The sequence below is a fragment of the Achromobacter sp. FW305-C-30-7 genome, assembly GCF_058783105.1.
The window spans coordinates 414,274-526,923 of the sequence record NZ_JBYSYI010000004.1 but is presented as its reverse complement, the minus strand read 5'-3'; the positions used below and the strand labels follow the sequence as shown (position 1 = coordinate 526,923).

The following is a 112,650-nucleotide window of genomic DNA, read 5'->3' as shown; positions in this document are numbered from 1 at the left end:
CGTTCGGGGGATATGGTGTCGTTCGGCACCTAAACGCAGCGACGCGTCGCTAACGCTCCCGCCCTCAGCAGGGGCCTGTCCACGCCTAAAAGGCGCGTGGAACAGGTCCTAGGCGTCCCGCGTGACCCGCAGGATCTCCTCCGGCGAGGTCTGCCCGCTGTCGACCCAACGCTGCCCGTCCTCGCGCATGGTCCGCATGCCGGACGCGGCGGCCGCGCGCCGCAGTTCGCGTTCGTCGCGCCCTTCGTGGATCAGCCGGCGCGCCTCGTCGTCGACCGTGAAGAGTTCGTGGATGCCGGAGCGCCCGCTGTAGCCCGTATGGTTGCAGGCATCGCAGCCCACGGGATGGAACACGCGCGCACCGTCCTGCATGGCGGGCTTCTTGCAGGCCGGGCAGAGCTTGCGCACCAGGCGCTGCGCCAGCACGCCCAAGAGCGACGACGCCAGCAGGAAGGGTTCCACGCCCATGTCGGTAAGCCGGGTCACGGCGGACACCGAGTCGTTGGTATGCAGCGTGGCCAGCACCAGGTGGCCCGTCAGCGAGGCTTGCACCGCGATCTGCGCGGTCTCCAGGTCGCGGATTTCGCCGATCATGATGACGTCGGGGTCCTGCCGCAGGATGGCGCGCAGGGCCAGCGCGAAGCTCATATCGATCTTGGCGTTGACCTGTGTCTGGCTGATGCCGGACAGGTCGTATTCGATCGGATCCTCGACCGTGAGGATGTTGCTGGTGGACGCGTCCAGGCGGCTCAGCGCCGCGTACAGCGTAGTGGTCTTGCCGCTGCCGGTCGGCCCCGTTACCAGCACGATGCCGTGCGGCTGGCGGATCAGGCGGTCCAGCTGGGCCAGCACGCCCGCGTCCATGCCCAGCTTCTCCAGCTGCAGGCGCCCGGCCTCCTTGTCCAGCAGGCGCAGCACGGCGCGTTCGCCATGCCCGGTGGGCAAGGTGGAGACGCGCACGTCTATCGGCCGCCCGCCCACGCGCAGCGCGATGCGGCCGTCCTGCGGCAGGCGTTTTTCGGCAATATCCAGGTGCGCCATGATCTTGATGCGCGAGATCAGCGCGGCATGCAGCGCCTTGCGCGGCGACACCACGTCGCGCAGGGTGCCATCGACCCGGTAGCGCACCACCGAGTGGGTCTCGAAGGGTTCGATGTGGATGTCGCTGGCGCCGTCGCGCGCGGCCTGCGCAAACAGCGCGTTGATCATGCGGATCACGGGCGCGTCGTCCTGGGCCTCCAGCAGGTCCGCCACTTCCGGCATGTCCTGCATCAGGCGGTCCAGGTCGATCTCGTTCTCGGCCACGCCCATGACCGAGGCCGCGTCTTCCGAATGGCTGTAGGCCGCGGTCAGCAGGGTTTCCAGCGCCTCGTCCTCGATCTGCGCCAGCTCGATGTCGCCGTGGCAGCGCCGAATCTCGCGCACCGCCCATTCCGGCGTGCGCGGACTGACGGTCAGCCGGGCCTGGCCGCCGCGCAGCGACAGCACCGCGCGCTGCGCCCGGGCCCAGGCATAAGGCAAGGGGTGCGCGCTCATAGCAGCGTATCGGGATCCACGGCCACGCTATGCATCAGCGTGCGTGACACGCGGATGGCCTCCGAAGCGTCGCGCGCAGACTCCGTGCCGGGATACTGGCGTACCGCGAAGGACTGCGCCGTGACCGGCGCCGGCCGGCGCAGCGTTTCGGCCTGCTGTTCCGGGCGGAGGTCGTAGGCGTTGTTGGACACCGAAGGCGCGGAGCCCGGCGGCGGCAGCATCGGCGCCTGCATGTCTGGCAGCGCCCAGTGCTGGCCTGGCTGCACGGCCGCCTGCGCGCGGCGCATATAGTCGTAGCGGTCCATGGTGACACCAGCTGTGCGGTTGGCGTCGCGCACCACGTAGGGGCGCAGGAACACCATCAGATTGGTCTTGGTGCGCTTGCGCGAATCGTAGCGGAACAGCGAGCCGATCACGGGCAAGGATCCCAGGAGCGGCACGCTGTTGGTGGAAAGCGTCACGTTGTCTTCCAGCAGGCCGCCCAGCACGATGATCTGGCCGTCGTCGATCAGCACGCTGGTATCGATGGCGCGCTTGTTGGTCACGATGCCGGTGGTGGCGTTGGAGCGGCTTTCGTCGATGCTGCTGACTTCCTGGTAGATGTCCAGTTTGACCGCGCCGCCTTCGGAAATCTGCGGGCGGATGTTCAGCTTCAGGCCCACGTCCTCGCGTTCGATGGTCTGGAACGGATTGGTGCTGCCGTTGCTGCCCGAGGTCACGTACTGCCCGGTCACGAAAGGCACGGTCTTGCCCACCAGGATGCTGGCCGACTGGTTGTCCAGCGTCAGCAGGTTGGGCGTGGACAGGATGTTGGCTTCGCCGGTGTTCTCCATCGCGCGCGCCAGCACGCCCAGGTTGATCACCTTGTTGCCCAGCACGTCGACGGTGCCCTTGACCACCCCCAGGGTCAGGCCGCTGCCGATGCCGTCGATGGTGGTCGGGCCCTTGCCGGTGATGCCGCTGCCGCCCAGGTTGGTGCCGCCGATGAAGCTGGTGCCGTCGCTGTTGATGTTGCCAGCGCCCGTCATCCACTGGATGCCGAACTCCGCCGCCTTGGCCTCGCTGACTTCGACGATCAGGCTTTCCACCAGCACCTGGGCGCGGCGCTGGTCGAGCTGGTCGATGACCTCGCGCAGGCTGCGGTACAGCGGTTCGGGGGCCGAGATGATGAGCGAGTTGGTGGCCGGATCGGCCTGGATGGTGGCGCCGCCCGCCGAATACGAGACGGCCTGCGTGCTGTTGTCTTCCCGCGAGATGCGTTCCTGCTCGCCCGACAGTCCGCCCTTGTTCGAACCGGACATGCCGGCCATGCCCTGCCCCGCCTGGGCAGCCATGCCAGCCGCCGCGTTCTGCGTGCGCGCGCCGCCCTGGGCGCCCGCGCCGCCGCTGGCGCCACCGCTAGCGCCAGGCGCGGAATTCGCCTGCCCGGTCAGCAGCCCGCCCAGCACTTCGGCGATGCGCGTGGCCTGCGCGTTGCGCATGTAGACCACGTGCAGGTTGCCCGCGCGGTTCTGTTGCGCGTCCAGCTTCATGATCAGGTCACGCGCCAGCCGCGTGCGCGCCGGGCTGCCGGAGCGCACCAGCACGCTGTTGCTGCGCGGATCGGCCACCACGGCGATGCGCTGCGTGGGGTCGCTGCTTTGCGTGTCCAGCAGCTGCGAAGCAAGGATGGCGATGTCGGTGGCGATGGCCGAACGCACCGGCACCACGTCCGTGTCGATCGAACTGGGCACGTCGATGCGCGCGATGACCTGGGCGATCCGCTCCAGGTTGTCGGCGTAGTCCGTGACCACCAGCGTGTTGTTGCCGGGATAGGCGTTGATAGGGTTATTGGGCGGCACCATGGGCCGTAGCACCGGCACCAGATTGGCCGCGTTCTCGTACTTCAGCGGGAACACCCGGGTCAGCATTTCGCCGCTGCTGCCCTTGGCGAACGCGGACACAGGCACCGGCCCGCGGCCCGCGCCGCCGGCCTGCGCGCCGCCCACCGCTTGCGCGGGGCGGCCATTGCCTACCACCGCGCTGCCCTGCAGCTTGGCGTCGGCCTCGGGTACCACGCGCGTCACGCCATCCACATCGACGATGGCGAAGCCCTGCAGGCGCAACGCACCCGTCAGCATGGACAGCGCCTGCGCGCTGTCCACCGGCCGGTCCGACACCAGCGTGAGCTTGCCCTTGACGCGCGGATCCACCAGGAAGTTGCGCTGCGTGAACAAGGACAGCGCGCGCAGCACGGCGGGGATATCGGTGTCGACGAAATTCAGACTGACGCGATTGTCGGTCTGTTGAGCGTGAACCGTGCTGGCCGCGGGTCCGAGCTGGCTTGCGGCGAGCAGTACCGCAAGGCTGAATTGCGCAATGTGACGCATGACGGGATAGGTGCCTGAAACGTGAAATCGTGTGAAAAAACGTGAAAGCGCGTCGGAGTATACGTGGTGACAGTGCAACACTACGGTCATAATCCGCAGGCATCGTAGCGGCCTTGAAACCCTTTAAATTCGGGGCTTTGCGCGTTTTTCAAACGTGCGCGGCCGATGCTTTCCAGATGCCTTCCTTTCGCTACGAAGCCACCGACGCCTTGGGCAAGATCGTGCGCGGCACGATCGACGCCGACAGCGAGCGCGGCGCCCGCAATCAGCTGCGCGGGCGCGGGCTGCTGCCGCTGTCTACCTCCCTCGCGGCGCGCGCCGAAGGGTTCGGCGCCGCGCTGCGCACGCGCCTGTCGGACGCCGACCTGGCCTGGCTCACGCGCCAGCTCGCCAGCCTGCTGGCCGCGAGCCTGCCGCTGGACGCGGCCCTGAGCGCCACGCTGGAACAGGCCGAGAAAAAACACATCGCCGCCGTCCTGGGCGGCGTGCGCGACGACGTGCGCGCGGGCCATAAGCTGTCGACCGCGCTGGCGGCGCGGCCGCGCGATTTCCCCGAGATCTACCGCGCGCTGATCGGCGCCGGCGAGGAATCGGGCGATCTCGCGCAGGTGATGGAGAAGCTGGCGGACTACATCGAGGAACGCAACGCCTTGCGCAGCAAGGTGCTGACCGCGTTCATCTATCCGGCGGTGGTGGCCTGCGTGTCGGTGATCATCGTGATCTTCCTGCTGGGCTATGTGGTGCCGCAGGTGGTGTCGGCGTTCAGCCAGGCCAAGCAGGAGCTGCCGCTCTTGACGCGCATCATGCTGGCGCTGTCGGACTATGTGCGCGAATGGGGCGTGGCTACTGGCGCCGCGCTGGCGGCCGCGGTCGCGTTGTGGCGTTACGCGTTGCGCGCGCCCGCGGCGCGGCGCGCCTGGCATGCGCGCGTGCTGCGGCTGCCCCTGGCCGGGCGCTTCGTGCTGGGCGTGAACGCCGCGCGCTTCGCGTCCACGCTGGCGATACTTTCAGGCAGCGGCGTGGCGCTGCTGACGGCGCTGGAGGCCGCGCGCCGCACCCTGGGCAACGACGTGCTGCGCCAGGCCGTGGATGAAGCCTCGGCGCGCGTGCGCGAAGGCGCGCCGCTATCGGCGTCGCTGGGCGCTCAAAAAGTATTTCCGTCGCTGCTGGTGCATCTGATCGCCAGCGGCGAGAAGACCGGCCGCCTGCCCGAGCTGCTGGACCGCGGCGCGCAGAACCTGTCGCGCGACCTGGAGCGGCGCGCCATGGCCATGACGGCCCTGCTGGAACCGGCGCTGATACTGCTGATGGGGGGCTTCGTGCTGCTGATCGTGCTGGCGGTGATGAGCCCGATCCTGGAAATGAATCAGCTGATTCGTTAGGCGCGGAAATGATTTGCGGGTGTTGGGGCAGCATGAACCTTGCTGCCCCAACACCCGCAAAATCAAGCCCGGGCCTCGCGGCTGCCGGCAGGCCCAGCCTGTCCGCTCAGCCGCAATTCCCGTGGAATTTACAGCGCCTCTTCGTCGCTCTCGCCCGTGCGGATGCGGATGGCTTGTTCAACCGGCGTGACGAAGATCTTGCCGTCGCCGATCTTGCCAGTGCGGGCGGCCTTGACCACGGCTTCGATGGCGGCTTCGACCTGGCTGTCGGGCAGCACCACTTCGACGCGGATCTTGGGCAGGAAGTCCACCACGTATTCGGCGCCACGGTAAAGCTCGGTATGGCCTTTCTGGCGGCCGAAACCCTTGACTTCGGTAACGGTCAGGCCGCTGACGCCGACTTCGGCCAGCGCTTCGCGGACTTCGTCGAGCTTGAAGGGTTTGATGATGGCGGTGACTTGTTTCACGTTGGTCGTCCTGGGTGTTTGATCTGTTGCGGCACCCTGGCTAGGCATGGCCGCAGGGCGCGTTGGATAAGAGAATACCACCCGCCAGGGAGCCCAAATACCGGGTTCCCCCTTGGCGGGAAATCCCGGTCAGGCTTCGTCGGGTATGCGCTCGGCGTCGCGCATCCACACCACCGACTCGGAATCGCTGGGCGCGCGCCAGTCGCCGCGCGGCGACAGCGAACCGCCGGAGCCGACCTTGGGCGCATTGGGCACGCAGCTGCGCTTGAACTGGCTGAGACGGAAGAAGCGGTCCAGGAATATCTTCAGGTTGCGCTTGATGGCCGCCAGATCGTACTGGTTGCGGGCCACGTGGCCGCCCTCGGGCCAGGCGCCGGCCTCGCGGTCGCGCCAGGCCGCCAGCGCCAGGAAAGCCACCTTGGTCGGCGCGAAGCCGTAGCGCAGCGTGTAGTACAGGTTGAAGTCCTGCAGCTCGTAGGGACCGATGCTGTCTTCGCTTTTCTGCACCGGCTTGTCGTCCGCGCCGCCAGGCACCAATTCGGGGCTGACGTCGGTGCCCAGCACGTCCAGCAGCACCTGCGCCCCCTCCTCGCCAAGGCGGCCGGATTCGGCCACCCAGCGCACCAGGTGGGTAATGAGCGTCTTGGGCACGCTGGCGTTGACGCTGTAGTGCGACATGTGGTCGCCCACGCCGTAGGTGCACCAGCCCAGCGCCAATTCGCTCAGGTCGCCGGTGCCGATGACGATGGCGTGGTTGAAGTTCGCGATGCGAAACAGGTGGTTGGTGCGCTCGCCGGCCTGCACGTTCTCGAAGGTGATGTCGTAGACCGGCTTGCCGTCCGCATAGGGATGGCCCAGGTCCTTGAGCATCTGCAGGCAGCTGGGCCGGATGTCGATCTCGGAGGCCGTGCATCCCACCACCTCCATCAGCTTGCGCGCCTGCTGCAGCGTGCGCGAGCTGGTGGCGAAGCCCGGCATGGTGACGGCCAGGATATTGGAGCGCGGCAGTTCCAGCGCATCCATGGCTTTGGCGCAGACCAGCAGCGCATGGGTTGAATCCAGTCCGCCGGAAATACCGATGACGACCTTGGACATGCCGCTGGCCGACAGGCGCTGGACCAGGGCCTGCACCTGAATGCTGTAGACCTCCTTGCAGCGGGCGTCGCGGCGCTGCGGGTCGGCCGGCACATAGGGGAAGCGCGCCACGCGCCGCTCCAGCGGCAGTTCGGCGTCTTCCAGCGGCGGATTCACGGGCACCGCCACGCTGCGGAACTTGCGGACTTCGTCCTGGTGGCGGCGCACCGACTGGCCGAAGGTGGTCTGGCGCATGCGTTCGCGCGACAGGCGTTCCAGGTCCACGTCCGAGAACAACAGGTGGGAGTGGCCGAGGAAGCGTTCCGATTCGCCCAGCAGTTCGCCGTTTTCGTAAATGAGCGCCTGGCCGTCCCAGGCCATGTCGGTAGAGGACTCGCCCCGCCCGGCGGAGGTGTACATATAGGCCGACAGGCAGCGCGCCGACTGCTGCGCGACCAGCTGGTGGCGGTAGTCGGACTTGCCGACCACGATGTTGGAGGCCGACAGGTTGACCAGCACCGTGGCGCCCGCCAGCGCGGCGAAGGAGGACGGCGGGATCGGCACCCAGACGTCCTCGCAGATTTCGACGTGGAACTGGAACAGCGGCAGCTTTTCCATCTGGAAGATCAGCTCGGACCCGAAAGGCACGGTCTGGCCCAGCAGGCTGATCTCGGAAACGATGGCGCAATCCCCGGCGCTGAACTGGCGCGCTTCGTAGAATTCGCCGTAGTTGGGCAGATAGCTCTTGGGCACCACGCCCAGCACGCGGCCGCCGGCGGCGACCACGGCGCAGTTGAATAGCTGGTGGGCCACGCGCAGCGGCGCGCCGACGACGACGGCGATGTCCATCTCGGCCGTGGCCGCGACCACCCGCGCCAGCGCTTCCTCGCATTCGTCCAGCAAGGCCTTCTGGTGGAACAGGTCGTCGCAGGTGTAGGCGGACAGGCCCAGCTCGGGAAACGCAGCCAGCACCGCCCCGCCCTGGGCGGCCTGCTGCGCCAGCGCAATGGTCTGGGCGGCATTGAACGCGGGGTCCGCGACCTTGCATTCGGGCACGCCGACGGCGACCCGGGCAAAGCCGTGGGAATACAGGTTGAAGAACGGGTTCGACATCGGGTCTATCGCCTGGGATTTCAACGCCTGGATTATCTCACGGGGCCACCCGCCGGCCCCGCCCGGACGCCCCGCCGCGCCCGCTGTCCGCTAGCGCGGCATCTTGGCGTCGGTCAGGCCGTGCTCCAACGGCGCGGCCAAGCCGGGGCGAGCGCCGTCGGCGGCCAGCGCGGCCTGCAAGGCGCCCTCGCGCAGATGAGCGCCCATCGCGCCGATATCGGCGCCGGACGGCTGCTGGTACAGGCGCAGGCCCAGTTCAGGCAGGATGGCCAGCAGATGGTCGAAGATGTCGCCCTGGATGCGTTCGTACTCGACCCAGGCGGTAACCGCCGTAAAGCAATAGACCTCGACCGGAATGCCCTCGGAGGTGGGCTCCATCATGCGCACCATCATGGCCATGTCCTGACGGACCTCGGGATTCTGCTTCAGGTAGGCCAGCGCATAGGCCCGCAAGGTGCCGATATTGGTCAGGCGGCGGCGGTTGGCCGGCACGCTGGCCAGCTCGCCCATGGTCTGGTTGGCCTGGGCGATGTCGTGGGTCTTGGCCTGCAGGTAGTCGTGCAGCAGGCGGAAACGCATCAGCCGCTGCGCTTCGTCGTCGCTCAGGAAGCGCACGCTGGCCGAATCGATGCGGAGGGTGCGCTTGATGCGGCGCCCGCCCGATTCGAACATGTGGCGGTAGTTGCGGTAGCTTTCCGAGAACAGCTTGTAGGTGGGCACCGTGGTGACGGTGTTGTCCCAGTTCTGCACCTTGACCGTGTGCAGGGCGATGTCCTTGACGAAGCCGTCGGCGTTGGACTGCGGCATCTCGATCCAGTCGCCGATGCGCAGCATGTCGTTGCTGGTCAGCTGGGTGCTGGCCACCAGCGACAGCAGCGTGTCCTTGAACACCAGCAGCAGCACCGCGGACAGCGCGCCCAGGCCGGAGATCATCCAGAGCGGCGAACGGTCAATCAGGATGGAAAGCACCAAAACGGTGCATACCGCCATCAGGATCAGCTTGCCGATCTGGATATAGCCCTTGATGGAGCGGGTCTGCGCGCGCGTGGTGGCGGAATAGGTGTCCTGCCAGGCGCTCAGCACCCCGGAAAACGCCACGAACACGCAGATCCAGGCGCCGGCGTGCGCCAGCCGCCCGACAATGGTCACCGCCCGCTCGACGTGCGGCACCAGGTCTATGCCCAGCGACACCACCGCGAATGGCACGGCGTACCAGAGGTTCTGATAGGCGCGGCGGCGTTGCAGGGCCTTATCCCAGTCGCCGCGGCCGCTCAGCACCAGCACGCGGTGCGCCAGCAGCAGCACGACCCGGGCCACGACCCACTGGACGAATAGCGCGGCCAGGATCAGCGCGCCGATCCCGATCAAAGTCTGCGCCCAGGCTTCGCGCGGCAGATGGGTATCCAATTGGGTGACCAGCTCTTCCCATTCCAGGGGCATAGGCTCTCTTCCTGCTCTAAGGTCTTGAAACTAATCCAGGATTATCCGACAAAGGCCCGCTCAGAGGGTTCGCCGCCAGCAGGCGCGCCACCCGGCGCCACGCCAGGGCCTATAATTCCGCCCATCATGGCAAACACTCCCTCCCCCGATCAAAACCAGTTCGCCAACAAGGCGCAGGCCTGGTCCGCCCGGTTCTCGGAACCGGTTTCCGAACTCGTCAAGCGCTATACGGCGTCCGTGGATTTCGACAAGCGCCTGGCGCGCTACGACATCCAGGGCTCGCTCGCGCATGCGGACATGCTGGCCGCCCAGGGCATCATCGGCGCCCAGGACCTGGCCGACATCCAGCGCGGCATGACCCAGATCCTGTCCGAAATCGACGCCGGCAGCTTCCAATGGCTGCTCGACCTCGAAGACGTGCACCTGAACATCGAAAAGCGCCTGGTGGAGCTGGTGGGCGACGCGGGCAAGCGCCTGCACACCGGCCGTTCGCGCAACGACCAGGTCGCCACCGACATCCGCCTGTGGCTGCGCGCTGAAATCGACAACCTGCTGGACCTGCTGCGCCAGCTGCGCCGCGCCCTGGCCACGGTGGCGCTGGAACACGCCGGCACCATCATGCCCGGCTTCACGCACCTGCAAGTGGCCCAGCCGGTCACCTTCGGCCACCACCTGCTGGCCTATGCGGAAATGTTCGGCCGCGACGCCGAGCGCCTGGCGGACTGCCGCCGCCGCGTGAACCGCCTGCCGCTGGGCGCCGCCGCCCTGGCCGGCACGTCCTACCCGATCGACCGCGAGCGCGTCGCCAAGACCCTGGGCTTTGACGGCGTCTGCCGCAATTCGCTGGACGCCGTGTCCGACCGCGACTTCGCCATCGAATTCTGCGCCGCCGGCGCGCTGATCATGACGCACGTCTCGCGCCTGTCCGAAGAGCTGGTGCTCTGGATGAGCCCGCGCGTGGGCTTCATCGACCTGGCCGACCGCTTCTGCACCGGCAGCTCGATCATGCCGCAGAAAAAGAACCCCGACGTGCCCGAGCTGGCCCGCGGCAAGACCGGCCGCGTCAACGGCCACCTGGTCGCCCTGCTGACCCTGATGAAGGGCCAGCCCCTGGCCTACAACAAGGACAACCAGGAAGACAAGGAAGGCCTGTTCGACACCGTCGACACCGTGCGCGACACGCTGACGATCTTTGCGGACATGGCCGGCGGCATCAAGGTCAAGGCCGACAACATGCGCGCCGCCGCCTTGCAAGGCTTCGCCACCGCCACCGACCTGGCCGACTACCTGGTCAAGCGCGGCATACCTTTCCGCGACGCCCACGAAGTGGTGGCCCACGCGGTCCGCGACTGCGAACAGCGCGGCTGCGACCTGGCCGACCTGTCGCTGGACGAGCTCAAGGCCTACCACGCCAGCATCGGCGACGACGTGCACCAGGTGCTGACCCTGGAAGGCTCCGTCGCGGCCCGCAAGCACGTGGGTGGCACCGCCCCCGAGCGCGTGGCCGAGGAAGCGAAGCGCGTGCTGCAGGAAACGGCGGAGTAAGGCTGGTTTTCTCCGACGCAAGATGATCGGCCCCGATTTATCGGGGCCGATTTTCATTGGAGCGCGGGACTTGCCCAGATACCAGCCTCAGGCGATCGACACGTCCAGGCGGCGCCCAAGCTGTCCGAGGGCGGATTCGACTTGCTCGATCCGGGAAGCATGCCGCACGTTCAGCAAGCGGTCCACTTGCGGCATATGAACCCCCATGCGCCTTGCCAACTCGGCCTTGCGCACTCCCTGCAAAATCATCTCGTTCGACAGAAAGACCTTGCTGGTGATCAAGGCAGGCAAGATTACCGACGCCTGGCCCTTGGCCGGCTTGGAGGGCATGGGAATGGGGCGGCGCGCCTCGAAATAGATCTCCAGCGCCGCCTCGAGCGCCTCTTCGGCATTGATCGCCGCCTCGTCGACGTCCTGCCCCACGGACAGCGCTTCTGGAATATCAGGAAACCGGACTAACCACGTATCGTTGGTGTCGCGAGTCAGGGTGTAGGGATAGGTCAGCATTCAGGTTTCCCGTTTGATGAATGTGCCAGGCAGGACTGTCCGCGTGACGCGCATCCGGTGTGCAGAATGCGCAACGTCATTTCAAACCGAGCTGCTTCTTGATTTCGCTTTCCAGATGCTTGCCCATTTCCTTGGACCCGTGATGTGGAAAGATCGTTGTCACGCCGTTCAAGGTAACCCGATAGTGGCTGCTGCCTGATTTGTGCGGCACGAACACCGCCCCTTGCCGTTCCAGCCATCTCTTGAATTCGCTGTATTTCATGACCGATGGTCGCGGCCTGATCGAGCATAAACAAAAATGTTGAATAAATAAACAGAAGTGTTTACCCCAGCCACTATCCTCCCGCCCATGAGCGTAGAAGGCCGCGGCGCAAGGCGGGGCTCGACTGGCTCTTTTTCAGACCGAGCGATGTTGCGGCTGCCCGCTAGGCGATACTCAGCGCTTCCCCCAGCATCTCCACCACCGCATCCACCTTGGGCAGCAGCTTCTTGCTCAGCGGCCACACCAAATACAAGGGCAAGCCCTCGGCAGCCAGTTGCGGCAGCACTTCGACCACCCGGCCGTCGCGCAAGGCGTCGGCCCCGAGCCAGGTCGCCAACTGCGCGATGCCGAAGCCGGCGGCGACGGCGTCGACCTGGGCTTCGGCGCTGTCCAGCGTCATGACGCCATCCACCGGCCGCAGGCTGGCGGGTCCCGCGCCCTGCACGATCCGCCAGACCGGGGGTTCTCCGTCCGCGCGCCCGTAGGCCACGGCGTCATGCTGGGCCAGATCGTCGGCCGTGAGCGGCGTGCCGCGGCGCGCCAGATATTGCGGCGAGGCGCAGAAAATCACGCGCTCCGAGCCCAGATAGCGGTGGCCCAGGCCGGGCGCCCACTGCGGCGGCCCGCCGATGCGCACGGCCACGTCTATGCCCTCGTCGGCCAGATCGACGAAACGGTCCGTGAACGACACGCATGGCCGCAACTGCGGATGCCGCTGGGCGAATTGCAACAGCAGCGGCAGCGCCACCCGGCGGCCGAAGGTCGCGGGCAGGTCCACGCGCAGCCGGCCGACGGGTTCCTGGCGCTGCGCCGCCAGCACTGCCTCGGCGTCCTGCAATTCGGCCAGCACGCGCACGCAGGTGCGGTAGTAGGCGCTGCCCGCGTCCGTCAGGGCCAGGCGACGGGTGCTGCGCTCGAACAGGCGGGTACGCAGGCGGGCCTCCAGCCGGGCGACGCTTTTTCCCACGGCCGAGGCAGTAAGGTGGAGCCGGTCGGCGGCGGCGGTGAAGCTGCCGGCGTCCGCGGTGGTGACGAAGGCTTCGATGCCTTTGAGGCGTTCGGATGGGATCATGGCGGCGATGATTAAGGAATCAGATTCCTTAATTTATGGAAAACATACCTGAGATAAGAAATTCTATCTCCAATATCGTTCAAGACCGTATTCCTCTTGAACCCATCCATGCTCGAATCCTCCCTCGCCTCCCCATCCGTCCCGGCCCGCTCCAGCGCGCTTTCCATCGGCATCCTCGCTGTCGCGGCTTTCGTCATCGTTTCCACGGAATTTTTAATCGTGGGGCTGCTGCCCGAGCTGGCCCGCGACCTGTCCATCTCCGTTTCCGCCGCGGGCCAGCTCGTGACCCTGTTCGCGTTCACGGTGATGCTGTCGGGGCCCTTGCTGACGGCGGCGGTATCGCACCTGGAGCGCAAGCGCCTGTTCGTGGCGATCCTGCTGGTCTTCGCCGCCTCCAACGCGCTGGCCGCGGCCGCGCCCAACATCTGGGTGCTGGCGTTGGCGCGCTTCATTCCGGCGCTGGCGCTGCCGGTGTTCTGGGGCACGGCCAGCGAAGCCGCCGCACAGCTGGCGGGCCCGCGCCACGCCGGGCAGGCGGTGGCGCGCGTGTACCTGGGGATTTCCGCCGCCTTGCTGTTCGGCATTCCGCTGGGCACGCTGGCCGCCACGTCGATAGGCTGGCGCGGCAGCTTCTGGGGGCTGGCCGCGCTGTCGCTGGCGCTGGCCGCGCTGATGCTGGCCTGCATGCCGGCCTTGCCGTGCCCGCCGCGCGTCGGCTTGCGCGAGCAGGCGCGCATTCTGCGGAATCCGCGCATGCTGGCCCATATCGGGCTGTCCGTGGCGGTGTTCACCGCGATGTTCGCTGCCTATACCTATCTGGCCGACGTGCTGGAACGCATCGCGGGCGTGCCGCCGGCGCAAGTGGGATGGTGGCTGATGGGCTTTGGCGCGGCGGGGCTGGCGGGCAATTGGCTGGGCGGACTGGCGGCGGACCGCAATCCCTTGGCCGCGACTTTGGCGTTCACCCTGCTGCTGGGCCTGGGCATGATGGCCGCCATACCCCTGGCTTCCTCGCTTGCCGGATTACTGCCGGCGCTGGCCGCGTGGAGCATCGCCAATACGGCCCTGTATCCGGTGTGCCAGGTGCGTGTGATGAAAGTGGCGCCGCAAGCCCAGGCCATGGCGGGCACGCTCAACGTGTCGGCGGCCAATGCCGGCATTGGCGCCGGCGCCATGCTGGGCGGCTTCGCCATCGCGCAGTGGGGCCTGGGCAGCGTGGGCTATGTGGCTGGCGCCGTGGCGCTGCTGGCGGCGCTGGCGGTTCCCGCCATCGCCCGGTTACGGCCATCCGCAGCAGCCTGATCCCGGCCAATGCGGACGATGCCTGGCGCCCGCGAGCCGCCGGCATGCAGGCGACGGCCAGCGGCCGCTGGCCCCAGGCATATCGGCCGTGCTCAGCGGCCACCAGCCTCAGGCTTGCAGCCGAACCTCAACGGCCGCCGGCCTCGGCCGTACAGGCCGGCGCGGCGCATGCCGCGGGCGCCTTGATCAGGAACTCCTTCAGGCTGGCCACGTTGTTCTTCTTGAAGATGCGGTTCTTGTAGGTCACCACGGTGGTGGGCGACAGGCCCAGCTCGCGCCCCACCTCTTTGGCGGTATGGCCCTGGCGCAGCAGGTCCGCCACCTGGACTTCGCGCAGCGACAGGCCGCTGCACCAGGAGGCCGCGCGTGTCGGTTCCGGTTCCGCTTCCGCGCGGCACAGTTGATGATGCCGCCGCGCCAGCGCGATCAGCAAGGGCGCGCGCCCGCGCATCAGTTCGGCCGCGTCCGCTGAATGGGTGCGCGAAAAGTACAGGTTCAGGTAGCTGATGCCCTCGTCGCGGCAGCCGATGAGCGAAATCTTGCTGGCGAAGCCGGGGCGCTCGAACAGCAGGCGGCGGTACTCGTCGTCCGCGATGCGTTCCGGGGAGGCCGTCTGCACGACCAGGTCGGGATGATGGCCGGGGCGGCAGGCCATGTCGCGCAGCAGGCCGTAGTTGGGATCGCGCCGGTAGAACTCGTTGTCCACGAACACATTGGTGGTCCATTCGATCAGGGACTGGTTCAGCAGGCTGGCCGCCGACGAATACTGCACCAGGCCTTCGTGGCCGTAGAACACGTGCGACACGTGGTCGGCGGCCACGGTTTCGCGCAGCGCCAGCAGCAGCGCGGCGTGGAACATCGGGCCGCCCAGGTCCATGACGGCGGACTCGGCCCAGCGGTCCGGCCCCCCGCCCGCGGGCATCGGGTTGTGTGTCTCTTCCATGGTGTCGTTTTCCCCGCTTGCGCGTGTTTTCCCGATTCTAAGGTCATCCTCCGCCGCCGCGGTGTCCTCTCCCGTGAGGACATGACGGGCGCGCGCGGCGCTCCTAGAGTGAGGCCTGCAACAAACCACATCGAACTAGGGAAAACGATGAAAGAGCTTCCCATCTACCCATACGTCAGGCCCGATGAAATGGACCGCCCGCGCCGCGAGCCGCATCCGGTGGCCGTCGTGGGGGCCGGGCTGACCGGCCTGACGCTGGCCCTGGATCTGGTGCGGCGCGGCATCCCCGTGGTCGTGCTGGACGACGACAACACTGTGGGCGTGCGCGGCCTGGCTTCGCGCGGCATGGTCTGGGCGCAGCGCACGCTGGACATCTTCGACCGCCTCGGCATGGCTGGCGACGTGGTCGGCAAGGGCGTGCGCTGGAACGTGGGCCGGGTGCTGTGCCGCGACCTGGCGGTCGCGTCCTTCACGCTGCAGGACCAGCCCGACATGCGCCACAACGGCTTCGTCAACCTGCAGCAGTACTACCTGGAAGCCTTCCTGGTGGATGCGCTGATGCGCGAGCCGCTGGCCGAGCTGCGCTGGCTGAACCGCGTTGCTGGCATCGAACCGCAAGCCGCAGGCCCGGCGACCTTGCAAGTGGAGACGCCCGACGGCGCCTACGCCTGCCGCGCGCAATGGGTGGTCGCCTGCGACGGCGCCAAGAGCGCGGTGCGCGGCATGCTGGGCCTGAGCCCGCGCGTCTACGACCAGACCGAGGACCGCTGGATCATCATCGACATCGTGTTGCGCGACACCACCTGGCCGGAGGAACGCTGGACCTGGCTGGACGCGCGCAGCAACCATGGCCGCGCGGTCTGGCGCCACAAGATGGCCGACGACACCTGGCGGCTGGACTTCCAGCTGCGCCCGGACGAAGACCCGGCCGAGGCGGCCACGGACGCGGCCATGCGCCAGCGCGTCTGGGACCTGCTGGGCGAGCGCGTGGAATTCGACATTGCCTGGCATGGCGTCTGGGCCTACCGCCATGAATGCCTGGACAGCCTGCGCCATGGCCGGGTGCTGTTCGCGGGCGATTCGGCCCATCTGGTGGCGCCCTTCGGCGCGCGCGGCGGCAACGGCGGCATCCAGGACGCAGACAACCTGGGCTGGAAGCTGGCCCTGTTGCTGCAAGGCCGCGCCGGCGACTCGCTGCTGGATACCTATAGCGCCGAGCGCAAGCACGCGGCAATGGAGAACATCCGCCAGGCGCGCCGCTCCTCGCGCTTCGTTTACCCGGGCGCTGCCCGCTCCGCCGCGCTGTGGCGCGACGCCATCATCGACCTGGCGCCGCGCCACGCCGTCGCCGCCCGCATGATCAACACCGGCCGCCTGTGCATGCCGGCCGTCTATCCCGCTTCAGCGCTGGCTTGCGGCTCCCATGCGCTGGCCGGGCGCGCGCTGCCCAACGTGGTGTTGCGGCAGGCGGATGGCCTGACCTTGCACAGCCTGCTCGGTCCCTGGTTCACCGTCCTGGTGTTCGGCGATGCCTTGCCGCCCGGCGCGCAGGACGGCGACGGCCTGGTGCGCTGGGTCGCGGTCGGGCCGCTGTGCGACGAGCGCGGACGCGCCGCCCTGGCGCACCAGCTCGGGCAGGCGCTGGACGGCGAGGCCTGGCTGCTGCGGCCCGACCAGCATGTCATGGCGGCCGCCACGCCCGAGACCGGCGATCCCGAGGCCATGCTGGCCTGGGTCGCCGCCGCGCTGGATGCTCCCGGCGCCTGTCCCGAAACCCTGCCCGAGGCCCGCGGCCTCTACCGCTCAACCGGAGGCGCCAGCCATGCCGCTATCCCAGCAACAGCTTGACGACCTGCTAGAGCGCCTGATCGCGCTGACCAACGTGCCCGACCCGGCGGCCCAGCGCGACAGCCTGGCCCGGCTGTCGCTGCTGCTCATCGAAGCCGTGGACGACGCGGCCCGCGTGCAGGCGGCGGTCGACGAAATGCTGGCGGCCCAGCCCGGCTCGCCCGCCTTGAACATTCCATGAACCACGGAGACGGCGCCATGACGCTGCAACACCCCCCCGCCTGCCCCGCCATCCAGGGCCTGCACCACTTCGCCTGGCGCTGCCGCGATGCCGAGGAAACCCGCCATTTCTATGAAGACATCCTCGGCCTGCCGCTGGTGCACGTGGTCAAGGAGGAACGCGTGCCTTCCACCGGCGAGCATTGCCCCTTCGTGCACCTGTTCTTCGAGTTCGCCGACGGATCGCACATTGCCTTCTTCGACCTGGGCGACAACGGCCAGAGCCAGCCCGACCCCGCCACGCCGCGCTGGGTCAACCACTTCGCCATGGAAATCCGCGGCGAAGCCGAACTGGAGCGCATGCGCCAGCGGCTGCAGTCCCACGGCGTCGAGGTAGTGGGGCCGACCGACCACCACTTCATCCGCTCGATCTATTTCTTCGATCCCAACGGCATCCGCCTCGAACTGACCCTGCGCCTGCCCGTGGCCGACTACGTCGCCCGCAAGCGCCGCAGCGCCCATGACGACCTGGCCGCCTGGACCCGCGACAAGGCCGCCGGGCTGATGCCCGGCGCCACCGGCACCAGCAGCCAGCAGCGCAGCCAGGCCCACGCCGGCTGAGCCGCCCCACTTTCCATCCATTAAAGGAACACCATGAGCAAACCCTTCGCCTCCCAGGCCGACCTGGCGGAAAAGAAGATCTCCTTCGAACGCCTGTCCGAAAACGCCTACGCCTACGTCGCCGACGGCGACCCCAACTCGGGCGTGATCATCGGCGACGACAGCGTGATGGTGGTCGACGCGACCGCCACCCCGGCCATGGCCCAGGGACTGATACGCGCCATCCGCGGCGTCACCGACAAGCCCATCCGCCACGTCGCGCTGACCCACTACCACGCGGTGCGCGTACTGGGCGCGTCCGCCTTCGCCGCCGAAGGCGCGGCCCACGTGTATGCCAGCCGCGGCACCCATGAACTCATCGTCGAGCGCGGCCAGGCCGACATGGATTCCGAGATCGGCCGCTTCCCGCGGCTGTTCCAATCCGCCGAAGGCATTCCGGGGCTGACCTGGCCCACCGTGGTGTTCGAGCGCGAACTGACCGTGTTCCTGGGCAGCCTCGAAGTGCGCATGCTTCACCTGGGCGCCGGCCACACCCGGGGCGACTCCATCGTCTGGATTCCGTCGCAGGGCATCTGTTTCTCCGGCGACCTGGTGGAGTTCAACGCGGGCGTGTACACGGGCGATGCCTACCTGTCCGACTGGCCCGCCACGCTGGACGCGCTGCAAGCGCTGGAACCGCGCCAGATGGTGCCGGGCCGCGGCCCCGCGCTGACCACGCCCGCCGCCTGCCGCGAGGCCATCGGCTACACGCGCAGCTGGGTCGAGACGCTGTACGGCTGCGCCCGCCAGGGCGTGGAGCAAGGCAAGAGCCTGAAGCAGGTCTATGAAGACACGCGCCGCGTGATGGACCCGGAATTCGGCCACGTCGTCATCTACGAACACGCCATTCCCTTCGACGTCTCGCGCGCCTACGACGAGGCCAGCGGCATCACCGAGCCGCGCGTCTGGACCGCCGAGCGCGACCGCGACATGTGGGCCGAACTCACCGCCTGACCCCGGCACGCCACCACGCCACGAGGCCCCGCCGCGGGCCTCCCCATCCGATACGGAGCACCTGAACATGAAACTCGCCACCCTGAGCAATGGCGCCCGCGACGGCGCCCTGGCCGTCGTCAGCCGCGACCTGACCCGCACGCGCGCCGTGCCGCACATTGCAGCCAGCCTGCAGCAGGCGCTGGATGACTGGGCCCGCGCCGCGCCGCTGCTGCAGGCCGAATACGAAGCGCTGAACGCGGGCGACGGCGCCAGCCAGCCCTTCGATCCGGCGCGCTGCGCCGCGCCCCTGCCGCGCGCCTACCAATGGCTGGACGCGTCCGCCTACCTGAACCACGTGGACCTGACGCGCCGCGCCCGCGGCGGCGAGATGCCGCCCTCGTTCCTGACCGATCCGCTGATGTACCAGGGCGCCTCGGACGACTTCATGGGACCCTGCGAGGACATCACCGCCGCCAGCGAGGACCTGGGCGTGGACCTGGAAGCGGAGATCGTGGTGGTGACCGACGACGTGCCGCTGGGCGTGAACGCGGACACGGCGCTGGAACACGTCGTGCTGCTGGGCCTGGTCAACGACGTGACCCTGCGCAACGTGGTGCTGCCCGAACTGTCCAAGGGCTTCGGCTTCCTGCAAGGCAAGCCGGCCTCGGCGCTGTCGCCCGTGCTGGTCACACCCGACGAACTGGCGCCCTACTGGCGCGGCGGCAAGCTGCACCGCGCCATGCAGGTGTGGCTCAACGGCCGGCAGATCGGCCAGCCCCAGGCGGGCGAGGAAATGCAATTCCATTTCGGCGAACTGATCGCGCACGCGGCCCGCACCCGCCGCCTGGGCGCCGGCACCCTGGTGGGCAGCGGCACCATTTCGAATGCCAGCGACGCCGCCGGCGTGTGCTGCCTGGTCGAGGCGCGGGTGCGGGAAAAATTGCGCGACGGCGACATGCGCACCCCCTTCCTCAAGCACGGCGACCGCGTGCGCATCGGCATGCGCGACGACGCGGGCCTGAGCCTGTTCGGCGACATCGACCAGCAGGTGCGGATCCCCGGCACGCGTCCCATGCCTGCCGCCGCATCTGCCAGCGTGCCCGCAACCGCCGCCGCCTGAACGGAGACCGCAATGGCCGACTCCCCTGCCCTCACCCTGCACAGCTACTGGCGCAGTTCCGCGGCCTACCGGGTCCGTATCGCCCTGGCCTTGAAGGGCCTGCCGTACCGGCAGGTCACCTGGCACATGGTCAAGGGTGAGCACCAGCAACCCGCCTACCGCTCGCTGGCGCCCTTCGGCCTGGTACCCATGCTGGAGATCGACGGCCTGCGCCTGCAACAGTCGCTGGCCATCATCGAGTACCTGGACGAGCGCCATCCTGATGCACCGCTGCTGCCGGCCGATCCGGCGCAGCGCGCTCAGGCCCGCGCGTTGGCCCAACTGATCGCCTGCGAAATGCATCCGCTCAACAACCTGCGCGCGCTCAAGCGCCTGCGCGCCCAGTTCGGCGCGGACGACGAACAGATCCAGGACTGGTATCGCCATTGGTGCGCCGAAGGCTTCCAGGCCTTCGAAGCGGCGCTGCCCCCGGCGCAGGACGGCAGCTACGCGCTGGGCGCCGCGCCCACGCTGGTCGAGTGCTACCTGATCCCGCAGGTCTACAACGCCTTGCGCTACGGCGCGGACCTGGCGCCTTTCGAACGGGTCCGCGCCATTGTCCAGGCCTGCGCCGGCCTGCCTGCGTTTGAAGCCGCCCGCCCGGAAAACCAGCCCGACGCGCCGCAGAGCGCCGCGGCCTAGGCGACACCCCCCGATAAGAAGCTGAACCGCCGCATTCCCCCAAGGAGACAACCATGCAAACAGAAATCCCCGCCGGCGGCGCCGCCGTCGCATCCGCCCCCCGGTCTGCGTCCGGCCCGCTGGTCAGCGCCGACGACCGCAAGGTGCTGGCCGCCACGCTGGTCGGCTCGGCCATCGAGTGGTACGACTACTTCATCTACGTCCAGGCCGCGGGCCTGGTGCTGGGCTCGCTGTTCTTCGCGCCCTTCGCCAAGGAGAACCCGGAGCTGTCGCTGATCCTGTCGTTCGCGACCGTGGGCGTGGCCTTCCTGTTCCGGCCGCTGGGCGCCATCGTCTGCGGCCACCTGGGCGACCGCTACGGCCGCAAGCGAGTGCTGGCGGCCACGCTGATCCTGATGGGCGTGTCCACGGCGCTGATCGGCGTGCTGCCGACGTATGCGCAGATCGGCATCTGGGCGCCGGTGATGCTGGTGGCCTTGCGCGTGCTGCAAGGCTTCTCGGCCGGCGGCGAATGGGGCGGCGCGGCGCTCATGGCGGTCGAACACGCGCCCCGGGAGCGGCGTTCGCTGTTCGGCGCCTTCCCGCAAATTGGCGTGCCGCTAGGCATGATCGTCGCCACCGGCGTGCTGTGGTGCATCACCGCCCTGGTCGGCGCCGACAACTTCATGGCCTGGGGCTGGCGCGTGTCCTTCCTGCTGTCCATCGCGCTCATCGTGGTCGGCGTCTTCATCCGCCGCGCCGTCGAGGAATCGCCCGTGTTCCTGGAAATGCAGTCGCGCCGCAGCCATTCCTCGGCGCCGCTGGGCACCTTGCTGCGCAAGCATCCGCGCCAGATCCTACTGACCACGCTGATCTTCGTGGGCAACAGCACGGCGGGCTACCTGCTGGTCGGCTTCTTCATCAGCTACGGCAGCCGGACGCTGCACATGCCGGCGCAGCAGGTGCTGATGATCTGCACGCTGGCCGCGGCCTGCTGGCTGGGCACCACGCTGCTGGGCGGCTGGCTGGGCGACCGCATCGGCCGCGTGCGCACCTTCCAGCTCGGCTACGTGCTGCTGGCGCTTTGGGCCATACCGATGTGGTCCTTCATCGAATCCGGCGACGTGATGCAGTTCGCCTTCGCCCTGGCCGTGCTGTCGGTGCCGCTGGGCCTGACCTATGGACCGCAGGCCGCGCTGTATGCCGAGATGTTCCCGGCCGACGTGCGCTATTCCGGCGTGTCGGCGGGCTATGCGCTGGGCTCCATCCTGGGCGGCGCCTTCGCCGCGATGATCGCGCAGTCCATCATCACCGCCACCGGCCAGTCCTGGCATGTGGGCGTCTACGTCATCGTCATGGCCGTGGTGTCCTTCGTGGCCGTGAGCCTGGTCAAGGATCGCCCGGGCGTCACGCTGCACGCCGAATGAACCTTCAAGCCACCCACCCATGCACGCCATGAGCACAAGCATCCGCCAGGACGACCTGATCGAATCCATCGCCAGCGCGCTCCAGTACATCAGCCATTACCACCCGGCCGACTACATCGCGCATCTGGCCCGCGCCTACCAACGCGAGGCCAGCGCGCCGGCGCGCGACGCCATGGCGCAGATCCTGGCCAGTTCGCGCATGGCCGCCATCGGCCGGCGGCCGATCTGCCAGGACACCGGCATCGTCAACGTCTTCCTGGAAGTCGGCATGGACGTGCGCTGGGCAGGCTTCACCGGCAGCCTGGAGGACGCCGTCAACGCCGGCGTGCGGCGCGCCTACCTGGACCCGGACAATCCGCTACGGGCCTCGGTGGTGGCGGACCCGCTGTTCGGCCGCGGCAACACCCGCGACAACACGCCCGCCGTCATCAGCATGCGGATCGTGCCGGGCGCAAGCCTGGCGGTCACGGTGGCGGCCAAGGGCGGCGGCTCGGAAAACAAGGCGCGTCTCGCCATGCTGAACCCGGCCGACAGCATCGTCGACTGGGTGCTGGCGCAGATTCCGGCCATGGGCGCCGGCTGGTGCCCGCCCGGCATGTTGGGCATAGGCGTGGGCGGCACCGCCGAGAAAGCAATGCTGCTGGCCAAGGAAAGCCTGATGCAACCGCTGGACATGCACGAACTGCAGGCCCGGGCGCAGCGCGGCGAAACCCTGGCGCCCGAGGACGCGCTGCGGCTCGAACTGTACGACCGCGTCAACGCGCTGGGCGTGGGCGCGCAGGGTCTGGGCGGCCTTACCACCGTGCTGGACGTCAAGATCAAGACCTACCCCACGCACGCGGCCGCCAAGCCCATCGCGCTGATCCCCAATTGCGCCGCCACGCGCCATGCAAGCTTCGTGCTGGACGGCTCCGGCCCCGCGCACCTGGCCCCGCCGTCGCTGGATCTCTGGCCCGACCTGGGCGCCGAACGCGGCCCCGGCGCCGGCCGGCGCGTGAACCTGGACACGCTCACTCGCGAGGAGGTCGCCTCCTGGCGCGCCGGTGAAACCCTGCTGCTCAACGGCCGCATGCTGACCGGACGCGACGCCGCACACCAGCGCATCCAGGAAATGCTGGCCCGCGGCGAGCCCCTGCCCGCCGACTTCCGCGGCCGCGCCATCTATTACGTGGGCCCGGTGGACGCCGTGCGGGACGAGGCCGTCGGCCCCGCCGGCCCCACCACCTCGACCCGCATGGACGGCTACACCGACATGATGCTGGCGCGCACCGGCCTGCTGGCGATGGTGGGCAAGGCCGAACGCGGCCCGCAGGCGGTCGAGGCGATCCGGCGCCACCGAGCGGCTTACCTGATCGCCGTGGGCGGCGCGGCCTATCTGGTGTCCCGCGCCATCCGCAGCGCTCGCGTCATCGCCTTCGAGGACCTGGGCATGGAGGCGATCCACGAGTTCGAAGTCACGGACATGCCAGTAACCGTGGCGGTGGATGCGGTGGGCGGGAACCTGCATGTGTCGGGGCCGGCGCAGTGGCGCCGGGCAACGGGGACCAAGGAAATACCGGTGGCGCTTGCCGGGCAGACCTGACTAGCGTCATGGATGCGAGCCTTCGCCGGCGCGGTCCCGCAAGCGCCGCCTCCAAGGCCCGGCACGCCGTCAACCCACCTTGAATTCCACCACCGCCCCGCCGCTGCCGTACAGCGGCGCATACTCCAGCACCTTGCCGCCGCGGAACTGGTCACCCAGCGCGCCCAGCAGCCAGGACATGGGCTTGAAGCCCATCTCGGCCTTGGCCTGCCCCGCATACTCGGGCATCGCCTCGCGCAGTTGCGGGGCATCGCCGCTTTCCAGCAACGCCAACATGCGGCGGTTCCAGTCATCGTCGGCCTGGGAGATCAGGCGGTCGGATTCCGGCGCCACCGGCTCGCGGAACATGGTGTTGGACAGCCCGCCTATGCCGATGACTGCCGCCCGCTTGCCTTGCGCCGCGGCCGCCTGCACGGCGATGCGGCTGAGCTGCTCGGTCTGCGCGTTGTCGTGGTACAGGTTGTTGGCCGCCAGCGTCACGGGCAGCTGGTCGGAGCCAAAGCCCATCAGCGTGCTGACCGTGATGGTGCCCGTGTCGATGGGAAATTGGTCGTAGTCCACGCCGCGCGCATGGATGCCGGCGTCGCGGCAGCCTTGTACGCAGGCGTCGGCCAGGCCCGCGTCGCTGGCGATGTCGAAGGGCAGCTCGCCGTACTCGTGCCAGTTCTCGTCCACATGCACGCCGGTGCTGCGCGCGCGCGTGATCCACAGCTGGTCCAGCACCGCCATCCACTGCGTCGAATACACCAGCACCACATCGGGCCGGGAAGCCGCCAGCGACTTGCCGGCCGCGCGCAGCGCCTGGTTCAGGCGCCCCCAGGGCGCCACGTCGCTGCGCAACTGCGGCAACGGGCTGCCGGGAACGAGAAATGCGGAAACAATGGTCATGGCCTGTCTCCCTGGATGGCTAGTCCGCCGCGCCGGCGGGTTGTTCGAGGCGGGAAAGCCCGGCCTCCTGCAGATTCCATTCCATCACCGCGTTGCCGGTGCCGATCACGGTGCCGTAGCCGTGAAACTTGCCCGCCAATTGCGGATAGCCCATGGCGGCGTGCATCCAGGTGAAGGCGCCGGATTTCACTTCGGCGAAGGCTTCGTCGATGAACTGGGGCAACAGCTCGAATACCTCGTCCATCCTGCCCTTGCGCATCAGGTCGATCATGCGGATGTCCCACAGATAGCCGTCGTAGCGCGCCGGATGTTCCTTGGACATGTCCTCGGGCACCTCGGGCTGTTCGTGGAAATGCCAGTGCGACAGCGTGTTGCTGGCCAGCAGCACCGCGCGCCGCCCGCTCTTGCGTATCGCTTCGCGCGTGGCCCGGCCCAGCAGGTCCATTTCCTTCTGCCCTTCCTGGGTGTTGAGGTAGTACGGCGTGTTGTTCGCCGACAGCCCCACCACCGGAATGTCCCATTGCGGCCGCACCATGTGCAGCGTCGTGATGGTGCCGTAGTCCACGCGGAACTTGGGGTTGCGCATCATCTTGGTGACCAGGCCCAGCTTGCGGCCTTCCTCGCAACAGGCCTCGGCCAGTTCCACATCCACGTCCATGCCGAAGTCGTAGCGGAACAGGTCGGGAAAGATCGGGTCCACCGAGCGGCCCTCCAGGCGCGGCACGCCCAGGAAATGGTGGCCTACCTGGGTGATCCAGTGCGGCGAATGCACCAGCAGCACGTCGGGCTGCAGGCGTTCGATGCTTTCGCGCACGTGGTCGTAGGCCCAGCGCAGACTTTCCCAGCCGCCGCGCGAGCGCGGCTCGTTCTGCGGCGGGTTCTCGCCGTACACCAGGTGCGGCGGATGGGGAGCCAGGAATCCGGAAAGAATTTCGCCGTCCTTCATTGCTTACTCCTTTGCGAGAGCAGTGGGAACCGGGTTCGACCGATGCTGCTTGGGCGCGCCATTTTGTACGTATACGTACTGGATTCAAGTATCGATTCGCCGCAGTCCGCTGTCAACGGGCGGCACGCCTTTGGAAGATAGGGAGTTTCCCGAGCAGGCGTTCCGATCCGCCCTCCCGGGAGTTGCCGGCTATTGCGCCTGGCCCTTGCGCAACAAGTACTTCTGCACGCCGTCCATCACCACCTCGTCGCGCTGGTTGCGCACCAGGCTGTGCATGACCAGCACCCCGGTCGTGCGTCCGGGCAGCAGTTCCGCCACCGTCAGCGACGAATAAAGCGTGTCACCCACGAACACGGGGTTCAGGAATCGGCTGCTCTGTTCCAGAAAGCCCTTGAGGGAATCCTCCACCATGTGGGGAAACAGTCCCGCGCCCGCTGCGGTCTGGATGGCGACCTGGAAGCCGTGCGCCAGCATGTGGGGCATGCCGTGGGCGCGGCAGTATTCGACGTCGTAATGCACGGGATGATTGTCGCCGCTGGCGAGCTGGAACGCGGCGAACAGGGCATCGGTCATGGTGCGCGACGGCAGCAGGAAGACCTCGCCGACTTCGAAGTCCTCGAAGTAGCGCTGAACGCAGAGTTGGTGCTTGATCATGCAGGGTTCCTTTTGTCTTGACGGGATTCAGTTCGCGGTCATGTGCGCGGCGCGGGCGACCTCGCCCCACTTCTTCAGTTCGCCCTGCAGGAAAGCGCTCAGCGCGGCGGGCGTCGTGTCCGGTTGCAGCACCAGCCCCATGTCGTAGGCGCGGCGCCGCAGCTCCGGATCGGCAAGCGCGGCGCGCAACGTAGCGTTGAGCTTGTCAACGACCGGCGCCGGGGTGCCCGCCGGGGCCAAGACGGCGTTCCAGGTATAGGCCTCGTAGCCCGGCACCGCTTGCGCGATGGGCGGAGTGCCGGGCGTCTGCGGCAGGGGCTGCGCCATCGACGTCGCCAGCAGCCTGACCGTGCCGGCCTGGACCTGCGCCAAGCCCGTGGGCGCGCTATCGATCATGAAGTCCAGGTGTCCGCCGATGACGTCTGCCATCGCCGGCGCGCTGCCGCGGTACGGCACGTGCATGGCGCGCACCCCGGCCAGATGGTTCAGCAATTCGCCGGCCAGGTGCGGCGCGCTGCCGATGCCGGCCGAGCCGTAGTTGACCTTGCCTGGCCTGGCCTTCAGATAGGCCATGAACTCCGGCAAGGTGGTGGCCGGCACGTTCTTGTTGACGACCAGCACCAGCGGCGCCTTGGCCGCCAGGCCGACCGGCGCAAAGTCCTCCACCGTGCGGTACGGCAGGTTGGAATGGATGCTGGGATTGACCGCGTGCGCCACCGTGGTCAGCAGCAAGGTATAGCCGTCGGCCGTGGCTCGAGCCACGGTTTCCGTGCCGACCAGGGTGCCGGCGCCGGTCCGGTTCTCGACCACCAGCGCCGCGCCCAGCTTGCGGCTCCAGGTCTCCGCCAAGGCCCGCGCGAAGGTGTCGGTGGGTCCGCCCGCCGCATACGGCACCACCAGGCGTACCGGCTTGGCCGGATAGTCCTGCGCCGCTACTGCGCCCCCCGCCAGCGCGCCCGCTGCGATCACGGCGGCGCCCGCCAAGGCGCGCCAGGGAAATCCATGTCTCATGCTTGTTTCCGTTGGTCTTTTGTGTGCGGCACAATATAGAGACGAGGCCGGAACCACGAATAGTCGAAAGTTTCTTATCCGGCTTAGAGCCCTTCTAACAGCGGCCCGCCACGGCGCTGCGCCGCCCGAATCCAGGTGCCCTCCTTGCGCTACGAACTGACCGACCTGCGCGTCTTTGTCGCCATTGCCGAAGCCAAGAGCCTCACCGGCGGAGCCTCCGACCTGCACCTGACCGCGCCATCGGCCAGCTACCGCCTGAAGAACCTGGAACAGGCCATGGGCGTGCCGCTGTTCGTGCGCACCCAGAAAGGCATGTCGCTCACCGCCGCCGGCATGACCGTGCTGCGCTATGCGCAGACCATACTGGGCAACGTCGAGCGCCTGCGGGCGGAAATGCGCCGCCACACCGACGGCGTCGAAGGCCATATCCGCGTCTACGCCAACAGCAGCACGCTGAGCAGCCTGCCCAGCGCGCTGAGCCGGTTCCTGGCCGCCTATCCAAACGTCAACGTGGATCTTGAGGAGCATCTCAGCGAAGAAACCGTCAAGGCGGTGCTGGACGGCCGCGCCGACATCGGGCTGGTCGCCGGCGCCATCGAAATGCGTGGGCTGGAATTCATCAGCTACGGCCAGGACGAACTGATCTTCATCATTCCCCCGCGCCACCCGCTCAGCCTGCACCCGCGCGTTTCACTCGAAACCGCGCTGTCGCACGATCTGGTCGCCATCGGCCGCAAGAGCAGCAACTTCCTGTACCTGCAGCAAATGGCCGAACAGATGGGGCTCAAGCCCCGGGTACGCGTCCACGCGCCCAACTTCGACGCCGTGCTGCGCTGCGTCCAGGAAGGCGCAGGCATCTCACTGGTGCCGCGCTCGGTTGCGGCGCCGGCGCTGGCCCAAGGCAGGGTCGAATGCGTGCAGATCGAAGAATCCTGGGCCGTGCGTGAACAGCGCGCGGTGATGCGCAAGCAGGACGCCCTGCCCGGCTATGCGCGCGCCTTCATCAGCTTTGTCACCGAGCCGCGGCCAGCGCTGGACGCCGATTAGAGAATCTCGAATCCCGCTTAAAAAATATCGACTGGCCGCGCGCGCGCCCCGCATTCCATAATGCTCCGCCGCCGCCGGGCCCGGCATGCGCCCCGGCCCACACTCCCCATCCAGGACGATATGACCGCAGCTACCCGCCCCCTAGACGGCATCACCGTCATCGCGCTCGAACACGCCGTCGCCGCCCCTTTCGCCAGCCGCCAGTTGGCGGACCTGGGCGCGCGCGTCATCAAGATCGAACGGCCGGACGCCGGGGACTTTGCGCGGGGCTACGACGACACCGTGCGCGGCCAGTCGTCGTTCTTCGTGTGGGCCAACCGCGGCAAGGAGAGCCTGGCCCTGGACACCAAGGCGCCGGGGGCCGCGCAAGTGCTGCGCCGCCTGCTGGGCCAGGCTGATGTCTTCATCCAAAATCTCGCCCCCGGTGCCGCGCGCCGCATGGGCCTGGACTACGAAACGCTGCGCGTGGACTTCCCCAGGCTGATCGTGTGCGACATTTCCGGCTACGGAGATGACGGCCCCTACCGCGACAAAAAGGCCTATGACCTGCTGATACAAGCGGCTTCGGGACTGATCTCCCTTACCGGCACGCCCGACTCCCCAGCCCGCACGGGCATCTCCATCGCCGACATCGCCGCCGGCATGTATGCCTATTCCGGCATCCTGTCGGCGCTCATACAGCGCGGACGCACCGGCGCGGGCTTACGCGTTGAGGTGACCATGCTGGAGGCGCTGACGGAATGGACTTCCTATGCCTTGAATTTCGCGCACTATGGCGGCTCCCCGCCCGCGCGCAACGGCGTGGCGCATCCCGCGATCGCGCCCTACGGGCAATACCTCGCGGGCGACGGCAAGCCCGTGATATTCGGCCTGCAGAACGACCGCGAATGGCTCAGCTTCTGCACCCATGTGCTGGAGGACCCGGCGCTGGCCGACGACGAGCGCTATGCCACCAACGTCCAGCGCGTGCGGCACCGCGAGGCGCTGGATGCGCGCATTGCGCAGTGCTTTGCCTTGCTGTCGCGCGAACAGGTGCTGGCCAGGCTGGATCGGGGCGGCATCGCCAACTCCGCCTTGAACAACATGCACGAGGTCTGGGAGCACCCGCAGTTTGCCGCGCGCGGCCGCTGGCGCGACGTGGCCACGCCAGGCGGCCCCATCCAGGCATTGCTGCCGCCGGCGACCTTGTCGGGCGCCAGCGCGGCCATGGGCGCCGTGCCCGCCCTGGGGCAGCACACCGCCGCCATCCTGGCGGAATTGGGGCTGGGCGCCGACACGGCCTGATGGCGCGCGGCGCATGGGCATGCCGAAAAAAAGGAGCAGCGATAGCTGCTCCTTCAAAAGACCCTACGAAGAAACCGCCTCCATCACCGCTGTGCAGAGATGGCCGGTTTCCCGCGGCGCCGGCGGGCGCGATTAAGCCTGGGTGGTATTAAACGACATCCGTAGCCTGAAGCACATCACTGAAATTGGGTATTTTGCGCCCCCGCAGCAACTTCAACGCATGGTTTATCACATCCGGAAACAAACGCCGGCACGGCTCCGATATCATCGCCACTCCCTGCGCCCTGCCCGCCCGTTCATGCGTCCATTGCCCATCCCCCACCGCCTTGCCTGCCGCCGCCCGACCCGCCTGATCGCCCTGGCTGCGCTGACCGCGCTGGCCGCCAGCTTCGGCCCGTCCGTCCAGGCGCAGACCGCCCGCAAGCCCTCGCCCTATGAGAACGTCCGCCCGTTGAACCCCGACGAGCGCGCGGCGCAGCAGACGGAGGACGCCAACAAAGGCGGCCCGGCCTTCCTGAGCCAGATCCGCACGCAGGCCGAGTTCCAGCAACTGGCCCGGGTCTACAACCCCGGCGCGCCGCTGGAGATCCCGCACGTGCTGTTCGTGATCGACCGGAAACAGGGCGGCAAGATCTACTACGTCAACACGCCGCGCTACACCCTGCACGAGAACTTCGCGCGCGAGCGGCGCCTGCTGCCCGCCGACGACAAGGCCACGCTGATCGCGCAGTACAAGGATCCGCAGCGGCGCCTGCTATTCGGCACCCTGAGTTGGCAACACGGCCTGCCCGGCTACACCTATGAATTCTGGGAAGGCGACCGGATCAACCCGGAATTGTTGAAGCTGGCCGATGAAAAACTGCAGGCCAGCTTCTACGAACCGGTGCGCTTCAAGGCCAATTCCACGCTGCACGAACAGGTCGCGCAGACCGCCGGTCTGAACGCCGTGACGCAGGAATCCTTGCTGCGCGAACAGACCTTCCTGCCGCTGAACACCGGCGTCGGCCAGGGCCGGCTGCGCATCGTCACCTCGGTGGACGACACGCCGGACCTGTCGCCGACCGATATCCTGGTGCTGGACGAAGTGCCGGTTGCGCTGCCGCCGGTGGCCGGCCTGGTCACGCAACGGCCCTCCACACTGCTATCCCACGTCAACCTGCTGGCCAAGGGCTGGCGTATTCCCAACGCCTATGTGCGCGACGCCGTGGCGGCGCTGCGCGAGCATGACGGCCAGTGGGTCGAGCTGACCGTCTCCAGCAATGGCTATCAGGTGCAGCGCATCGCCAAGCCCGACGTCGCGCCGCCGCCCAAGGCCGCCCTGCCGCTGCCCAAGCCCGACCTGACGGTCAAGGCGATCAAGCCGCTCGCCGGCATGACCACGCGCGACAGCCGCCATTGCGGCGTCAAGGCGGCCAACCTGGGCGCGCTGAAGTCCGCGCTGCCGCCCGCGGCCACCGTGCCAGACGGCTTTTGCATCCCCTTCGCGCAGTACGCGGCCTTCATGGCGCAACTGGGCGTGCCGCAACGCATTGCCGCGTTGGAGCAGCGGCCGGACTTCGCCAGCGACGCCAACGTGCGCCGCGCCGAACTGGCTGCGCTGCGCCGGGACATCATCCAGGCCCAGCCCGATCCCATGCTGGCCGCCGCCTGGCTTGATCGCTGGCAGAAGCAGTTGCAAGGGCGCGGCGTGTTCGTGCGCAGCTCGTCCAATTCCGAAGACCTGCCGGGATTCAGCGGCGCGGGGCTCTACACCACCGTGCCCAACGTCACGCAGGCCGACGCGCTGGCGCAGGCAGTGCAAACCGTGTGGGCCTCGGTCTACAACTATGAAGCGTACGAAGCCCGGCGCGCGGCCGGCATCGGCCAGGACGGCGTGGTGATGGCGGTGCTGGTGCAACAGGCCGCGGCGTCGGAAAGTTCAGGCGTCATGATCACGCGCGATCCCTTCGACGCCTCGCGCCGCTACGTCACCTACATCTCGGCCAAGCGCGGCCTGGGCATCAAGGTGGTGGAAGGCAAGCGCCAGGCCGAACAGCTGATGTACTCCAGCTGGTCCAAGGCGGTGCAGGTGCTGAGCCGTTCCGCCGAGGACACCCAGTTGGTGGCGGACGCGGCGGGCGGCGTCCGCGAAGTGCCGATCGAAGGCACGCGCCAGGTACTGAACGATGCCCTGGTGGCGCGCCTGGCTTCTGTAGCCAGCCAGGTCAAGCAGCGCCTGGGCGGCGTGGACCAGGATATCGAATGGGCCGTACAGGGTGAGAACATCCTGATCGTGCAGGCCCGGCCGTATATCGACGGCAGCCGGTAAAGACCTTAGTCCGGGCTCGCACCCGAGGCCTGCACCACCTGCTTCCACTGCATGAACTCGGCCTGCTGCCGCGCCGCCAGCTCGGCCGGGCCGTCATGCATCATCGTCACCCCCAGCTGGTCGAACTTCTGTTGCAGCGCTTGGTCCGCCAGGACTTTCCGGATGGCCTGGTGCAAGGTGTCGATAGACGCGCTGGGCGCTTCCTTGGCGCCATAGAACGCGACCCACAGGTCGCCGCGGAAACCCGGTATGGCTTCGTTGATGGCCGGCACGTCAGGCAGCAGGGCGTTGCGCTTTTCGCTACTGACGCCCAGCGCGCGCAGTTTGCCGGCCTTGATGCCTTCGACCGCCGAAGGCAGGCTGGCGAACAGCATGGGCACTTGATTGCCCATCACGTCCGCCATGGCCGGCGATACGCCGCGATAGGGAATGTGCTGCATGCGCAGGCCGCCCATCTGGTCCAGCATCACGCCCAGCAGATGGTTCAAGGTCCCCGCGCCGGCCGAGGCGTACTGGTACTTTTCCGGATTGGCCTTGATCAGGGCCATGAATTCCTTCATGTCCTTGGCGGGAAAGGCGGGATTCACGCACAACACGTTGGGCACTTCACCCACTGCGGCGATCGGCGTGAAGTCCTTGATCGGATCGAATTTCGCGTCCTTGTAGACCCAGGGCACGATCAACTGGTTGCTGTTGGCCGTGAACAGCACGGTGTAGCCGTCCTGCGGCTCGCGCAGGAAGGCTTGCGTGCCCACCACGCCGCCGGCGCCAGGCTTGTTGATGACGACCACGGGCTGGCCGAGTTCGGCGCCGAGCTTTTCCGCCATGATGCGCGCAACGATGTCCACCGTGCCGCCGGCCGCCGTGGGCACGACCACGTTGATGGGACGGTCAGGAAAGGCCGCGTGGGCCTGCCCCATTCCCGTCACGGCCGCGGCGGCGCACAGGGCCAACATGCCCTGCCTCAGTGTCTTGAATCCCATTTCATTCCCCTTGCTGTTTCAGCAGATGATGTAACTTCCGGCCGACGGCGAGCAAGGCTTGGTCCTCGCCCAGATCGCCGACCAATTGCATGCCCAAAGGCAGCCCCGCGCGGCTGAACCCGGTCGGCAGGTGCAGGCATGGCCATCCCAGCACCGACCAGATCTTGTTGTATGAGGCGTCGCCGGTGTGTTCGAGCCCATGCGGCGCGGGCCCCGGCGTGCTGGGCGTAAGCACCAGGTCGGCGCCGCCGTAGAGCGCGCTCCAGCCGTGGCGCAGCGCGGCCTGGATCTCGCGCATTTCCTGATACTGCCCGGCCCCGATGGCCAGGCCATGCGCCACCGCCTGGCGTAAGGCGCCGCTCAGGGCGTGCCCCTGGCGCTCCAATACCGGCGCCAGGCTGCGCGCGAACTCGTAGTGCATGATCACGTCGTGCGCCTGCAGCAAGAGCGCCGTCTCGTGCTCGGGTTCCACCGTCACGCACCGCAGCCCATGCGCGGCCAGGACTGCGCGGGCGCGCTCTAACTCGGCCTGGCTTTCGGCGCACAGTCCGGCCTTCGGATTGTTCAGCTGCACCGCAATGGTCAGTTGCCGCTGCTCCGCGGCGTCCGCGTCCGCGCCGCCGATGAGCACATCCGCAATGGCCTGGACATCCGCCACGCTGTTCGCGTACCAGCCTATGGTGTCCAGCGATTCGCAGGTGAGCTTCATGCCGTCCCGGAACACGCGGCCTACGCTAGGCTTGAATCCCACCACTCCGCAATACGCGGCCGGGCGGATCATCGAGCCTCCGGTCTGCGTGCCCAGGGCGGCAGGCACCATGCCGGCCGCCACGGCGGCTGCGGAGCCGCTTGAAGAGCCGCCAGGCGTATGCGCCGGCGCATGGGGATTGCGGGTGGGACCTGGCGTCCTGAAGGCGAATTCGGCGGTCACCGTCTTGCCCACGGGGATCGCGCCGGCCGCGCGCAACATGCCCACGCAGCAGGCGTCGAACGCGGCCTCGCCGGCCATCAAGGCAGGCGCCCCGAAACTGGTGGGCATATCGGCCACGTCGATCACGTCCTTGATGCCGATGGGCACGCCGGCCAGCGCGCCAGCGGCATGGCGCGCCGGTTCCATCTGTTCCAGCGCCGCGACGGGCAGCACATGGCTCCAGGCGCGGATCGCCGGCTCTTGCCGGGCGATGGCCGCCAGGCTCTGGCGCGCCGCCGCGAACACTGCCGCCTCGCCGTCCCTCACGCCTTGAGCGATGGCAGTGACCGAAACGGGAAATGGAGCTAGGGACATGGGCGAATCCGGCATGCCGGTTGAATGAAGCGATGCGGCATCTTAGGAACTGGACTAATCTATGTCCAATATGTAATTTCGCCTTAATTATGTCGAAATCTGAATTAATCTTCCTGGACGGCCGGCTGCTGGTCCTGTTCTGCACGCTGGCGGAAGAACTGCATTTCGCCCGCGCTGCGGCGCGCCTGTTCATGACGCAGCCGCCCCTGACGCAGCAGATCAAGCGGCTGGAAGCGATCGTCGGCGTACCCCTGTTCGTGCGCACCACGCGCTCGGTGAAACTGACGCCCGCTGGCGAAATCATGTACGAGCGGGCGCGCAAGATCGCCGCGGATACCCAGCTCATGCTGCGCCAGGCGCGGCGGACGGCGCGCGGCGAGACCGGCTCGCTGGTGATAGGCATCACGCCCAGCGCCGCGAGTTCGCCGCTGGTGTCGGCGCTCAGCCACTATCGCGATGCGCACCCGGAAGTCCGCATCGACCTGCGCGAGATGAATTCCGTGGACATGGAGCCCGCGCTGCGGTCGCGCGCCGTCGACGTGGCGCTGATGCGTCCGCATCCGCTGGACGCGGATATCGCGACCCGCGTCATCTACGAAGAGCCCCTGCGCGTGGCGCTGCGCCACGACCATGCGCTGGCGCATCAGCGCGATGTTGCGCTGGAAGAACTGCTGGAATTTCCCCTGGTGGGCTACCGCCAGGACATCTCACCGTACTTCCGCAGCATGATCCAGGCGCTGTTCGCGCGCGCCCAACTGAAGCCGGAAATCGCGCAGGAAAGCGTCATTCCCACGCTGCTGACGCTGGTGGAAGCCGGCATCGGGCCGGCGCTGGTACCCCAATCATTGTCCCGGATGCGCACGGATTCATTGCGTTTCCTGCCTTTGCGCGATGTGGCGGGAGCCACGGCTCAGGTGGTGTTGGCGGCGTTGCGCGACCAGGGCAATCCTGCGGTGGAGGGATTCAGCGCCGCCTTGGCGCAAGCCGTAGCCCCTCGCTAGGCAAACGCCCAGGCCTTCGACGGAACGCCGCGCGAGCGCGGCGTTCCGCGGCTCCTAGATGTGCAGCGCGTGGCCCAGCGCCTTGAGCGCCGCTTCCTGCACCGCTTCACCCAGGGTCGGGTGCGCGTGGATGGTGCCCGCCACGTCTTCCAGCGTGGCGCCCATTTCCAGCGACTGGCCGAAGGCCGTCGACAGTTCCGACACGCCACGCCCCACCGCTTGCCAGCCCAGGATCAGGTGGTTGTCGCGGCGCGCGACCACGCGCACGAAGCCGTCGGTGGATTCCAGCGTCATCGAACGCCCATTGGCGGCAAACGGGAAGGACGCCGTCAGGCAATCCAGGCCAGCGCTTTCCGCCTCATTGGGCGACAGGCCCGCCACCACGACCTCGGGATCGGTGAAGCAGACCGCCGGAATCGACGCCGGCTGGAAATGCCGGCGCTTGCCCGCCACCAACTCGGCCACCATCTCGCCCTGCGCCATGGCGCGGTGCGCCAGCATGGGCTCGCCAGCGATATCGCCGATGGCCCAGACGTCGCGCATGGAGGTACGGCACTGGTCGTCGATGCGCAGCGCGTTGCCCTTGCGGTCCAGCTGCAGGCTTTCCAGTCCCCAGTCCTGCGTGCGCGGACGCCGTCCCACCGCAATCAGCACGCGGTCGGCCGGCAACAGGGTTTCGACGCCGGCCGCATCCTGCACCCGCACCGCATTGCCGGCGCCGTTCAGGCCCAGCACCTTGCGCCCCAGATGCAGATCCACGCCCATCTTCGTCAGCGCGGCGGCCACCGGCTTGGTGAGTTCGGCGTCGTAGGTCGGCAGGATGCGGTCCTGCGCTTCCACCACCGCCACTTCGGCGCCGAGCTTGCGGTACACGGTGCCGAGTTCCAGGCCGATGTAGCCGCCGCCCACCACCACCAATTGCTTGGGGATGCTGGTCGGCGACAGCGCCTCGGTGGACGACACCACCATGCCGCCGAAAGGCATGGACGGCAGCGGCGTAGGCTCGGAGCCCGCCGCCAGCAGCAGGTGTTCGCACTGGATGCGGATGACGCCGGATTCGCCGCTGTCCACTTCCACCGTCTTGCCGTCCAGCAGCCGGGCCCAGCCGCGCACTACTTCCACGCCGTTCTTCTTCAGCAGCGCGGCCACGCCGCCGGTCAGCTTGCCGACGATGCCGTCCTTCCAGGCCACGGTCTGGGCCAGGTCGATGGCGGGCGCCGACACCGAAATACCCAGTGCCGACTTGCCGGCGTAATGGCGCGCCTTGTCGAATTCCTCGGCCGCGTGGATCAGCGCCTTGGAGGGGATGCAGCCGATGTTCAGGCAGGTGCCACCCAACTGTGCGCCTTCGACCAGGATGGTCGGCACGCCCAGTTGGCCAGCGCGGATGGCGGCGACGTAGCCGCCGGGGCCGCCGCCGATCACCAGCAAAGTCGTAGTCTTAGTGATCTGGCTCATGCTTACTCCACGAAAAGCAGCGCGGGTTGTTCCAGCAGCGCGCGCACCGCCTGGATGAAGCGCGCCGCGTCCATGCCGTCCACCACGCGGTGGTCGAAGGACGACGACAGGTTCATCAACTTGCGCGCCACCACGGCGCCATTGCGGATGGCGGGCCGCTCGACGATGCGGTTCACGCCCACGATGCCGACCTCCGGATGGTTGATCACCGGCGTGGTGACGATGCCGCCCAGCGGGCCCAGGCTGGTGATGGTGATGGTGGACCCCGACAGTTCGTCGCGGCTGGCGCTACCCGTGCGCACCGCCTCGGCCAGGCGGACGATCTCGGCCGCCATGGACCAAAGATCGCGCGCCTCGGCGTGGCGCATGACCGGCACCATCAGCCCGCCGTCGCTTTGCGTGGCGATGCCGATGTGGACCGCGCCGTAGCGCGTGACCACGCCGCCTTCGTCGTCGTAGCGCGCGTTGATCTGCGGGAAATCGCGCAACGCCACCACCATGGCGCGCGCCAGCAGCGGCAACAGCGTGAGCTTGCCGCGCGAGGCGCCCCATTTCTGGTTGAGGCTGGCGCGCAGCTCTTCCAGTTCGGTCACGTCGATTTCCTCGACGTAGCTGAAGTGCGGGATGCGGCGCTTGGACTCGGCCATCTTCTGCGCGATCTTGCGGCGCAGGCCGATGACCGGCACGTTTTCCTCGTCGTTGCGCTCGGCGTAGGCCACGCCGCCACGGGCTTGAGCCCCCGCCCCCTGCCCTTGCAGGTAGGCGTCCAGGTCTTCGTGCAGGATGCGGCCGGCCGGGCCGCTGCCCTGCACGTAGCGCAATTCGATGCCCAGGTCCCAGGCGCGCTTGCGCACGGCCGGCGAGGCCAGCGGCTTGTCGCCGGGCTGGCGCGCGACGGCGGCGGGCGCCTGGCGCGCGGGCTGGGCCGGCGACTGCGCGGACGGCTTGACGGGCGCGGCGGCCTCGGCGGCAGCCTTCGGCGCCGGCGCGGGCTGCGGTGCGGGCGCGGCGGCAACAGGCTGCGTCGCAGCGGGAGCCGCGACAGCCTTGGCCGGTGCTGCATCCGCGCCCGGTTTCAGGTTGCCTTCGCCTTCCACTTCCAGGCGGATCAGCTCGCCGCCCACCGCCATGACCTGGCCCACGTCCCCGCCCAGCGCGACCACGCGACCGACCACCGGCGCGGGAATCTCGACCGTGGCCTTGTCCGTCATGACGTCGGCCAGCGGCTGGTCCTCGGCCACTATGTCGCCGATCTTCACGTGCCAGGCGACCAGTTCCACTTCCGCGATGCCTTCGCCGATGTCGGGCATCTTGATGACATGAATACCCATCTCTCAACCCTCCATCGCGCGCTTGAACGCTTCGCCAACCCGGCGCGGGCCGGGGAAGTACGCCCATTCCTGCGCGTGGGGATACGGCGTATCCCAGCCGGTCACGCGCTCCACGGGCGCCTCCAGATGATGGAAGCAGTGTTCCTGCACCAGCGAAATCAGCTCGGCGCCAAAGCCGCAGGTGCGCGTGGCTTCGTGCACCACCACGCAGCGGCCGGTCTTCTTGACCGAGTTGACGATGGCGTCCAGGTCCAGCGGCCACAGGCTGCGCAGGTCGATGACCTCGGCGTCGATGCCGGTTTCCTCGGCGGCCGTCAGCGACACGTGCACGGTGGTGCCGTAGGTCAGCACGGTCAGCGCGTTGCCGGGCCGCACGATGGCGGCCGTGTCCAGCGGCACGGTGTAGTAGCCGGTGGGCACCACACTGCCCGGACGTCCGGTCCAGGGCGTGACGGGCCGGTCGTGGTGGCCGTCGAACGGACCGTTGTAGAGCCGCTTGGGCTCCAGGAAGATGACCGGATCGTCGTTCTCGATGGCCGCTATCAGCAGGCCCTTGGCGTCATAGGGATTGGACGGCATCACGGTGCGCAGCCCGCAGACCTGCGTGAACATGGCTTCGGGGCTCTGGCTGTGCGTCTGTCCGCCGTAAATGCCACCGCCGCAAGGCATGCGGATGGTCATGGGCGCGACGAACTCGTTGACCGAGCGGTAGCGCAGGCGCGCGGCCTCGGACACGATCTGGTCCGAAGCCGGATAGAAATAGTCGGCGAACTGGATCTCGCAGACCGGACGCAGGCCGTAGGCGCCCATGCCCACCGCCACGCCGACGATGCCGCCTTCGGAGATGGGCGTGTCGAACACGCGCGAGCTGCCGTACTTGGTCTGCAGGCCTTCGGTGCAGCGGAACACGCCGCCGAAATAGCCCACGTCCTGGCCGAACACCACGACATTGTTGTCGCGCTCCAGCATCACATCCATGGCCGAGCGCAAAGCCTGGATCATGGTCATCGGCGCAGAGGCCGGACCAGCGTTGTTATCGATAGCCATGATCAGACTCCGAGCTGCTGACGCTGCCGGCGCAGATGCTCCGGCATGTCCTTGTAGACGTCTTCAAAGATGCTGGCGGCGCTGGGGACGTGACCGTCCACCAGGGTGCCGTAGCTTTCCGCTTCCTTCTGCGCCGCCAGGATCTCGGCGTCGAGCTCGGCCTTGACGGCTTCGTGCTCTTCGTCGGACCAGATGCCCAGCAGGATCAGGTGCTTTTTGAAGCGCGCGATCGGATCGCCCAGCGGGAAGTGGCTCCAGTCGTCGCCGGGACGGTACTTGGAGGGATCGTCGGAGGTCGAGTGCGGGCCGGCGCGGTAGGTGACCCATTCGATCAGGGTCGGCCCCAGGTTGCGGCGGGCGCGTTCGGCGGCCCAGCTCGAGGCGGAATAGACCGCCAGGAAATCATTGCCGTCCACCCGCAGCGATGCGATGCCGCAGCCCACGCCGCGGCCCGCGAAGGTCGCGCCTTCGCCGCCGGCAATCGCCTGGAAGGTGGAGATGGCCCACTGGTTGTTGACCACGTTGAGGATGACCGGGGCGCGGTAGACGTGCGCGAAGGTCAGCGCGGTATGGAAGTCGGCCTCGGCGGTGGCGCCGTCGCCGATCCAGCCGGAGGCGATGCGGGTGTCGCCCTTGATGGCCGAGGCCATGCCCCAGCCCACCGCCTGGATGAACTGCGTGGCCAGGTTGCCCGAGATGCTGAAGAAGCCGCGTTCACGATCGGAGTACATGACCGGCAGCTGGCGGCCCTTGAGCGGATCGCGTTCGTTGGACATCAGCTGGCACATCATGGTGACCAGCGAGACGTCGCGCGCCAGCAGGATGCTTTGCTGGCGGTAGGTCGGAAAGCACATGTCGCCCTGTTCCAGCGCCATGGCGTGGGCCGTGCCGATGGCTTCTTCGCCCAGGCTCTGCATGTAGAAGGAGATCTTCTTCTTGCGCTGGGCGGTCAGCATGCGTGCATCGAAGAGGCGCGTCTTCAGCATGTTGCGCATGCCGGCGCGCAGCTGCTCGTGGCTCAGTTCCGGCGCCCAGGGCCCGACCGCGCTGCCGTCGTCGGCGATCACCCGGACCAGGCTGTAGGCCAGTCCGCCGGTATCGACCGCGGCAACATCAATGGGGGGTTTGGGCACATCGCCGGGCGGCGACAGGTGCAGATAGGAAAAGTCGGTCTTGCAACCCGGGCGGCCGGTAGGCTCCGGGACGTGCAACTTCAACGGCCCATATTGGCTCATGTATTGTCTCCACGCTTGATCGTGTCATGCGCATTCTTCTTACCAAGACACTGCCCAAGGGGGTGACCTCGGACATTGCCATCGTCGGCCCGTGCAAAGGGATGAACATGCAAGGCCGGGAGCCAGAGTAGCACAGGGCGCGGCCCCGAGACAGGGGCCGCGCCGGGCCGCGTTACCAGCGGTAGCTGAGGGCCGCGTAGAGCGTGCGCGGCTCGCCATAGCGGCAGCCCGTGGCGCCAGCGCACGACAGGTAGCCGCGGTTGAACAGGTTGCGCGCGTTCACGGTCAGCGACAGGCCGGCGAACTCGGGCGAGAGCGCGCCGAAGTCGTACGCCGCCATCGCGTCCACAAGAAACTGGCCAGGCACCTCGGCGGGATAGCCTGGCAAGTTGGTCGAACTGGCATAGCGCACGCCTGCGCCCAGCGTCAGCCCGGGCACGCCGGCCGCGGTCAGGTTGTAGTCGGCCCAGACCGCGGCGCTATGCAGCGGCACCAGCGTGGTGCGCTGGTCGACCAGTTCCGGCAAGGTGCTGCGGATGGTGCGCGCATCGGTGTAGGCATAGCTGGCGGTCAGATTCAGCGCCCCCAGCCGCGCCTTGGCCTCCAATTCCAGGCCGCGCGAGCGGGCCTTGCCGGTCTGCACCGAATAGGTCGGATCCACCGGGTCGGCGGTCAGGGCGTTGGTTTGCGTCAGGTCATAGATGGCGGCGCTATACAGCATGTCGCTGCCCGGCGGCTCGTAGCGCAGGCCCAGTTCGTACTGCTGCCCCTTGGTCGGCTTGAAGGCATTGCCCGTGCGGTCCATGCCCACCGTGGGCGCGAAAGACTGGCTCACGCTCACATAGGGTGCCAGGCCCGCCGGCGCCAGGTACACCAGGCCTACGCGCCCTGTGGTGGCGGTATCGCGCTGCCGCGTGGCGGCGCCGGTGGCATGGCTGCGCTGATCGGTATCGGTCCAGTCCTGGCGTCCGCCCAGCACCACCACCCACTGATCGCGGATCTTGATCTGATCCTGCAGATACAGCCCAATGCCGTCCGAACGCGTCACGAAGCCATTGTCGCGCGCGGTGTTCACCACCGGTACCGCGCCGTAGACGGGATGGTAGATGTCGCCCAACGGCGCCACCGTGCCGGAATGCCGGCTGGTGTCATAGTTGCTGCGGTAGTAGTCCAGGCCCGCCAGCATGGTGTGCTGCAGCCCGCCGCCCTCGAACTTGAACTCCAGTGAGGTATCGGCAGCGATGCCGTACGAACGCTCGGTCCGGCTGACGACGCCGCGTCGCAGCGTCACGCCGTTGGCCTGCAGGCCGCCGAACGACAGATAGTCCCACTTGCCGTCCGCGGTGAAATAGCGTGCGCTCTGGCGCAGCTTGACGCGCTCATTGAAGGCGTGCTCGAAGACGTAGCCCGCAGTGTATGTATCGGTGTCGTAGCGGTCGAAATCCGGCTCGCCGATGAACAGGTCGCGTGGGATCTGGCCGTTCAGCGTGTTGGCCGCCGGCATCGGCGGCGCGAAACGGGTGCGGATGCGCTGATAGCTGGCCAGCAAGGTCAACGAGGTCGCCGCGCTGGGCCGCCAGGTCAGGGCCGGCGCCAGGTAGGTACGATCGTCGGGCACGTGATCGACCCAATTATCGGCGTTGCGCGCCAGGCCGGTCAGGCGGTAGGACCAGGCGCCGTCTTCGGTCAGCGCGCCGGCGAAATCGCCGGACACCTGCCGGCGGCCATAGCTGCCGGTCTCCAGGTTCAGCTCCCGCAGGGCCTCGGTGGTCGGGCGCTTGCTGACGGCGTTGACCACCCCGCCCGGCGTGAGCTGGCCGTACAGCACCGAGGAGGCGCCGCGCAGCACCTCGACGCGTTCCAGCCCGTAGGGCTCCTGGCCGCCGTCGTAGACGTTGGATTGCAGCTTGAGCCCGTCGCGCAGCAGGCCGGAATTACCGGTGGCCACGTTGAAGCCGCGCAGCATCAGGTCGTCCACCATGCGGCTGAACGCCGGCGACTGGGTCGCCACGCCCGGCGTGTAGCCCAGCGCGTCGGCCAGGCTGCCGGCCTTGACGACGCGGATCTGGTCGCTGGTGACCACCGATACGGACTGCGGCGTCTCGATCAGCGGCGTGTCGGTCTTGGTGCCGGCCATATTGCGCAAGGCCACATAGCCGTCGACGTGGCCGGTGGGCGATTCGGCCGTACCGGTCACGCGCACCGGCTCCAGCATGGCCGCCGCTCCCGCCTGCGGCAGAGGCCGCGCACTGAAGGTGCCGTTGGCCGTGATCCGCAGTTCCAGCCCGCTGCCCGCCAGCGCCTGCCGCAGGGCCTGCTCGGCGGTATAGGTGCCGGCCACGGCCGGGGCCTGGCGGCCCGCCACCAGTGCGGGATCGACGGACACCGCACGGCCGCTCTGGCGCGCGATGCGGGTCAGGGTATCGCCCAGCGGCGCGGCCGGCAGGTCGTAGCGCAGCGCCGCCGGCGCGCCCGTCTGGGCGCGGGATTGAGCATGGAGGGAACCGGCCGGCACGGCCAGGGCGATGAGGAACGCGGCCGCCAGGCGCGGCGCGGTACGAACGGGGAACATGGAATCTCCTGCGGCAAGTGTGTGCTTCAGGAGGTATGTCCAGCGGGTCCGGCGCAAGCGATCATTTTTTTCCGAGTGCATCCGCGCGCAGATCGATGCTGACCAGCCAGCCCCCCAGCGCACGCACCGAGATCGGCAGCGTCTGCCGCAGCGACTCCAGCACCTGATCGGTGTCGTCCAGCGGAAAGGCGCCCAGCACCCGCAGCCGCGCGGCCTCGGGCGAGATGCGCAGAAAGCCGCGCCGGTAGGGGCGCAGCGCCGCCACCACCGCGCCCAGCGGCTGGTCACGCGCCACCAGCATGCCGTCCCGCCAGGCGGCGGCCTCGGCCAACGCGGCGTCCGGCGCGCCGATGCCGTGCGCGCCGAAATGGGCGCCCTCGCCCGCCGCCAGGACGCGCCGCTGGCCCGCAGCGCGCACCTCGACACTGTGTTCGATCACGCAGGCGATGCTGCCGCGCTCGTCGCGCGCCACGCTGAACACCGTGCCCAGGGCCTGCACCTCGCCATCGGGACTGGCGACGATGAACGGCCGCGCGGCATCGGCCGCCACCCGCACGTACACCGCGCCGGCGCGCAACCGCAACATGCGGGTGCGGCCGTCGAACTCCAGGTCCACCGCGGAACGTGCGTTCAGGGTCAACAGGCTGCCGTCCGGTAAGGCGTGTGTGCTGCGCTCTCCCGTGCCGGTATGCAGGTCGGCGGTCAACGTGCCCAATGGCGTCTGCCGGTCAACCAGAACCGCCAGGCCTCCCGCCGCCAGTGCCAGGCCCAAGGCGTTGCGCAAGGCCCGGCGCCGCGCGGGCGCGGTGGCCAGGGCCGCCCCGGCGGCCCGTGCCGGGATGCCGTCGGGCAAGGGCGCGAACGTGCTTTTCAAGGCCCCCGCGACCGTCTCCCAGGCGGCGGCATGGCGTGGATCGGCGCGCCGCCAGGCGTCGAAGCGGACCCGCTCGGCGTCACCGGCCACGCCCGATGACAGCACGACCATCCAATCGACCGCGGCCTCGAGATCCGCCGGCAGCGTCGGTCCGCTCATGCCGCCAGGCGCGCCGCCACGCACAGCGTGATGGCCTGTTTCATGCAGCGCCGGACGGTGATGGCCGACACGCCAAGGCGCTCGGCAATTTGCGGATACGTCAGTTCGTCCAACTGGCTCAGCAGGAACACCTGGCGTGCGCGCGCCGGGAGGCGCTGCAAAACGCGGTCGATCTGCACCAGAGCCTCGATCACCAGCGCGCGTTGCTCTTCACTGGGCGTGTGCGCCTGCGGCAGCAATTCAAGCGTGTCGAGATAGGCCCGCTCGAGTTCACGGCGGCGCCAAAAGGTGTACAGCGTGCGCTGGGCCAGCGTGGTCAGGAAGGCGCGCGGTTCCCGGATCGCTTCGGACTGGCGACCCGCCAGCACCCGTACGAAGGTGTCGTGCGCCAGGTCGGCCGCATCATGGCGGCAACCGAGCCGGCGGCGCAGCCATTCCAGCAACCATGGATGATGGGCCTCGTACAACTGGGCGGCGAAGGGCTGCATCGGCTGCGCGGGATGGGACATGGAAGAGAACGCGAAAGCGGGCCAATCAAAAATAAGAATTATTGTCATTTATTTCCGAAGGCGCAAGCGCGGCTTGCGATGGCGGGCCGGCGGCACCTGCCCGGGCGGGATACAGCGCACTCTATACTTGCTGCCTCGATTCCTTGGAAACCGACGTGCCTGGATTGACCGCCTCGAAATGGTTCAGCTGGACCGGCATGGTGTTCGCCGCGCTTTACCTCGCCATCGTCATCCTCTGCATCGCCGCCGCGCTCTCGGCCGACGGTGACGACAAAGGACGATTCGTATTGCTGCAATTGCCGCTGGCGCTGCAACTGGCGCTGCTGCATGAATTGAACCTGGACCGCCTGCTGGGCGACCTGTCCTGGGTCGGCGGCTACCTGCTGATCGGGCTGCCGACGCTGGCCCTCTTCTACTTCGCAGGCTGGGGCCTGGAGCAGCTCGTGCGCGCGGCGTTCCGGCCGATCGCGGGCCGGCGCTAGACAAGCGCCTCATGAAAAAAACCGGCCTATGGCCGGTTTTTCGTATGGAGCAGCGAGGCCCGCGGCCTCAAACGGGACCGGTCCACTCCGTGACGAACTCGCGGTAGTCCGGGCGGTTGGCGGGCGGCACGGCGCAAGCCGGCGTGCCTATCGCCAAAAAGCCCAGGAAACGGTAGTCCAGCGCGTCCAGGCCCAGCGCGTTCTGCACGTCTTCCACGTAGGTGCCGATGCCGGTGCTCCAGAACGCGCCGTAGCCCAGCATGTGCACGGCGTTCAGCAGGTTCATGGTGGCGGCGCCGGTGGCCAGCAGCTGTTCCTGTTCCGGGATCTTGGTGTTGTCGTGCGCGATCTTCTGCGCCACCGCCACGAACAGGGGCACGCCGGCCATCCACTCGCGCACGGACTTTTCCTTTTCCGGCGTCATGCGCGGATCGCCGCTGCGCTTGACGGCGTCCAGTGCCAGATCGGCCAGCTTGCCGATGGCCTCGCCCTGGATCACCACGAAGCGCCAGGGACGCAGGGCGCCATGGTCGGGCGCCGACATGGCCGCCTGCAGGATCTGTTCGAGTTCCTCGGGCTTGGGGGCCGGGGCGCGGAGGAACTTGAAGGAACGGCGCGTATTCAGGGCGTGCAGCGGGGTGGCGGTCTGGGTTGTGGTCATCGGATCTGGCGTCAATGAGAAAGAAACACAATTCATATTACGCCACTCCTCCGCGGCAGGCCGTCATCCCCCCGGACCGCCAGAGGTCATTCGATCTGGATGCCGACCTCTTTGATGACGCCCGCCCAGCGCGCCAACTCTCCATTGACGAACTGGCCCAGCTCGGCCGGGCTGCTGGCGCCGGGCGTCGCGCCCTCGCCCTTGAAGCGGGTCTGCAAGGCCGGCACGGCCAGCGAACGCGCCACCGCCTGGTTCAGCACTGCCACCACGGCGTCCGGCGTGCCCTTGGGCGCCATCAGCGCATTCCAGGTGTTGATCTCGTAGCCCTTGAACATGGGGTCCTCGGCCACCGTGGGCACGTCGGGCAGTTCCGCCGAACGGTCGCGCGTGGTGACGGCCAGGGCGCGCAGCGCGCCGGCGCGGACCTGCGGCAAGGCCGCGGGCAAGGTGGCGAAGCTGAACTGGGTTTCGCCGCTCATGACCGAGGAATTGGCCAACGATCCGCCGCGGTACGGCACGTGCTGGATCTGCACCTTGGCCTCCGAGGCGAACATGGCCCCGGCCACGTGCACCGGCGAGCCGTTGCCGCTGGAAGAATAGTTCAGGTCGCCCGGCTTCTCGCGCGCCAGCTTGACCAGGTCCGCCACCGACGCGACCTGGAGCTTGGGATTGGTGACCAACACCAACGGGATGGACGCGATCATGCTGACCGGCGTGAAGCCGCCCACCGGGTCATAGCCCAGCGACTTCTTGTACACGACGGGGTTGATGCCGTGGCTGGACACGGTGGCCATGAACAGGGTGTAGCCATCGGGCGCGGCCTGCTGCACGGAGGCCGCCGCGATGTTGCCGGCGGCGCCGGCCTTGTTCTCGATGATGACCGGCTGCTTGAGCTCCTTGCTCAACTGCTCGCCCAGCGCCCGCGCCAGGATGTCCGTGGTGCCGCCGGCGGCGTAACCCACCACGATGCGCACCGGCTGACTGGGATAGGCCCCCTGCGCATGCAGCGGCGCCGCGCACAGCCACACTGCCAGGCCCGCCAGGCCTGCCCTCAGATGAACCGCTTTCATGTCTGTCTCCTCGTCGCCGCGCTTGTTGCGCGGTCTATGGCCTGGCCGTCCCCGATGGGATCGGTGGCCGGGTTGATCCGGTCTGCGCGCGGATTCCGGACGCAAGCCTCCCCCGGCCGCGCCAGCGACGGCGCGGACCCGCAAGCCGCGTAGGGAATCCGGCCCGCGGCCGGAGATCAGGTGCCGGTGAACACCGGCGCTCTCTTTTCCGCGAACGCCTTGCGGCCTTCGCGGTAGTCATTGCTTTCGAAACACGCCAGCACCAGCCGGCGCATGCCTTCCACATCGACCTCCGGCCCCAGTTGCTGGAGCTGGCGGATCATCTTCTTGCCGGCGCGCAGCGTCAGCGGCGCGTTGGCCTGGATCTGGACCAGCATGGTCTCCAGCACCTGCGGCAATTCTTCCACCGGCGCCACCTTGCGGATCAGGCCCAGTTCCTTGGCCTGATGGGCGTCATAGCGCGCGGCGGTCAGGAATATCTCCAGCGCATTGGCCGGGCCGACCGCGGTCACCAAGTTGCGGATCGCGGTCAGGCGGTAGCCCAGGCCCAGCTTGCCGGCGGGGATCGCGAAACTGCTGTTGTCGGAAGCGATGCGGATGTCGCAGCACAGGGCGATGTTCAGGCCGCCGCCGATGCAATAGCCCTGGATGTAGGCGATCGTGGGTTTGTCATAGTCATACAGCGCCAGTTGCGCGGTTTCGGCGACGCGCTCGTATTCGACCACCGCGTCTTCGCCGCTGCGCAACGTATCGAACTGTGAAATGTTCGCGCCGCTGACAAAGGCCTTGCCGCCCGCGCCCTGCAGCACCACCGCCCGGATCTCCGGATCCTGGCGGAAGGCTTCCAGCACCACCGGCACCGCCTCCCACATGGCGAACGACACGGCGTTGTGCCGCTGCGGATCGTTGAAGGTCAGCCAGCCTATCGCGCCGCGCTTCTCGGCCACGATGTTGTCGGTAATGTCGCCCTGCAGGATGCGTTGGATGTTCACGGTTGCTTTCCTTGTATGACGGTCTGGTGCCGTTGGATGCCATTGGTCAGGTGGGCGCGCATGGCAAGGCGTGCGGCCTCGCTGTCGCCGGCCACGATGGCGTCGAAGATGCGGTGGTGTTCACGCTCGATTTCCGGCACGCGCTCGGTGCCGGCGCTGGTGTAGCGCAACGTGCGCACGGCGCCGCGGAACACGTGGCGCAGGTGCGCCAGCAGGCGCACGAAATAAGGGTTGTTGGTGGCCTCGCCCACGGCCATGTGGAAGTCCAGCGCATGGTCGGCGCCGGCCTGCCAATCGTTGCCTGCCGCGTCGACCCGTTGCAGGGCCTGGCGCAGGGTTTCGATCTGTTCGGAGGTGCGATGCAAGGCCGCCTGCGCCGCCGCTCCAGACTCCAGTTCCACGCGCAGCTGGAAGATGTGCGCCAGCGGCTCGGGCTGGAGCAGATCTTCGGGCGCGATCTCGAAGTTGCGCGTGCCCACGTCCTGCGCCACGAAGGAACCCACGCCGCGCCGCGTGTCGACATAGCCCGACAGCTTCAGCCGCGCGATCGCCTCGCGCACCACGTTGCGGCTGACGGCGAACATCTGCGCCAGCTCGAATTCCGTGGGTAGGCGCTGGCCTGGCTCGAATTCGCGCGCCACGATCTTCTGGCGGATCTGCGAGGCGATCTCGTCCGGCAGATTATCGGGACGTCCCAGGCTGGAAAAAACCTGGTCGGCGGCGGCGGTGGATGGTGCGTTCATGGGGGCTGTCTCCGTCTGGACCGCCGGATACGCTGGCGGCCTTGGCGGCGATTTTATGCTCGGTACCTGGACGGATCCCTTAAATGACGCCTTCGCGGGCCAGTTGCTGCAAATCGGCAGGCGCCAAACCCAGCATGCCGCCATAGACGTCGCCGTTGTGCTGGCCGCGTTCCGGCGCGGGCGCCATTTCTCCGGGCGCCGAACGGCTCAGGATCATGGGCTGCCCCACCACCGAAATCGGTCCCAACGACGGATGCCGGATCTCGCGGCTCAGCCCCAGATGCTGCACCTGCGGATCCTGGAAGGTCTGGTCCATGCCCAGGATCGGGCCGCAAGGCACGCCCTCCTTGTTCATCAGCGCTATCCATTCGGCGGTGCGCCGGGTGGCAGTGCGCGCGCCGATGGCCGCGTTCAGCGCCGGGCGGTTGCGCGCCCGCAGCGGCACGGTCAGGAAACGCTCGTCCTCGATCAGTTCCGGTAGTTCCAGCACGCGGCACAGTCGCGCGTAGATGTCGTTGCCCATGGCCGCGATATTCATATAGCCGTCGCTGGTGGGGAACACGCCGGTCGGGCTGCTGGTGGGATGGTCGTTGCCGCTCTGACCCGGCACCTCGCCGTTCATCAGCCAGCGCATCGCCTGGAAATCCATCATCCAGACCTGAGATTGCAGCAGCGAGGTCTGCACCCACTGCCCCTGCCCCGAGACCTCGCGCTCCAGCAGTGCGATGAAGATGCCGATGGCGCAGAACAGGCCGGAGGTCAGGTCCGCCACCGGAATGCCGGCCCGCATCGGGCCGCGGCCAGGCTCCCCGGTCACCGACATCAGCCCGCCTATGCCCTGCGCGATCTGGTCCAGTCCCGGCCGCCCCGCGTAGGGACCATCCTGGCCGAAGCCGGAGACGCTGGCGTAGACGATGCGCGGATTCACCTGGCGCAGCGTCTCGTAGTCGATGCCCAGCTTGAACTTGACGTTGGGCCGGTAGTTTTCCACCACCACGTCGGCCTGGCGCACCAGGTCCAGGAACAGCGCCCGGCCCTGCGGATGCTTCAGGTTCAGCGTGACGCTGCGCTTGTTGCGGTGGGTGTTCTGGTAGTCGGCGAACTGGGCCGAGCCGCCCGGTTTGTCGTCCTGCTCGTCGCTCGGCTCCTCGATCTTGATGACGGTGGCGCCCCAGTCCGCGAACTGGCGCACGGCGGCGGGACCCGAGCGCACTCGCGTCAGGTCCAGGACGGTGAATCGGCCCAAGGGCTTGGAGTCCATGCTTGTCTGCCTCTCTGTTCGGCGCTGCTGGTCGAGGACCGCGGCTGCCTTGTCTTTATTTGTTGGATGTTGGACATCTTACATGCTGATGTGGGACGCAACAAGACACCGCCGCACATTTTTCGCGGCGGGTTTTCCCTGGAGTTGTTTACGCGGGCCTCTATCGCCCGCGGTCGTAACCGCCCCGACCGGTGGCGGTCAGCCTAGGTGCGTATGGCGTTCCTGGCGCTCTTCGACCTGCATTTCGCTCAGGCCATGCAGGATGCCGCAGTCTTCCGCATCGGGCCGGGCCGACAGGCAGCGCTGGCGCAGTTCGGTGAGCTGGGTCTTGAGCTGACTCAGTTCGGCGATGCGCTCGTCCACGTGGGAGATGTGCTCGTCGAACAACTCATTGATAGGGCCGCAACCGCTCTGATGGTTGTCCGCCAGCGACAGGATGGCGCGGATCTCGTCCTGCGTCATGTCCAGCGCACGGCAGTTGCGGATCAGGCGCAACCGTTCCAGGTGCGGCTGGCCATAGCTGCGGTAGTTGTTCAGTCCCCTTTCCGGGGCCGGCAACAGCCCTTCTTTCTCGTAATACCTGACGGTCTCGACCGTGGTTCCGGCCGCCGTGGCCAATTCGCCGATACGCATCGCTGCCTCCCGGATCGCATCCGATTGATATAGGGGGTTGACCCTATAGTAACTCCAAGGTGTGGAATAGCGTCACCAGCTTATTTCAAGGCAGAGGACGATGTCTTTACCTCCGGTCAAAAAACACGAACATAGGCCCACCGGCCAAGGCGACGGCTGCTGCGCGCACGATGAACACGATGCTCCCGCCCGGAACGCCCGGGCTGCTGCCGGACATGAACATGCCGGACACGACCACACGGGCCACGGTCACGCGGATCACAGCCACGCGGGCCATGATCACAGCCACGACCGCGCCGGCCATGATCACGCGCACGATCACAAACATGACCACAGCCACAAGCACGATCACGGTGGCGACGCCTGCTGCGGCCATGGCGACGGCCAGCCCTTCAGCGTCTCGGGCGCCGGCGCAGCCGCGCTCAGCGCCGGCCCGGGCCAGTCGCTGGCGCGCCTGCGCATCGGCCAGATGGACTGCCCCACCGAGGAAACGCTGATCCGCAAGAAGCTGGACAACATGGCCGACGTGCATGCGCTGGACTTCAACCTGATGCAGCGCGTGCTGACGGTGGTGCACGCCGAAGGCGCGCTGGACCGCGTCATGGCCGCCATCAAGTCGCTGGACATGACGCCGGAACCCCTGGCCGACAACGCGCCCGGCACGCCCGCCCCCGCCGCCAAGCCCGTGAACTGGTGGATGATCGGCGGCGCGGGTGTCCTGGCCGCGCTGTCCGAACTGTCGCATTTCGCCGGCTGGCCGCTGGGCGTCACCGCGGCCCTGGCCGTGGCCGCCATCCTGGCCTGCGGCATCACCACCTACCGCAAGGGCTGGATCGCCGTGCGCAACGGCAACCTCAACATCAATGCCCTGATGAGCATCGCCGTCACCGGCGCCGTGCTGATCGGCCAATGGCCCGAAGCAGCCATGGTGATGTTCCTGTTCAATGTGGCTGAACTGATCGAAGCCCGCTCCCTGGACCGGGCGCGCAACGCGATCCGCGGCCTGCTGGATCTGGCGCCGGAAACCGCCACCGTGCGCCAGGCCAATGGCGAATGGCTGGAAGTGCCTGCCGCCAGGCTGCAGGTAGGCGACATCGTGCGGGTACGCCCGGGCGAACGCATTGCGGCCGACGGCATCATCGTCAGCGGCAGCTCGGCCGTGGACCAGTCGCCCATCACCGGCGAAAGCCTGCCCGTCGAAAAAGCGCAGGATGATCCGGTCTACGCCGCCACCGTCAACGCAGCCGGCTCCTTCGAATACCGCGTCACCGCGGCGGCCGGCAACACCACGCTGGCGCGCATCATCCACGCCGTCGAACAGGCGCAAGGCGCGCGCGCGCCGACTCAGCGCTTCATCGACCGCTTCTCGCGCATCTATACGCCGGCCGTGGTGGGCATCGCGGTGCTGGTGGCGGTGCTGCCGCCGCTGCTGTGGGACCAGCCCTGGTTCGACGCGATCTACCGCGCCCTGGCGCTGCTGATCATCGCCTGCCCTTGCGCGCTAGTCATCTCCACGCCAGTCAGCATCGTCAGCGGCCTGACCGCAGCCTCGCGCCGCGGCATCCTGGTCAAGGGCGGCGTGTACCTCGAAGAAGGCCGCAACCTGAAATGGCTGGCGCTGGACAAGACCGGCACGCTGACCCACGGCAAGCCGGTGCAGACTGACATCCAGGATTGGGACCTGTCCGACCAGAGCCGCCAGCCTGCAACGCTGGTCGCGGCCAGCCTGGCGGCACGCTCCGACCACCCGGTGTCCTTGGCCGTAGCCAACGCCGCGCGCGAAGCCGGCACGGTCCTGCTGGACGTCCAGGACTTCACCGCCCTGCCGGGCCGCGGCGTCAGCGCGACCTTGGAGGGCGTCACCTTCCAGCTGGGCAACCGCCGCCTGATGCGCGAACTGGGCGTCTCCAGCCCCAAGCTGGAAGCCCGTCTGGATGAACTGGAACGCCAAGGCAAGAGCGCCATCGCGTTGACCGACGGCAACCGCGTGCTGGCCGTGGCCGCCGTGGCCGACACGGTCAAGCCGACCAGCGCCGCCGCCATCGCCGACCTGCACGCCCTGGGCGTGCGCACGCTGATGCTGACCGGCGACAACACGCCCACGGCGCAGGCCATCGCGCAGCAGGTCGGCATCGACGAAGCCCGCGGCGACCAATTGCCCGAAGACAAGCTGGCCGCCATCGAAAGCAAGCTGGCGTCGGGCGGCCGCGTCGGCATGGTGGGCGACGGCATCAACGACGCCCCCGCCCTGGCCCGCGCCGACATCGGCTTCGCCATGGGCGCGGCCGGCACTGGCACCGCCATCGAAACGGCCGACGTGGCCCTGATGGACGACGACCTGCGCAAGATCGGCACTTTCCTGCGCCTGTCCCACGCCACGCATCGCGTGCTGGTGCAGAACATCGTGCTGGCGCTGGGCATCAAGGCCGTGTTCCTGGCCCTGGCCATGACCGGCAACGCCACGCTGTGGATGGCGGTGTTCGCCGACGTGGGCGCCAGCCTGCTGGTGGTGGCGAACGGCCTGCGGCTGTTGCGGGCGGCGCCAGCCGCCCATTGACCCTGGGGACAGTCTGGCTCCCCGGCGGCACATGCTGAGCATGGCCGCCGGCGCAGGCGGGTTCTAGCCCGCCTGCTCTTCCTGCGGCCAGTCGCGCAACACCGGCGCATCCGGCGCGCCGGGACCGACATCGCGCAGATGGTCGTGCTGCAGCAGCGCCATGCGGTAGGCATCGCGGTAGCCGCCGTTGGAGAAGAACTCTTCCTTCAGCAGCCCTTCGATCTGGAAGCCGCAGCGCTCGTAGATGTGCACGGCGGCGGTATTGTCCTTGTCCACCACCAGATAGACCTTGTGCAGGTTCAGCACGCGGAAGGCGTAGCCCACCGCGATACGCGTCGCCGCCTTGGCGTAGCCCCGGCCCTGATAGCTGGGCGCGATGATGATCTGGAATTCGGCGCGGCGGTGGATGTAATCGATTTCCACCAGCTCGACCAGGCCGGCGGGTTGCCCGGTGTCGTGCTCGATGATGAAGCGCCGCTCGTTCTGGTCGTGCAAGTGGCGGTCATACAGGGCAACCAGTTCGTCGTAGGCCTCGTAGGGCTCTTCGAACCAATAACGCATGATGACGTCGTTATTGTTGATCTTGTGCACGAAGTGCAGGTCGCCACGCTCCAGGGGGCGTATTTTGATATCGGTTGTGACCGACATGGTGATACCTCCGAAAGTGCGCCCATTGTAAGCGGACGTGGCCCGACGCGCTGGCGCTCAGCCGCCCGAGAACGCCGGCAGGCGTTGTTCTATGCGGCGCATGACCTCGTTGGCGGCGGACGACAGCGGCCGCCCCAGGCGCAAGAGCGCCTGGCATTCGGGCGCGCTCAGGATGGGATGGGCGATGGGTATCGCGACCAGTTCGCCGCTGGCCAGTTCATGGTGCACGCCCAGGTTGGGCATCAAGGTTACGCCCGCCCCCGTCATCGCGTACTGCTTCAGCACGCGTAGCGAGTTGGTGGTAAGGCTGGGCGTCAGATGGATGCGCTCGGTGAATTCCAGCAGGTCCACCGCCTGGCGCAGCCCATAGGGCGCGGACATCAGCGCGAACGGGTACGGCAGGATGTCGGCGATGGTCAGCGGCCCGCGCCTTGCGGCCAGCGCGTGGCCGCGGCCCGCCAGCAGGCAGACTGGATGCTTGCGGCTGGCGCGGCAGCGCAGCCGCGGATCCACGGGCGGGTTGTAGGCCAGCCCGATGTGGGCCGCATCCGAGGCCACCGCCTCGACCACTTCATTCACGGATCCCACGTTGACGCTGATGTTGATCTGCGGATACTCGATGCAGAAAGGCCCGACCACATGTTCCATCAGGCCGTCGATGAAGCCTTCGCTGATCATCAGCTGCACGTTGCCGCGCTGCATGCCGCGCAATTCCTGCAGGCGCGCGTTCAGGTGTTCCTGCTGCGCGCGGCAGCCGCGGTGGTACTCCAGCAGCATGTCGGCGGCCTCGGTGGGCGTCAGCCCGCGCGAGCGCCGCTCGAACAGCTGCACGCCCAGTTCCTTTTCCAGCAGCTGGATCTGCCGGCTGATGACGGAGGCCGCCGTATCCAGCTTGTCGGCCGCCCCGCGGATCGAGCCGCAGGCCATGACCTCGTTGAAGTACTTCAGGCGGACCTGGCTGATTTCCTGCATATCCCGCGTTCCTGGGGCGCTTGGGCGCGCCGGTTGAAGTTGATTCGAGTGTTGCCCATAGGGCAACGATAATTTATCACCCCGGTCATTGTTCGGAACGCCGCAGTCTTCCAATATGGCGGCCCGGAAACCACGAGGATTCCGGCCCAACCCCAGCCAGCACGGGCGCCAGACCCGCGCGAGGAGACATGCAATGCCCCATCCGACCACGCCGGGCGCGGACCCGCGCCTGGCCCCCCTGTACCGCAAGATCACGTGGCGCCTGCTGCCCTTCTTGCTGCTCTGTTACGTCTTTGCCTACCTGGACCGCATCAACATCGGCTTCGCCAAGCTGCAGATGCAGCAGGACATCGGCATCTCGGACGCCGTCTACGGCCTGGGCGCCGGCATCTTCTTCCTGGGCTATGTCCTGTTCGAAGTGCCCAGCAACCTGCTGCTGACCCGCATCGGCGCGCGCCGCACGATCAGCCGCATCATGGTGCTGTGGGGCCTGACCTCGGCCTCGATGCTGTTCGTGCAGGGCGAATGGAGCTTCTACATCCTGCGCTTCATGCTGGGCGTGTTCGAAGCCGGCTTCGCGCCCGGCATGATCTTCTACCTGACCTATTGGTACTCGCAGTCGCGCATGGCCGGCGTCATGGCGGTGGTGATGCTGGCCGGCCCCATCGGCGGCATCGTCGGCGGCCCGGTATCGGCCTGGATCATGACCGCGTTCTCGGGCGCGCACGGCCTGGACGGCTGGCAATGGATGTTCCTGCTGGAAGGCCTGCCCTGCGTGCTGCTGGGCGTGGTGGCCTACCGCTACCTGGACGACAAGCCGGCCGAGGCCAAGTGGCTCAGCGCCGAGGAAAAGGCGCTGCTGGCCGCTGACCTAGAAACCCGCGGCGCGCAGCAGAAGCACGCCTTCAAGCAGGTGCTGCGCGACCCGGCCATCTATGGCATGGCCCTGACGTACTTCTGCCTGATCTGCGGCATCTATGCCGTGAGCTTCTGGCTGCCCACGCTGCTCAAGCTGGCCGGCGTGCAGGACACCATGGAAATCGGCCTGTATTCGGCCATTCCCTACATCGCCGCGGCCGCCTTCATGCTGTGGTTCGCGCGCAGCTCGGACCGCATGCAGGAACGGCGCTGGCACACCCTGATTCCCGCTCTGCTGGCCGGCGTATCGCTGTGCGTGGCCACCGCCGCCCCCACGCAATTTGCGCTATCCCTGACGGCCATCACGCTGGCCACGGGCTTCATGTGGGCCTCTTACACGGTATTCTGGGCGATTCCTTCGCAGTACCTCAAGGGCGAAGCGGCGGCCGGCGGCATCGCGCTCATCAACAGCATCGGACTGCTCGGCGGCTTCCTCAGCCCGTCCATCATCGGCTGGTCCAAGCAGGCCACCGGCACGCTGGCTGGCGGCCTGTACGTGATTTCCGCCTTGCTGGTGGCTGGCGCCCTGCTTCTGCTGGTGAACCGTCCGCCCCGTCCCGCGCCCGCCCGCGCCTGAAGTCCGACCCATAGGAAACGATCATGCATATTCTGGTTGCTGGCTTCCAGCACGAAACCAACACCTTCGCGCCCTCGCTCGCCGCCTATGACAACTTCGTGCGCGGCGAAGGCTTCCCGGCCATGGTGCGCGGCAAGGACATGCTGGCGCTGCGCGAGGTCAACATTCCCGCCGGCGGCTTCATCAACGCGGTGCTGGCCCAGGGCCACACGGTGGAAACCGTGATCTGGGCGGGCGCCAGCCCCTCGGCTCACGTCACGCGGGACGCCTATGAACGGATTGCTGGCGAAATCCTGGAGGCCGCCCGCAACGGCAGCTACGACGCGATCTACCTCGACCTGCACGGCGCCATGGTCGCCGAGCATCTGGACGATGGCGAAGGCGAACTGCTGGCGCGCCTGCGCCAGATCGTCGGCCCCGGCGTGCCGGTGATCGCCAGCCTGGACCTGCACGCCAACGTCACCGCGCAGATGCTGCAGGAAGCCGACGGCCTGGCCGCGTTCCGCACCTACCCGCACGTGGACATGGCGGACACCGGCGTGCACGCGGCGCGCCTGCTGCAGGCCCGCATCGCGGCTGGCGACAACTGGAGCCGCAGCCAGCGGCGCCTGCCCTTCCTGATTCCGATCAACGGCATGTGCACGATGCTGCAGCCGTCCAAGGGCGTGTACGAACTGCTGGAAAGCCTGGAGCAGACGCCGGGCGTGGCCTCCATCTCGTTCGCGCCCGGCTTTCCGGCGGCTGATTTCCCCGAGTGCGGTCCGGTGGTCTGGGCCTACGGCACCGACGCAGCGGCGGTCGAACGCGTGACCGAATCCCTGTATCAGCGCGTGCTGGAACTGGAACCGCAATGGTCGCCCGACTTCCTCGAACCGTCCGAGGCCGTGCGCCGCGCGCAAGCCCTGGCGGCGGGCGCATCGCGTCCCGTGGTCATCGCGGATACGCAGGACAACCCGGGCGCGGGCGGCGATGCCAACACCACCGGCATGCTGCGCGCGCTGGTGGAAGCCGATGCGCAGAACGCCGCGCTAGGGTTGTTCTGCGACCCCGAAGCCGTACGCCTGGCCACAGCGGCCGGAATCGGCAGCAAGGTCCGCCTCAGCCTGGGCGGCCAATCCGGCGTGGCCGGCGACTCGGCCTTCGAAGGCGAGTTCCTGGTCGAAACCCTGTCGCCCGGCAAGCTGCGCTTTGACGGGCCGATGATGAACGGCATGGACGTGGACCTGGAGGCGGTGGCCGGACTGCGGATCGGCGGCGTGCGGGTGGTGGTCAGCGCCACCAAGTCGCAAATGCTGGACCGCAATCTGTTCCGCGTGGGCGGCGTGCAGCCCGAGGAAATGGCGATACTGGTGGTGAAGAGTTCCGTGCATTTCCGCGCGGACTTCCAGCCCATCGCCCACGAGGTGCTGGTGGCCAAGGCGCCCGGCCCCATGCAGGCCGATCCGGCCGACCTGCCCTGGACCCGGCTGCAGCCGGGCATCCGCGTGCGTCCGCAAGGCAAGCCGTTCTCCTACTGAGCGCCCGCCCCCCGCCGCGCGCCGGCGGGGTTTGCTTTCACACAGCGCAGTGGCAGACTGGCGGCATGAAGAAGCTCTTTACGCTCGCCTACCCCCGCCTCGGCGCGCCGGACTCCGGGTTCATCGAGGAGTTCCGGCGCCAGCATGACGGCCAACACCCGCTGGTGAAGGCGCACTTCACCATGGCGTTCGGCTGCGCCGGCATCGATGAACAGGCCTACCAGCTGCACCTCGAAGAGGTCGCCCGCCTGCACGGCCCGATAGACTTCGTCTGCCGCTACGCCATGCTGGGCGCGGACGCGGCGCATGCGTATGTGCACCTGGTCCCCGACGAAGGCCACAGCCAGCTGGCGCGCCTGCACGACGCCTTGTACCGCCAGGTGCTGGCGCCGACCTTGCGCCTGGATATCCCCTATGTCCCGCACATCACCCTGGGGGCGTCCACCAACCGCGCGCTGATGAAATCCCTGTGCGACGAACTGAACCGCAACGGACTCGACATCCGCGGCTCGATCGACAGGTTGACGATGGCGGTCCTGGAAAACGGCGTGATCACCGACCTGACGTCGGCGCGCCTTTCCGGCTGAAGGGCGGGACCGCACCCGCCCCTGCGCGACGGACTACTTCAGCTTGGCCTGCGGGCTGACGAAGTCCTCCAGCGTCAGGCCCTTTTCCTTCAGGATGGCTTCCAGCAACGGCTGCAGCTTGCCCAGGCTTTCCTGCACGGTTTCGCGCACGGTATCGACCACCACCTGGGTGCTGCGCTCGATCTCGATGTTGACGAAATCACCCACCTGCTTGTCCTCGAACACGGTCATGCGGCGGGTTTCCGGAATCAGCCAGACCTCGAACCAGCCTTCGGCGCGATTGACTTCCGATACGGTCAGGCTGGCGCCATTGATGGCGATATAGCCCTTGGCGAAGACATACTTGCGGAAAGCCTCGGGGATGCTGAAGCGCATCAGACGGTTGGTGTCGGACGACTTCACCATCACGACTTCAGAGGTGAAATCCACGTGTCCGGACAAGGGATGGCCGCCGATCTCGGCGCCATCCTTGGCAGCCCGCTCGACGTTGGCGCGGCCGCCCTCGTGGTAGCTGCCCAGCGTGGTGATGGCCAGGCTTTGCAGCATGACGTCGAAGGTGGCCTGGTTCTCGGACAGGATTTCCGTGACGGTCAGGCAGACGCCATCCGTCGACACGCTGGCGCCGATGGCCAGGTCCTCGCAAAAACCAGGGGGGAAATCCAGCGTGAACGTGCGCAGGCCTTCGCGATCCGCGATCTTGGCGATCTTCGCGGTGCCTTGAACAATACCGGTGAACATACGGATCCTGAATGCGGGGCGGCGCGCCCCTGAAGCAAAACATCAACGTTAACCGATATTTTGCCAGGGCCGCGCCGCCCGCAAGCCGGGATCAGTGGCGGATGGCGATCGTCTTCAGGGTGGTGAAGCCGTACAGCGCTTCAAAGCCCTTCTCGCGGCCATAGCCCGATTGGCGCGAACCGCCGAAGGGCAGTTCCACGCCGCCGCCGGCGCCGTAGTTATTGATGAACACCTGGCCGGCGCGCAGCTTGCGCGCCAGGCGCAACTGGCGGCCGCCGTCGCGGGTCCAGACGCCGGCCACCAGGCCATACAGCGTGCCGTTGGCGATTGCCAGCGCCTCTTCCTCGGTGTCGAACACCATGGCGGCCAGCACCGGGCCGAAGACTTCTTCCTGCGCCAGGCGGCTGTTGGGCGGCACGTCGCGGAACAGCACCGGCGGCTGGTAAAAGCCAGCCTCGGGCGTGCCTTCCTTCAGCTGGCCGCGGGCGGCGACCTTCATGCCTTCGGCCTCGGCTTCGGCCAGGAAGCCGCGCACGCGGTCCTGCTGGCGCGCGTTGATCAGCGGCCCCACGTCCAGGTCGGCTGCGGCCGGCCCGGTAACGGTGGCCGAAAACGCGTCCGACAGGCGCTTGAGCACGGTCTCGTACACGCCGCGCTGGATCAGCACGCGGCTGCCGGCCGAGCAGGTCTGGCCCGCGTTCTGGATGATGGCGGCCAGCAGCACCGGCATGGCGGCGTCCAGGTCGGCATCGTCGAACACGATCTGGGGCGACTTGCCGCCCAGTTCCAGTGTGACCGGCACGTGGTTTTCGGCGGCGGCATGCGCCACCATCTTGCCCGTCTGCGGCGAACCGGTGAACGAAATATGGTCGATGCCGGGATGGGCGGACAGCGCCGCGCCGGCCTCGTGGCCATAGCCCGTGCAAATATTCAGCGCGCCGGCAGGCAGGCCGACTTCAGCGGCGATTTCCGCCAGCTTCAGCAGCGACAGGCAGGCATCCTCCGCGGGCTTGACCACGCAGGCATTGCCGGCGGCCAGGGCCGCGCCCACGCTGCGGCCGAAGATCTGCATCGGATAGTTCCACGGCACGATGTGGCCGGTGACGCCATGCGCCTCGCGCACCGTCAGCACGGTGAAACCCGGGGTGTAGGGAATGGTCTCGCCGTGCAGCTTGTCGACGGCGCCGGCGTAGAACTCGAAATAGCGCGCCACGGCGGCGGCGTCGGCGCGCGCCTGCTTGATGGGCTTGCCGGTGTCAGCCGATTCCAGCTGCGCCAGCTCTTCCTGGCGGTCCAGCAGCGCGAAGGCAATGCGCATCAAAAGGCGGCTGCGCGCGGCGGGCGCCATCTGGCCCCACTCGCCTTCAAAAGCCTCGCGCGCCGCGGTCACGGCGCGGTTCACGTCCTCGGCGGTCGAACGCGCGATTGCCTCGAAAGGCGCGCCATCGGACGGGTTCAGGACGGGAATGGTTGCGCCGGTGGCAGCTTCCACCCATTGGTTGGCGATAAAGTTCTTCTGAGTCACGATGTGCGGAGTAAAGTAGCGGCCGGACGGCCGGTTGCGGGAAATTGGCGTCGCGCGCGAGTCGCGTTCTGGCTTCGAGCCAAGGTACGGGAGCGGCTCGTAACTTGTCAATTGAATTGACAGCTTTTGTCCCAAGGGTCAGGATATTTTCTGTTCACCTGGGGTAATCCCTAATAATTCAGTGGCTTAACGCCACCCCGGATTTGTCACGGCGACTGACAAGCCCGGGTATATAGATAGAGCAGGAGCGCCCATGAGCAATGTCCGTGATCCGCAGCTTGAATCGCTGCTGGAAGCCGTGAACCGCCCTCGCCCCGAACTGGACGTGCTGGCGGAAGTGGCCTCGGGCCTGGGCTATGTGCGCGCCGAACGCTTTGCCGAGCGCGTCTACGAAAGCCTGTTCTATGCCATCGCCACCGGCAAGATCGCGCCCGGCAGCAAGCTGCCCACGGAGCTGGAGCTGGCCGCCCTGTTCGAAGTCTCGCGGCCAGTCGTGCGCCAGGCGCTGGACCGGCTGCGCGAGGACCAACTGGTGGATTCCATCCGCGGCTCGGGCAGTTATGTGCGCGCCAAGCCCGACCTGATGGGCGGCATGCCCGCAGTGGACCCCGCAAGGCGCGTCGGCCACATCCTGGAAGGCCTGGAGCTGCGCATGGTGATCGAACCCGAATGCGCCTACCTGGCCGCCCTGCGCCGCACCGACGAAGACCTGCGCGACATGGACCGCATGCTGACCGGCTACGAAGAAGCCGACGCCTCCGGCGCCATCGCCCACCACCACGACTACGGATTCCACCGCGCCATTGCCGCAGCCACCAGCAACCAGCGCTTCGTGCAGGTGTTGAAATCGCTAGAGTACGACGTCAGCCATGCCGTGAACGTCATGCGCCACCTGGTCCACAGCCAGCCCTGGAAGCGCACCCGCGCCGCCATCGAGGAACACCGCCACATCTACCGGCTGATCCAGGAACAGGACGCCGAAGGCGCGCGCAACGTCATGCGCGCCCATATCGAAAAAGCCCGCAGCCGCATGCTCAACAGCGGCTCGGAACACTGAGCAGGAAGCCTTAACTACATGTCATCGCAACAACGCCCGTCCCTGGACCTGAACCAGCAACTCGTCATCGTCACCGGCGCCAGCCGCGGCCTGGGCGCCGCCATTGCGCGCGCTTTCCTGCGCGAAGGCGCCAAGGTCGTCGTCAATTATCTGAACAGCGCCGAGCGCGCGCAGGCCCTGGCCGCCAGCGCGCCGGACCGCGCCCTCGCGGTGCAGGCCGACGTGCGCGACCCGGCCGCCGTCGCGGCCATGTTCGCGCAAGCCAGCGCGCATTTCGGCCAGCCCGTGGCCACGGTCGTCAACAACGCCCTGCCCGCCTTCCAGTTCAATGGCGATGCCCGCCCGCAAGCCGGCGCGCTCGACTGGGCGCAGATGAACGCGCAGCTGGAAGGCAGCGTGCGCGCCGCGCTCAACACCACCCAGGCGGCCCTGCCCGGCATGCGCGCCGCAGGCGGCGGACGCATCATCAACGTGGGTACCAACCTGGTCCAGAACCCGGTAGTGCCATACCACGACTACACTGCGGCGAAAGCCGCGCTGCTGGCCTTCACCCGCACTTTGTCGCACGAGCTCGGCGCCGACGGCATCACCGTCAACATGGTTTCGGGCGGCTTGCTGCGCACCACCGACGCCTCGGCGGCCACGCCGGACGCGGTCTTCGACATGATTGCCGCCGGCACGCCGCTGCGCGAGGTCACCACGCCTGAGCAATTCGCCGACGCCGTGCTGTTCTTCGCCAGCCCCTGGTCGCGCGCAGTGACGGGGCAGAACCTGATCGTCGACGGTGGACTGGTGAAGGGCTGAGCGATGAAGCGCCTGGCCGGCGCTACATCTTTCTGCTTGGCGCGCGGCGCTATGCCTGCAGGCGCCTGGCGCTGATTTCGACGGCCGCGAACTTGATGCCCTTGAGCGCGGCGTCCTCGGTCACGAAGGCGGAATCACCCACGCCGATCCGCGTCCATGCGCGGCCTGGCGCCGTGCGCACCCAGGCCTCGTAGCCCTGCTGCGCGGCAAGCGGCCTGAGTTCGTATTCGAGTTGGTGGCCGTTGAGCCTGATCACTCCGGTTCTCATGGTTTTCTCCCCGCGCCTCAGCACCGGCCTGCGATGGCGCAGGCACGCATCACGCTGCGTCCCGGCCCCATCTTGGGCGTTCCCTGAAAGTCCTGCGCCCGCACCACTTCCGCAACGCGCCGCCCATCCGCCATCCATTGGCGCGCGACGCTGACGATGTCGGTGAACTCGGGTTGCGGTCCGTCCAGCAGCCAACCCACGATGGGAACGCTGGGAATGCCGGCCGCGCCAGGAGAAATCTGATCCAAATCAAGGGGCTTCATACTCCTCTCCGTTCAGGGAACTGTAGGGAGCGTAGACGCGCGGTCAAATCTCAGGGATTAGAAAACCGCAAAAAATAGAACATTTTGTATATCTACCGCTCGCAACCGGGACGGATCATCCCCGGCAGGCCGCAGCGAGCGCCATGGAAATAAACATTCACACATAAACTATCTGGATGACGCCGCGTGCCGCCGTCCCTGACGTTTCTCCCACCAGATCACCAAGCCAGTACTCGACAGCATGGCCACCGCCGCGGGAAGGAGGCGCAAGCGCCGTAGCGCGGCATCGCTTCAAGGGAGAGGCAGTGGGAAAAGGCCTGCGGGCTAGACCGGGCCGTCGCGCTCCGCGGAGCCTGGGATGTCAATATCGCTGACGGGAGGAACCAGGCCGGCCATCGACCACAGGCGGCCAGCCTTGTCGTAGGCTTGGCGATGGGCGGCATCGGCGGCAAGCCATTGGGCCAGGTCCGTTTTGGCTCTTGCGTCGAAGGTCTCGCGCTCGTGCAGGCGCAACACCCAGGACCAGGCGATATCCCAAACCGGATCCTGATTTGGAATCACGTCATCGCGCATCGGCTACCTCGTATAGCTGGAAGACCAGGTGGCGCTATCGTATAGCAAAAAATTTAAGCAATAGCTTTCGCGACCGCCCCCTTCGCGCTCAACGACGTCAGCCTGATGGCCGCGCCGTCACACCGCCAACAAATCCCGGCAGCAAGCGACGGCTTGGGTCGCGTCGCGGAGCATGAAGTTCACAAGCGTGGCCGAGCAGCCCATTTGCCGAGCGACCTCCCGCTGCGTCAAGCCGCCCAACCTGTAGAGTTCGAAAGCGCGCCGCGTCCTGGTTGGCAAGGTGCCGAGGATCTGGTCGATGGCATCGATCACCTGGCGTTCCTGAAAGCGCCGGTCCGGCACGCAGCCGCCGGCCACCTGAGGCAATTCCCCGTCGTCCGTGTAGATGCGGTATGTCGATTCGACGGCCTGGCGACGGCAATGGTCCAGCGCCAGATTGCGGACCACCTGGCAGCAGTAGCTATAGGGCTTGCTGACATCGCGCGCGCACGATCCTTCCATGAGTTTCAAATAGGCGTCTTGAGTCACTTCGTCCGCGATTTCTGGAGTGCCGACGATTCTTTGCGCGATACGGCGGAGTTGCGCCCGATGGGCAATAAAAACGTCTCCAAGCCCCGCTCCCTGCGTACCCATGGACATCGAAGTGCCTCCGCATACAGATTGATGGTGACGTGTAAAAGCAAAATATCGAGAAAAATAAACATCAACGAAAAAGCCCCTGTCCATCGCCGCGACGCGGTCCCGCAAGCCTCGGACTGGGCTTCAGCGCGGACGCGCGTCGGCCCCGGCTGCGCGGCCACGGTATCATCTGCCTCTATCCCCGGCGGCCGCCAAGCCCGCCCCCGGATCTGTCGCCAGACATGTCGCCTACACGAGTTTTGGCGGACGGCATCCCAGAGAACCACATCAACAAACGGTCTACGCGAAACATGAAATTAGCCACCTGGAACGTGAACTCCCTGAACGTGCGCCTGCCGCAGGTGCTGGACTGGCTGGCAGCCAATCCGGTCGACGTCCTGTGCATCCAGGAACTCAAGCTCACGGATGACAAGTTCCCCGAGGCCGCCTTCACCGAAGCCGGCTACCACGCTGTCTGGGCCGGCCAGAAAACCTATAACGGCGTTGCCATCATTTCGCGCGTGCCCGGCACGTCCATGGTGCGCAACATCCCCGGCTACGAAGACCCGCAGCAGCGCGTCCTGGCGCTGACTTTTCCCAGCCCCGAAGGCGACGTGCGCGTGGTCTGCGCCTACTGTCCCAACGGCCAGGCCGTGGGCTCGGACAAGTACGCCTACAAGCTGGACTGGTTCGAGGCCATGCGCGCCTGGCTGGCCGACGAAATCAAGCAGTACCCACGGCTGGCGGTGCTGGGCGACTACAACGTCGCGCCGGCCGACGAAGACGTGCATAACCCCGAGAAGTGGGAAGGCCAGGTGCTGGTGTCCGAACCGGAACGCAAGGCTTTCGGCGCCCTGCTCGACCTGGGGTTGGCGGATTCCTTCCGCCTCTTCGAGCAGCCGGAGAAATCCTTCAGCTGGTGGGACTATCGCCAGTTCGCGTTCCGCCGCAACGCCGGCCTGCGCATCGATCATGTCCTTTTGTCCGCCCCGCTGGTCAAGCGTTGCATCGCCTGCGCCATCGACAAGGAGCCGCGCCGCAACGAGCAGCCGTCCGATCATGCGCCGGTCATTGCGACCTTGGAATTCGCCTGATTTTTTGTTTGGCGGCATGTTGCGCAGGCCAGGAATATTCCTGTATATTCTTGGTCTTGCTTCATTGGGGCGGTAGCTCAGCTGGGAGAGCGTCGCGTTCGCAATGCGAAGGTCGGGAGTTCGATCCTCCTCCGCTCCACCAAGATTCCCGCCAAGACAGGGCACTACATTTAGCGATGTAGTGCCCTGTTTTGCTTGATGGCTCGGTCTTGGCGTCTGCGGGACCTCAATCCCGCACCCAAAGGTCAACTCAGGAGTCCTAGCAGCGCGGCGCGCGCGACGGCTGCTGTCCGATTCCGGGCGCCGAGCTTGGAGATCGCGTTCTTCGTATGAAATCTGACCGTAGACTCGGCAATTGCCAGTATTTCGGACACGTCGCTACTGGTCTTTCCATCCGCCGCCCATTTTAGAATTTCGGTCTCGCGACGAGTCAGGGGCACATTGGGCGCCAATTTGAATCGCGGCAGCAATACCTTGCTGAATGCCAAGTGCGCCGCCGTCACCAGCCATCGCATCCGCAATTCCTTGCTGAGCAGTTCCGCATCGGAGAGCTGCTCCTTCTGCCTGGCCAGCGTCAGCATGCCCCCGGTTCCGTATGCGTCAAGGTTCGACTGAGACCATCCTACGCAGAGTCCAACCGCCTGTGCCTCGTCCCAAAGTTCGGGCGTTTCGGCAAACACCCTGTCCGACCATACGATAGGTATCGAGGAGCGGCTGCAATGTTTCACGGTGGGATCGATTTCCAGGTAGCGCGCCTGTGCGTAGCGTTCCTGCCATGCGATCGGATAATCGCTGATCATTACGAACTGAGGGTTGGTAAACGGCAGGGCAGCCCGCAAACCATATGCGCAATAAGAAAACCCCAGCTCTTGCGCTACTGCCGCCACCTTGGTGAAAACGGCTTGCTCCGAGGTAGCGCTATTCGTTGTCAATAGAAGGTCTTGTGCCCACGACTTCATTCCAAATTCCGTCCCCGTGCATTTGCATCGCTATTACTTGAAAGGTGCACGGCTGAAAAATCAAAAAATGAGCGCCGCTGTCACAATATAGTTAAACCCATGAAATATTTCAAAATATAATAAAATGTGATTACCACTTCACTTTTTATATAGTCCTCGGTGACGGCGAGAAAATGGAGTTTCCAGCTTTTTTAATAATATTTTTCCGGTCACCGAACTCTAAAAATGACGGCCGGCGATGCGGGATTGGAAATGGCCCGAGAGAAACGGCATGCCGCCGAAATCCATCGGCGCGGAACGACCCCGGACGAGACCCAGATCCCATCAAACCCTGACGGGTCTGCGCGGCTGGCCAGGACCGCCTGAAGGACTGACGATTTTCAGGCGCTTGCGTCGGCGCGCATCGTGGTGGCCGCGTCTCGCAAGGCATTCAGAAACAGCGAGACGGCGGCGGCGGCGCGCGCATCGCGCCGCGTCATGATGCCCACGGGGTGTAGCCGCGCCTGCAGGGCCAGCGGCAGGATCGCCAACTGCCCGTTTTCGGCCAGGGCCCGCGCCACGCGCAGCGGAACGGCGGACAGCAGCGAGGTCCGCTGCAATAGCGAAACAATGGTCAGGATGGCGCTCGATTCGATGGCGACCTGTGGAAAGCCCGCGCCGCGCGCCGAGACGGCGGCTGCGACCATGCTGTAGAGCGCCGCGTTACGCGAGGGCAGCACCCAGCGGCAACGGTCCAGCGCCGCGCCGCTCAGGCGGCGGCGCGCAGCCAGCGGATGCGCGGGGCCGCAGACGACGGCGGTGGCCTCGTCGTAAAGGATCTCGCATTGCAGGTCGGCGTCCGCCCCCTCCACCCCCAGCCGCCCCACAACGCAGTCCAGTTCACCCGCGCGCAAGGCCGGCAGCAGCTGTTTCTCCAGGCCTTCGGACAACTCGATGCGCAAGGCGGGATGAGTCTCTTGCAGGCGCTGCACCGCAAGCGGCACCAGCAGATGCGCCACCACGGGAAAAATGCCCGCCCGCACCTTGCCGGTCGCGCCGTTGGCGGCGGCGGCCAGTTCGGCGTGGGTCGCGTCCAGTTCGTTGAGCAGCAGGCGCGCGCGGTCGATCATCAAGAGGCCCAGCGCGGTCGGCGCGACGCCGTGGTGTGAACGTTCAAATAACGGTTGACCGGCCAGCGCCTCGGCCTCGCCCAGGAGCTTGCTCAATGCAGGCTGGCTGAGGTGCATCGCTTCGGCCGCCCGGTGCAGATTGCCCACCCGCCCCAGCTCGTCCAGCAGGACCAGATGGCGGATGCGCAGGCGCGACCGCAGCTGCAGCAAGGTGGGGGTTTCCGACATGGATTTGGCCTGAAAAGTTGGTTATCGATTGATAAGGAATTGCAATTATCCAGTTATCGCCAACACGCCCATACTGGGGTCATCCCGCTAGCCGGGCCATATCCAGAAAAAGGGGAATAGCCATGTATCGTCGTCTTGCCGCGCTGGCCTTGGCCTGCGCCCTGGCGCCTTGCGCCGCAGTCGCTGACATCCGCATCGGCGTGATCGCCAGCAGCACCGGGCCAGGTGCTTCGATGGGCTCGCTATATCGCAGCACCGTGCCGCTGCTGCCCAAGACGCTGGGCGGGCAGCCGGTGGAATACATCGCGCTGGACGACGCGACCGATCCGTCATCGGCGGTCAAGACGGCACGCAAACTGGTCACCGAAAACAAGGTCGATGCCATCATCGGCCCGAGCAATGTGCCGACTTCGATGGCCGTCACGGAAGTCGCCCGCGAAGCACGCACGCCGCAGTTGTCGCTGGCACCCATTGTGGTCAGCCCCGACCGAGCCGAATGGATCTTCGTGGTGGCCCACGGCATAGACCTGATGGTGGACTCGCTGACTGCCGACATGGCCAAGCGCGGCGTGAAGACCGTGGCGTACATCGGCTTCTCGGACGCCTGGGGCGACGCTGTCTACCGCGCGCTGCAAGAATCGGCTGCCAAGCGCGGCATCAAGGTGCTCAGCAACGAACGCTACGCCCGCACGGACAACTCGGTGACCGCCCAGGTGCTGAAGATCGTCTCGCTCAACCCTGGCGCCGTGCTGGTCGGCGGCTCGGGCACGCCGGGCGCCCTGCCCCATCTGTCGCTGCGCGAGCGCGGCTACCAGGGCGTGCAATACAACACGCATGGCGTCATCAACAAGGATTTCCTGAAACTTGGCGGCAAGGGCGTGGATGGCGTGATCGTGCCCAGCGGTCCGCTGCAGGTGGTGGAGCAGCTACCCGCGGACAGCCCGATCAAACCGGTCGCCACGCGTTACGCCCAGCAGTATGAGTCGACCTACGGCGCGGACTCGCGCAATGCCTTCGCGCCCTACACCTACGACGCCTACCTGTTGCTGGACGCGGCGGTCGCCAAGATCCCGGACGGCACCCAGCCCGGCACCCCGGCCTTCCGCCAGGCGCTGCGCGACGCCCTGGAAAGCCTGCAGGGCACCGTCGGCACCCAAGGCATCTACATGATGTCGCCCACCAACCACAACGGCCTGGACGAGCGCGGCGTCGTGCTGATGCAGGCCCGTTCGGGCGCCTGGCAGTTCCTGCCCTGAGCCGCCCTTTTGCAGCAGGAGTCCGCATGACCGGCGTACACATTCCTTATGGCGTGTATTGGAGCACCCCTTTCTCGCGTTGGCAGGGTAGCCTGTCGCGCTTGCACAGCCTGCGTTTCGCGGCCTGGACCGCGCGCCGGGAACTGGAGCGCCGCGGCATCGCCCCGACGGCGCTGCAAAGCGCGGTGCTAGGCTGCTCGGTGCCACAACAAGGCTCGTTCTATGGCCTGCCCTGGGTGGCCGGCATGCTGGGCGCGCCCCATCTGGCGGGACCGGTGGTCTCGCAGGCCTGCGCCACCTCGGTGCGCGGCCTGGCCACGGCCGCAGCCGAGCTCATGCTCGGCCACGCCGAGACCTCACTGGTCCTCATGGCTGACCGCGTGTCCAACGGTCCGCAGCTCTATCATCCCGATCCTGCCGGCCCGGGCGGCTCCGGCTCGCACGAAAACTGGGTGTTGGACAACTTTTCGCATGATCCCTGGAGCGGCCTGTCCATGCTGCAGACCGGGGAGCGCGTGGCCGAGCGCCATGGCATCTCCACGGACGAACAGAATGCCGTCACCCTGCGCCGCTATGAGCAATATGCGCAGGCCTGCGCCGACGGCCGCCGCTTCCAGCAGCACTACATGACGCTGCCCTTCGAGGTGCCCGACGCACGCTATGCGAAAACCGCAGCGGTGCTGGAAGGCGACGAAGGCATCCACGCCACCACGGCAGAGGGTTTGGCGCGCCTGTCGCCGGTGCTGCCCGGCGGCACCATCACCTATGGCGGCCAGACCCATCCGGCGGACGGCAATGCGGGCATGATCCTGGCGACCGCCGCGCGCGCCCGTGAATGGTCGCGCCGGCCCGAGATCGGCATCGAGATCCTGGCGTTCGGCCAGTCGCGCACCGAAAAGGGCTACATGCCGCAGGCACCCATCGAAGCCGCCGGCAGCGCGCTGCAACGCGCCGGCCTGGCGATGGCCGACCTGCACGCGGTGAAGACGCACAATCCCTTTGTGGTGTCCGACATCGCGCTGGCGCGGGCCACGGGGTTCGACGTCATGGCCATGAACAACTATGGCTGCTCGCTGGTGTGGGGCCACCCCCAGAGCCCGACCGGCCTTCGGTCCGTCATCGAGCTCATCGAGGAGCTGGCCGAGCGCGGCGGCGGCCTGGGCCTGTTCACCGGATGCGCGGCCGGCGACAGCGCCATGGCGGTGGTATTGCGCGTGGACGCTGCCGGAGCAGCACGATGAGCGACCTCGGTCTGGAAGGAGTCCCGCGTATTCCCGCGCTGCTGGCCCGCGCGGCGCGCGACTATCCCGAACGCGCGGCCCTGGTCTATGGCACGCGCCGCCTCGACTACCGGCGCTACGCCGCCGAAGTCTGGGCGGCCGCCCGCCATCTGCGGGTCCAGGCTGCCACGGGCGCGCGGGTCGCAACGCTGCTGGGCAACTCGGACCTGGCCTGCGTGTTGACGCTGGCGCTGCAATGCTCGGGCAACCAGCACGTGCCCCTGAACCCACTCTACACGGCGCGCGAGCTGGAGTTCATCCTGCGCGACGCGCAGCCCGAACTGTTGATAGCCGATGCGCCGTCGGCCGCCGTCGCGGCACCCCTGGCTGCGACGCTAGGTATCCGGCTGGTCACGGAGGACGAGGCCCGCGCGTGGATGGAGCCCGCGCCTGGCGACGAGGATTCTCCGCAGGACGACGCCGATGCCCTGGCACCGGCCTTATTGCAGTACACCGGCGGCACGACCGGGCAGCCCAAGGGCGTGATCCTCGGGCGCGACGCCATCGCCACCAATGTGCTCCAACGGGAACTGGCCCTGCCCACCCGCTACGGCGCCGACAGCGTGCTTTGCGCCATGCCGCTGTTCCATTCCTACGGCATGGCCATGGGACTGTTCCTGGCCGCCAGCGCCGCAGCCACGCTGGTGCTGCTGCCGCGCTACCGGCCCGACGACGTCTGCGTTGCGGTGGAGCGCGAGCGCATCACGCTGTTCCCCGGCAGCCCCACCATCTATACCGGCCTGCTGTCGCACCCGCGCTTTGCCGGCACCGACTGGTCCAGCGTGCGCGCCTGCTATTCGGGATCCGCGCCGCTGGCCGAAGAGGTGCACCGGCGCTGGGAGGCCGCCGTGGGCGCGCCGATCTACGAAGGCTATGGCCAGACCGAAGCCGGCCCCATCCTCACCTACAACGGGCCGGCCGGAACCCGCCATGGCTCGGTCGGCACGCCTGTCGCGAACACGGACGTGCAGGTGGTCGATCTGGAAACGGGGACAGTCGTGCTGCCGCCCGGCCAGCGCGGCGAAATCCGCGCGCGCGGGCCGCAGATCATGCAAGGCTATCTGGCCAGGCCCGACGCCACCGCCGAAACGCTGCGCGACGGCTGGCTATACACGGGCGACATCGGCGAGTACGCGGAAGACGGTTTCCTGTACATCCGTGACCGCAAGAAGGACCTGGTGATTTCCGGCGGCTACAACGTGTATCCCCGCGAGATCGACGAGGTGCTGTACCTGCATCCGGACGTGGCCGAAGCCGCTGCAGTGGGCTGGCCGGACAGCTACCGCGGCGAGGTCATCCGCGCCTTCGTGGTCCTGCGGGCGGGCGCGGCCGTCGATGAAGCCGGGCTGATCGCGCACTGCCAATCCAATCTGGCGCGCTACAAGGTGCCGGCCGTGATCAGCATCCTGGACGCCCTGCCTTACACGGGCGCCAACAAGGTGGACAAGAAAGCGCTACGCGCGCCGCGGAGCTGCCACTCAGACCGGATCCTGATCCAGCCGGCGCACCGCCGCGCTCAAGGTCGAGAAATCGAACTCCTTGCGGCCGCGCAGCAGGCAGCGCATCAGCACCGTGGTCGCCACCGGCACCACCGCGGCCAGCAGGAAGGACTCCAGCAGGAACGAGGGCTTGTCGCCCGGCGCCGGAAAGAAAAACAAGCCAGCAACGAGGCCAGAAATGGTGGCGACGGTTGCGGTAAGGCCGTCGTGCTTGCGGCTGAACAGGCCATAGAAGACCGGGAACGCGGCGGCGGAACAAAGCAGGTCGGCCAGCAGGAACAGGTACAGCACGCTATAACCCTGCGAAGCCACGATCATGACCGGAATGGCCATCAGCAGCACCAGCCAGCGCGCCAGGCGCTTCATGGTCATGGACTTGGCGTTGGGCATCAGGCGGCGCATGTCGACCGCGATGATGCTGGAGACGGCGCTGATCGCCGTGTCCGCTGTGCTCATGACCAGCGACAGCCCCAGCGGAATCAGGGCGATCACGAACCACGCGGGCGCGTGCGGCATGATGACGCTGAAGAGCGCGATGGAGCTGTCGCCCTGGGGCGCCAGGCCAACGAAGGCCAGTCCGAACAGTCCCATGAGGAAGATGAAGGGCGCGACCAGCAAGCCGCCCAGCAGGAAGCCGTTGCGCATCGAACGCGCGTCGCGCGCGGCGTAGATGCGTTGCCAATTGCCCTGGTGGAAGATGCCGGTCAGCAGGATGGCGACGAAGAAGGTCAGCCCGGCCTTGATGCCCACCGGATCGGTCAGGTCCAGCAGCTGCGGCGCCTTGGCCTGCAGCGCTTCGATGGTGGGCATGGCGCCGCCCGCGGCCTGCCAGCCGACCAGGCACAGGATCACCAGCAAGGGCACGATCACCATCATCTGCACCTGATCCGTGAAGATCGACGAACGCAGGCCGCCGTAGGTGGTGTAGAGCAAGGTGGTGCCCATCACGATGGCGGCGGTAGCCCACAGCGGCACGGGCGCCAGCATGGTGACCAGCTTGGCGATCGCCGTGACTTCGGCCGACAGCGCGATGAAGAGATAGAACAGCATGATGAACAGCGCCAGGCCGTACATGGGCCGGCCGTAGCGCGCCATCAGGAATTCCGTCAGGGTGTGGCCGTGCGGAATCAGTTCGCGCATGCGCCGCCCCAGCGGAATCATCACCAGGCGCGGCGACATCGATCCCAGGGCGTAGCCGATCACCGCCGCCAGGCCTCCCCAGGTCGCCGCTTGCGCGGGCGAGAACAGGATCCAGGCACCCAGCGTCGAGGCCATCAACGTCAGGATGGTGCCGAAGGCGCCCTGGCTGTTGCGGGCAACGATATAGTCCTCCAGCGTGCCGCGCTTGCGCCGCGTGTACAGCACGCTGGCCAAGGCGAAGCCGCCAGAAAACAGCAGCAGCCACATCAGGGCGCTTGATTGGGTCAACATGGTATCGGTCCTCCCGCTGCCGGCTGGCAGCCGGACGCGCAACGCGGCGGCCCCGCCACGCTGGGTGCGCAGGCCGCAAGATGAATGAAAGTCTAGGGAGGGCGCGCGGACTGCGCGATGTCCTTCCCTTCGCCGGCATTACCCGGATCAGGTTCAAAGGGTTACCGCGATAGCGCGGAATCTCAGCCCTTGCAGGGCTCCCCCAGGAATTGCCGCAAGATTAGGAGAGCGGCACGGCAATGTCAACGCGTCTGGCGTGGAGACCCGCCCGCAACTTTTGTGCTAAGTTCGCCCGCGTGCGGCGGCCGTTTGTATGTCCGCCGCTGCAATCGTAGAGCCTGACCATGCCTATCGCGCCTTTTACCGCCCCTGTTTGGGCCGGATCGCCATGCTGCATCTGAACCTGTTCATCTTCGGCTGCGGCCACCATCGCGCCGCCTGGCGCCACCCCGATTCCGCCGCCGAGCGGCTGGGCGACATCGCCTACTACGAGGAATTGGCGCACACCGCCGAACGCGGCAAGCTGGACGCCATCTTCTTCGCCGACGGGCAATCGGTCGACAACATCGGCGACGGCCCGCGCTGGTACCTGGAGCCGCTGACCGCCATGGCCGCGATCGCGCGCGCCACCTCCCGCATCGGCCTGATCAGCACGGTTTCCAGCACCTTTTTCACGCCCTTCCACGCGGCCCGCATGGTGGCGTCGCTGGACCATATCTCGGGCGGACGCATGGGCTGGAACGTGGTCACGTCCATGTTCGACGCAGAGGCGCGCAACCACGGCTACGAGTCCATGCCGGGACACGACTGGCGCTACGCGCGCGCCGAGGAATTCGTCGACGTCGCGCTCAAGCTGTTCGACTCCTGGGACCAGGACGCCCTGGCTATCGACCGCGCCGGCGACTATGGCGTACCCGCGCGCGTGCACAAGATCGGCCATCACGGCGAGCATTTCCTGGTCGACGGCCCGCTGACGGTGCCGCGTCCGCCGCAAGGCCGTCCGGTGCTGTTCCAGGCTGGCGCCTCGGACCAGGGCCGCGACCTGGCCGCCAGGCGCGCCGAAGCGATCTACGCGGTCGCCTACGACCTGCCCGCGGCGCAAGCCTACTACCGCGACATCAAGCGGCGCGTGCTGGCCGCCGGCCGCCAGGATTTCGTGCCCATCATGCCGGGCCTGGTCACCTACGTCGGTTCGACCGAGGCCGAAGCCCGAGCCAAGCAGCGTGAACTGGACGTGCTGCTGCCCAGCGACGCCTCGTTGCGCCAGTTGGGCACGTTCGTGCTGCAGGACTGCTCCGCATGGGAGCTGGACGCGCCCGTGCCGGCGCTGCCGCCCTTGTCCGAATTCACCGGACCCAAGGGCCGCTACGCGACCATCCTGCGCATCATCGAAACCGAAAAACCCACGGTGCGCCAACTGCTCGGACGGCTGGCGGCCGGCGGCGGCCATTGCACGATGGTGGGCACGCCGGAGCAGATCGCCGACAAGATGGAACATTGGTACCGGAACGAAGGGGCCGACGGCTTCAACCTGATGCCGCCGTCCCTGCCCGGGGGCATCGACGATTTCGTCGAGCACGTGATTCCGGTGCTGCAACGCCGCGGGCTGTTCCGCAGCGAATACCAGCACAGCACGCTGCGCGGACACTTGGGGCTGGAACCCAGGTAAGGCGGCGCTCTCTGGCAAGCCCCGTCGAACTGGCGGCGGCGCTTATCCGGCCAGGGTGGCGGGCTGACTGCGCTTGGCCTGACCGGATTCGCGCGCCCCCGCCTCATGGATGGCGACTGGTTGCTGGCGGACGGCGGCCCGCCGCCTGTTTGCCCGCGTCGCGATCCAGTCGTAGAGCAGTACGCCCGGCTGGCGCAACAGCGCGGCAGTGAGCGCGCAGGCGGCGATGAGGAGCAGGCCAAGCAATAACCCGTGCATCAGCGCGCCCCCTGCTCCAGCTGCAGCCGCAGAATGCGCCTGAGCTCCAGGATCGCTTCCGGGGTTTCTTGCACGCTATGCGAGAAGCTGATGATCTTCTCGGATTCGGCGCCGTCCAGGTGCGCGCTGCGGTACGGCACCAGGCCGTCGTCCGAATCGGCCAGCGGAACGCCGGGCGTGTGGTTCGCAATGATGCTGTGGTAGCGCACTGCCGGCGAAATCGGCATGGAAGCGGTCAATCTCACAAATCGGTCCTTTTCGCTCAGGTTGTCCACGCCGTTGGGCACCCGGATCGAGGATTCGGGCCGGGGCGGCCCATCGGCGTCGGCCAGGCGGTTGAGCTTGGCGAACTGCCTGACCACCGTCACGGGCAGCGTGATCAGGTTGGACAGCCAACGCGACAAAGTGTTCTCGGCAAACGGCGTGCCCCGGTGCGGCGCCGCAATGAATACCGCGCGCGATATGCCGGGAAACGCGTCAAAAGTCAGCACGGGGTCGAATTCGGCGCGGGCCTGGGCGAGCTGGGTGTCGTCGAGCTTGGCGTGGTCGCGCAGCGCGTCCCACAGCACGGTGCCGGACGAGGATACTAGCAGCCGGCTCAGTACGCCACCCATGCTGTGCCCGATGATGACGGTATCGCGCGAGGCCTGGGCGGCGCCCATGGGATCGAAGTGTTCGATGGTCTGCCGCAGCGCGTCGCGGATGGCGCGGTTGTTCAGCGCCAGCGGCGCGTTGGTCGGGTAGTAGACCTGCCAGATCTGGTAATGCTGGCGCAGGGTTTCGTCGCCCAGGACCTCGTTGGCGACGTTGATCCAGGCTTCCGGGCTGCTGGCCAGGCCGTGCAGCATGATGACGGTGCGCCGGTCCGGGTCATAGGGCTGTAACAAGTAGACGTGCGGCGCGTCGATGCCCTCTTCCTTGCCCAGCACGTTGCGCAGCGCCTGGGTGGCGAAGCCCGAGCGCGCCAGCCACAGGCCGTAGCCCGAGGTGAAGTTGGCCGCCAGGGGCACCGTGGTGCCGGCCAGTTCCACCGTGTCCCGCTTGTAGGGGTCGTAGGCCGCCAGGGTCGCTTCCCGCGACGCCATGACCTGCTCCAGCGTGTCGCCGGGAAAGCCCATGATGACGGTCACGGCGGGAAAAGGCGTTTCGCTGTATGGCGTCTTGAAGGTATCGGCATCGTTCACGCGGCGCGCGGTGACCGCCACGAGTTCGGCGCCGAAGCCGTCGCGCCGGTACATGCTGCGCAGTCCCCGGAAGGTCAAGGTCGACGCGGGCACCAGTTCGTGCGGGAACTGCTTGCCGCCGGGCAGCTTGACGTCGGACATTTCGCCCAGCACCTGCCAGGCGCCGGCCGTCATCTTCGTTCCGGGTTCCGGCGGACGGCCGCGATACTGCTCGAACAGGCGCGTGACGGCCTGCTGCACGGCGTAGTTGTAATAGTCGCGCACCTGCGTCTGGCGGTCTTCGAAGGCGCGGTCGCTGGGCGAGCGCGGCGTGAAGAACAAATAGGCGTAGGCGGCCCGCGCCGTTTGCAGGTACGCGTCCAGCAGCTCGTCCTGATCGGCCTGAGTCGCGGGGCGCTGCTTTTCCGTGGCCAGCGCCTCCATCAGCCAGACTTCGGACAGCGTGGCCAGGCGCCGTTCGCTGTCCAGCCCTTCCATGGTGGCCAGCGACTGCGTGCAGGCGTCGCGGTCCTTGCGGCAATCCTGCGCGTTCAGGCCCAGCACGGCCATGGACTCGCGCGCGGAGGCGCTGAGCTGACCGGTGGTGAGCACATCGCCGCGGCGCTGGGCGATGTAATCCTGCGTACTGACAGAGGACACCTTGACGCCCGCGCAACCCGCGCACGCCAGTAGGCCCAGGATCGCGCAGCCTTTCGCGCCGGCACGCCAGAGCCCGATCATTGCGCGGCCCCCGCTTTCGCCGGCTGGCGGATGGTCCGCGAAAACTCGACCGGATCCGGACCAGGCAAGGCGGGCTTGCCGAGGTAGGCCTGTTGGCGCAGCGTGGCCAGGGGTTTGCCGGTGTCCAGCCCCCTCTGTTCGTAGAGGTATTCCGGCAGATAGCCGGACAGCAGGATGCGGTAGTCCATGGGCAGGCCCGGCACGATCGCGCGCACCATGGCGTAGACCAGCGTGGTGCAGTTGGCCGTCACCGTGTGATAGAAGCGCGGCCGGTCGGCCAGTTCATTCGCGGTGCGCACATAGGACAAGAACAATTCGCGCATGGCGGGCACCGGCATGTCGACCGGATACCGGTACACGCGCTCGGCGCGCGGCCCGGCGCGCACGTAGAGGATGTCGCGTTCCTGGGCGGCGATCACGCTCAGTTCGAACTGCTTGAAGAAGCCGCCGATCTCCGAGAACTGTTCGCCGCGCTCCTTGCGGATCTCGACCGAGAACACGACGTGGCGGCCGTCGCTGAAGCCAAAGGAAACCAGCGTGTGGGCGATGGCCGGGCTGCCCCAGTACGACAGCACCATGTCCACCGAGGTCAGCTCGTTCAAGTTGTATTGCTGGCTTTCCCAGCGCGCCGTGTAGCGCGTATCGGTATCGGCCTGCCAATCGAAGTTGCGCACGCTGTCCAAGGTGACGATGGATCCGGAAACGCTGCCGCGCAGCGTGCGCGCCACGTCGTCTGCCCAGATCCGGTCGTTGGAGGGCGCCAGCGTCTGCCACCACACACACAACGCGGCCATGCCGAACAGCCAGGTCCAGATGGCGCGCCGCGTGCGTCCACGCCACAGCGCGACGACCGCATACAGGCATAGCGCGGCCCAGGCCAGCGCCGCCGCGCCTTGCGCGACCTGCCCGCCCGGCACGCGGTAAGCCAACGCCAGGCAGCCCCACAGGCTGGAAAAAATCAGCGTCAGGCTGAAGGCGATGCGCCCGGTGGTTGCCAACCAGCCGCGCCGGACAGGATTAGATGCCGCCATGCTGCTGCACGATTTCCAGAACGCCGTTGATCACGAACTGCACCGCCATGCACACCAACAGGAAGCCCATGATGCGGGAAATGGCCTCCACCCCGCCCTGGCCAATCACCGCCACGATGCGTCCGGCTGAACGCAGGCAGATCCAGAACAGCAGGCCCAGCAGGGAGAACACGAGGATGGGCGTCACCGCCAGCACCCAGGCCGCGTAGGTCTGCGACACCGACGCGTCGAGGGTCGCCGCGCCGCTGATGATCATGGCGATCGTGCCCGGCCCGGCCGTCCCCGGCATCGCCAACGGCACGAAGGCGATGTTGGGGGTCTGGCGGTTGGCCTGGGCGTCCGCCACGTCGGCTTCGGACGCGGTAGACGGCGCGGACGGGAACAGCATGCTGAAACCGATGCTGGCCACGATCAGGCCGCCGGCGATACGCAGCCCCGGGATCGAGATGCCGAAGGTATGCATGATCCAGGCGCCGGCGTAGTAGGTCACCACCATGATGCCGACCACGTAGAACGCCGCCTGCTTGACCTGGCGTTCGCGCTCCTTGTAGGGAATCTGCTGGCCCAGGGACAGCAGCAGCGTCATGGAGGTCAGGGGATTGGCCAGCGGCAGCATCAGGGCCAGCCCCAGGCTGACGAGTTTTCCCAGTTGAAGCAGGTCGTCGATCATAGCGATGTGCGCCGCGAGCGCCGTTGTTGCAGGGCGTCACAGCGATTTGGATGATGTTGCGTCAGCGTAATGTACTATACATTACACAATTTCAGCCAGACACGCCGCCGGACATAGGGAGTCAGCGGCCGATTACGGCCACGGGGGGAACGAAGTGCACACCATTCCAGACGATACGACGCCGCGCGCGCTGACCAGCCGGGGCGAAGCGCGCCGTGAGCGCCTGCTCGAAGCCGCCACGCAGTCATTGCTGGAACACGGCTACGCGCAAACGTCCATCCAGCGCATCGTGCGCCAGGCGGGCGGATCCGCGGCCACCGCTTACCAGTTGTTCGGCAACAAAGAAGGTCTGCTGGTCGCGGTGCTGGAACATGAATTGAACGGCATGCGCGCAGCGGTGTTTGCGGATGCCATGCTGGACCAGCCCGTGGGTCCAGCCCTGCACGAACTGGCGCGACGTCTCCTGAGCTACTCCGTGCAGCCCAAATCGGTCGCGCTCTACCGCCTGGTCATCTCGGAATCGCATCGCCTGCCGCAACTGGCCGAGTCCCTGCGGCTGGCAGTGGAAATGCAGCTCCACGCCCCTCTGGAGCAATGCCTGCAACGGGCTTGCGAGCGCGGCGAATTGCACATCGACGATCCGCGCCTGGCGGCGCGCACCCTGGGCAACCTGATCAACGGCATCGCCTCGCTCGCCCGGCTGACCGGCGGCCGTGCCGAAGGCCCGGACGAGGACCATCTGGCGACCTGCCGCTACGGCGTGGACACCCTGTTGCGCGCCTTCCGCGCGTAGCCGCCGCGCATTTCGCCCCACCCTGCCCGCGCCAGCATCAGCGCCGGCCACAGCATGCAGGCAGCCGCCAGCCACAGATTGGCCCGCAGCCCCAGCGCGTCCACGCTGGGCACGCCCAGCAGCGAACCGGCCGCGATGCCCAGGTTGAACACTGCGACGAACAGCGCGGTGGCGGCCTCGACCGCGTCCGGCGCCGCCTTCATCATCCAGGTTTGCAGCGACACCGACACCGCGCCGTAGGCCAGGCCCCACAGCAACAGCAAGGCGGCCGCCGCCGGGCGTAGCTGCCCCAGCATGGCCAGCAGCAGCAAGATCAGCAACAGGCTGGCCGCGATCGCAAGCAGGGTCGCGGCGGGACGTTTCGCAGCCGCTGCCCCGCCCAGGAAGTTGCCCGCCACGCCCGCCGTGCCATAGGCAAAGAGCAGCGGCCCGATCCAGCTTTCCCCGAACGCCGCGTGGATCTGCAGCAAGGGACGGACAAAGGTGTAGGCCATGAAATGGCCGGCGACCAGGAACAGCGTGATGAGGAGGCCCAGCCGCAAGCCCGGATTGGCCAGTTGCGACAGCAGTTGGCGCGGCCGCAGCGAGTGCGCCGCGGGCAGCGGCGGCAGACTCAGCAGATTCATCAGCAGCACGCCGGCGCACAGCGCCGCCATGACGCCGAAGGCTGCGCGCCAGCCGGCCAGCTCGCCGATGAAGGCGCCCAACGGCACGCCCAGCACCGACGCCACCGCGACCCCGCCGAAGATGATGGAGGTGGCCAGTCCCACTGCGCCCGGCCCGACCAGCCTGCCCGCCAGCCCGCCCGCGACCGCCCAGATGCCGCCGATGCAGAAACCCACCAGGACCCGCGCCGCCAGGAACCACGGCATGCTGGGCGCCCAGGCGCTGGCCGCGTTGGCGCAGACCAGCAGCGCCAGCAAGCCGCACAGGATCGCGCGGCGGTCGGCGCTCTTCGCGCCGAGAACGACCAGCGGCGCGAACAGCGCCGCCAGGATGGCGGGCACGAACAACATGAAGCCGCCCATGCCCACCGAGACGTCGAGCGTTGCCGTGATGGGAACGAACAGTCCTACCGGCAGCATTTCGGTGGTGACCACGCAAAAGGTCGCCATGCCCACGGCGATGACGCCCAGCCACGCGCGCCATCCGGTGCTTTCGGCCTGCGGTGAGGCGCTAGGAGAGCCAGGAGTGGGCAAGTCTTGCAACGTGGTGCCGCGGGTCATGATGGGAGATTCCAGATAAGGCCCATGCCGGGCCGATCCCTAGGCAGTCTACTGTCTCCATTTCGCTGATAAAGTAGGCTAGTGAATAAACAAAAGGGACGAATCGTGCACAATTCATCCTACCCGGCCGCCCGCCTGGACCACATTGGCGACCTGCTTGCATTCGTGCGCGTGGCCGACACGCAGAGCTTTACCGCTGCGGCGGAAAAGCTGGGTCTGTCGCGTTCGGCCATCGGCAAGTGCATCGCGCGCCTGGAACTCGGCCTGGGCGCGCGCCTGCTTCATCGCAGCACGCGCAGCGTCAGTCTGAGCGACGAAGGCCGCGTCTTTTACGAACACGCGCAGCGCATCCTGTCCGAGGTGGACAACGCCACCGACGCCATGGCCAGCCGCAAGCAGGCGCCGCGCGGCCGGCTGCGCATCGATCTGCCGGTGTCGCTGGGGCGCTTGCACATCATGCCGCTGCTGCGCGACTACCTGCGGGACTGGTCCGAGGTCGAGGCGGACGTCAGCTTTTCCGACGACTACATCGACCTGGTGCGCGACGGCGTGGACGTGGCCATCCGCATCGGCGGCGAAACCGACAGCCGGCTGGTGCGGCGGGTGTTGGCGCCGCACCGCCTGATCGCCTGCGCTGCGCCCGGCTACCTGGACCGCCACGGCGCGCCCGCCAATCCGGATGACCTGGCCAGCCACCAGACCCTGGCCTACACCCACGCCGGCGCGCTGGTGCCCTGGCGTTTTGCCGTCAACGGCCAGGAACGCGCCGTGCACGTGGCCGGCCGCATGCGGCTGGGCAACACGGAGGCACTGCGCGACGCCGCGCTGGCAGGCGAAGGCATCGCCCAGCTGGGCGCCTTCCTGGTGGGCGAAGATCTGCGCGCCGGCCGGCTGACGCCGGTGCTGGAATCCGTGGCGCCTGCCGGCGCACCGGTCTGCGCGGTCTATCCGCACCGCCGTCATTTGGCGCCCAAGGTGCGGGTCCTGATCGACGCCATCGCCAGCAAATGGAGCAGCGGCGCACCCTGGGCCAGCGACGCGGCGCCGCCGCGGGCGTAGACATGCGCCCGATCCACTATGATTGCCGGCATTGCCCCAGACGGCGCAATACCGGATACCCAGGGACGCTGCCAGGCATGCCCTTGCCTGCGCCCCGCCATTTCCCCCGGAGTTTTACTTGAGCGACATCTATCAATTCAGCCGCGGCACGGCGCCGCTGCTGATCTCCATTCCCCACCTGGGCAGCATGATTCCCGACTCGCAGCGCGCGCAGATGACGCCGCTGGGCCTGCAATCGGGCGATACCGACTGGCATCTGGACACGCTGTATCAATTCGCCCAGGCGCTGGGCGCGTCGGTCATCGGCGCGCGCTATTCGCGCTACGTGGTGGACCTGAACCGCCCACCCAACGATGAAAGCCTGTATCCCGGCCAGACCAAGACCGGCCTGTGCCCGACCCAGACGTTTCGTGGCGACGCTCTCTACCGCAACGAGGCCGTCCTGACCGACGCCGAGCGCGAACATCGCCTGCAGACCTACTGGAAGCCCTACCACGCCAAGCTGTGCGAGGAAATCGACCGCATCAAGGCTGAACACGGCACCGTGCTGCTGTGGGAAGCGCACTCGATCGCCAGCGTGCTGCCGCGCCTGTTCGAAGGCAAACTACCCGACCTGAACATCGGCACGGCCGACAGCGCAGCCTGCGCGCCCGATATCCTGGCAACAGTCGAAAGCCGGCTGCGCGACAACTCCGCCTACACCTGGGCGGTGAACGGCCGCTTCAAGGGCGGCTACATCACGCGCCACTACGGCAAGCCCGCGGACAACGTCCACGCGATCCAGCTGGAAATGTGCCAGTCCACCTACATGGACGAAACCCATCCCTACGCCTATCGCCCCGAACTGGCGGACAAGGTCATCCCGCTGGTCGAAAGCATGGTGCAGTCGGCGTTGACGCAGACTACGGCGCGCCAGCGCTAAGGTTGCTTCCCGCCAAAGCCACGCGTATCTTGAAATCGAGCATCAGCACTTTTTGCTGATCCGCGCCGATACAGTGACCCTGGTACCGGCCGCCTGTGAACGGCGTGCCGGCGACCGCCGCGCTTTCAAGCAGTTCGAGTTCCAGTCCCAGCGCATCTCCTGGATATGCCGGACGCAGGAACTTCGTTTCCACCTTCAGCAGCAGCATGGGGTTGCCGGCAAACTGGCGCGTGAATGTCGCCATGGCCCCGCCCAATACATGGATGCCGGCCAGCGGCACGTCCGCAAAGCCCGATTGCAAGGCCAGGTCCCGCGAGCTATGCACCGGATGGCCGCCGCCGACCGCCTGGAGATAGCCGTCGTGCAGCGCATTCGAAAGCGTGAAGGCGCCGCTGAAGCGTGGCGGCAGCAATGGAATCGTCATGTCGTCCTCCCTGCGCGCTGTCCTAGATGATGTTGCGCTCGCGCAGGTCCGCCTGCTGCGCCCGCGACAGGCCCAGTTCCTGCCCATAGATTTCGTCGTTATGCTGGCCGACGCCAGGCCCGGTCCGCCAGATCCGGCCCGGCGTCGCCGAGAACCGGGGCACCACGTTCTGCATGCTGACGGAGCCCAGTTCCTCGTCCTCGACGCGCACCAGGACCTGGCGCTCGATGAAATGCGGGTCCGCCACGATGTCGGCGATGTCGTAGATGGGACTGAAGCTGACCTCGTGCCGCATCAGGATGTCGGACGCCTCGCCGAGCGCATGCGCGCGGAACCAGTTTTCCATGATGGCCTCGATCTCGGCGCGGTTCTGGATGCGCGCGGTATTGGTGCTGAACAAGGGATCATCCAGCAGATCGGCGCGCCCGATGGCGTGGGCCAGCCGCCGGAACACGGTGGGCGCGCTGACGGCCAGCACCACCCATTTGTCATCGCGGGTCTTGTACACGCTGCTGGGCGCCGAATAGGCATTGAGATTTCCCTGGCGCGAACGCGCTACGCCTAGCTGGTCATATTCGATCGGCATGAAATCCAGCACCCGCAGCATCGCCTCCGTGGCGGAAAGATCGATTTCCTGCCCTTCCCCGTGCTTCTGCCGGTGCAGCAGCGCCGCCGTGATGGCGTAGGCGCCGAACACGCCGGTCAAGGCGTCGGACACCGGAAAGCCCGGATATAGCGGCGGGCCGTCCTTTTCGCCGCACAGGTTCACGAAGCCCGACATGGCCTCGAAGATCCGGGCAAAGCCGGGCCGCGACCGGTAGGGCCCGGTCTGGCCGAAGCCGGTCACGCGCAGCACGATCAGGTCGGGCCGCAAGGCGCGCAAACGCGCCATGTCCAGGCCCCAGCGGTCCAGCGTGCCCGGCCGGAAGTTCTCCACCAGCACATCGTAGCGGGGCAACAGGCGTTCGAGTATCGCCAAGCCTTCCGGCTGGCGCAGATCCAGCGTGATGCCGCGCTTGTTGCGGTTAGCGACTTTCGACCAGAGCGCCACGCCGCTTTTGTGCGGCGGCAACTGACGTATGTGGTCGCCGTCGCCCGGCAGCTCGATCTTCAGGACTTCCGCTCCCAGGTCCGCCATCAGCGTGGCCGAGAACGGGCCCGCCACCACCGTGGAAATATCCAGCACCCGCACGCCCGCCAACGGCCCCGCGCACGGGCCTGGAGCGGCCTGATCCGCGTCCGGCTTTTTCGCTTGCTCGGCATTCATCGTCTTTCCTCAGTCCATCGAAACATTGGCTTGCCTGGCCACGTCGCCCCAGGTCCGGATCTCGGCCTGGATGAAGCCGGCAAAATCCGCGGCCGTGCCGCCCACAGGGATAGACCCCTCAGACAACAGGCGCCGGTTGATTTCCGGACTTTGCAGCGCCTGGTTCACGGCGGCATTGATTTTTTCGACAACGGCCTGGGGCGTGCCGCGAGGCGCAAACAGGCCGTTCCAGCCGGACGCGACGAAACCCTTTGCGCCGGCTTCGGCCATGGTCGGCGCGTTGGGCAGGGTCTGCGATCGTTTGCCGCTGGTCACGGCAAGCGGCACGAGCTTGCCCGCAGCGATATAGGGAGCCGTGGTCAGGATCACGTCGAAAGCCAGATCCACCTGTCCGCCCAGCAGGTCCGCCATGGCTGGCCCCGCCCCCTTGTAAGGAACCCCCAGCATCGATGTACCCGTGTCCGACTGCAGCTTCTCGAACAGCATGTGCGCAGCGGTACCCACCCCGGCGGTGGCCACGGAAATCTGGCCGGGCCTTTCCTTGGCTTGCCTGAGCAGATCCGCCAGCGAGGTGATTTTCTTGGAAGGATGAGCGACCAGCACGTAGGGCTGGTCGACCACGTGCACGACGGGTTCGAAATCGGCCACCGCGTCGTAGGCGAGATTCTTGTAGATGTTCGGACCGATGCCATGCGTGGCGACGGTCCCCCACAGCAAGGTGTATCCGTCGTTGCGCGCCCGGGCGACTTGATACGTGCCGATGGTGCCGCCCGCGCCAGCCTTGTTTTCCACCACGACGGGACGGCCGATGGCGGCCTCGATGCGCGGGGCGAACAGGCGGGCCATCACGTCGGTGGCGCCGCCAGGCGGGAACGGAACAATGATGGTGACCGGCTTGGCGGGCCAGGCCGCTTCGGCCCGCACGGCGCCGCACAAGCCGCCCAGCATCAACATCGCGGCCAGGGGCGCGAACAGATTCTTGAGTTTCATGGTGGTCTCCTCCGGTGCAGTGGCTATTTTGCTTTCACTGCTGGCCCTAGGATAAGGAGGCAACGCTTAACTGATAACTGAAATAAACTCAAATGGTGATAACTTTTGGGTAAGCCATGAGCACCGATCCGCAGCCTCAAGGCAGTTCCAAGCTCCTGGGCCGCCTGCGCCTGAAGCAGTTCGAACTGATCAAAGGCGTCTCGGAAGGACTGTCGTTTCGCCAACTGGCGGACCAGATGTCCCTGTCCCAACCGGCTATCAGCAAGATGGCCCGGGAAATGGAAGACACCCTGGGGGCCGCCGTCTTCGAACGGCGGCGCGAAGGGGTCTCGTTGACCCCCTTCGGGGAATCGCTGACGCATGACGCCAGGCTGATCGTCAACAAGCTGGCGCGACTGGAATCGGAGCTGGCGGAACTGCGCCGTAATCCCATCCGCACGCTGCGGGCCGGAGCCCCGTCCTACACCGGCATGTCCCTGCTGTCCCGCCCCGTGGCCCTGATCGCGGCGCGGCACCAGCAGGCGCACGTGGAAATCATCGACGGCATTGCCGTCAGGCTGTTCGACATGCTGATGGCCGGGGAACTGGATTTCGTCATCGGCAGCCTGCCGGGCAGGAATCTCAGGGATGACGAAGCGGCCTTGCTGCATGTGGAGGTTCTCTATCCGGATGAGCTGAGTTTCGTCGCCCACCCGGACACGATCCAGGGAGGCAGGCAGGTCCCCATCGAAGAGCTGCTGCAATACTCCTGGGTCATGCCGTCGAAAGACTCCCTGGTGCGCAATGCCTTGCGCACCGCCCTGCTCAAGCTGCGGCTGCCGGTGCCGCCCGCGACGGTCGAATCCAGCCCGCCGTTCATCGGCGCGGTGGTGGCGGAACAGCCCGGCTTCATCGGCTTGCTGCGGTCGGACTCTGCCGCTTATCTGGCCCAACGCCTGAACCTGACGCTGCTGGACGTGAGCCCCCGCATCCCGCTCCCGCCGGTGGCCATCTTCCGGCTGCGGGATTCCGAACCGTCCGAACTGGCGGTCGAGTTGTTCGCGCTGGTGCGCGAAAGCGTCCAGACGCTATTCCAGGGTTAAGGCCTTTCGACCAACCCCGCCCCAGCGCCCTGCGGCCCTGGGGCTTTTTTTCGCCCTTGTGGCTCGGGTATACCCCAATTTTTCACATCACAATCTCAATCGTAGTATTTCAACTGAGCTACGTAAAACATTACGAGCCATAATGAAAAATACGTGGAGACAAGAAATGAAGACATGGAGTCACGCCGCCAGCGGCGCGCTGGCGTTGTGCGCCCTGTTCACGACAGGGGCGCACGCCGCCGATCCCGACACGTTCAAGATCGGCGGCGTGGTATCGCTGTCGGGGACCTACGGCATCTTTGGCGAAGACATGCGCAAAGGCGTCACCATCGCCATCGAACAGCGCGGCGGCAAAGTGCTGGGCAAACCCATCCAGGTCACCTGGGAGGACGACGAAACCAAGCCGCAGCCCGCGGTGCAGAAGACCACCCGGCTGATCTCCGACGGATCGCAGATGATCTTCGGCGCGGTCAGCTCGGCCAGCACGCTGGCCATCATGAACATCGCCAAGCAGCGCAAGATCCCCCATCTGGTCACCATGTCGGCCGACGACAAGATCACGGTGCCGGGCGGTTCGCGCTACACCTTCCGCACCTCCAACACGCTGGGCATGGAGCAGCGCATGGCGCTGGCCTATTCCAAGGAGCAGAAGCTCAAGCGGATCTACGGCGTCACGGCCGACTACCAGGCCACGCGCGACAGCTGGGACTGGTACCGGCGCGAGGCCGAGAAGGCTGGCATCGAGATCGTGGGCGCCGACTTCCCGCCGCTGGGCAACCGCGACTATTCGTCCATCGCCGACAAGATCGCGCGCTCCAACGCCGACGGCGTGGCGCTGTTCATGACGGGCTCGGACGCCGTCACCATGGTCAAGCAGGCCGGCCAGATCGAATTGGGCAAGACGCGCAAGATCTTCGGCCCGGTCATCGCCGACGAAACCATGGCGGCCGGGGTGGGACCCACCGCGGTCGGCGTGCAGTCGGGCGTGAGATATCACTTCACCGTCGAGAACGACGCCAACAAGGCCTTCGTCGAGGCTTTCCGCAAGAAATACAACGAGTTCCCCTCGGCCGCCGCGGGCGAAGCCTACGACGGCATGAGCTGGTGGCTGGACGTGGTCGACAAGACCGGCACCTGGGACAAGGAAAAGTGGGTCGAGGCGTTTGCCGCCAGCGAGCGCGACAACTCGGTGGAAGGCAAGAAGACCATGCGCGCTTGCGACCACCAGGCCATGCAGAACGGCCTGTGGGGCGTGGTGGACACGGGCAAGCCGCCGCAGCCGGCCTACGTCATGGACATCGTCAAGGTGTTTCCGCCGGACCAGGTGTTCGAACCCTGCGCGGGCTGAAGCCGCCGCGCCATGCACCCGCCGGTCCCCCGCGGACCGGTCTTCCACCCGGCGCGCCTGGGCGCGCCGCCTGACGGATTTCTGCCATGTCCACCGTGATCATCGGCCTGAGCCTGGGAATGCTGCTGTTCCTGCTGGCGTCCGGCCTTACGCTTATCTTCGGCATGCTGGGCGTCATCAATTTCGCCCATGGCGCGCTGTACATGCTGGGCGCCTACCTGGCCTTCGACATCCAGCTGCGCACCGGTTCCTTCATTGCCGGCCTGGTCGTGGCGACGGTGGGCGTCGGCCTGGTCGGCGTGGCGATGGAACGGCTGGCCCTGCGGCCGCTGTACAACCGCCCGCATTTCTATCAACTGATCCTGACCTTCGGCTTCATCCTCGTCATCAGCGAGGCCGTGAAGTTCGTCTGGGGCCTGGGCTACCAGGAAACGCCGATGCCGGCGCTGCTGTCAGGCACGGTCGAGCTGGCCGGCAGCACCATCCCGGTCTATCGCCTGTTCGTCATCGCCTTCGGCCTGGCGGTATCGGCGGCGCTGTTCTTCGTGCTGGAGAAAAGCACCTTCGGCATGCTGGTGCGCGCCGCCAGCAGCGACGGCGAGATGGTGCGCATCCTGGGCCTGCCCGCCGCCGCCATCCGCAGCGCGGTGTTCGGCGTGGGCGCGGCGCTGGCCGGGCTGGCGGGCGCCATCTCCGCGCCGCTCTTCCCGATCGAGCTGGGCATGGCCACCAACACCATCATTGACTGCTTCATCGTGGTGATCCTGGGCGGACTGGGCAACATCCGCGGCGTGGTCGCCGCGTCGCTCTTGATCGGCATGGTGCGCGCGGTGGGCTACACCTTCATGCCCAGCTGGGTCGACATCCTGACCTTCGCCATGCTGATTGCCACCCTGCTCACCCGTCCGCAAGGACTGTTCTCCCGCCAAGCGAGGCTGGCATGACGACTTCCCGCCAAGACGCCGCCATCGCGGCCGGCGTGGCCGCCGCGGTGATCGCGGTGCCCTTCTGCACGCAAAACGATTTCCTGTTGAACCTGAGCATCCTGATCATGGTGTGGTCCATCTTTGCCGTGGGCTTCGACCTGGTGTTCGGCCTGCTGGGCATGGTGTCCTTCGGCCATGCGGCCTTCCTGGGCACGGGCGGCTATGCGCTGGCGCTGGCCACGCAACGCTACGGCCTGCCGTTCGAAGCGGGTCTGGCGCTGGCCATCGTGGCGGGCGCGGCCTGCGCCTGGATCTTCAGTGTGTTCGCGCTGCGGGTCTCGGGGATCTTCTTCGCGCTGGTCACGTTGGCGCTGTCGCAGCTCATGTACATCCTGGCCGACAGCAAGCTGCGCGAATGGACCGGCGGCGCCGACGGCCTACCCGGCATCGGCAGGCCGGAACTCGCGGGCATCGACTTCTTCGATACCGTGAACTTCTATTGGTACGTCGCCGCCGTCTTCGCCCTGGTGATGGCGCTGATGGCGATGCTGCGCGCCTCGCCCTTCGGCCGCGCGGTCGCGGGCGTGCGCCAGAACGAAATCCGCGCCGCCCAGCTGGGCTACAACGTGCAGCGCCTGAAGCAGGTCACCTTTCTGGTTTCGGGCGCGGTCGGCGGCCTGGCGGGCGGACTGCTGGCCGCGGTGCTGATGTACATGAACCCGCAGATGCTGCACTGGACCACCTCCGGCGACGTCATCATCATGACCTTGCTGGGCGGCGCGGGCACGCTGTGGGGACCGGTGGCCGGCGTGCTGCTGTTCGAAGCCCTGAAGGAATGGCTCAGCGGCTGGACGCCCTATTGGTACGGCATCCTGGGCCTGGTCTTCATCCTGGCCACGCTGTATTTCCCGCAAGGGGTGCTGGGCGCGCTGCAGGCCCGCTGGGGCCGCCAGCGCCCCGCGGCGCCCGTCCCCGCCAGTCCGGCCGCGCCCAGCGTGCCGCTGGCCCCGCGCGAAGGGAGCCCGTCATGAGCGACATCGCCTTGCAATGCGAACGGGTCAGCGTCACCTTCGGCGCGCTGCGCGCCATCGAGGACTTCAGCTACGCCTTCGAAACCGGCCGCGTCTACGGCCTGATCGGTCCCAACGGCGCCGGCAAGACCACCTTGCTCAACGTGCTGTCGGGCAACCTGCCCGGCCATGGCGGCCGCATCCTGTGCCACGGCGCGGACATTTCGCGCCTGCGGGCCCATGAACGCGCCCGCCATGGCATAGGCCGCAGCTTCCAGATCACCAAGATCTTTCCCGAGATGACGGTGTTGGAGAACCTGCGCATCGCCGCGCAGATCAGCCACTCCCGCCTGCTGCCGTTCTGGCTGGCGCCGCGCTATGACCGCCGGCTGGCATCCACCATCGACGCCATGCTGGAACTGACCGACCTGACCGCCTGGCGCGACACCGTGGCAGGCACCTTGTCGTATGGCTTGCAGCGCGCGCTGGAACTGGGCCTGACCCTGTTGCCCAATCCGCGCATTTTGCTGCTGGATGAACCGCTGGCCGGCGTCGGCCATCACGAGATCGCCGACGCCACCCGCCTGATCCGCCATGCCGCCGCCGGCCGCACGGTGCTGCTGATCGAACACAACATGGACGTGATCATGACGCTGTCCGAACACATCGTGGTGCTGTCCAACGGCCGCAAGGTGGCCGAGGGGTCGCCGGCCGCCATCCGCGACGACGCCACCGTGCGCGCCGTCTACCTGGGCGAGGAGGTGGCGGCATGATCGAACTGCAACATGCCAGCGTGCACTACGGACAGGCGCTGGCGCTCAAGAACATCGGCCTGCGCGCGGCCCAGGACGAAATCGTCGCCATCGTCGGGCGCAACGGCGCCGGCAAGTCCACGGTACTCAAGACATTGATCGGTCTATTGCCGCTGTCGTCGGGTAACCGCCTGATCGCCGGCCAGGACGCCACGCGCCGCGCCGTCGAACAGATCAGCCGCGACGGCATCGCCCTGGTGCCCGACACGCGCCGCATCTTCCCCAACCTGACGGTGCGGGAGAACCTGCGCATGGGCGCGCTGGCGCACCAGCCCGGCTACTGGACCCAGGACCGCGTGCTGCAGGTCTTTCCGCGGCTGGGCGAACGCATAGGCTTCCATGGCGACCAGTTGTCCGGCGGCGAACAGCAGATGCTGGCGATCGCCCGAGCGCTGCTGGGCAATCCGCGGGTGCTGCTGCTGGACGAGCCGACCGAAGGGCTGGCGCCGCGCATCGTCAACGAACTTATCGACGTGTTCGCCGAAGTCCACCGCCAGGGCACCGGCATCGTGCTGGTCGAGCAGAACCTGAAGGTCCCCGCCCGCCTGGCGCACCGCCAGTACGTGCTGGACCACGGCGAAATCGCCTGGAGCGGGTCGGCCGCGGACGTCGAGGCCGACCGCCACATCATCGAATCCATCCTCACCACGGGCATCCAAGCATGAGCAACGACACCACCTACATCGCGGGCGTGGGCATTACCCGCTTCGACAAGCAGCCGGCCAAAAGCGTCAAGGACCTGGTGCGCGACGCGGTCACGCAGGCGCTGGCCGACGCCGGCTGCGACGCCGCCGACCTGCAGGCGGCCTACTTCGCCACCGCCGGCCAGGGTTCCATCGAAGGCCAATACATGGTGGCCGGCCAGGTGGCGCTGAAGGCCATGGGCATCGCCGGCATCCCCGTCACCAACGTGGAGAACGCCTGCGCCAGCTCCAGCACCGCGCTGAACGCCGCACATCTCTACGTGGCCTCGGGCGCGGGCGACATCTGCCTGGCCGTGGGCGTGGACAAGCTGTTTTCCGAGGACAAGACCAAGAGCTTCGCGGTATTCGACGGCGCCTGGGACGTGCACGACGCGCCGGCGCAGATGGCCCGGCTGATGGCGCTGGCGCCCGACGTGACGCCCCCGCCCGGTTTCGAGGAACCCGGCAAGCGCAGCGTGTTCATGGACATCTACGCCAGCCTGGCGCGGCTGCACATGAAGACCTTCGGCACCACCCAGCGGCAGTTGGCCGCCGTGGCCGCCAAGAACCATATGCATTCCACCCGCAATCCACTGGCCCAGTTCCAGTACCCCATGACGATAGACGAGGCCCTGGCCGCCCGGCCCGTGTCCTGGCCGCTGACCCTGCCCATGTGCGCGCCCATCAGCGACGGAGCTGCCGCCGCCATCGTTTGCAACGCGCAAGGACTGAAGCGCCTGCAACGCGCCCGCGCCGTGCGCCTGTACGCCAGCGTGCTGCGCACCGCCACGGACCGCCCGGCCGACCGCTACGACCAACACCTGTGCCATCTGGCTGCGCTGGAAGCCTATGAACGCGCCGGCGTCGGTCCGCAGGACATGTCGCTGGCGGAAGTCCACGATGCCACCGCATTCGCCGAGATCCAGCAGACCGAGGCGCTGGGCTTCTGCGCCTTCGGCGAAGGCGGACCGATGGCCGAATCCGGCGCCACCAGCCTGGGCGGCCGCATCCCCATCAACGTGTCCGGCGGCCTGTTGTCGCGCGGCCACCCCATCGGCGCGACCGGCCTGGCCCAGGTCCACGAAATGGTGATCCAGCTGCGCGGCGAGGCCGGCGCCCGCCAGGTCGAAGGCGCGCGCTTCGCCATCGCCGAGAACGGCGGCGGCTTCAACGGCGTGGAAGAAGCAGTGACCTGCATCACCCTGCTCGGCCGCTGATCCGCGCGCCCCATCAACCCCAGAGACCGCCATGCATCTCAGCTCTCTCTTTCATCGCAGCGCCACCACCCACGCCGACCAGCCCGCCTTGGCCGCAGGCACCCGCGACCCGCTTACCTATGCCCAGCTCCAGGCCCGGGTGCAAGCGCTGGCCGGCTGGTTGCGCGGCCCCATGGGCTTGCAGGCCGGCGAGCGCGTCATGCTGGCGCTGCCCAACCATCCCGCCTATATCGAATCGATGCTTGCCATCTGGCATGCAGGCCTGTGCGCCGTTCCCGTCAACGCCAAGCTGCACGCCAAGGAACTGGACTACATGCTGCGCGACAGCGGCGCCCGTCTGTGCCTGTCGCGAGGCGCCGTGCATGAGGGGCTGGCGTCCGTCGTGCGCGAGTTGGACGGCGTGCAGCTGGTGGACGTGGATTCGGCCCGCTACGCTAACGCCGCCATCGGCCCGGCGCTGGCGCTGGAGCGGCGCAAGCCGCAGGAACTGGCCTGGCTGTTCTACACCAGCGGCACCACGGGCAAGCCCAAAGGCGTCATGCTCAGCCACGCCAACATGGTGGGCATGTGCCTGAATTTCTACGCCGACGTGCAGTCGGTGCAGCCCGGCGACGCCATCGTGCACGTCGCGCCGCTATCGCATGGCGCCGGCCTCTACAGCATTCCGTACTGGCTGCATGGCGCCTTGCAGATCATCCCCGACAGCGGCGGGCTGGATGAAGACGAACTGTCCGCGCTGCTGACGCACTATCGCCGCGTCAGCCTGTTCGCCTCGCCCACCATCGTGCAGCGCATGGTGCGCCACGCCCGCCAGACCAACGGGCCGCAGCCCGGCCTGCGCACGCTGATCGTGGGCGGCGCGCCGTTCTACGTCGAAGACATCAAGGACGCGGTCGCCTGCTACGGCGCGCGCGTGGCGCAGATCTACGGACAGGGCGAAAGCCCGATGTCGATCTCCGCGCTGTCGGCAGCCCAGATCGCCGACGCGGTGGCCAACAACGATGACATCCTGCTGGGATCGGTGGGCTACGTCCAGGCTTCCATGGAGGTCGAGGTACGCGCAGCATCCGGCCAGCCGGCCGCCGCCGGCGAATTGGGTGAAGTCGTGGTCAGCGGGCCGACCGTGATGCAAGGCTACTGGAACAATCCGCGCGCCAGCGCCGACACCCTGGCGGACGGCTGGCTCCATACCGGGGATATCGGCATCCTGGACGAACGCGGCCTGCTGCATCTGAAAGACCGCTCCAAGGACGTGATCATCAGCGGCGGCACCAATATCTATCCGCGCGAGGTGGAAGAGGCGCTGATGCGCCACGATGCCGTGCAGGAAGTGTCGGTGGTGGGCAGCCCCGACCCCGAATGGGGCGAATCGGTGCTGGCCTTCGTGGTGCTGAAGCCCGGCGCCCGCGCCACGGAGCAGGACCTGGACCAACTCTGCCTGGCATCCATCGCACGCTTCAAACGGCCCAAGCGCTATGTATTCCTGGATGAGTTGCCCAAGAACAGCACCGGCAAAGTGTTAAAACGCGAACTTCAACAACGCGCGCTTCCGACTCCATGACCCAGTCCGCCCCCCTCTTTGTCCGCACGGCCGTCAGCCAGACCGAAAAGGCCTATTGCGCCCTGGAGGAAATGATCGTCACCGGCGAACTGCCGCCGGGCAGTCAATGGTCGGAAACCACCCTGAGCGAGCGCGTCGGCATCGGCCGCTCGCCGGTGCGCGACGCGCTGCAGAAGCTGGCGTTCCAGCGCCTGGTGGAAATCGCCCCGCGCCAGGGCATCTTCATTTCCGAGATCGACTACCAGGGACAGCTGAAGATCATCCAGGCGCGGCGCGAGATCGAACGGCTGATCGTGGCGCAGGCGGCGCAATGGGCCGACGATGGAGAGCGCGCCGAACTGGCGCGCCTGGCCCGCGAACTCGAAGACCTCAAGGCCGTCAACGACATGCGCATGTACATGCGCCTGCATTTCACGCTGACCAGCCAGATCGGCGCCGCCTCGCGCAACAGCTACGCGGCCGAGTTCCACGCCATGCTGCAGACGCTGGCGCGGCGCTTCCTGTACTTCCACCAGAAGCGCCACCCGGACCTGGTCCAGATCTGCGAACTGCACATCCAGCAGATCAACGCCATCGTGGAAGGCTCGGTGGAACGCGCCATCGCCACGGCGGAGGCGCGCAACGACTACGCCGAAAACCTGGCGCGCAACATCCTGATGGAGCTGATCGTCACCTCGGCGGTCACCATCAGCTCGCCGCCGCGCGGCCGGGGCGGCGCGGACTGAAGCGCAGGCGCGGCCTCAGCGCCCCGCGTCCGCCAGATTCTGCCAGGCGCCGGTGCTGCGCCCCTCTTCCGCCAGGAACTCCACCAGAGTGGGCAAGGCCGCGTCCATCGGCCGGTTGGCCTGGATCCGCATCACATAGCCCCAGGAACCCGGCATGCGCAGCTGCGGCACCAGGGGCACCAGCCGGCCGCTGGCCAGCTCCTCGTCGATCAGCGGCGCGCGACCCAACGCGATGCCGACCCCGGCGGCGGCCGCCGCCGCCACCGTGCTCAAGCCGCTCAGCACCATGGGCTCCTGCCAGTCGGATTCGGCCAGCCCCAGGCGCGGACTCCAGGTGCGCCAGTCGGTCTCGGGGCTGTCCACATGCTTTTCCTCCAGCCAGCGATGGCGCAGGAAAACGCCGGGATCGCCGCGCTCGGCCGGATCGACCAGCGACGGGCTGCACACGGGCACCACGGTCTCGGTCATGAGCGGGATGTCGCCGGGCTCGGCGATATGCGGCCCCATGGCGCGCACGTGCAGGAACGCCAGGTCGATGTCCTGGCTTTTCCAGGCCGGGTCCTGGCTGGCATGCAGATAGACCTGGATGTCGATGCCAGGATGCAGTTCGATGAAGCGCCCGATGCGCGGCGCCAGCCACATGGCGGCCAGCGACGGGTTGGCGGAAACGTTCAGGGTATTGCGCCGTTTGCCGCGAGCCGAGGCCCGCACATTGCGGCAGGCGGTCTCCAGCAGGGTCAAGGCTTGTTGCACGGACGCCAGCAGGTCCGCGCCCGCGGCGGTGGTTTCGGCGCGGCGCACGGTGCCGCCGCGGCGCAGCAGCGCCACGCCCAGATCGGCCTCCAGCGCCCGCAACTGATGGCTGACGGCGCTCTTGGTGACGTGGAGTTCGGCGGCGGCGCGGCTCAGGCTGCCCAGGCGGGCGACGGCCTCGAAGGCGCGCAGTGCCGCCAGCGGCGGCGTGTGGTTGGGTAGATCGGCCATGGGTCAAGTCTAGCTCAACCCTAGATTGAAAAACTATCGCTTTCGCCGGTGCGCGGGATCAGTGACCATGCAAGCACTGAAAGGAGTTTGCTATGTATTTCGATTCGCGCCTTTGGCAGTTGACGGCGGGCTTGCGCGCCGGCATGGCGGGCGGCATTTTCCTGGGGCTGCTGGCCTTGGCGGCGGGCATCGCCCGCTACGTGTTCCTGGGCCAGCTGCTGGCCCGCGTGTTCGACGGCGCGCCGCCTCAGGACTGGCTTGCGCCCGCGCTGTGCGCCGCCGCCATGGTGCTGCTGCGCGCCTTCCTGGACCACTGGCGCACCGTGCAGGCCAACCGCTGCGCCGCCACCGTGCAACATGCGCTGCGCGCCCGGCTCTATGACCGCATCGTGTCCCTGGGCCCGGCCTGGTTCGCCAACCAGCGCACCGGCGGCGTGATGCTGACGGTGGTGGACGGGGTCGAGCAGTTGCAGGCCTTCTTCGGCCAATACCTGCCGCAGGTCGCGATCGCCGCCGCGGCGCCCTTCGCCATTTTCGCCGTGATTGCGTTCTGGGACGTGCCCACCGCGCTGGTGTTCCTGGCGGCCGCCTTGTTCGCGCTGTTCGGACCGATGGCGGTGCACATGCTGGACCGCCGCGCCAGCCTGGCGCGCAGCAAGTCGCTGAACGATTTCGGCGAGGATTTCCTGGACGCGGTGCAGGGCCTGCCCACCCTGAAGTCCTATGGCCAGGGCAAGGCCTGGGGCCAGCGCTTGGCCGCCCGCGCCCGCAGCCTGTCGGACAATACCTTCTGGGTGCTGTCGGTCAGCCTGCTGACGCGCGGCATCAGCGACCTGGGCGTGGCGCTGGGCGCGGCGCTGGCGCTGACGTTGGGCGCCTGGCGCGTGGCCCACGGCGACATGAGCGTGGAAGCCCTGCTGATCGTGCTGATGGCCGGCACCGAGATCTTCCGTCCGCTGCGCGACCTGCGTTCGGTGCTGCACCGAGGCATGCTGGGCCAGTCGGCCGCCGCCAGCATCCATGCGCTGACGGATGCGCAGCCCCTGACGCCCGCGCCCGCCACCGGCGGCAAGACGCCCGGCCGGCTGGCGCCCACCATCGAGTTCGACAATGTGGCGTTCTCCTACACGCCCGAGCGCCGCGCCCACCAGGGCCTGAGCTTCCGTATCGCGGCGGGCGAACGCGTCGGCGTGGTCGGCCCCAGCGGCGCCGGCAAATCCACCATCGTGCGCCTGCTGTTGCGCGAATGCGTGCCGCAGTCCGGCCGCATCCGCATCGGCGGCCATGACGTGAACGAACTGGATACGCAGGCGCTGCTGTCGCACATCGCGCTGGTCAGCCAGGACATCACCCTGTTCCACGGCACCATCGACGACAATCTGCGGCTGGGACGCCCCGACGCTACCCACGAACAGGTGCGCGCCGCCGCCCGCGCCGCCAATATCGACGACTTCATCATGGCGCTGCCCGAGGGCTACGCCACCCGCATCGGTGAACGCGGCCTGCAATTGTCCGGCGGCCAGCGCCAGCGCGTGGCGATCGCCCGCGCGCTGTTGCGCGACGCGCCCATCCTGATCCTGGACGAGGCGCTGTCGTCGGTAGATACCGAAAACGAAGCGCTGATCCAGCAGGCGCTGGACCGCCTGATGGCCGGGCGCACCACGCTGATCCTGGCGCACCGCCTGGCCAGCGTCATCGGCGCTGACCGCTGCCTGGTGCTGGACCAGGGCCGGGTCGCGGAGGAAGGACCGCATGCGGAACTGATACGGCAAGGCGGCCTGTACTACCGCCTGATGCATGAGCAGGCCGCCGCGCACCGCAATCCGTCGGCGGGATCCGCCGCCCCGGCCATGGCCGCCCCCACGCGCGCCGCGGACCGCGATGCCTCCGGCCAGGAATCCGGCGCGCAAGGCCCGGCCCTGCGCTCGCTGGACGCGGACGCGGTGCAGGTCGGCTGGCGCGCCACGCTCGGCACCTTGCTGTCGGTAGTGCGGCCGTGGCGCGGCACGCTGACCGCCACGATCCTGCTGGGCGTGGCACGGGTCGCGGCCTACATCGGCGTGGGCGTGTTCAGCGCGCTGATCGTCGCCGCCATCCGCGACGGCCGCGACTACTCGGCCCTGATCGTCGGCCTGCTGATCGCGGCGCCCCTGGCCGCGCTGTTTCACTGGCTGGAGTCCTGGCTGGCGCACGCCATGGCGTACCAGCTGCTGGCCGACATGCGGGTCAAGCTCTACGACAAGCTGGAGCGCCTGGCGCCGGCCTACCTGTTGCAGCGCCGCTCCGGCGACCTGGTGGCGCTGGCCACGCAGGACGTGGAAATGGTGGAGTATTTCTATGCCCACACCATCGCCCCGGCCATCGTCTCGGTGCTGGTGCCGCTATCGGTGCTGGGTTTCCTGGGCGTCTACAGCTGGCCGGTGGCACTGGCGCTGCTGCCCTTCCTGGCCTATGCGCTGGTGTCGCCGGTGCGCGGCCGCCGCAAGGTCGACGCCCTGGGCGACAAGGCGCGCGAGGCGCTGGGCGAGATGAGCGCACACACCACCGACACCATCCAGGGCCTGGCCGACCTGACCGCCTTCCAGGCCACCGGCCGCCGCCGCGATGAATTCCTGCGCGTGGCCGACCATTATCGGACACGCCGGCAGGACATCATGGATGACCTGTCCCGGCAGACCGCGGGCTTTGAGATCGCGATGGGCCTGGGCGGCGTGGCCGTGGCGGTCGTGGGCGCGTTGCAAGTATCGGCCGGCGCGCTTTCGGCCGGCATGCTGCCCCTGCTGGTGCTGATCGCCCTGGCCACCTTCCTGCCGGTATCCGAGATCTCGCAGGTCAGCCGGCAACTGGCCGACACCATCGCCGCCACCCGCCGCCTGCACGTGGTCGCCAACGAGCCCGAGCCAGTGACCGACGGGCCGCTGCCTGCGCCTGTCTCTGCCCATGGCCTGTCGCTGACCTTCGACCATGTCAGCTTCGCCTATCCCGGCAAACAGGAAGACACCCTGCGCGACCTGAGCTTCAAGGTGCCGGCCGGCGCCACCGTGGCGGTGGTGGGCGCGTCCGGCGCGGGCAAGAGCACGGTCGCCAGCCTGCTGCTGCGCTTCTGGGATCCGCGCGCGGGCCAGGTCAAGCTGGACGGCGTGGACCTGCGCGAGCTGCAGCTGGACGGCCTGCGCGAACGCGTGGCGCTGGTGACGCAAGATACCTATCTGTTCAACGACACGCTGGAAGGCAACATCCGGCTGGCGCGGCCCGAAGCCAGCCCCGAGGACCTGGCACGCGCGCTGGAGCAGGCGGCGCTGTCGGACTTCGTGCGCGCCTTGCCAGAGGGCCTGTCGACGCGCGTGGGCGAACGCGGCATGCAGCTGTCCGGCGGCCAGCGCCAGCGCATCTCGATTGCCCGCGCCTTCCTGAAGAACGCGCCCGTGCTGATCCTCGACGAAGCCACCTCGCACCTGGACACCTTGTCCGAAATGCAGGTGCGCGGCGCCCTGGACGTGCTGATGCAGTACCGGACCACGCTGGTCATCGCGCATCGTCTGTCGACGATCCGCGATGCCGACCTGATTCTGGTTCTGGAGCGCGGCACCCTGGCCGAGGCTGGCACGCACGATCAATTGCTCAAGCGGCAAGGGGTCTATGCGCGGCTGGCCAGCCACCAGGGCGGCTACGCCGTCAGTAGCGCAACGTCTCTACCGACTTAGCATTGGCGCGCACTTCCGCATCCGTGAACCAGACCCGCTTGTTGCCGAAGCCGGTGTACAGGTCGAACTGGTCGCGGGTGTGGACCGACGGCGTGCCGTCCGGGGCGACAAAGCCGCTCTGCCCCGGCGCCACCACGTCCACCGCGCGCACGCCACGGCCGTCGAACACGGTCATGTTGTTCTCGGTGCCGCGGTTCTGCGTAGCCGGGAAGCTCAACACCGCCTTGTCGTCCGCCTGCGGCACGCCCAGGAAGTTCTTGGGCGCGAACACCATGGGCGGCGCGGGTATGCGCCAGCTTGCGGGATCCTGGCCGTAGGCCTTCTGCAAGGCCGCCAGCGCATCGTCCAGCGCGGCCAGCGTCACGTCCTGCGGCCGCTGGCCATTGAAGAAGTCGTACTGCTGCGGCACGCCCGCGTCGCGGCCGGCCAGCGCGTTGAACAGCACCTTCACCCCCACCGTCAGGTTGACCGAACCGGTGGCGGGCGCCGCCTGTGTCGGATAGCCGGTGGCGCTGTACCACTTGAAGAAGTCCGCCGGCATCTCGTCGGCCAGCGTGCGCTTGAGCATGGCGCGCAGCCAGGCGTCCATCACGGCCGGACCGGCGTTGTCGTAGATGCCAGCCTGCTTGTCGCTGGTGCCCATGCCGTCCCAGGACGCCAGCCCCGCCACCAACTGCGCCCGCGCGTCGTCGGCAGGCAGCCCCTGCACCGCCTGCTGCAGGAACGGCAGGAAGTGGCGGCGGTTCACGTCGGCATAGCTGGTGGTGCGGATCAGGTCCCACATCTGCTGCGCGCTGACCTTGCCGCCATGGGCCGTCATTGCCTTCAGGCGGGTTTCGATCTCGGCATAGCGGTCGGCCTGCCCCCACACGATGGCGAACAGGTCGGTCGACGGATAGCCGCGCATGGGCTGGTTGTTCCAGTTAGCGATGAAGCCCTGGCGCGGGTTGTAGACCTGCGGGTTGGTCGAGAACGGCAGCATGCCTTGCCAATCCATCTCGCCGGTGCCCGGCACAGGCAGGCGCGGATCGTGGCCCGGGCGGCGCTTGGGATAGAAGCCCGTGTGTGCGTAGCCGATGTTGCCCTTGTCGTCCGCGTAATACCAGTTGATGGTCAGCGCGTGGCGCGCGGCCTGCTGCTTCCATTGGTCCCAGTTGCGCGACTGCGCCTTGTGGGTCCAGGCCATCAGCGATTGCAGTTCATAGCCTTCCCAGGCGCGCGCCTTGGCGTAGGCCACGTGCTGCTTGTCGTCGAACTTGGTGACGATGCCGTGCACCGTGCGATACACGTCCATCACCACCGGCTGCGCGTCCTTGACCTCGATGAGTTCCGTGCGCTTTTCCATCGTCTTCCAGACGCCGTCGTGGAAGTAGCGGGTACGGTCGTTCGGATCGAGCTTTTCGGCATAGATGTCCACGTCGTCGCCAAAGCCCGCGGTCGAGCCCCAGGTCACATGCGCGTTGTGGCCGAACAGGATGCTGGGATAGGCGAACGGCGTGTTGCCGACCACGTCGAAGCCCGCGCCGTGCAGGCCGATGCCGTAGGTATAGGCCGGATTCCACCAGCCGAACTGCGGCCCGTTCAGCAGGATGGAGCGGGCGTCCTTGGCGTGGTCGCGGCCCACGATCCACATATTGCTGGTGGTCGGAAAGCCGGCGATTCCCGGCTGCCCCGATTCCGCGAACTGCGCCAGCAGCCGCGCTGGCACGGCCGCGGGCGCCTCGTCCAGCACGCCGCGCGTCTGCGGATCGCGCGCTACGCGTTCCAGCATGGGCGGCGTGCCGTCGTAGCGCGGCAGCGCATAGGACAGCTTGGCGGGCCGCGTGGCGCCATCGGGCCGGTACACGCCCTCTTCCTCGGGCACGGTGGTGGGCGCGCGGCTGTCGGTCATCCAGCGCAGCTGGTTGAAGATCTGCATGGCGCGCGCGTCGCCGTGCTTGTCCTTCAGGGCGGTCAACAGCGCCAAGTTGTCGATCTCGCTATTGGCATCGGAAAAACGGTTGGCCATGGTGCCGACGAACACCATCGCCACGTCGTAGGCCGTCCAGTCCGCGGGCTGAAAGCGCAGGTCATTGAATTCCTTGGGCATCAGGCTGCCGGACTCGGCGCGCACCCGCGCGATCCAGGCGTTCATGCCGGCCGCGTAGCCGTCCAGGATCTGGCGCTCGGATGCCGGCAGCGCGGCCAGCTGGCGCTGGATGCGCTCGGGCGAGAAGTTGCCGCGGATGGATTTGTCGAACGCCACCATGGGCTGGCCCAGCACCTCGGCCACGCGGCCCTGGGTACTGCGCCGCGCCATCTCCATCTGGAACAATCGGTCCTGCGCCACCGCATAGCCATAGCCGTAGAAGATGCCGTACACGGTATTGGCGTACACATGCGGCATGCCATAGCCGTCGCGCCGTATCGTGACCTGGCCGCTGGCCGCGCCCGCCGGGCGCATTGCAGCCTCGGACTGCTTCTGAACGTTCTGCTGGGCTTCCTGCGCCTGGACTTGCGCGCCCATGGCCGCGCAGGCCGCCAGGATGGCGGCCGACAACAAGTGCTGCTTCATTCGAATCTGTCTCCGTATTTGTCGAGCCGCGCCGCGGTGCGAGTCCCGGACGCGGTTTGCGGCGCCTCTGCGGGCGCCGTCTGCGAACCATCATACGAATCGCGCTTCTATAATTCCAATGCATTTATTTCATAGTATTTATGCGGTATGCACATGGATTTTCAGAAACTCAAGCATTTGCTGGCGGTAGTCGAACACGGCACTTACTCGCGCGCCGCAGAGGCGGTCAACTTGTCGCAACCGGCGCTCAGCCGCAGCATCCAGGCGCTCGAAGCCGAACTCGGCCTGCCGCTGCTGGACCGCGGCACCCGCCGCGTGCGCCTGACGCCCTACGGCGCCTGCGTGGCCGAACGCGCGCGCCGCATGCGCTTCGAGGAAGCGGAACTGCAGCGCGAACTGAAAACCTTGCACAGCGGCGAATCCGGCACCCTGTCCATCGGGCTGAGTCCGGCGCCCGCGTCCCTGCTGCTGTCGCCCTTCCTGGCCCACATGGCGGAACGCCATCCCCAGGTGCGCGTGGGCGTCGAGCTGGGCGCCACCGCCGCCTTGCTGGAGATGCTGCGCGCCGAGCGCCTCCACGCCATGGTCTGCGATGCCCGCATGCTGTATGACGCGGCCGACCTGGAAACCCGTCCCCTGCCCCCCTTGCGGGCCGGTCTGGTCTGCCGCAAGGGCCATCCCATCCTTGCCCACAAGCGGCCAGGCATAGAACAGGTCCGCCAGTACCCGGTGGCCTCCAGCACGCTCAGCCCCGAGGTCTCGCTGCGGCTGGCGGAAACGCTGGGACCGGGCGGCGCGCCCGAACAGATGGTCACCCACCGCTGCGAAAACCTGGATGCGCTGGTCGAGCTGGCATTGCGCTCGGACGCGCTGCTGCTGGGCGTGATCTGCGTCACGCGCAGGCAGCAGGAAGCCGGGTTGCTAGTCGAAGTGCCGATCCCGTCCGATCCGCAGCGCCAAGGCCACTATGCACTGGCCCGGCTGGCGGGGCGCACGCCCTTGACGGCGCAGGACACGCTGTATGACTTCACGCGCGAGTGTTGGGACGGGTTTGCGGCATTCAGGGCGTAGGCCCAGGCCGGGAGCGGTTGATCCGGGCGGTGTTCAAGCGCACGGGCTATCGGCGCGTCGCCATCCTGAAAAAGACCAGGCTGAGCAGCGCGGCGACAAGGTTGTAGGACATCGCCACCGCCAGCGCCCGCCCATAGAGCCATGCGCCATCGCCGGCGGGCAAGCTCCCCGCGGCCCCGAGCATCGTGAATATCACGCCGCCCACCACCGCGACGCCGCTGGAAGTCCCGACGACTTGCAAGGTACTGAGCATCCCTGAGGCCATGCCCGCCTGTTCCTCTTGCACCGATCCAAGAATGGCATTGAATGCCAGCGGGATCACCAGTCCTTGTCCTGCGCCGTTCAGCAGCAGCGATATCACCAGCAGCGTCAGGTTCTGGGGTTGCGTCGCGGCGGTGATCGCGGACAGCCCCAAGCCCGCGGTGAAAACCAGCACGCCGCACAACAGCGCCGCGCGTCCATAGCGCGCCGCCAGTTTCGGACCCGCAAGCGAAGCGCCAAAGAATGCCAGCGCCGAAGGCGTGAACACTGCGCCCGCCATCAGCGGCGCCAATCCCAGCCCGAACTGCAACAGCAGCGTCAGCGCGAAGAAGAACGAGCTGATTGCCGAAAAAAAGAAAAACACCGCGCCTATGCCCGCCACGAATGCCCGGTTGGCAAACAGCCGCATATCCAGCACAGGCACCCCACCGCGCCGGGCCAGCGTCTTTTCATAGTGGACAAAGTACGCCAACACCCCCAGCGCCAGCACAGGCCCGGCAAACGACCACCAGGGCCAGCCATGCTCTCGTCCCTCCATCACAGGAACCAGGATCAAGGCCAGCCCGGCAGCACCCGCAAGCGCCCCGCGCAGGTCCACCCGCGTCGGCACCGGCGCCCGCCATTCGGGCAGCGCCCGCCGCCCCGCCATCAACGCGGCGATGCCGATAGGCACGTTGATGAGAAACACCAGCCGCCATCCCAAATCCAGCGGATTCAGGGTGATGAGTATTCCGCCCAACAGCTGCGAGAGGCTTGCAGCCACGCCCTGCACGGCGCCCATGATCCCGAACGCGCGCCTGCGCGCGTCTCCCTCGAACATGACCCTGATCGAAGCGAGCACCTGCGGCATCAAGACGCCCGCGCCCACGCCTTGCAGCGCGCGCGCCAGGATCAGCTGCCATGGCGTGAGCGCCAGCCCGCACAGGGCCGAAGCCAGGGTGAACAGGCCCATGCCGGCCAGGAACAAGCGCCGTCGCCCAAAAAGATCGCCCAGGCGCGCGCCATTTATCAGGCACAAGCCATAAGCCAATGCGTAGGCCACCACGATCAGCTGCAAGTCGGTATCGCTGGCCGACAAGCCGCTCTGGATGCTGGGCAATGCGACATTGACGATGAACAGATCCAGGATCGTCACGAAGTTGCCCGTCAACAGCACCGCTAGGGCGCGGCCGGGGCGGTTCTGTTCAGCTTGCAGCGCAAAAGCCTGCTTCATTTTTCACGTTTATATATATACGATCGTATTTATAGTATCGTGGATGAATCGAACTCGTGCAAGTAAAAGAACAGGCTCCCATGAACCCGTTGCCTCCCACCTCCCCGCCCGATGGCCGCCGACTGCGCGGCGAGCGCGCGCGCGCCCGCGTGCTGGACGAAGCCGTGAAACTCCTCTCCGTCGAAGGACTGGGCGGCCTGACTTTCGGCCAGGTGGCCGAACGGGCTGAAGTGGGGAAAAGCAATCTCCAGGTCCTGTTCGGCGACAAGGAGAACCTGCAATTGGCCGCCTTGGCCCATGCGATCGGCCTGTACCAGACCCAGGTCATTGAACCGGCCATGCGCAAGCGCACCCCGCTGGCGCGGCTGCGCGCCCTGATGAGCGGCTGGTTCGACTTCGTGGAGACCCGCCAGCTTCCGGGCGGCTGTGTCATTACTGCGGTAAGCAGCGAATATCGCGCGCGCCCCGGCCCCTTGCGCGACGCGATCCAGCAATACCGCGAGGCAGGCCGAGCACGCCTGCGCGGCTTGATCCGCGAAGCCAAGGCACAGGGGCAAATGGCAGCCGACGCCAACGAGGCGAAACTCGTCATGGAGCTGCTCGCCTACCAGGCATTTGCCAACGTTGCCGCGTCGATGGACGACCATGCGGAATTCGGCCGCGCCAAGGCTGCGGTCGCCGATCTGCTTGCAAACGCGGCGCACTGACAGCAACGCGCCGGCCTCCAACAACCTGCTCGCCTAAGCTTCGCGCGAGCCTGGCTCTTGCGTCGCCGCCTGCGCAATCAACCACTGCGCAACCGCCTGCACAGGCGCCGAGGGCGGCCGATCCGCAAGCATGGCCAGGTGATAGGTGTGTCCCGCTATCACCGGGCCAAAGGGCTGAACCAGATGGCCTGCTTCCAGCTCTTCGGCGATCAACGGCAGGCTGACCAGCGCCACGCCATGGCCCGCAACCGCCGCCTGTATGGCATGGCCCTCATCGGAAAAACGCAACTGGCCCGCCTGCCGTGGCAGGGAACGCTGCGCGACGTCGAACCAGCGCTCCCAGGTCGGATTGTCCGGATGAGACCACTTCCAGTTGAAACGAATCAAGGGCACGCGAGCCAGATCGTCCGGCGATGAGACCCCCAGGCGCGGATTCGCCACGGGCGCGAAACGGTCGGTGAACAGCGGCTGCGCGACGAGGCCCGGATACGGCCCGCGGCCATAGCGGATCGCGATGTCGACCGCGGCCGATCGCAGGTCCACCACGTCGTCGCTGGCCTGCAACTGCAGATCGATGCCGGGATGCCGGCTGCGGAAATCGGCCATGCGGGGCACCAGCCACTTCACCGTGAACGCGTTGGTTGCGGAAATGGTCACCTGCGTCCGCGCGCGCTGCTGCGTCAAGCGCGCCAGCGTCGCCTCGAAGGCATCGAACCCATCGCGCAGCACGGGATAGAGCTGCGCGCCCGTTTCGGTCAGCGACACTTTGCGCACATGGCGGTCGAACAGCGCCAGCCCGGTTTGCGCTTCCAGCGCGCGGATCTGGTGGCTGACAGCGGTCGGCGTCACCGCCAGTTCCTGGGCGGCGGCCTTAAAGCTGCCCAGGCGCGCGGCGGCTTCGAACACGCGCAGTCCGGAAAGAGGGAGAGATCGGCGTTGCATGGTAATAGATGAGATTTACTCATCTTATAGCTGACAAATGAACCTTTGTCACCACAACCGCACATCCCTACATTGGAGGCATGGATCAGCGGTTTTCACGCCGCTCCAGCCACTCACCCATAAATGAAGGAAATCGCATCATGCTACAGCGCGTCATCACCCAGCCTGACAACTACGAACCGTTCCTGCTGTCGCAGGGCATCCAGTTCGGCAATCTGCTGTTCATCTCCGGCCAGGCGGGCGCCAGCGATGACGGCAAGATCGTCGCCGGCGGCTTTCTGGCCCAAGGCGAACAAGCCTTCCTGAACTTGCGCCGCGCGCTGGAAGCCGGCGGCTCCAGCCTGAAGGACGTCATCAAGGTCACCATCTTCGTCACCGACATGGGGCATTTCCAGGACGTGGTGACGCTGCGCCGCCGTTTCTTCTCGGCCCCCTACCCGGCCGACACCATCGCCGAGATCAAGGCGCTCTACGACCCCGCCGCCATGATCGAGATCGAGGCCATCGCCGCCGTGCGTCCGCAGGAGGGCCGCTGACATGGACGCGCTCGACTATCGTCCGGACGGCGCCGCGCAGGCCGGGCTGTTCACGCCGCTGCGGCTGGACAGAGGATTGACGCTGGCCAATCGTCTCGCCGTCGCGCCCATGACCCGCGTCAGCGCGACGGAAGATGGCCGCGCCACGCCGCAAATGGCCGACTACTATGCAGCCTTTGCGGCCGGCGGCTTCGGCCTGGTGATCACCGAAGGCATCTATACCGACCGGGCCCACGCGCAGGGCTACCTGTTCCAGCCCGGCCTCACCAACGACGTCCAGCGCGACGCCTGGCGCGCCGTGGTGGATCGCGTGCATGCGCACGGCGGCCGCATCATCGCCCAGCTCATGCATGCGGGCGCGCTGTCGCAGGGCAATCCCCATCGCGACACGACGAAGGGTCCATCGGCCGTGCAACCCAAGGGGCACCAGATGACCTTCTATCGGGGAGAGGGGCCGTACCGGATGCCTGAAGCCATGTCGGACGAGGACATCGCAGAGGCGGTCGAAGGATACGCGCACGCAGCGCGCAGGGCACAGGAAGCGGGCTTCGACGGCGTAGAAATACACGGCGCCAACGGCTATCTGCTGGACCAGTTCCTCACCCGCTACACCAATCTGCGCGAAGATCGCTATGGCGGCAGCCTGGACAACCGGCTGCGCTTGACCGTGGAGGTCATCCAGGCCGTGCGCCGGTCGGTTGGGCAGCACTTCGTCGTGGGCGTGCGCAGTTCACAGGGCAAGGTCAACGACTTCACCCACAAGTGGGAAGGCGGTCAGGCGGATGCGGCGCAAATCTACCGCACGCTGGGCGCGCAGCCCATCGATTATCTGCACACAACCGAGTTCGAGGCCTGGCGTCCGGCCTTTGATGATGAGGGTTCCAGCCTTGCGGCGCTGGCGCGGCGGCACGTTCCAGTCCCGGTGCTGGCCAACGGATCGCTGCATGACCCGATGGCGGCCGGCGGGATGATGACGCGGCAGGAGGCAGACTTCGTTTCGCTCGGACGTGGAGCGCTGACGCATTCCGATTGGCCCGCAAGATTGCGCGCTGGCGCGACGCTTGAGAGTTTTGACCGGGAGCTGCTGGCGCCGATCGCGGACCTTGCCAATGCGGCGCGGCATCGCGAAGGAACGCTTGGAAATCGGTGAATTTGAATCCGCCCCGCTGCTGCCAATCTGGAACACTCTGCATTTCATGCAAATACTCGAAATGGCACGAAAAATGATGGTTATTGAAACCACCACACGTGAACCATTTGCGTATTATTTCAAGGATTATTTTTACATCGCTTCTGCGCCACTCTTTCAAAAGAATCATTTTTTCAACGATTTATGCCTACTCAAAAAAAACATGATTCCAAGCACAAATCGGAGAGCGTAGATTTCAGTTTTTCACTTGCGGCAGGCGGATTCAACCAGCTCCAGGGCGATGCACTGAACAGTGCCCTCGCAGACTACAAAACCAAGATCATGGATTCAATCACCACCAAAAGTGGTGATTTATCCAAGCAATCGATTGATGTCCAGCAAGGCTTCACTGCAGAGGCACACCACGCAGGCTCATTCAACATCGAAGCCGCTGCAAAGGGGCAGTTGAACCACACGGCCACGCTCGATGTCGGACAGGTCAATGATCCGGTGACAGATATCCGTGTGCAAACCCCTGATGGCAGCCACGACTATCAGGTGAAGTTCTACAAGGACGGGGATTCAACAGCAGCTGCGCTTTCGCCCAAACGGTACGACGCCGTGGGCAAGGTGGTCCCCGACGATCAGGTCCAGCAGGTCAAGAATTCGGCCAGCAAGCGCGCGTCCAAGGCTGAGGGAAACCGCCCTGATGTCGCTGAAAGCTACAAGGACACGGCCGACAAGGCCACGGGAAAGATCTCATCAAACGATGGCAAGAACATCGAAAGCACGGGCCTGAACCGCAAGGGAAAAGGCAGCGCCGAAGAACTGGCCAAAGAGGCAAGGAAAAAGGGCGAAGGCCCGGACTACAAGGACAAGGCACGGGTCCGCGCGGAATTCAATCGCATGCAGTACCGTAACGCCGTGCAGTCTGGTGCCTTGACCGGCGCCTCATCGGCCGCTGCCGGAGAGCTCTACAGCTTCATGACCAGCAACGAGCCCATGACCAAAGAGCGCTGCATGGAAGCTGCTCAGAACATAGTGTTCAGCGCGCTAAAAGGCTCAGCCCGTGCTGTTGCCGTCACCGGCGTCCAGCATCTTGGGCAGCTGATGGCTGATGCGGCCGCAGAGGCAGCGGCAAAAACGGCGGCGAAAGCTGCGGGAGGCGCCGCCGCCAAGGCCAGCGCATCTTCGCTGGGCGGCACCATAGGCCAGCAGATGACAAAGGGCAACGTCGCTGCCGCGACTGTGGCCATCGCCATATCCCTAGGCGAAAACCTCTACAAGTTCTCCCAGGGCGAAATCGACAGCATCGAATTCGCATCATCATCCATCGGCAGCACTATCCAGATCGTTGGCGTCACCTGCGCCACCAGCCTGGCCGCGCCGGCGTCGGCCTTCCTGGGGCAGTTCATCGCCTCCAACGTGGCTTCGGTGACGGTATTTGGGACAACCCTGGGAGCGCTCGGCCCCATCGCCCTCGGCGCAGTCTTCGCCATCGGGTTCTCGCTGGCGATTGGCTCGTTTGTCGGACACTTCCAAGGCGTAGGCTCGAAGATCGCGATCAAAGATATCACTGATGCAGCGGCGAAGCTTGAGATTGGCCACATCACGCTTGCTCAGTACGCGACATCGGTCGGAACCATGTCCGAAAACACATTTGTCTGGACAGATTGCATTCCATTCAGCGGTGCAATCTCTGTCCTGTCCGAGTACCGCACGCGCAAGAACCAGCTCAAGTCACTGCAGGCGGAACTGTATCGCCGCTTCGACCAGATTGACGCTGCGGAACGCAGGCAGATGCAAGAACTGATGGAGCAGTTCGAGTACCAGATCCACGCCATGGACCTTCAGTACGAACAGGCCAGGCGCGAAGTCATACAGCAGGCCAGCGACAAGTTCGGGGAAATGCGCGCGAGCCTCGATAAGCACCTGGAGTTGAAATATCTGATGTTCCATCCCGTGATCAAGCGCTACCAGGACGAGACGAACGTTGTTTCGTCGCAAAAACTCAAAGAATACGAGGCCCAGCTGCGCATTGACGCTTACAGGGACGAGATTGCGCACCTGAACCAGCTTGTGGATCAGGGGCTCTCGGATAGTCCGGAGGACCGCCAGCTCAAGTATCAGCTGGACGGGGCGCTGAAGGACCGCGTAGATCTGACCCTGCCCGCCATCACTGGATTCGACCAGGCATATGAGTTCCTGCTTCAGGCGTGATACCCATGATTTTAAAAAAAATAATGCACTTTTTCTGTGGGAGATCACTGGAAAAAGAAACTGCAACGGCAAACGCACTTATCCATCAGCTCGAACAGCACGAAAAGGCGGCGCGGGACCGTTTGCACGCCAAGGCTGACGAGTACAGGGCAGAGGTCGCCGCTTTCAAGAAAAAGCGTGACGCTGAACTCAAGGACCTCATTGAGTTCCTGAATGAGCAAGTTGGCACGGCCCAGGCCTATGTCTCACATCTTGGAGACTTCCAGGACAAGATGTTCGTTTGCTTTGACTCATGGATGAACACGTCCATAACGGGCCAACAAATTGATTTGCTTTCCGAGCGCATCGACACCAAGCTAAAGATCCTGGACTTCATCGCAGCGCTTCAGGTCGAGCTGAACAGGCTTACCCAGCGTAATGAGCGAGCCGAGTGGAACAACATGATCAGGCAGCGTCCCATCCAGGTCAGCTCCACGCTTATCGAGCGTACGGCGCGCCACGTGAGGACCAGCCAAAAAAACAACACCGATTCGATCAGACACGACCTCAGCCGCTTGAAGAGCCATTCCATGCGTCTTCAAACCGAGCTCAAGGAGCTACGCCATGAACGCGATCAGCGGATCGCGGCGTCCAGAGAGCTCACGGAGGAGCACAAGGCAAACAAGGCCGACCTCAGCGAGCAGTACAGGAAGTGCAGCGAGATTTTTGGCAAGATCAAGGACAAGCTCAGTGACCGATTTGGTTCAGCATTGACAGAAAACGACCTGGCCAACAGCTGGATCGCCGAGATCGAGGGCGACGTCACATTACCCAAGTTGATCTCCATACACCGAGGAACAGCCGCCCTCCAGCTTGAGGCCAATGAGGAGTTCAACGGCATCCAGGAAGAGTTCAACGCCATCAGGGCCAAGATCGAGGCAAATCACAAGCTCAAGAACTTCGATACGCTTGACCAAGACAAGGTCATGCGCGAAAGACTCTTCAGGGAAAGACAAGCGGCCGGCGACAAGCGCCGTGAAATCTCCACGGCACGCCAAGTGGTCTACTCCCGCGGCAACGAACTCAGGGAACGGCTGGGCAAGTTCGAATCACTGCAGCCTGACGAGAGCATTCGTCGCATCATGCAGATCTTCAGCATGGGCAAAGACTTCGATGTGCACCGGGCGATCGGCGTGAGCACACGAGAAGACCGACGCAAGCACTACCAGTCCAGGAACCCGAACCCGTAGACCAATAAATGAAGTCTGAAATCACTTTCCAATGGCGCAAGCCAAACCTGAAAGAGTCGATTCTGGCCATCTGCTACGCAGTGCGCCTGGGCTACACCTCTCGCGACAGGCTGCTGGCCGCGTTGCCGCAATTCTCAAAATCGCGAATCCTTCTATCCCTTGATGCGCTGCTTTCCGCAAACATGGCGGAGGTGAATATGGGCGTGCTGTCCATCGACCCCGACATGGCGATCGTCGAGGAGATTGTTGGCAGGCCCATCGTGTTGCCTTTGACTGCCTTAGGCGATGAGGCCAAGCCTCGACTGATCCGCAAGGTCGTCATGAACCTTGGCATGAACAATCCATCCGGCGTTGAAACGCTGCTGAGAGCCACGGTCAACTGATATGGAACTCGCCATCAATGACAAACAGCCTCAGTCCATGCCGCCGGGGCCCGTGTTCGACTTCATCGACCACCTCGACGACTGGTTGGAGTACCTGACGAAAGTCCTGGAACTCTCCATCGACGATCGGCTGACTTGCGTCAAGTACGAGCGCCAAATCAAGTTCCTGATTCGCTTTCGCCAGGGCGCGAACTGCAACATCAATCACAACCGGCTGCTGCACCACTACTACAGCAGCAAAGATTCCCGACAAGGCGACCGTGTGGGCGTGGACGGCTCGGCCGGCAGTCGCCAGCGGCGCCCGCTGGACAAAGAGGCAGAACAGAAGGTCAAGGCGATCATGGACGAGGCATCCCAAGTGATGGCTCTGGACAACATGAGCCTGATCATCAACAAGCCCATTCAGCCTGGCTACGACGATCCAGACGACCACGCCTTCAAGCTCATCAAGAACGCGATGGCGGCCGAGGATTTGTTTTTCTTGCAGGGTCCACCGGGCACGGGCAAGACGACCGCAATCGTGGAGATCATCCTGCAAACGCTGAAAGCGAAGCCGAATGCCCGCATCCTGGTCACCTCGGAAACGCACGTGGCGGTCGATAACGCACTGGATCGCTTATGCAAGATCGGAGACGACCAGATGCGCTCGAAGACCATGCGCTACCCGCGCTACGCCGTCACCGAGTATGAGTCCGAACACACACAGGGAACGGCTGCGGCGATCCGCGCAAACGAGGTGTGGAACAAGGCACTGAACTTCGCCCCCCGGCTCACCAACGTGCTCTATAACGTCCTGGAACAAGGGGACGTGGAAAACGGGGAGGTTCAGGTACCGCGATGGCAGTTCCAGAACCTGGCAGACAATCACCAGATCATTGGCGTCACCTGCAACCAGATCGATCACCTGCTGGACGCGGATAGCGAAGATTTCGATCTGGCCATCGTTGATGAATGCTCCAAGGCCACCCTGCCCGAATGGATCATGGCCATGTGCGTTGCCCGCAAGTGCATCTTGGTCGGCGACCACAAACAGCTGCCTCCGACGTTCTGTGAAGAAGAAAACGACGCACTGGATACCCTGGCCATATCCAAGGCTCGCCTTATCAAAGACGGCGTGATCGACAGGATTTTCGAGAATCTTCCAGCCACCATGAAGGGACAGCTGGGCAAGCAGTACCGCATGCTGCCTCACATCGGCTCATTCATCTCCGAGAACTTCTACAACGGCTCGCTCGACCATCACCGCGAAGAAAGCGATCACGAATTCACGCACTTTGGATGGTTTACTTATGAATCGCGCGGCTTCCGTGTGCCGGTGCGGCAAGGCGGAGTGCTTGAGAATCAACGGGAAGTCGAGATCATCACGCACAGGCTGCTTGAGATGTGCCAGCGCCGCAAAGGGAAAGCCGCGAATTCCCATGATAGAAAGCTCAGCGTGGCTGTGATTACGCCTTACCGCGCTCAGTGCAGGGCGCTGAAAGAGGCTATCAAGACGCTCGACATCAAGGAGCACCTGGCGGTCGAGGTGGATACAGTCGACGCATTCCAAGGACGCCAAGCCGACATCGTTTTCTTTTCATTTGTGCGCACGACCGGACCTGCAACCTTCTACGGGGATGCGCGTCGAATGAACGTAGCAATCTCCCGCGCGCGTGATGCGGTCTACCTTGTCGGCGATTTGAAGTACGTCGAAAGCAAGAATATCGAGGTCCTGAGTAAACTGGCGAGACTTCAACAAATCACGAATTTTGATGATGCTTGATCGTGTCCATCTATCCATCGTGCAGGAGGTGGAAAAGCAGGGCTCACTGACTGCCGCCGCTG

General features: G+C 66.7%; 100 protein-coding genes, 1 tRNA gene, 2 pseudogenes and 1 riboswitch (2 of these 104 cut by a window edge). Of the genes and pseudogenes, 51 read left to right on the top strand and 52 right to left on the bottom strand.

The window, feature by feature from the left end:
* On the top strand, window positions 1-33 hold the 3' portion of the coding sequence (gene gspN, locus AC3WOB_RS16305) for a type II secretion system protein N (protein WP_492275615.1). 720 nt of this gene lie to the left of the window's left edge; only the last 33 of its 753 coding nucleotides appear in the window; its start codon lies beyond the left edge, outside the window; it ends in the stop codon at window positions 31-33.
* A gap of 75 nt (window positions 34-108) precedes the next feature.
* Here gspN and gspE read toward each other — a convergent pair whose 3' ends face one another.
* Window positions 109-1,536 (bottom strand): type II secretion system ATPase GspE, encoded by a 1,428-nt coding sequence (gene gspE / locus AC3WOB_RS16300; protein ID WP_207466593.1) that lies wholly within the window; start codon window positions 1,534-1,536, stop codon window positions 109-111.
* Window positions 1,533-3,905 carry a type II secretion system secretin GspD gene (gene gspD / locus AC3WOB_RS16295; RefSeq protein ID WP_492275614.1) on the bottom strand — a complete coding sequence of 791 codons (2,373 nt, stop codon included), beginning with the start codon at window positions 3,903-3,905 and terminating at the stop codon, window positions 1,533-1,535. The genes gspE and gspD overlap by 4 nt, the downstream gene beginning before the upstream one ends.
* 176 nt (window positions 3,906-4,081) lie before the next feature.
* On the opposite strand from gspD, the gene gspF reads away from it, so the two are divergent.
* Complete coding sequence (gspF, locus tag AC3WOB_RS16290) at window positions 4,082-5,287, top strand: type II secretion system inner membrane protein GspF (RefSeq protein ID WP_492275613.1); 1,206 nt, start codon at window positions 4,082-4,084, stop codon at window positions 5,285-5,287.
* A gap of 128 nt (window positions 5,288-5,415) precedes the next feature.
* Here gspF and AC3WOB_RS16285 read toward each other — a convergent pair whose 3' ends face one another.
* The 3 genes from AC3WOB_RS16285 to AC3WOB_RS16275 all read right to left on the bottom strand — a co-directional run bounded on the left by AC3WOB_RS16285 (window position 5,416) and on the right by AC3WOB_RS16275 (window position 9,381).
* Complete coding sequence (locus AC3WOB_RS16285; protein WP_013393295.1) at window positions 5,416-5,754, bottom strand: P-II family nitrogen regulator; 339 nt, start codon at window positions 5,752-5,754, stop codon at window positions 5,416-5,418.
* 129 nt (window positions 5,755-5,883) lie between these two features.
* Complete coding sequence (locus tag AC3WOB_RS16280; protein WP_492275612.1) at window positions 5,884-7,941, bottom strand: NAD(+) synthase; 2,058 nt, start codon at window positions 7,939-7,941, stop codon at window positions 5,884-5,886.
* A gap of 90 nt (window positions 7,942-8,031) precedes the next feature.
* Complete coding sequence (locus AC3WOB_RS16275) at window positions 8,032-9,381, bottom strand: mechanosensitive ion channel family protein (protein WP_492275611.1); 1,350 nt, start codon at window positions 9,379-9,381, stop codon at window positions 8,032-8,034.
* 126 nt (window positions 9,382-9,507) lie between these two features.
* On the opposite strand from AC3WOB_RS16275, the gene argH reads away from it, so the two are divergent.
* Window positions 9,508-10,926, top strand: a complete 1,419-nt coding sequence (gene argH / locus AC3WOB_RS16270; protein WP_013393292.1) for an argininosuccinate lyase — start codon at window positions 9,508-9,510, stop codon at window positions 10,924-10,926.
* A gap of 87 nt (window positions 10,927-11,013) precedes the next feature.
* Here argH and AC3WOB_RS16265 read toward each other — a convergent pair whose 3' ends face one another.
* The 3 genes from AC3WOB_RS16265 to AC3WOB_RS16255 form a co-directional block, all read right to left on the bottom strand.
* On the bottom strand, window positions 11,014-11,433 hold the full coding sequence (locus tag AC3WOB_RS16265; RefSeq protein ID WP_492275610.1) for a type II toxin-antitoxin system HicB family antitoxin: 420 nt from the start codon (window positions 11,431-11,433) through the stop codon (window positions 11,014-11,016).
* 76 nt (window positions 11,434-11,509) lie between these two features.
* Window positions 11,510-11,695: a type II toxin-antitoxin system HicA family toxin gene (locus AC3WOB_RS16260; protein ID WP_119449491.1), complete on the bottom strand. Its 186-nt coding sequence runs from the start codon at window positions 11,693-11,695 to the stop codon at window positions 11,510-11,512.
* A gap of 163 nt (window positions 11,696-11,858) precedes the next feature.
* On the bottom strand, window positions 11,859-12,767 hold the full coding sequence (locus AC3WOB_RS16255) for a LysR family transcriptional regulator (protein ID WP_492275609.1): 909 nt from the start codon (window positions 12,765-12,767) through the stop codon (window positions 11,859-11,861).
* Between the two features lie 108 nt (window positions 12,768-12,875).
* On the opposite strand from AC3WOB_RS16255, the gene AC3WOB_RS16250 reads away from it, so the two are divergent.
* On the top strand, window positions 12,876-14,069 hold the full coding sequence (locus tag AC3WOB_RS16250; protein ID WP_492275608.1) for an MFS transporter: 1,194 nt from the start codon (window positions 12,876-12,878) through the stop codon (window positions 14,067-14,069).
* Between the two features lie 127 nt (window positions 14,070-14,196).
* On the opposite strand, the gene AC3WOB_RS16245 is transcribed toward AC3WOB_RS16250, so the two are convergent.
* A complete protein-coding gene (locus AC3WOB_RS16245) occupies window positions 14,197-15,012 on the bottom strand; it encodes a helix-turn-helix transcriptional regulator (protein ID WP_492275607.1) in 816 nt (271 codons plus the stop codon).
* A 147-nt stretch (window positions 15,013-15,159) separates the two neighbouring features.
* On the opposite strand from AC3WOB_RS16245, the gene AC3WOB_RS16240 reads away from it, so the two are divergent.
* The 8 genes from AC3WOB_RS16240 (at window position 15,160) to AC3WOB_RS16205 (ending at window position 23,404) form a co-directional block, all read left to right on the top strand.
* On the top strand, window positions 15,160-16,860 hold the full coding sequence (locus tag AC3WOB_RS16240) for an FAD-dependent oxidoreductase (RefSeq protein ID WP_492275606.1): 1,701 nt from the start codon (window positions 15,160-15,162) through the stop codon (window positions 16,858-16,860).
* Window positions 16,835-17,041: a DUF2783 domain-containing protein gene (locus tag AC3WOB_RS16235; RefSeq protein WP_088140018.1), complete on the top strand. Its 207-nt coding sequence runs from the start codon at window positions 16,835-16,837 to the stop codon at window positions 17,039-17,041. Before AC3WOB_RS16240 ends, AC3WOB_RS16235 begins: the two co-directional genes overlap by 26 nt.
* Window positions 17,038-17,640: a VOC family protein gene (locus AC3WOB_RS16230; RefSeq protein WP_492275605.1), complete on the top strand. Its 603-nt coding sequence runs from the start codon at window positions 17,038-17,040 to the stop codon at window positions 17,638-17,640. Before AC3WOB_RS16235 ends, AC3WOB_RS16230 begins: the two co-directional genes overlap by 4 nt.
* A 33-nt stretch (window positions 17,641-17,673) precedes the next feature.
* Window positions 17,674-18,633 carry an MBL fold metallo-hydrolase gene (locus AC3WOB_RS16225; RefSeq protein ID WP_492275604.1) on the top strand — a complete coding sequence of 320 codons (960 nt, stop codon included), beginning with the start codon at window positions 17,674-17,676 and terminating at the stop codon, window positions 18,631-18,633.
* A 67-nt stretch (window positions 18,634-18,700) separates the two neighbouring features.
* A complete protein-coding gene (locus AC3WOB_RS16220; RefSeq protein WP_492275603.1) occupies window positions 18,701-19,735 on the top strand; it encodes a fumarylacetoacetate hydrolase family protein in 1,035 nt (344 codons plus the stop codon).
* Between the two features lie 12 nt (window positions 19,736-19,747).
* A complete protein-coding gene (gene maiA / locus AC3WOB_RS16215; RefSeq protein WP_492275602.1) occupies window positions 19,748-20,416 on the top strand; it encodes a maleylacetoacetate isomerase in 669 nt (222 codons plus the stop codon).
* A gap of 53 nt (window positions 20,417-20,469) precedes the next feature.
* Entirely contained in the window at window positions 20,470-21,822 is a 1,353-nt protein-coding gene (locus AC3WOB_RS16210) for an MFS transporter (protein WP_492275601.1), read from the top strand.
* 28 nt (window positions 21,823-21,850) lie between these two features.
* Entirely contained in the window at window positions 21,851-23,404 is a 1,554-nt protein-coding gene (locus AC3WOB_RS16205) for a fumarate hydratase (protein ID WP_492275600.1), read from the top strand.
* A gap of 69 nt (window positions 23,405-23,473) precedes the next feature.
* Here the strand turns inward: AC3WOB_RS16205 and AC3WOB_RS16200 are convergent, their stop codons facing one another.
* The 4 genes from AC3WOB_RS16200 to AC3WOB_RS16185 all read right to left on the bottom strand — a co-directional run bounded on the left by AC3WOB_RS16200 (window position 23,474) and on the right by AC3WOB_RS16185 (window position 26,903).
* Window positions 23,474-24,292 carry a DODA-type extradiol aromatic ring-opening family dioxygenase gene (locus AC3WOB_RS16200; protein WP_492275599.1) on the bottom strand — a complete coding sequence of 273 codons (819 nt, stop codon included), beginning with the start codon at window positions 24,290-24,292 and terminating at the stop codon, window positions 23,474-23,476.
* Between the two features lie 19 nt (window positions 24,293-24,311).
* Entirely contained in the window at window positions 24,312-25,238 is a 927-nt protein-coding gene (locus tag AC3WOB_RS16195) for a DODA-type extradiol aromatic ring-opening family dioxygenase (protein ID WP_492275598.1), read from the bottom strand.
* Window positions 25,239-25,427: 189 nt separating this feature from the next.
* Window positions 25,428-25,892, bottom strand: a complete 465-nt coding sequence (locus AC3WOB_RS16190) for a MaoC family dehydratase (RefSeq protein WP_013393278.1) — start codon at window positions 25,890-25,892, stop codon at window positions 25,428-25,430.
* Between the two features lie 27 nt (window positions 25,893-25,919).
* On the bottom strand, window positions 25,920-26,903 hold the full coding sequence (locus tag AC3WOB_RS16185; RefSeq protein ID WP_207466625.1) for a tripartite tricarboxylate transporter substrate binding protein: 984 nt from the start codon (window positions 26,901-26,903) through the stop codon (window positions 25,920-25,922).
* A 144-nt stretch (window positions 26,904-27,047) separates the two neighbouring features.
* Between AC3WOB_RS16185 and AC3WOB_RS16180 the strand changes: the two genes are divergently transcribed.
* The 3 genes from AC3WOB_RS16180 (at window position 27,048) to AC3WOB_RS16170 (ending at window position 31,542) form a co-directional block, all read left to right on the top strand.
* Window positions 27,048-27,950, top strand: a complete 903-nt coding sequence (locus AC3WOB_RS16180) for a LysR family transcriptional regulator (RefSeq protein ID WP_492275597.1) — start codon at window positions 27,048-27,050, stop codon at window positions 27,948-27,950.
* Window positions 27,951-28,070: 120 nt separating this feature from the next.
* Entirely contained in the window at window positions 28,071-29,234 is a 1,164-nt protein-coding gene (locus AC3WOB_RS16175) for a CaiB/BaiF CoA transferase family protein (protein WP_492275596.1), read from the top strand.
* Window positions 29,235-29,532: 298 nt separating this feature from the next.
* A complete protein-coding gene (locus tag AC3WOB_RS16170) occupies window positions 29,533-31,542 on the top strand; it encodes a PEP/pyruvate-binding domain-containing protein (protein WP_492275595.1) in 2,010 nt (669 codons plus the stop codon).
* A 5-nt stretch (window positions 31,543-31,547) separates the two neighbouring features.
* Here AC3WOB_RS16170 and AC3WOB_RS16165 read toward each other — a convergent pair whose 3' ends face one another.
* Entirely contained in the window at window positions 31,548-32,525 is a 978-nt protein-coding gene (locus AC3WOB_RS16165; protein ID WP_492275594.1) for a Bug family tripartite tricarboxylate transporter substrate binding protein, read from the bottom strand.
* Window position 32,526: 1 nt separating this feature from the next.
* Entirely contained in the window at window positions 32,527-33,810 is a 1,284-nt protein-coding gene (locus tag AC3WOB_RS16160; RefSeq protein WP_492275593.1) for an amidase, read from the bottom strand.
* Between the two features lie 89 nt (window positions 33,811-33,899).
* Here AC3WOB_RS16160 and AC3WOB_RS16155 point away from each other — a divergent pair, with 89 nt between their 5' ends.
* Window positions 33,900-34,811, top strand: coding sequence for a LysR substrate-binding domain-containing protein (locus AC3WOB_RS16155; protein ID WP_492275592.1), 912 nt, complete (start codon window positions 33,900-33,902; stop codon window positions 34,809-34,811).
* Window positions 34,812-34,865: 54 nt separating this feature from the next.
* On the opposite strand, the gene lpdA is transcribed toward AC3WOB_RS16155, so the two are convergent.
* The 8 genes and pseudogenes from lpdA to AC3WOB_RS16115 all read right to left on the bottom strand — a co-directional run bounded on the left by lpdA (window position 34,866) and on the right by AC3WOB_RS16115 (window position 43,996).
* Window positions 34,866-36,269, bottom strand: a complete 1,404-nt coding sequence (gene lpdA, locus AC3WOB_RS16150) for a dihydrolipoyl dehydrogenase (protein ID WP_013393270.1) — start codon at window positions 36,267-36,269, stop codon at window positions 34,866-34,868.
* A 2-nt stretch (window positions 36,270-36,271) separates the two neighbouring features.
* The gene (locus AC3WOB_RS16145; protein WP_492275591.1) at window positions 36,272-37,600 is read right to left on the bottom strand and encodes a dihydrolipoamide acetyltransferase family protein; all 1,329 of its coding nucleotides are present in this window, start codon (window positions 37,598-37,600) and stop codon (window positions 36,272-36,274) included.
* A gap of 3 nt (window positions 37,601-37,603) precedes the next feature.
* Window positions 37,604-38,647 carry an alpha-ketoacid dehydrogenase subunit beta gene (locus AC3WOB_RS16140; RefSeq protein WP_088140004.1) on the bottom strand — a complete coding sequence of 348 codons (1,044 nt, stop codon included), beginning with the start codon at window positions 38,645-38,647 and terminating at the stop codon, window positions 37,604-37,606.
* A 2-nt stretch (window positions 38,648-38,649) separates the two neighbouring features.
* On the bottom strand, window positions 38,650-39,882 hold the full coding sequence (locus AC3WOB_RS16135) for a 3-methyl-2-oxobutanoate dehydrogenase (2-methylpropanoyl-transferring) subunit alpha (RefSeq protein ID WP_013393267.1): 1,233 nt from the start codon (window positions 39,880-39,882) through the stop codon (window positions 38,650-38,652).
* A gap of 172 nt (window positions 39,883-40,054) precedes the next feature.
* Window positions 40,055-42,019, bottom strand: a complete 1,965-nt coding sequence (locus AC3WOB_RS16130) for a TonB-dependent siderophore receptor (protein WP_492275672.1) — start codon at window positions 42,017-42,019, stop codon at window positions 40,055-40,057.
* A gap of 126 nt (window positions 42,020-42,145) precedes the next feature.
* Window positions 42,146-42,454, bottom strand: a pseudogene (locus AC3WOB_RS16125) (STN domain-containing protein); the annotation flags it as partial.
* A gap of 61 nt (window positions 42,455-42,515) precedes the next feature.
* On the bottom strand, window positions 42,516-43,487 hold the full coding sequence (locus AC3WOB_RS16120; protein ID WP_492275590.1) for a FecR domain-containing protein: 972 nt from the start codon (window positions 43,485-43,487) through the stop codon (window positions 42,516-42,518).
* Window positions 43,484-43,996, bottom strand: coding sequence for a sigma-70 family RNA polymerase sigma factor (locus tag AC3WOB_RS16115; RefSeq protein WP_492275589.1), 513 nt, complete (start codon window positions 43,994-43,996; stop codon window positions 43,484-43,486). The genes AC3WOB_RS16120 and AC3WOB_RS16115 overlap by 4 nt, the downstream gene beginning before the upstream one ends.
* A gap of 155 nt (window positions 43,997-44,151) precedes the next feature.
* On the opposite strand from AC3WOB_RS16115, the gene AC3WOB_RS16110 reads away from it, so the two are divergent.
* Window positions 44,152-44,478: a hypothetical protein gene (locus tag AC3WOB_RS16110; protein ID WP_492275588.1), complete on the top strand. Its 327-nt coding sequence runs from the start codon at window positions 44,152-44,154 to the stop codon at window positions 44,476-44,478.
* 67 nt (window positions 44,479-44,545) lie between these two features.
* On the opposite strand, the gene AC3WOB_RS16105 is transcribed toward AC3WOB_RS16110, so the two are convergent.
* The 6 genes from AC3WOB_RS16105 to cadR all read right to left on the bottom strand — a co-directional run bounded on the left by AC3WOB_RS16105 (window position 44,546) and on the right by cadR (window position 49,838).
* Window positions 44,546-45,139, bottom strand: a complete 594-nt coding sequence (locus AC3WOB_RS16105; protein WP_041653427.1) for a nitroreductase family protein — start codon at window positions 45,137-45,139, stop codon at window positions 44,546-44,548.
* Window positions 45,140-45,225: 86 nt separating this feature from the next.
* Window positions 45,226-46,209 (bottom strand): Bug family tripartite tricarboxylate transporter substrate binding protein, encoded by a 984-nt coding sequence (locus tag AC3WOB_RS16100; RefSeq protein ID WP_492275587.1) that lies wholly within the window; start codon window positions 46,207-46,209, stop codon window positions 45,226-45,228.
* A gap of 176 nt (window positions 46,210-46,385) precedes the next feature.
* Window positions 46,386-47,201, bottom strand: coding sequence for an enoyl-CoA hydratase (locus AC3WOB_RS16095; protein WP_492275586.1), 816 nt, complete (start codon window positions 47,199-47,201; stop codon window positions 46,386-46,388).
* Window positions 47,198-47,944 carry a FadR/GntR family transcriptional regulator gene (locus AC3WOB_RS16090; protein ID WP_492275585.1) on the bottom strand — a complete coding sequence of 249 codons (747 nt, stop codon included), beginning with the start codon at window positions 47,942-47,944 and terminating at the stop codon, window positions 47,198-47,200. Before AC3WOB_RS16090 ends, AC3WOB_RS16095 begins: the two co-directional genes overlap by 4 nt.
* Before the next feature lie 79 nt (window positions 47,945-48,023).
* Window positions 48,024-49,205, bottom strand: a complete 1,182-nt coding sequence (locus tag AC3WOB_RS16085) for a CaiB/BaiF CoA transferase family protein (RefSeq protein WP_492275584.1) — start codon at window positions 49,203-49,205, stop codon at window positions 48,024-48,026.
* A gap of 198 nt (window positions 49,206-49,403) precedes the next feature.
* Window positions 49,404-49,838, bottom strand: a complete 435-nt coding sequence (cadR, locus tag AC3WOB_RS16080; protein WP_013393260.1) for a Cd(II)/Pb(II)-responsive transcriptional regulator — start codon at window positions 49,836-49,838, stop codon at window positions 49,404-49,406.
* A gap of 100 nt (window positions 49,839-49,938) precedes the next feature.
* On the opposite strand from cadR, the gene AC3WOB_RS16075 reads away from it, so the two are divergent.
* Entirely contained in the window at window positions 49,939-52,395 is a 2,457-nt protein-coding gene (locus AC3WOB_RS16075) for a heavy metal translocating P-type ATPase (RefSeq protein ID WP_492275583.1), read from the top strand.
* Between the two features lie 63 nt (window positions 52,396-52,458).
* On the opposite strand, the gene speG is transcribed toward AC3WOB_RS16075, so the two are convergent.
* On the bottom strand, window positions 52,459-53,043 hold the full coding sequence (gene speG, locus AC3WOB_RS16070) for a spermidine N1-acetyltransferase (protein WP_013393257.1): 585 nt from the start codon (window positions 53,041-53,043) through the stop codon (window positions 52,459-52,461).
* Between the two features lie 57 nt (window positions 53,044-53,100).
* Window positions 53,101-54,015, bottom strand: coding sequence for a LysR family transcriptional regulator (locus AC3WOB_RS16065; RefSeq protein ID WP_013393256.1), 915 nt, complete (start codon window positions 54,013-54,015; stop codon window positions 53,101-53,103).
* Between the two features lie 193 nt (window positions 54,016-54,208).
* Here AC3WOB_RS16065 and AC3WOB_RS16060 point away from each other — a divergent pair, with 193 nt between their 5' ends.
* The 3 genes from AC3WOB_RS16060 (at window position 54,209) to AC3WOB_RS16050 (ending at window position 57,614) form a co-directional block, all read left to right on the top strand.
* Entirely contained in the window at window positions 54,209-55,510 is a 1,302-nt protein-coding gene (locus tag AC3WOB_RS16060) for an MFS transporter (RefSeq protein WP_492275582.1), read from the top strand.
* A gap of 23 nt (window positions 55,511-55,533) precedes the next feature.
* Window positions 55,534-57,027, top strand: a complete 1,494-nt coding sequence (locus AC3WOB_RS16055) for a M81 family metallopeptidase (RefSeq protein ID WP_492275581.1) — start codon at window positions 55,534-55,536, stop codon at window positions 57,025-57,027.
* Between the two features lie 65 nt (window positions 57,028-57,092).
* Window positions 57,093-57,614 (top strand): 2'-5' RNA ligase family protein, encoded by a 522-nt coding sequence (locus AC3WOB_RS16050; protein WP_492275580.1) that lies wholly within the window; start codon window positions 57,093-57,095, stop codon window positions 57,612-57,614.
* A gap of 33 nt (window positions 57,615-57,647) precedes the next feature.
* Here the strand turns inward: AC3WOB_RS16050 and AC3WOB_RS16045 are convergent, their stop codons facing one another.
* On the bottom strand, window positions 57,648-58,352 hold the full coding sequence (locus AC3WOB_RS16045; RefSeq protein WP_492275579.1) for a riboflavin synthase subunit alpha: 705 nt from the start codon (window positions 58,350-58,352) through the stop codon (window positions 57,648-57,650).
* Between the two features lie 91 nt (window positions 58,353-58,443).
* Window positions 58,444-59,880: an aldehyde dehydrogenase family protein gene (locus AC3WOB_RS16040; RefSeq protein WP_492275671.1), complete on the bottom strand. Its 1,437-nt coding sequence runs from the start codon at window positions 59,878-59,880 to the stop codon at window positions 58,444-58,446.
* 250 nt (window positions 59,881-60,130) lie between these two features.
* Here AC3WOB_RS16040 and AC3WOB_RS16035 point away from each other — a divergent pair, with 250 nt between their 5' ends.
* Together AC3WOB_RS16035 and AC3WOB_RS16030 are read left to right on the top strand one after the other, a co-directional pair.
* On the top strand, window positions 60,131-60,934 hold the full coding sequence (locus tag AC3WOB_RS16035) for a FadR/GntR family transcriptional regulator (RefSeq protein ID WP_013393250.1): 804 nt from the start codon (window positions 60,131-60,133) through the stop codon (window positions 60,932-60,934).
* A gap of 18 nt (window positions 60,935-60,952) precedes the next feature.
* The gene (locus AC3WOB_RS16030; RefSeq protein WP_492275578.1) at window positions 60,953-61,738 is read left to right on the top strand and encodes a 3-oxoacyl-ACP reductase; all 786 of its coding nucleotides are present in this window, start codon (window positions 60,953-60,955) and stop codon (window positions 61,736-61,738) included.
* A 49-nt stretch (window positions 61,739-61,787) separates the two neighbouring features.
* Here AC3WOB_RS16030 and AC3WOB_RS16025 read toward each other — a convergent pair whose 3' ends face one another.
* The 4 genes from AC3WOB_RS16025 to AC3WOB_RS16010 all read right to left on the bottom strand — a co-directional run bounded on the left by AC3WOB_RS16025 (window position 61,788) and on the right by AC3WOB_RS16010 (window position 63,481).
* Window positions 61,788-62,006 (bottom strand): hypothetical protein, encoded by a 219-nt coding sequence (locus tag AC3WOB_RS16025; RefSeq protein WP_013393248.1) that lies wholly within the window; start codon window positions 62,004-62,006, stop codon window positions 61,788-61,790.
* 17 nt (window positions 62,007-62,023) lie between these two features.
* Window positions 62,024-62,269: a hypothetical protein gene (locus AC3WOB_RS16020; protein WP_492275577.1), complete on the bottom strand. Its 246-nt coding sequence runs from the start codon at window positions 62,267-62,269 to the stop codon at window positions 62,024-62,026.
* Window positions 62,270-62,593: 324 nt separating this feature from the next.
* Window positions 62,594-62,842: a DUF4880 domain-containing protein gene (locus tag AC3WOB_RS16015; RefSeq protein WP_332013814.1), complete on the bottom strand. Its 249-nt coding sequence runs from the start codon at window positions 62,840-62,842 to the stop codon at window positions 62,594-62,596.
* A 117-nt stretch (window positions 62,843-62,959) separates the two neighbouring features.
* Entirely contained in the window at window positions 62,960-63,481 is a 522-nt protein-coding gene (locus tag AC3WOB_RS16010) for a sigma-70 family RNA polymerase sigma factor (RefSeq protein ID WP_492275576.1), read from the bottom strand.
* A gap of 290 nt (window positions 63,482-63,771) precedes the next feature.
* Between AC3WOB_RS16010 and xth the strand changes: the two genes are divergently transcribed.
* Both xth and AC3WOB_RS16000 read left to right on the top strand, forming a co-directional pair.
* The gene (gene xth, locus AC3WOB_RS16005; protein WP_013393229.1) at window positions 63,772-64,554 is read left to right on the top strand and encodes an exodeoxyribonuclease III; all 783 of its coding nucleotides are present in this window, start codon (window positions 63,772-63,774) and stop codon (window positions 64,552-64,554) included.
* Window positions 64,555-64,620: 66 nt separating this feature from the next.
* A tRNA-Ala gene (locus AC3WOB_RS16000) sits at window positions 64,621-64,696 on the top strand.
* Between the two features lie 103 nt (window positions 64,697-64,799).
* Here the strand turns inward: AC3WOB_RS16000 and AC3WOB_RS15995 are convergent.
* Together AC3WOB_RS15995 and AC3WOB_RS15990 are read right to left on the bottom strand one after the other, a co-directional pair.
* A complete protein-coding gene (locus tag AC3WOB_RS15995; protein ID WP_013393228.1) occupies window positions 64,800-65,513 on the bottom strand; it encodes an autoinducer binding domain-containing protein in 714 nt (237 codons plus the stop codon).
* 380 nt (window positions 65,514-65,893) lie between these two features.
* Complete coding sequence (locus tag AC3WOB_RS15990; RefSeq protein ID WP_492275575.1) at window positions 65,894-66,850, bottom strand: LysR substrate-binding domain-containing protein; 957 nt, start codon at window positions 66,848-66,850, stop codon at window positions 65,894-65,896.
* 122 nt (window positions 66,851-66,972) lie between these two features.
* Here AC3WOB_RS15990 and AC3WOB_RS15985 point away from each other — a divergent pair, with 122 nt between their 5' ends.
* From AC3WOB_RS15985 to AC3WOB_RS15975, 3 genes and pseudogenes are all read left to right on the top strand, one after another.
* Window positions 66,973-68,106, top strand: coding sequence for an ABC transporter substrate-binding protein (locus tag AC3WOB_RS15985; RefSeq protein ID WP_492275574.1), 1,134 nt, complete (start codon window positions 66,973-66,975; stop codon window positions 68,104-68,106).
* A 26-nt stretch (window positions 68,107-68,132) separates the two neighbouring features.
* On the top strand, window positions 68,133-69,347 hold the full coding sequence (locus tag AC3WOB_RS15980; RefSeq protein ID WP_492275573.1) for a thiolase family protein: 1,215 nt from the start codon (window positions 68,133-68,135) through the stop codon (window positions 69,345-69,347).
* Window positions 69,281-70,765, top strand: a pseudogene (locus AC3WOB_RS15975) (AMP-binding protein); the annotation flags it as partial. The gene AC3WOB_RS15980 and the pseudogene AC3WOB_RS15975, both read left to right, overlap by 67 nt.
* Before the next feature lie 99 nt (window positions 70,766-70,864).
* On the opposite strand, the gene AC3WOB_RS15970 reads toward AC3WOB_RS15975, so the two are convergent.
* Window positions 70,865-72,316 carry a sodium:solute symporter family protein gene (locus AC3WOB_RS15970; RefSeq protein ID WP_013393223.1) on the bottom strand — a complete coding sequence of 484 codons (1,452 nt, stop codon included), beginning with the start codon at window positions 72,314-72,316 and terminating at the stop codon, window positions 70,865-70,867.
* 107 nt (window positions 72,317-72,423) lie between these two features.
* Window positions 72,424-72,530, bottom strand: a riboswitch (TPP riboswitch).
* Window positions 72,531-72,704: 174 nt separating this feature from the next.
* On the opposite strand from AC3WOB_RS15970, the gene AC3WOB_RS15965 reads away from it, so the two are divergent.
* Window positions 72,705-73,985: an LLM class flavin-dependent oxidoreductase gene (locus AC3WOB_RS15965; protein ID WP_492275572.1), complete on the top strand. Its 1,281-nt coding sequence runs from the start codon at window positions 72,705-72,707 to the stop codon at window positions 73,983-73,985.
* Window positions 73,986-74,027: 42 nt separating this feature from the next.
* On the opposite strand, the gene AC3WOB_RS15960 is transcribed toward AC3WOB_RS15965, so the two are convergent.
* The 4 genes from AC3WOB_RS15960 to AC3WOB_RS15945 all read right to left on the bottom strand — a co-directional run bounded on the left by AC3WOB_RS15960 (window position 74,028) and on the right by AC3WOB_RS15945 (window position 77,848).
* Window positions 74,028-74,243: a hypothetical protein gene (locus AC3WOB_RS15960; RefSeq protein WP_492275571.1), complete on the bottom strand. Its 216-nt coding sequence runs from the start codon at window positions 74,241-74,243 to the stop codon at window positions 74,028-74,030.
* Entirely contained in the window at window positions 74,243-76,066 is a 1,824-nt protein-coding gene (locus AC3WOB_RS15955) for an esterase/lipase family protein (RefSeq protein WP_492275570.1), read from the bottom strand. The genes AC3WOB_RS15960 and AC3WOB_RS15955 overlap by 1 nt, the downstream gene beginning before the upstream one ends.
* 77 nt (window positions 76,067-76,143) lie before the next feature.
* A complete protein-coding gene (locus AC3WOB_RS15950) occupies window positions 76,144-77,178 on the bottom strand; it encodes an Lnb N-terminal periplasmic domain-containing protein (RefSeq protein ID WP_492275569.1) in 1,035 nt (344 codons plus the stop codon).
* Window positions 77,165-77,848, bottom strand: a complete 684-nt coding sequence (locus AC3WOB_RS15945) for a MarC family NAAT transporter (protein WP_013393219.1) — start codon at window positions 77,846-77,848, stop codon at window positions 77,165-77,167. The genes AC3WOB_RS15950 and AC3WOB_RS15945 overlap by 14 nt, the downstream gene beginning before the upstream one ends.
* A 154-nt stretch (window positions 77,849-78,002) precedes the next feature.
* On the opposite strand from AC3WOB_RS15945, the gene AC3WOB_RS15940 reads away from it, so the two are divergent.
* On the top strand, window positions 78,003-78,641 hold the full coding sequence (locus AC3WOB_RS15940; protein ID WP_013393218.1) for a TetR/AcrR family transcriptional regulator: 639 nt from the start codon (window positions 78,003-78,005) through the stop codon (window positions 78,639-78,641).
* On the opposite strand, the gene AC3WOB_RS15935 is transcribed toward AC3WOB_RS15940, so the two are convergent.
* Window positions 78,602-79,867, bottom strand: coding sequence for an MFS transporter (locus AC3WOB_RS15935; protein ID WP_492275568.1), 1,266 nt, complete (start codon window positions 79,865-79,867; stop codon window positions 78,602-78,604). The two genes, AC3WOB_RS15940 and AC3WOB_RS15935, sit on opposite strands and share 40 nt — an antisense overlap.
* A 105-nt stretch (window positions 79,868-79,972) precedes the next feature.
* On the opposite strand from AC3WOB_RS15935, the gene AC3WOB_RS15930 reads away from it, so the two are divergent.
* On the top strand, window positions 79,973-80,926 hold the full coding sequence (locus AC3WOB_RS15930) for a LysR family transcriptional regulator (RefSeq protein ID WP_492275567.1): 954 nt from the start codon (window positions 79,973-79,975) through the stop codon (window positions 80,924-80,926).
* Between the two features lie 118 nt (window positions 80,927-81,044).
* Entirely contained in the window at window positions 81,045-81,848 is an 804-nt protein-coding gene (gene hutG, locus AC3WOB_RS15925; protein ID WP_492275566.1) for an N-formylglutamate deformylase, read from the top strand.
* Here hutG and AC3WOB_RS15920 read toward each other — a convergent pair.
* The 3 genes from AC3WOB_RS15920 to AC3WOB_RS15910 are packed head-to-tail and all read right to left on the bottom strand — an operon-like array spanning window position 81,829 to window position 84,529.
* Window positions 81,829-82,272 (bottom strand): MaoC family dehydratase, encoded by a 444-nt coding sequence (locus AC3WOB_RS15920; RefSeq protein ID WP_492275565.1) that lies wholly within the window; start codon window positions 82,270-82,272, stop codon window positions 81,829-81,831. The genes hutG and AC3WOB_RS15920 overlap by 20 nt on opposite strands.
* Window positions 82,273-82,294: 22 nt before the next feature.
* A complete protein-coding gene (locus AC3WOB_RS15915; RefSeq protein ID WP_492275564.1) occupies window positions 82,295-83,539 on the bottom strand; it encodes a CaiB/BaiF CoA transferase family protein in 1,245 nt (414 codons plus the stop codon).
* A gap of 9 nt (window positions 83,540-83,548) precedes the next feature.
* Window positions 83,549-84,529, bottom strand: a complete 981-nt coding sequence (locus AC3WOB_RS15910; RefSeq protein ID WP_492275563.1) for a Bug family tripartite tricarboxylate transporter substrate binding protein — start codon at window positions 84,527-84,529, stop codon at window positions 83,549-83,551.
* A 116-nt stretch (window positions 84,530-84,645) separates the two neighbouring features.
* Between AC3WOB_RS15910 and AC3WOB_RS15905 the strand changes: the two genes are divergently transcribed.
* The 9 genes from AC3WOB_RS15905 to AC3WOB_RS15865 all read left to right on the top strand — a co-directional run bounded on the left by AC3WOB_RS15905 (window position 84,646) and on the right by AC3WOB_RS15865 (window position 93,893).
* Window positions 84,646-85,611, top strand: coding sequence for a LysR family transcriptional regulator (locus tag AC3WOB_RS15905; RefSeq protein ID WP_492275562.1), 966 nt, complete (start codon window positions 84,646-84,648; stop codon window positions 85,609-85,611).
* 166 nt (window positions 85,612-85,777) lie between these two features.
* Window positions 85,778-86,959 (top strand): ABC transporter substrate-binding protein, encoded by a 1,182-nt coding sequence (locus AC3WOB_RS15900; protein WP_492275561.1) that lies wholly within the window; start codon window positions 85,778-85,780, stop codon window positions 86,957-86,959.
* A gap of 86 nt (window positions 86,960-87,045) precedes the next feature.
* Entirely contained in the window at window positions 87,046-87,903 is an 858-nt protein-coding gene (locus AC3WOB_RS15895) for a branched-chain amino acid ABC transporter permease (RefSeq protein ID WP_492275560.1), read from the top strand.
* A complete protein-coding gene (locus AC3WOB_RS15890; RefSeq protein WP_492275559.1) occupies window positions 87,900-88,916 on the top strand; it encodes a branched-chain amino acid ABC transporter permease in 1,017 nt (338 codons plus the stop codon). The genes AC3WOB_RS15895 and AC3WOB_RS15890 overlap by 4 nt, the downstream gene beginning before the upstream one ends.
* Window positions 88,913-89,668: an ABC transporter ATP-binding protein gene (locus tag AC3WOB_RS15885; protein WP_492275558.1), complete on the top strand. Its 756-nt coding sequence runs from the start codon at window positions 88,913-88,915 to the stop codon at window positions 89,666-89,668. Before AC3WOB_RS15890 ends, AC3WOB_RS15885 begins: the two co-directional genes overlap by 4 nt.
* On the top strand, window positions 89,665-90,372 hold the full coding sequence (locus AC3WOB_RS15880) for an ABC transporter ATP-binding protein (protein ID WP_013393206.1): 708 nt from the start codon (window positions 89,665-89,667) through the stop codon (window positions 90,370-90,372). The genes AC3WOB_RS15885 and AC3WOB_RS15880 overlap by 4 nt, the downstream gene beginning before the upstream one ends.
* Window positions 90,369-91,607: a thiolase family protein gene (locus AC3WOB_RS15875; RefSeq protein WP_492275557.1), complete on the top strand. Its 1,239-nt coding sequence runs from the start codon at window positions 90,369-90,371 to the stop codon at window positions 91,605-91,607. Before AC3WOB_RS15880 ends, AC3WOB_RS15875 begins: the two co-directional genes overlap by 4 nt.
* A 31-nt stretch (window positions 91,608-91,638) precedes the next feature.
* Window positions 91,639-93,168 carry an AMP-binding protein gene (locus tag AC3WOB_RS15870; RefSeq protein WP_492275556.1) on the top strand — a complete coding sequence of 510 codons (1,530 nt, stop codon included), beginning with the start codon at window positions 91,639-91,641 and terminating at the stop codon, window positions 93,166-93,168.
* Window positions 93,165-93,893 carry a GntR family transcriptional regulator gene (locus AC3WOB_RS15865; RefSeq protein WP_013393203.1) on the top strand — a complete coding sequence of 243 codons (729 nt, stop codon included), beginning with the start codon at window positions 93,165-93,167 and terminating at the stop codon, window positions 93,891-93,893. Before AC3WOB_RS15870 ends, AC3WOB_RS15865 begins: the two co-directional genes overlap by 4 nt.
* Before the next feature lie 15 nt (window positions 93,894-93,908).
* Here the strand turns inward: AC3WOB_RS15865 and AC3WOB_RS15860 are convergent, their stop codons facing one another.
* Window positions 93,909-94,877: a LysR substrate-binding domain-containing protein gene (locus AC3WOB_RS15860; protein WP_013393202.1), complete on the bottom strand. Its 969-nt coding sequence runs from the start codon at window positions 94,875-94,877 to the stop codon at window positions 93,909-93,911.
* A gap of 92 nt (window positions 94,878-94,969) precedes the next feature.
* Here AC3WOB_RS15860 and cydC point away from each other — a divergent pair, with 92 nt between their 5' ends.
* Window positions 94,970-98,581, top strand: coding sequence for a thiol reductant ABC exporter subunit CydC (gene cydC / locus AC3WOB_RS15855; RefSeq protein ID WP_492275555.1), 3,612 nt, complete (start codon window positions 94,970-94,972; stop codon window positions 98,579-98,581).
* Here cydC and AC3WOB_RS15850 read toward each other — a convergent pair.
* On the bottom strand, window positions 98,553-101,135 hold the full coding sequence (locus AC3WOB_RS15850) for a penicillin G acylase (RefSeq protein WP_492275554.1): 2,583 nt from the start codon (window positions 101,133-101,135) through the stop codon (window positions 98,553-98,555). The two genes, cydC and AC3WOB_RS15850, sit on opposite strands and share 29 nt — an antisense overlap.
* A 153-nt stretch (window positions 101,136-101,288) precedes the next feature.
* On the opposite strand from AC3WOB_RS15850, the gene AC3WOB_RS15845 reads away from it, so the two are divergent.
* Window positions 101,289-102,206, top strand: coding sequence for a LysR family transcriptional regulator (locus AC3WOB_RS15845; protein WP_492275553.1), 918 nt, complete (start codon window positions 101,289-101,291; stop codon window positions 102,204-102,206).
* A 46-nt stretch (window positions 102,207-102,252) separates the two neighbouring features.
* Here the strand turns inward: AC3WOB_RS15845 and AC3WOB_RS15840 are convergent, their stop codons facing one another.
* Window positions 102,253-103,680: an MFS transporter gene (locus tag AC3WOB_RS15840; RefSeq protein WP_492275552.1), complete on the bottom strand. Its 1,428-nt coding sequence runs from the start codon at window positions 103,678-103,680 to the stop codon at window positions 102,253-102,255.
* 80 nt (window positions 103,681-103,760) lie between these two features.
* Between AC3WOB_RS15840 and AC3WOB_RS15835 the strand changes: the two genes are divergently transcribed.
* On the top strand, window positions 103,761-104,387 hold the full coding sequence (locus tag AC3WOB_RS15835) for a TetR/AcrR family transcriptional regulator (RefSeq protein ID WP_492275551.1): 627 nt from the start codon (window positions 103,761-103,763) through the stop codon (window positions 104,385-104,387).
* Between the two features lie 33 nt (window positions 104,388-104,420).
* On the opposite strand, the gene AC3WOB_RS15830 is transcribed toward AC3WOB_RS15835, so the two are convergent.
* Window positions 104,421-105,329: a LysR substrate-binding domain-containing protein gene (locus tag AC3WOB_RS15830; protein ID WP_492275550.1), complete on the bottom strand. Its 909-nt coding sequence runs from the start codon at window positions 105,327-105,329 to the stop codon at window positions 104,421-104,423.
* A gap of 140 nt (window positions 105,330-105,469) precedes the next feature.
* On the opposite strand from AC3WOB_RS15830, the gene AC3WOB_RS15825 reads away from it, so the two are divergent.
* The 7 genes from AC3WOB_RS15825 to AC3WOB_RS15795 form a co-directional block, all read left to right on the top strand.
* Window positions 105,470-105,865 (top strand): RidA family protein, encoded by a 396-nt coding sequence (locus AC3WOB_RS15825; protein WP_492275549.1) that lies wholly within the window; start codon window positions 105,470-105,472, stop codon window positions 105,863-105,865.
* Window position 105,866: 1 nt separating this feature from the next.
* Entirely contained in the window at window positions 105,867-107,015 is a 1,149-nt protein-coding gene (locus AC3WOB_RS15820) for an oxidoreductase (protein ID WP_492275548.1), read from the top strand.
* 183 nt (window positions 107,016-107,198) lie between these two features.
* Complete coding sequence (locus AC3WOB_RS15815; protein ID WP_492275547.1) at window positions 107,199-109,214, top strand: hypothetical protein; 2,016 nt, start codon at window positions 107,199-107,201, stop codon at window positions 109,212-109,214.
* 5 nt (window positions 109,215-109,219) lie between these two features.
* Window positions 109,220-110,443, top strand: coding sequence for a hypothetical protein (locus AC3WOB_RS15810; protein WP_492275546.1), 1,224 nt, complete (start codon window positions 109,220-109,222; stop codon window positions 110,441-110,443).
* 8 nt (window positions 110,444-110,451) lie between these two features.
* Window positions 110,452-110,826, top strand: a complete 375-nt coding sequence (locus AC3WOB_RS15805) for a hypothetical protein (protein ID WP_492275545.1) — start codon at window positions 110,452-110,454, stop codon at window positions 110,824-110,826.
* 1 nt (window position 110,827) lies between these two features.
* A complete protein-coding gene (locus AC3WOB_RS15800) occupies window positions 110,828-112,588 on the top strand; it encodes an AAA domain-containing protein (RefSeq protein WP_492275544.1) in 1,761 nt (586 codons plus the stop codon).
* A protein-coding gene (locus tag AC3WOB_RS15795; RefSeq protein WP_013393189.1) for a LysR family transcriptional regulator crosses the window boundary here: on the top strand, window positions 112,581-112,650 show its 5' end (the start). It continues 821 nt past the right edge of the window; 70 of the gene's 891 nt are visible here — the first part of the coding sequence; it begins with the start codon at window positions 112,581-112,583; the stop codon falls past the right edge of the window. The genes AC3WOB_RS15800 and AC3WOB_RS15795 overlap by 8 nt, the downstream gene beginning before the upstream one ends.

Bases quoted from the DNA above. Each gene is read 5' to 3' on its own strand.
- AC3WOB_RS16045 (WP_492275579.1), bottom strand. From the start codon at position 58,352: ATGTTCACCGGTATTGTTCAAGGCACCGCGAAGATCGCCAAGATCGCG.
- AC3WOB_RS15960 (WP_492275571.1), bottom strand. From the start codon at position 74,243: ATGCACGGGTTATTGCTTGGCCTGCTCCTCATCGCCGCCTGCGCGCTC.
- gspD (WP_492275614.1), bottom strand. From the start codon at position 3,905: ATGCGTCACATTGCGCAATTCAGCCTTGCGGTACTGCTCGCCGCAAGC.
- cadR (WP_013393260.1), bottom strand. From the start codon at position 49,838: ATGCGTATCGGCGAATTGGCCACGGCGGCCGGAACCACGGTCGAGACC.
- AC3WOB_RS15905 (WP_492275562.1), top strand. From the start codon at position 84,646: ATGAGCACCGATCCGCAGCCTCAAGGCAGTTCCAAGCTCCTGGGCCGC.
- AC3WOB_RS16275 (WP_492275611.1), bottom strand. From the start codon at position 9,381: ATGCCCCTGGAATGGGAAGAGCTGGTCACCCAATTGGATACCCATCTG.
- AC3WOB_RS15800 (WP_492275544.1), top strand. From the start codon at position 110,828: ATGGAACTCGCCATCAATGACAAACAGCCTCAGTCCATGCCGCCGGGG.
- AC3WOB_RS15895 (WP_492275560.1), top strand. From the start codon at position 87,046: ATGTCCACCGTGATCATCGGCCTGAGCCTGGGAATGCTGCTGTTCCTG.
- AC3WOB_RS15880 (WP_013393206.1), top strand. From the start codon at position 89,665: ATGATCGAACTGCAACATGCCAGCGTGCACTACGGACAGGCGCTGGCG.
- AC3WOB_RS16200 (WP_492275599.1), bottom strand. From the start codon at position 24,292: ATGACCATTGTTTCCGCATTTCTCGTTCCCGGCAGCCCGTTGCCGCAG.
- AC3WOB_RS15985 (WP_492275574.1), top strand. From the start codon at position 66,973: ATGTATCGTCGTCTTGCCGCGCTGGCCTTGGCCTGCGCCCTGGCGCCT.
- AC3WOB_RS15965 (WP_492275572.1), top strand. From the start codon at position 72,705: ATGCTGCATCTGAACCTGTTCATCTTCGGCTGCGGCCACCATCGCGCC.
- AC3WOB_RS15805 (WP_492275545.1), top strand. From the start codon at position 110,452: ATGAAGTCTGAAATCACTTTCCAATGGCGCAAGCCAAACCTGAAAGAG.
- AC3WOB_RS16165 (WP_492275594.1), bottom strand. From the start codon at position 32,525: ATGGGATTCAAGACACTGAGGCAGGGCATGTTGGCCCTGTGCGCCGCC.
- AC3WOB_RS16240 (WP_492275606.1), top strand. From the start codon at position 15,160: ATGAAAGAGCTTCCCATCTACCCATACGTCAGGCCCGATGAAATGGAC.
- AC3WOB_RS15850 (WP_492275554.1), bottom strand. From the start codon at position 101,135: ATGAAGCAGCACTTGTTGTCGGCCGCCATCCTGGCGGCCTGCGCGGCC.
- cydC (WP_492275555.1), top strand. From the start codon at position 94,970: ATGTATTTCGATTCGCGCCTTTGGCAGTTGACGGCGGGCTTGCGCGCC.
- AC3WOB_RS16105 (WP_041653427.1), bottom strand. From the start codon at position 45,139: ATGACCACAACCCAGACCGCCACCCCGCTGCACGCCCTGAATACGCGC.
- AC3WOB_RS16015 (WP_332013814.1), bottom strand. From the start codon at position 62,842: ATGCGCGATGACGTGATTCCAAATCAGGATCCGGTTTGGGATATCGCC.
- AC3WOB_RS16050 (WP_492275580.1), top strand. From the start codon at position 57,093: ATGAAGAAGCTCTTTACGCTCGCCTACCCCCGCCTCGGCGCGCCGGAC.
- maiA (WP_492275602.1), top strand. From the start codon at position 19,748: ATGGCCGACTCCCCTGCCCTCACCCTGCACAGCTACTGGCGCAGTTCC.
- AC3WOB_RS15915 (WP_492275564.1), bottom strand. From the start codon at position 83,539: ATGAATGCCGAGCAAGCGAAAAAGCCGGACGCGGATCAGGCCGCTCCA.
- AC3WOB_RS16195 (WP_492275598.1), bottom strand. From the start codon at position 25,238: ATGAAGGACGGCGAAATTCTTTCCGGATTCCTGGCTCCCCATCCGCCG.
- AC3WOB_RS16030 (WP_492275578.1), top strand. From the start codon at position 60,953: ATGTCATCGCAACAACGCCCGTCCCTGGACCTGAACCAGCAACTCGTC.
- AC3WOB_RS16190 (WP_013393278.1), bottom strand. From the start codon at position 25,892: ATGATCAAGCACCAACTCTGCGTTCAGCGCTACTTCGAGGACTTCGAA.
- AC3WOB_RS16020 (WP_492275577.1), bottom strand. From the start codon at position 62,269: ATGAAGCCCCTTGATTTGGATCAGATTTCTCCTGGCGCGGCCGGCATT.
- gspF (WP_492275613.1), top strand. From the start codon at position 4,082: ATGCCTTCCTTTCGCTACGAAGCCACCGACGCCTTGGGCAAGATCGTG.
- AC3WOB_RS15875 (WP_492275557.1), top strand. From the start codon at position 90,369: ATGAGCAACGACACCACCTACATCGCGGGCGTGGGCATTACCCGCTTC.
- AC3WOB_RS15815 (WP_492275547.1), top strand. From the start codon at position 107,199: ATGCCTACTCAAAAAAAACATGATTCCAAGCACAAATCGGAGAGCGTA.
- AC3WOB_RS16090 (WP_492275585.1), bottom strand. From the start codon at position 47,944: ATGAACGCACCATCCACCGCCGCCGCCGACCAGGTTTTTTCCAGCCTG.
- AC3WOB_RS15920 (WP_492275565.1), bottom strand. From the start codon at position 82,272: ATGACGATTCCATTGCTGCCGCCACGCTTCAGCGGCGCCTTCACGCTT.
- AC3WOB_RS15900 (WP_492275561.1), top strand. From the start codon at position 85,778: ATGAAGACATGGAGTCACGCCGCCAGCGGCGCGCTGGCGTTGTGCGCC.
- AC3WOB_RS16230 (WP_492275605.1), top strand. From the start codon at position 17,038: ATGAACCACGGAGACGGCGCCATGACGCTGCAACACCCCCCCGCCTGC.
- AC3WOB_RS15860 (WP_013393202.1), bottom strand. From the start codon at position 94,877: ATGGCCGATCTACCCAACCACACGCCGCCGCTGGCGGCACTGCGCGCC.
- AC3WOB_RS16225 (WP_492275604.1), top strand. From the start codon at position 17,674: ATGAGCAAACCCTTCGCCTCCCAGGCCGACCTGGCGGAAAAGAAGATC.
- speG (WP_013393257.1), bottom strand. From the start codon at position 53,043: ATGTCGGTCACAACCGATATCAAAATACGCCCCCTGGAGCGTGGCGAC.
- AC3WOB_RS16120 (WP_492275590.1), bottom strand. From the start codon at position 43,487: ATGAGCGGACCGACGCTGCCGGCGGATCTCGAGGCCGCGGTCGATTGG.
- AC3WOB_RS16280 (WP_492275612.1), bottom strand. From the start codon at position 7,941: ATGTCGAACCCGTTCTTCAACCTGTATTCCCACGGCTTTGCCCGGGTC.
- AC3WOB_RS16185 (WP_207466625.1), bottom strand. From the start codon at position 26,903: ATGAGACATGGATTTCCCTGGCGCGCCTTGGCGGGCGCCGCCGTGATC.
- AC3WOB_RS16085 (WP_492275584.1), bottom strand. From the start codon at position 49,205: ATGGACTCCAAGCCCTTGGGCCGATTCACCGTCCTGGACCTGACGCGA.
- AC3WOB_RS16235 (WP_088140018.1), top strand. From the start codon at position 16,835: ATGCCGCTATCCCAGCAACAGCTTGACGACCTGCTAGAGCGCCTGATC.
- AC3WOB_RS16075 (WP_492275583.1), top strand. From the start codon at position 49,939: ATGTCTTTACCTCCGGTCAAAAAACACGAACATAGGCCCACCGGCCAA.
- AC3WOB_RS16010 (WP_492275576.1), bottom strand. From the start codon at position 63,481: ATGTCCATGGGTACGCAGGGAGCGGGGCTTGGAGACGTTTTTATTGCC.
- AC3WOB_RS16175 (WP_492275596.1), top strand. From the start codon at position 28,071: ATGACCGCAGCTACCCGCCCCCTAGACGGCATCACCGTCATCGCGCTC.
- AC3WOB_RS15890 (WP_492275559.1), top strand. From the start codon at position 87,900: ATGACGACTTCCCGCCAAGACGCCGCCATCGCGGCCGGCGTGGCCGCC.
- AC3WOB_RS15950 (WP_492275569.1), bottom strand. From the start codon at position 77,178: ATGGCGGCATCTAATCCTGTCCGGCGCGGCTGGTTGGCAACCACCGGG.
- AC3WOB_RS16265 (WP_492275610.1), bottom strand. From the start codon at position 11,433: ATGCTGACCTATCCCTACACCCTGACTCGCGACACCAACGATACGTGG.
- AC3WOB_RS15945 (WP_013393219.1), bottom strand. From the start codon at position 77,848: ATGATCGACGACCTGCTTCAACTGGGAAAACTCGTCAGCCTGGGGCTG.
- AC3WOB_RS15845 (WP_492275553.1), top strand. From the start codon at position 101,289: ATGGATTTTCAGAAACTCAAGCATTTGCTGGCGGTAGTCGAACACGGC.
- AC3WOB_RS15865 (WP_013393203.1), top strand. From the start codon at position 93,165: ATGACCCAGTCCGCCCCCCTCTTTGTCCGCACGGCCGTCAGCCAGACC.
- AC3WOB_RS15910 (WP_492275563.1), bottom strand. From the start codon at position 84,529: ATGAAACTCAAGAATCTGTTCGCGCCCCTGGCCGCGATGTTGATGCTG.
- AC3WOB_RS16035 (WP_013393250.1), top strand. From the start codon at position 60,131: ATGAGCAATGTCCGTGATCCGCAGCTTGAATCGCTGCTGGAAGCCGTG.
- AC3WOB_RS16260 (WP_119449491.1), bottom strand. From the start codon at position 11,695: ATGAAATACAGCGAATTCAAGAGATGGCTGGAACGGCAAGGGGCGGTG.
- AC3WOB_RS15820 (WP_492275548.1), top strand. From the start codon at position 105,867: ATGGACGCGCTCGACTATCGTCCGGACGGCGCCGCGCAGGCCGGGCTG.
- AC3WOB_RS16130 (WP_492275672.1), bottom strand. From the start codon at position 42,019: ATGGCCGGCACCAAGACCGACACGCCGCTGATCGAGACGCCGCAGTCC.
- argH (WP_013393292.1), top strand. From the start codon at position 9,508: ATGGCAAACACTCCCTCCCCCGATCAAAACCAGTTCGCCAACAAGGCG.
- AC3WOB_RS15970 (WP_013393223.1), bottom strand. From the start codon at position 72,316: ATGTTGACCCAATCAAGCGCCCTGATGTGGCTGCTGCTGTTTTCTGGC.
- AC3WOB_RS15995 (WP_013393228.1), bottom strand. From the start codon at position 65,513: ATGAAGTCGTGGGCACAAGACCTTCTATTGACAACGAATAGCGCTACC.
- gspE (WP_207466593.1), bottom strand. From the start codon at position 1,536: ATGAGCGCGCACCCCTTGCCTTATGCCTGGGCCCGGGCGCAGCGCGCG.
- AC3WOB_RS16210 (WP_492275601.1), top strand. From the start codon at position 20,470: ATGCAAACAGAAATCCCCGCCGGCGGCGCCGCCGTCGCATCCGCCCCC.
- AC3WOB_RS15885 (WP_492275558.1), top strand. From the start codon at position 88,913: ATGAGCGACATCGCCTTGCAATGCGAACGGGTCAGCGTCACCTTCGGC.
- AC3WOB_RS16025 (WP_013393248.1), bottom strand. From the start codon at position 62,006: ATGAGAACCGGAGTGATCAGGCTCAACGGCCACCAACTCGAATACGAA.
- AC3WOB_RS15840 (WP_492275552.1), bottom strand. From the start codon at position 103,680: ATGAAGCAGGCTTTTGCGCTGCAAGCTGAACAGAACCGCCCCGGCCGC.
- AC3WOB_RS16055 (WP_492275581.1), top strand. From the start codon at position 55,534: ATGCATATTCTGGTTGCTGGCTTCCAGCACGAAACCAACACCTTCGCG.
- AC3WOB_RS15870 (WP_492275556.1), top strand. From the start codon at position 91,639: ATGCATCTCAGCTCTCTCTTTCATCGCAGCGCCACCACCCACGCCGAC.
- AC3WOB_RS16250 (WP_492275608.1), top strand. From the start codon at position 12,876: ATGCTCGAATCCTCCCTCGCCTCCCCATCCGTCCCGGCCCGCTCCAGC.
- AC3WOB_RS16170 (WP_492275595.1), top strand. From the start codon at position 29,533: ATGCGTCCATTGCCCATCCCCCACCGCCTTGCCTGCCGCCGCCCGACC.
- AC3WOB_RS16100 (WP_492275587.1), bottom strand. From the start codon at position 46,209: ATGAAAGCGGTTCATCTGAGGGCAGGCCTGGCGGGCCTGGCAGTGTGG.
- AC3WOB_RS16255 (WP_492275609.1), bottom strand. From the start codon at position 12,767: ATGATCCCATCCGAACGCCTCAAAGGCATCGAAGCCTTCGTCACCACC.
- AC3WOB_RS16160 (WP_492275593.1), bottom strand. From the start codon at position 33,810: ATGTCCCTAGCTCCATTTCCCGTTTCGGTCACTGCCATCGCTCAAGGC.
- AC3WOB_RS15980 (WP_492275573.1), top strand. From the start codon at position 68,133: ATGACCGGCGTACACATTCCTTATGGCGTGTATTGGAGCACCCCTTTC.
- AC3WOB_RS16155 (WP_492275592.1), top strand. From the start codon at position 33,900: ATGTCGAAATCTGAATTAATCTTCCTGGACGGCCGGCTGCTGGTCCTG.
- xth (WP_013393229.1), top strand. From the start codon at position 63,772: ATGAAATTAGCCACCTGGAACGTGAACTCCCTGAACGTGCGCCTGCCG.
- AC3WOB_RS16220 (WP_492275603.1), top strand. From the start codon at position 18,701: ATGAAACTCGCCACCCTGAGCAATGGCGCCCGCGACGGCGCCCTGGCC.
- AC3WOB_RS16065 (WP_013393256.1), bottom strand. From the start codon at position 54,015: ATGCAGGAAATCAGCCAGGTCCGCCTGAAGTACTTCAACGAGGTCATG.
- AC3WOB_RS16115 (WP_492275589.1), bottom strand. From the start codon at position 43,996: ATGTCCCATCCCGCGCAGCCGATGCAGCCCTTCGCCGCCCAGTTGTAC.
- AC3WOB_RS15835 (WP_492275551.1), top strand. From the start codon at position 103,761: ATGAACCCGTTGCCTCCCACCTCCCCGCCCGATGGCCGCCGACTGCGC.
- AC3WOB_RS15830 (WP_492275550.1), bottom strand. From the start codon at position 105,329: ATGCAACGCCGATCTCTCCCTCTTTCCGGACTGCGCGTGTTCGAAGCC.
- AC3WOB_RS16135 (WP_013393267.1), bottom strand. From the start codon at position 39,882: ATGAGCCAATATGGGCCGTTGAAGTTGCACGTCCCGGAGCCTACCGGC.
- AC3WOB_RS16145 (WP_492275591.1), bottom strand. From the start codon at position 37,600: ATGGGTATTCATGTCATCAAGATGCCCGACATCGGCGAAGGCATCGCG.
- AC3WOB_RS15825 (WP_492275549.1), top strand. From the start codon at position 105,470: ATGCTACAGCGCGTCATCACCCAGCCTGACAACTACGAACCGTTCCTG.
- AC3WOB_RS15990 (WP_492275575.1), bottom strand. From the start codon at position 66,850: ATGTCGGAAACCCCCACCTTGCTGCAGCTGCGGTCGCGCCTGCGCATC.
- AC3WOB_RS16245 (WP_492275607.1), bottom strand. From the start codon at position 15,012: ATGGAAGAGACACACAACCCGATGCCCGCGGGCGGGGGGCCGGACCGC.
- AC3WOB_RS16060 (WP_492275582.1), top strand. From the start codon at position 54,209: ATGCCCCATCCGACCACGCCGGGCGCGGACCCGCGCCTGGCCCCCCTG.
- lpdA (WP_013393270.1), bottom strand. From the start codon at position 36,269: ATGAGCCAGATCACTAAGACTACGACTTTGCTGGTGATCGGCGGCGGC.
- AC3WOB_RS15810 (WP_492275546.1), top strand. From the start codon at position 109,220: ATGATTTTAAAAAAAATAATGCACTTTTTCTGTGGGAGATCACTGGAA.
- AC3WOB_RS15935 (WP_492275568.1), bottom strand. From the start codon at position 79,867: ATGACCCGCGGCACCACGTTGCAAGACTTGCCCACTCCTGGCTCTCCT.
- AC3WOB_RS16140 (WP_088140004.1), bottom strand. From the start codon at position 38,647: ATGGCTATCGATAACAACGCTGGTCCGGCCTCTGCGCCGATGACCATG.
- AC3WOB_RS16205 (WP_492275600.1), top strand. From the start codon at position 21,851: ATGAGCACAAGCATCCGCCAGGACGACCTGATCGAATCCATCGCCAGC.